105 protein-coding genes, 4 tRNA genes and 2 pseudogenes (1 of these 111 running past the window's edge) are annotated in these 112718 nt (G+C 61.1%); 64 read left to right on the top strand and 47 right to left on the bottom strand.

Translation table 11 applies throughout. The features are described 5' to 3' along the window. Positions 1-1000, bottom strand: partial view of a pyridoxal phosphate-dependent aminotransferase gene (locus J1G34_RS01720; RefSeq protein WP_065885153.1) — the 5' portion only. The gene continues 212 nt to the left of window position 1, outside the view; the window shows 1000 of its 1212 coding nt (coding positions 1-1000); its start codon is at positions 998-1000; its stop codon lies beyond the left edge, outside the window. A gap of 201 nt (positions 1001-1201) precedes the next feature. Here J1G34_RS01720 and msrB point away from each other — a divergent pair, with 201 nt between their 5' ends. Together msrB and J1G34_RS01710 are read left to right on the top strand one after the other, a co-directional pair. Next, positions 1202-1594, top strand: a complete 393-nt coding sequence (gene msrB, locus J1G34_RS01715) for a peptide-methionine (R)-S-oxide reductase MsrB (RefSeq protein ID WP_222993139.1) — start codon at positions 1202-1204, stop codon at positions 1592-1594. Positions 1595-1881: 287 nt separating this feature from the next. Next, positions 1882-2367: a glutathione peroxidase gene (locus tag J1G34_RS01710; protein WP_222993137.1), complete on the top strand. Its 486-nt coding sequence runs from the start codon at positions 1882-1884 to the stop codon at positions 2365-2367. 16 nt (positions 2368-2383) lie between these two features. Here the strand turns inward: J1G34_RS01710 and J1G34_RS01705 are convergent, their stop codons facing one another. After that, entirely contained in the window at positions 2384-4693 is a 2310-nt protein-coding gene (locus tag J1G34_RS01705) for a hybrid sensor histidine kinase/response regulator (RefSeq protein ID WP_222993135.1), read from the bottom strand. A 161-nt stretch (positions 4694-4854) separates the two neighbouring features. On the opposite strand from J1G34_RS01705, the gene J1G34_RS01700 reads away from it, so the two are divergent. Continuing rightward, positions 4855-5745, top strand: coding sequence for an ATP-binding protein (locus J1G34_RS01700; RefSeq protein WP_065936909.1), 891 nt, complete (start codon positions 4855-4857; stop codon positions 5743-5745). Then, on the top strand, positions 5742-6224 hold the full coding sequence (locus tag J1G34_RS01695) for a GAF domain-containing protein (RefSeq protein ID WP_065894712.1): 483 nt from the start codon (positions 5742-5744) through the stop codon (positions 6222-6224). Before J1G34_RS01700 ends, J1G34_RS01695 begins: the two co-directional genes overlap by 4 nt. A 150-nt stretch (positions 6225-6374) precedes the next feature. Here the strand turns inward: J1G34_RS01695 and J1G34_RS01690 are convergent, their stop codons facing one another. The 7 genes from J1G34_RS01690 to J1G34_RS01660 form a co-directional block, all read right to left on the bottom strand. After that, the gene (locus tag J1G34_RS01690) at positions 6375-10010 is read right to left on the bottom strand and encodes a transporter substrate-binding domain-containing protein (RefSeq protein WP_222993133.1); all 3636 of its coding nucleotides are present in this window, start codon (positions 10008-10010) and stop codon (positions 6375-6377) included. 8 nt (positions 10011-10018) lie between these two features. Further along, positions 10019-10645: a response regulator transcription factor gene (locus J1G34_RS01685; RefSeq protein WP_065885160.1), complete on the bottom strand. Its 627-nt coding sequence runs from the start codon at positions 10643-10645 to the stop codon at positions 10019-10021. A 264-nt stretch (positions 10646-10909) separates the two neighbouring features. Then, on the bottom strand, positions 10910-11296 hold the full coding sequence (locus J1G34_RS01680) for a response regulator (RefSeq protein WP_065894808.1): 387 nt from the start codon (positions 11294-11296) through the stop codon (positions 10910-10912). Positions 11297-11462: 166 nt separating this feature from the next. Then, a complete protein-coding gene (locus J1G34_RS01675) occupies positions 11463-12794 on the bottom strand; it encodes a deoxyguanosinetriphosphate triphosphohydrolase (protein ID WP_065885161.1) in 1332 nt (443 codons plus the stop codon). A 168-nt stretch (positions 12795-12962) separates the two neighbouring features. After that, positions 12963-13301, bottom strand: a complete 339-nt coding sequence (locus J1G34_RS01670) for a hypothetical protein (RefSeq protein ID WP_065885162.1) — start codon at positions 13299-13301, stop codon at positions 12963-12965. Then, positions 13298-13687, bottom strand: a complete 390-nt coding sequence (locus tag J1G34_RS01665; RefSeq protein WP_057722765.1) for a phage holin family protein — start codon at positions 13685-13687, stop codon at positions 13298-13300. Before J1G34_RS01665 ends, J1G34_RS01670 begins: the two co-directional genes overlap by 4 nt. A 4-nt stretch (positions 13688-13691) precedes the next feature. Continuing rightward, a complete protein-coding gene (locus J1G34_RS01660) occupies positions 13692-14006 on the bottom strand; it encodes an ElaB/YgaM/YqjD family protein (RefSeq protein ID WP_065885163.1) in 315 nt (104 codons plus the stop codon). Between the two features lie 314 nt (positions 14007-14320). Here J1G34_RS01660 and J1G34_RS01655 point away from each other — a divergent pair, with 314 nt between their 5' ends. From J1G34_RS01655 to J1G34_RS01645, 3 genes are all read left to right on the top strand, one after another. Then, complete coding sequence (locus J1G34_RS01655; protein WP_065885165.1) at positions 14321-14557, top strand: glutaredoxin family protein; 237 nt, start codon at positions 14321-14323, stop codon at positions 14555-14557. A gap of 74 nt (positions 14558-14631) precedes the next feature. Further along, the gene (locus J1G34_RS01650) at positions 14632-14967 is read left to right on the top strand and encodes a transcriptional regulator (RefSeq protein ID WP_065894749.1); all 336 of its coding nucleotides are present in this window, start codon (positions 14632-14634) and stop codon (positions 14965-14967) included. A gap of 74 nt (positions 14968-15041) precedes the next feature. After that, complete coding sequence (locus J1G34_RS01645; RefSeq protein ID WP_065894750.1) at positions 15042-15932, top strand: pseudouridine synthase; 891 nt, start codon at positions 15042-15044, stop codon at positions 15930-15932. Positions 15933-15987: 55 nt separating this feature from the next. Here the strand turns inward: J1G34_RS01645 and J1G34_RS01640 are convergent, their stop codons facing one another. After that, the gene (locus J1G34_RS01640; protein ID WP_005786486.1) at positions 15988-16209 is read right to left on the bottom strand and encodes a YgdI/YgdR family lipoprotein; all 222 of its coding nucleotides are present in this window, start codon (positions 16207-16209) and stop codon (positions 15988-15990) included. A 79-nt stretch (positions 16210-16288) separates the two neighbouring features. Further along, the gene (gene mobA / locus J1G34_RS01635) at positions 16289-16891 is read right to left on the bottom strand and encodes a molybdenum cofactor guanylyltransferase MobA (protein ID WP_222993131.1); all 603 of its coding nucleotides are present in this window, start codon (positions 16889-16891) and stop codon (positions 16289-16291) included. Between the two features lie 76 nt (positions 16892-16967). On the opposite strand from mobA, the gene moaB reads away from it, so the two are divergent. Then, positions 16968-17507: a molybdenum cofactor biosynthesis protein B gene (moaB, locus tag J1G34_RS01630; RefSeq protein ID WP_065885168.1), complete on the top strand. Its 540-nt coding sequence runs from the start codon at positions 16968-16970 to the stop codon at positions 17505-17507. Continuing rightward, positions 17491-18717: a molybdopterin molybdotransferase MoeA gene (locus J1G34_RS01625; protein ID WP_222993129.1), complete on the top strand. Its 1227-nt coding sequence runs from the start codon at positions 17491-17493 to the stop codon at positions 18715-18717. The genes moaB and J1G34_RS01625 overlap by 17 nt, the downstream gene beginning before the upstream one ends. Before the next feature lie 197 nt (positions 18718-18914). On the opposite strand, the gene J1G34_RS01620 is transcribed toward J1G34_RS01625, so the two are convergent. Together J1G34_RS01620 and fliK are read right to left on the bottom strand one after the other, a co-directional pair. Then, positions 18915-19244, bottom strand: a complete 330-nt coding sequence (locus tag J1G34_RS01620; RefSeq protein WP_222993127.1) for an EscU/YscU/HrcU family type III secretion system export apparatus switch protein — start codon at positions 19242-19244, stop codon at positions 18915-18917. Next, the gene (gene fliK, locus J1G34_RS01615) at positions 19241-20818 is read right to left on the bottom strand and encodes a flagellar hook-length control protein FliK (RefSeq protein WP_065894810.1); all 1578 of its coding nucleotides are present in this window, start codon (positions 20816-20818) and stop codon (positions 19241-19243) included. Before fliK ends, J1G34_RS01620 begins: the two co-directional genes overlap by 4 nt. 221 nt (positions 20819-21039) lie before the next feature. Between fliK and ccmA the strand changes: the two genes are divergently transcribed. The 10 genes from ccmA to J1G34_RS01565 all read left to right on the top strand — a co-directional run bounded on the left by ccmA (position 21040) and on the right by J1G34_RS01565 (position 28385). Continuing rightward, a complete protein-coding gene (ccmA, locus tag J1G34_RS01610) occupies positions 21040-21675 on the top strand; it encodes a cytochrome c biogenesis heme-transporting ATPase CcmA (RefSeq protein ID WP_065894753.1) in 636 nt (211 codons plus the stop codon). Continuing rightward, positions 21672-22340 carry a heme exporter protein CcmB gene (gene ccmB / locus J1G34_RS01605; RefSeq protein WP_065885198.1) on the top strand — a complete coding sequence of 223 codons (669 nt, stop codon included), beginning with the start codon at positions 21672-21674 and terminating at the stop codon, positions 22338-22340. Before ccmA ends, ccmB begins: the two co-directional genes overlap by 4 nt. 84 nt (positions 22341-22424) lie before the next feature. Continuing rightward, positions 22425-23180 carry a heme ABC transporter permease gene (locus tag J1G34_RS01600; RefSeq protein WP_065898047.1) on the top strand — a complete coding sequence of 252 codons (756 nt, stop codon included), beginning with the start codon at positions 22425-22427 and terminating at the stop codon, positions 23178-23180. Further along, complete coding sequence (gene ccmD, locus J1G34_RS01595; protein WP_065885174.1) at positions 23177-23353, top strand: heme exporter protein CcmD; 177 nt, start codon at positions 23177-23179, stop codon at positions 23351-23353. The genes J1G34_RS01600 and ccmD overlap by 4 nt, the downstream gene beginning before the upstream one ends. Beyond that, positions 23350-23805: a cytochrome c maturation protein CcmE gene (gene ccmE, locus J1G34_RS01590; protein WP_065894757.1), complete on the top strand. Its 456-nt coding sequence runs from the start codon at positions 23350-23352 to the stop codon at positions 23803-23805. The genes ccmD and ccmE overlap by 4 nt, the downstream gene beginning before the upstream one ends. 3 nt (positions 23806-23808) lie before the next feature. Next, positions 23809-25794 carry a heme lyase CcmF/NrfE family subunit gene (locus J1G34_RS01585; protein WP_065894758.1) on the top strand — a complete coding sequence of 662 codons (1986 nt, stop codon included), beginning with the start codon at positions 23809-23811 and terminating at the stop codon, positions 25792-25794. After that, complete coding sequence (locus J1G34_RS01580) at positions 25791-26327, top strand: DsbE family thiol:disulfide interchange protein (protein ID WP_222993125.1); 537 nt, start codon at positions 25791-25793, stop codon at positions 26325-26327. The genes J1G34_RS01585 and J1G34_RS01580 overlap by 4 nt, the downstream gene beginning before the upstream one ends. Further along, entirely contained in the window at positions 26324-26797 is a 474-nt protein-coding gene (locus J1G34_RS01575; protein WP_057722736.1) for a cytochrome c-type biogenesis protein, read from the top strand. The genes J1G34_RS01580 and J1G34_RS01575 overlap by 4 nt, the downstream gene beginning before the upstream one ends. Next, positions 26790-27974, top strand: a complete 1185-nt coding sequence (gene ccmI / locus J1G34_RS01570; protein WP_128875630.1) for a c-type cytochrome biogenesis protein CcmI — start codon at positions 26790-26792, stop codon at positions 27972-27974. Before J1G34_RS01575 ends, ccmI begins: the two co-directional genes overlap by 8 nt. Positions 27975-27989: 15 nt before the next feature. Next, positions 27990-28385 carry a hypothetical protein gene (locus J1G34_RS01565; RefSeq protein ID WP_065898045.1) on the top strand — a complete coding sequence of 132 codons (396 nt, stop codon included), beginning with the start codon at positions 27990-27992 and terminating at the stop codon, positions 28383-28385. A gap of 164 nt (positions 28386-28549) precedes the next feature. Here J1G34_RS01565 and J1G34_RS01560 read toward each other — a convergent pair whose 3' ends face one another. Continuing rightward, on the bottom strand, positions 28550-28825 hold the full coding sequence (locus J1G34_RS01560; protein ID WP_065898044.1) for a DUF6124 family protein: 276 nt from the start codon (positions 28823-28825) through the stop codon (positions 28550-28552). Positions 28826-29446: 621 nt separating this feature from the next. Here J1G34_RS01560 and phnN point away from each other — a divergent pair. The 3 genes from phnN to J1G34_RS01545 all read left to right on the top strand — a co-directional run bounded on the left by phnN (position 29447) and on the right by J1G34_RS01545 (position 30746). Then, positions 29447-30013: a phosphonate metabolism protein/1,5-bisphosphokinase (PRPP-forming) PhnN gene (gene phnN, locus J1G34_RS01555; RefSeq protein ID WP_222993123.1), complete on the top strand. Its 567-nt coding sequence runs from the start codon at positions 29447-29449 to the stop codon at positions 30011-30013. 128 nt (positions 30014-30141) lie between these two features. Next, a complete protein-coding gene (locus J1G34_RS01550; RefSeq protein WP_222993121.1) occupies positions 30142-30330 on the top strand; it encodes a type II toxin-antitoxin system HicA family toxin in 189 nt (62 codons plus the stop codon). An 11-nt stretch (positions 30331-30341) separates the two neighbouring features. Continuing rightward, positions 30342-30746 carry a type II toxin-antitoxin system HicB family antitoxin gene (locus tag J1G34_RS01545; RefSeq protein ID WP_065894766.1) on the top strand — a complete coding sequence of 135 codons (405 nt, stop codon included), beginning with the start codon at positions 30342-30344 and terminating at the stop codon, positions 30744-30746. On the opposite strand, the gene J1G34_RS01540 is transcribed toward J1G34_RS01545, so the two are convergent. The 9 genes from J1G34_RS01540 to gcl all read right to left on the bottom strand — a co-directional run bounded on the left by J1G34_RS01540 (position 30743) and on the right by gcl (position 41549). Continuing rightward, entirely contained in the window at positions 30743-31939 is a 1197-nt protein-coding gene (locus tag J1G34_RS01540) for an MFS transporter (RefSeq protein ID WP_222993119.1), read from the bottom strand. The genes J1G34_RS01545 and J1G34_RS01540 overlap by 4 nt on opposite strands. Positions 31940-32177: 238 nt before the next feature. Further along, positions 32178-33182: a sulfate ABC transporter substrate-binding protein gene (locus J1G34_RS01535; protein ID WP_222993116.1), complete on the bottom strand. Its 1005-nt coding sequence runs from the start codon at positions 33180-33182 to the stop codon at positions 32178-32180. A 96-nt stretch (positions 33183-33278) separates the two neighbouring features. Next, complete coding sequence (locus J1G34_RS01530) at positions 33279-34103, bottom strand: ion transporter (protein ID WP_065885187.1); 825 nt, start codon at positions 34101-34103, stop codon at positions 33279-33281. 31 nt (positions 34104-34134) lie between these two features. Further along, a complete protein-coding gene (locus tag J1G34_RS01525) occupies positions 34135-35010 on the bottom strand; it encodes an urea transporter (RefSeq protein ID WP_222993114.1) in 876 nt (291 codons plus the stop codon). A 105-nt stretch (positions 35011-35115) separates the two neighbouring features. Further along, positions 35116-36531, bottom strand: coding sequence for a pyruvate kinase (gene pyk, locus J1G34_RS01520; RefSeq protein ID WP_222993112.1), 1416 nt, complete (start codon positions 36529-36531; stop codon positions 35116-35118). Next, a complete protein-coding gene (locus J1G34_RS01515; RefSeq protein ID WP_222993111.1) occupies positions 36521-37801 on the bottom strand; it encodes a glycerate kinase type-2 family protein in 1281 nt (426 codons plus the stop codon). The genes pyk and J1G34_RS01515 overlap by 11 nt, the downstream gene beginning before the upstream one ends. A 115-nt stretch (positions 37802-37916) precedes the next feature. Further along, positions 37917-38807 carry a 2-hydroxy-3-oxopropionate reductase gene (locus J1G34_RS01510; RefSeq protein ID WP_065894777.1) on the bottom strand — a complete coding sequence of 297 codons (891 nt, stop codon included), beginning with the start codon at positions 38805-38807 and terminating at the stop codon, positions 37917-37919. Positions 38808-38980: 173 nt separating this feature from the next. After that, positions 38981-39763: a hydroxypyruvate isomerase gene (gene hyi / locus J1G34_RS01505; protein ID WP_222993110.1), complete on the bottom strand. Its 783-nt coding sequence runs from the start codon at positions 39761-39763 to the stop codon at positions 38981-38983. A 10-nt stretch (positions 39764-39773) separates the two neighbouring features. Next, positions 39774-41549 (bottom strand): glyoxylate carboligase, encoded by a 1776-nt coding sequence (gene gcl, locus J1G34_RS01500; RefSeq protein ID WP_222993109.1) that lies wholly within the window; start codon positions 41547-41549, stop codon positions 39774-39776. Positions 41550-41806: 257 nt separating this feature from the next. Between gcl and J1G34_RS01495 the strand changes: the two genes are divergently transcribed. Beyond that, positions 41807-42247 (top strand): GlcG/HbpS family heme-binding protein, encoded by a 441-nt coding sequence (locus J1G34_RS01495; RefSeq protein WP_065885193.1) that lies wholly within the window; start codon positions 41807-41809, stop codon positions 42245-42247. A gap of 135 nt (positions 42248-42382) precedes the next feature. Here the strand turns inward: J1G34_RS01495 and J1G34_RS01490 are convergent, their stop codons facing one another. Then, a complete protein-coding gene (locus J1G34_RS01490; RefSeq protein ID WP_122561063.1) occupies positions 42383-42988 on the bottom strand; it encodes a TetR/AcrR family transcriptional regulator in 606 nt (201 codons plus the stop codon). A 135-nt stretch (positions 42989-43123) separates the two neighbouring features. On the opposite strand from J1G34_RS01490, the gene J1G34_RS01485 reads away from it, so the two are divergent. Further along, on the top strand, positions 43124-44038 hold the full coding sequence (locus J1G34_RS01485) for a DUF808 domain-containing protein (protein WP_222993108.1): 915 nt from the start codon (positions 43124-43126) through the stop codon (positions 44036-44038). 205 nt (positions 44039-44243) lie between these two features. On the opposite strand, the gene J1G34_RS01480 is transcribed toward J1G34_RS01485, so the two are convergent. Together J1G34_RS01480 and J1G34_RS01475 are read right to left on the bottom strand one after the other, a co-directional pair. Next, on the bottom strand, positions 44244-45032 hold the full coding sequence (locus J1G34_RS01480) for an MlaA family lipoprotein (protein ID WP_065884221.1): 789 nt from the start codon (positions 45030-45032) through the stop codon (positions 44244-44246). Further along, positions 45025-46323, bottom strand: a complete 1299-nt coding sequence (locus tag J1G34_RS01475) for a serine/threonine protein kinase (RefSeq protein ID WP_057722697.1) — start codon at positions 46321-46323, stop codon at positions 45025-45027. Before J1G34_RS01475 ends, J1G34_RS01480 begins: the two co-directional genes overlap by 8 nt. 235 nt (positions 46324-46558) lie before the next feature. Between J1G34_RS01475 and J1G34_RS01470 the strand changes: the two genes are divergently transcribed. Continuing rightward, complete coding sequence (locus J1G34_RS01470) at positions 46559-46939, top strand: hypothetical protein (RefSeq protein ID WP_122561061.1); 381 nt, start codon at positions 46559-46561, stop codon at positions 46937-46939. Positions 46940-47015: 76 nt separating this feature from the next. On the opposite strand, the gene J1G34_RS01465 is transcribed toward J1G34_RS01470, so the two are convergent. After that, entirely contained in the window at positions 47016-48569 is a 1554-nt protein-coding gene (locus J1G34_RS01465) for a glycoside hydrolase family 17 protein (protein WP_222993107.1), read from the bottom strand. A gap of 332 nt (positions 48570-48901) precedes the next feature. On the opposite strand from J1G34_RS01465, the gene J1G34_RS01460 reads away from it, so the two are divergent. From J1G34_RS01460 to J1G34_RS01450, 3 genes are all read left to right on the top strand, one after another. Beyond that, positions 48902-49753 carry a glycine betaine ABC transporter substrate-binding protein gene (locus tag J1G34_RS01460; RefSeq protein WP_065894784.1) on the top strand — a complete coding sequence of 284 codons (852 nt, stop codon included), beginning with the start codon at positions 48902-48904 and terminating at the stop codon, positions 49751-49753. A gap of 193 nt (positions 49754-49946) precedes the next feature. Next, positions 49947-50258, top strand: a complete 312-nt coding sequence (locus J1G34_RS01455; RefSeq protein WP_057014105.1) for a DUF485 domain-containing protein — start codon at positions 49947-49949, stop codon at positions 50256-50258. Then, on the top strand, positions 50255-51913 hold the full coding sequence (locus J1G34_RS01450) for a cation acetate symporter (protein ID WP_065884227.1): 1659 nt from the start codon (positions 50255-50257) through the stop codon (positions 51911-51913). The genes J1G34_RS01455 and J1G34_RS01450 overlap by 4 nt, the downstream gene beginning before the upstream one ends. Positions 51914-52165: 252 nt before the next feature. Here the strand turns inward: J1G34_RS01450 and gltA are convergent. Then, positions 52166-53436, bottom strand: a pseudogene (gene gltA / locus J1G34_RS01445) (citrate synthase). A gap of 365 nt (positions 53437-53801) precedes the next feature. Between gltA and sdhC the strand changes: the two are divergent. The 11 genes from sdhC (at position 53802) to J1G34_RS01390 (ending at position 67991) form a co-directional block, all read left to right on the top strand. Continuing rightward, complete coding sequence (sdhC, locus tag J1G34_RS01440) at positions 53802-54176, top strand: succinate dehydrogenase, cytochrome b556 subunit (RefSeq protein WP_065884229.1); 375 nt, start codon at positions 53802-53804, stop codon at positions 54174-54176. After that, the gene (gene sdhD / locus J1G34_RS01435) at positions 54170-54538 is read left to right on the top strand and encodes a succinate dehydrogenase, hydrophobic membrane anchor protein (RefSeq protein ID WP_065884231.1); all 369 of its coding nucleotides are present in this window, start codon (positions 54170-54172) and stop codon (positions 54536-54538) included. Before sdhC ends, sdhD begins: the two co-directional genes overlap by 7 nt. Positions 54539-54541: 3 nt before the next feature. Next, a complete protein-coding gene (sdhA, locus tag J1G34_RS01430; protein WP_065884233.1) occupies positions 54542-56314 on the top strand; it encodes a succinate dehydrogenase flavoprotein subunit in 1773 nt (590 codons plus the stop codon). 11 nt (positions 56315-56325) lie between these two features. Further along, positions 56326-57030 carry a succinate dehydrogenase iron-sulfur subunit gene (locus tag J1G34_RS01425; RefSeq protein WP_003172807.1) on the top strand — a complete coding sequence of 235 codons (705 nt, stop codon included), beginning with the start codon at positions 56326-56328 and terminating at the stop codon, positions 57028-57030. Positions 57031-57291: 261 nt separating this feature from the next. Further along, complete coding sequence (locus tag J1G34_RS01420) at positions 57292-60123, top strand: 2-oxoglutarate dehydrogenase E1 component (RefSeq protein WP_065894785.1); 2832 nt, start codon at positions 57292-57294, stop codon at positions 60121-60123. Positions 60124-60167: 44 nt separating this feature from the next. Beyond that, complete coding sequence (odhB, locus tag J1G34_RS01415) at positions 60168-61394, top strand: 2-oxoglutarate dehydrogenase complex dihydrolipoyllysine-residue succinyltransferase (RefSeq protein WP_065894786.1); 1227 nt, start codon at positions 60168-60170, stop codon at positions 61392-61394. Positions 61395-61493: 99 nt separating this feature from the next. Next, on the top strand, positions 61494-62930 hold the full coding sequence (gene lpdA, locus J1G34_RS01410) for a dihydrolipoyl dehydrogenase (RefSeq protein WP_057722679.1): 1437 nt from the start codon (positions 61494-61496) through the stop codon (positions 62928-62930). Between the two features lie 204 nt (positions 62931-63134). Next, the gene (gene sucC, locus J1G34_RS01405) at positions 63135-64301 is read left to right on the top strand and encodes an ADP-forming succinate--CoA ligase subunit beta (RefSeq protein WP_003190011.1); all 1167 of its coding nucleotides are present in this window, start codon (positions 63135-63137) and stop codon (positions 64299-64301) included. Continuing rightward, positions 64301-65182, top strand: a complete 882-nt coding sequence (sucD, locus tag J1G34_RS01400; RefSeq protein WP_065884237.1) for a succinate--CoA ligase subunit alpha — start codon at positions 64301-64303, stop codon at positions 65180-65182. Before sucC ends, sucD begins: the two co-directional genes overlap by 1 nt. Before the next feature lie 437 nt (positions 65183-65619). Then, the gene (gene brnQ / locus J1G34_RS01395) at positions 65620-66933 is read left to right on the top strand and encodes a branched-chain amino acid transport system II carrier protein (RefSeq protein ID WP_065884277.1); all 1314 of its coding nucleotides are present in this window, start codon (positions 65620-65622) and stop codon (positions 66931-66933) included. A gap of 317 nt (positions 66934-67250) precedes the next feature. Then, a complete protein-coding gene (locus tag J1G34_RS01390) occupies positions 67251-67991 on the top strand; it encodes a DUF599 domain-containing protein (protein ID WP_065896348.1) in 741 nt (246 codons plus the stop codon). Between the two features lie 83 nt (positions 67992-68074). Here J1G34_RS01390 and J1G34_RS01385 read toward each other — a convergent pair whose 3' ends face one another. Continuing rightward, the gene (locus J1G34_RS01385; RefSeq protein WP_065896347.1) at positions 68075-68344 is read right to left on the bottom strand and encodes a hypothetical protein; all 270 of its coding nucleotides are present in this window, start codon (positions 68342-68344) and stop codon (positions 68075-68077) included. Positions 68345-68500: 156 nt separating this feature from the next. On the opposite strand from J1G34_RS01385, the gene J1G34_RS01380 reads away from it, so the two are divergent. The 4 genes from J1G34_RS01380 (at position 68501) to J1G34_RS01365 (ending at position 72213) form a co-directional block, all read left to right on the top strand. Further along, on the top strand, positions 68501-68977 hold the full coding sequence (locus J1G34_RS01380) for a PaaI family thioesterase (protein WP_222993106.1): 477 nt from the start codon (positions 68501-68503) through the stop codon (positions 68975-68977). Further along, the gene (locus J1G34_RS01375; RefSeq protein ID WP_222993105.1) at positions 68974-69438 is read left to right on the top strand and encodes a PaaI family thioesterase; all 465 of its coding nucleotides are present in this window, start codon (positions 68974-68976) and stop codon (positions 69436-69438) included. Before J1G34_RS01380 ends, J1G34_RS01375 begins: the two co-directional genes overlap by 4 nt. A gap of 75 nt (positions 69439-69513) precedes the next feature. Then, the gene (gene htpG / locus J1G34_RS01370) at positions 69514-71418 is read left to right on the top strand and encodes a molecular chaperone HtpG (protein WP_065894812.1); all 1905 of its coding nucleotides are present in this window, start codon (positions 69514-69516) and stop codon (positions 71416-71418) included. 66 nt (positions 71419-71484) lie between these two features. Then, on the top strand, positions 71485-72213 hold the full coding sequence (locus tag J1G34_RS01365; RefSeq protein WP_065936894.1) for a dienelactone hydrolase family protein: 729 nt from the start codon (positions 71485-71487) through the stop codon (positions 72211-72213). A gap of 190 nt (positions 72214-72403) precedes the next feature. Here J1G34_RS01365 and J1G34_RS01360 read toward each other — a convergent pair whose 3' ends face one another. Further along, positions 72404-72820 (bottom strand): OsmC family protein, encoded by a 417-nt coding sequence (locus J1G34_RS01360; RefSeq protein ID WP_222993104.1) that lies wholly within the window; start codon positions 72818-72820, stop codon positions 72404-72406. 169 nt (positions 72821-72989) lie between these two features. Here J1G34_RS01360 and J1G34_RS01355 point away from each other — a divergent pair, with 169 nt between their 5' ends. Beyond that, positions 72990-73982, top strand: a complete 993-nt coding sequence (locus J1G34_RS01355; RefSeq protein ID WP_262411673.1) for an amidohydrolase family protein — start codon at positions 72990-72992, stop codon at positions 73980-73982. A 602-nt stretch (positions 73983-74584) separates the two neighbouring features. On the opposite strand, the gene fabB is transcribed toward J1G34_RS01355, so the two are convergent. The 5 genes from fabB to J1G34_RS01330 all read right to left on the bottom strand — a co-directional run bounded on the left by fabB (position 74585) and on the right by J1G34_RS01330 (position 81543). Continuing rightward, positions 74585-75805 (bottom strand): beta-ketoacyl-ACP synthase I, encoded by a 1221-nt coding sequence (gene fabB, locus J1G34_RS01350; RefSeq protein ID WP_065884250.1) that lies wholly within the window; start codon positions 75803-75805, stop codon positions 74585-74587. Positions 75806-75816: 11 nt separating this feature from the next. Continuing rightward, positions 75817-76332, bottom strand: coding sequence for a 3-hydroxyacyl-[acyl-carrier-protein] dehydratase FabA (fabA, locus tag J1G34_RS01345; RefSeq protein ID WP_003210552.1), 516 nt, complete (start codon positions 76330-76332; stop codon positions 75817-75819). A 249-nt stretch (positions 76333-76581) separates the two neighbouring features. After that, the gene (locus J1G34_RS01340) at positions 76582-78483 is read right to left on the bottom strand and encodes an ATP-binding protein (RefSeq protein WP_065896344.1); all 1902 of its coding nucleotides are present in this window, start codon (positions 78481-78483) and stop codon (positions 76582-76584) included. Then, positions 78480-79409: an ABC transporter substrate-binding protein gene (locus J1G34_RS01335; RefSeq protein ID WP_065936892.1), complete on the bottom strand. Its 930-nt coding sequence runs from the start codon at positions 79407-79409 to the stop codon at positions 78480-78482. The genes J1G34_RS01340 and J1G34_RS01335 overlap by 4 nt, the downstream gene beginning before the upstream one ends. 1 nt (position 79410) lies before the next feature. After that, on the bottom strand, positions 79411-81543 hold the full coding sequence (locus J1G34_RS01330; protein WP_122464274.1) for a TonB-dependent receptor plug domain-containing protein: 2133 nt from the start codon (positions 81541-81543) through the stop codon (positions 79411-79413). Between the two features lie 195 nt (positions 81544-81738). Between J1G34_RS01330 and J1G34_RS01325 the strand changes: the two genes are divergently transcribed. The 8 genes from J1G34_RS01325 to J1G34_RS01290 all read left to right on the top strand — a co-directional run bounded on the left by J1G34_RS01325 (position 81739) and on the right by J1G34_RS01290 (position 87895). Then, positions 81739-82764: an NAD(P)H-dependent glycerol-3-phosphate dehydrogenase gene (locus J1G34_RS01325; protein ID WP_065884257.1), complete on the top strand. Its 1026-nt coding sequence runs from the start codon at positions 81739-81741 to the stop codon at positions 82762-82764. 10 nt (positions 82765-82774) lie between these two features. Further along, positions 82775-83122: a DUF4389 domain-containing protein gene (locus J1G34_RS01320; protein ID WP_065896341.1), complete on the top strand. Its 348-nt coding sequence runs from the start codon at positions 82775-82777 to the stop codon at positions 83120-83122. Continuing rightward, positions 83119-83568, top strand: coding sequence for a phosphohistidine phosphatase SixA (gene sixA / locus J1G34_RS01315; protein WP_128875624.1), 450 nt, complete (start codon positions 83119-83121; stop codon positions 83566-83568). Before J1G34_RS01320 ends, sixA begins: the two co-directional genes overlap by 4 nt. A gap of 79 nt (positions 83569-83647) precedes the next feature. After that, positions 83648-84091, top strand: coding sequence for a hotdog fold thioesterase (locus J1G34_RS01310; RefSeq protein ID WP_065894798.1), 444 nt, complete (start codon positions 83648-83650; stop codon positions 84089-84091). Between the two features lie 97 nt (positions 84092-84188). Continuing rightward, positions 84189-84992, top strand: a complete 804-nt coding sequence (locus J1G34_RS01305; protein ID WP_065896340.1) for an alpha/beta fold hydrolase — start codon at positions 84189-84191, stop codon at positions 84990-84992. Further along, a complete protein-coding gene (locus tag J1G34_RS01300) occupies positions 84989-85843 on the top strand; it encodes an alpha/beta hydrolase (protein WP_065894800.1) in 855 nt (284 codons plus the stop codon). The genes J1G34_RS01305 and J1G34_RS01300 overlap by 4 nt, the downstream gene beginning before the upstream one ends. A 102-nt stretch (positions 85844-85945) precedes the next feature. Continuing rightward, positions 85946-86764: a DUF4892 domain-containing protein gene (locus tag J1G34_RS01295; protein WP_065894801.1), complete on the top strand. Its 819-nt coding sequence runs from the start codon at positions 85946-85948 to the stop codon at positions 86762-86764. A gap of 69 nt (positions 86765-86833) precedes the next feature. Then, a complete protein-coding gene (locus J1G34_RS01290; RefSeq protein ID WP_222993100.1) occupies positions 86834-87895 on the top strand; it encodes an AI-2E family transporter in 1062 nt (353 codons plus the stop codon). Here J1G34_RS01290 and J1G34_RS01285 read toward each other — a convergent pair. Beyond that, positions 87892-88926 carry a sensor histidine kinase gene (locus J1G34_RS01285; protein WP_128875623.1) on the bottom strand — a complete coding sequence of 345 codons (1035 nt, stop codon included), beginning with the start codon at positions 88924-88926 and terminating at the stop codon, positions 87892-87894. The genes J1G34_RS01290 and J1G34_RS01285 overlap by 4 nt on opposite strands. Next, positions 88926-89690, bottom strand: coding sequence for a response regulator (locus J1G34_RS01280; RefSeq protein ID WP_065894814.1), 765 nt, complete (start codon positions 89688-89690; stop codon positions 88926-88928). The genes J1G34_RS01285 and J1G34_RS01280 overlap by 1 nt, the downstream gene beginning before the upstream one ends. Before the next feature lie 258 nt (positions 89691-89948). On the opposite strand from J1G34_RS01280, the gene pyrF reads away from it, so the two are divergent. Continuing rightward, the gene (pyrF, locus tag J1G34_RS01275) at positions 89949-90647 is read left to right on the top strand and encodes an orotidine-5'-phosphate decarboxylase (protein ID WP_065894803.1); all 699 of its coding nucleotides are present in this window, start codon (positions 89949-89951) and stop codon (positions 90645-90647) included. Between the two features lie 650 nt (positions 90648-91297). Here the strand turns inward: pyrF and J1G34_RS01270 are convergent. Continuing rightward, complete coding sequence (locus J1G34_RS01270; protein ID WP_065935399.1) at positions 91298-92305, bottom strand: NADP-dependent oxidoreductase; 1008 nt, start codon at positions 92303-92305, stop codon at positions 91298-91300. Between the two features lie 228 nt (positions 92306-92533). Here J1G34_RS01270 and J1G34_RS01265 point away from each other — a divergent pair, with 228 nt between their 5' ends. The 4 genes and pseudogenes from J1G34_RS01265 to J1G34_RS27545 all read left to right on the top strand — a co-directional run bounded on the left by J1G34_RS01265 (position 92534) and on the right by J1G34_RS27545 (position 96992). Further along, the gene (locus J1G34_RS01265) at positions 92534-93295 is read left to right on the top strand and encodes an SDR family oxidoreductase (RefSeq protein ID WP_065896335.1); all 762 of its coding nucleotides are present in this window, start codon (positions 92534-92536) and stop codon (positions 93293-93295) included. 202 nt (positions 93296-93497) lie between these two features. Next, a complete protein-coding gene (locus J1G34_RS01260; RefSeq protein WP_222993098.1) occupies positions 93498-94910 on the top strand; it encodes an aminotransferase-like domain-containing protein in 1413 nt (470 codons plus the stop codon). A gap of 24 nt (positions 94911-94934) precedes the next feature. Beyond that, a pseudogene (locus tag J1G34_RS27550) lies at positions 94935-96131 on the top strand (HAMP domain-containing protein); the annotation flags it as partial. After that, positions 96111-96992, top strand: coding sequence for a methyl-accepting chemotaxis protein (locus J1G34_RS27545; protein WP_459077107.1), 882 nt, complete (start codon positions 96111-96113; stop codon positions 96990-96992). The pseudogene J1G34_RS27550 and the gene J1G34_RS27545, both read left to right, overlap by 21 nt. Before the next feature lie 36 nt (positions 96993-97028). On the opposite strand, the gene J1G34_RS01250 is transcribed toward J1G34_RS27545, so the two are convergent. Both J1G34_RS01250 and J1G34_RS01245 read right to left on the bottom strand, forming a co-directional pair. After that, entirely contained in the window at positions 97029-97841 is an 813-nt protein-coding gene (locus J1G34_RS01250; protein WP_222993094.1) for an alpha/beta fold hydrolase, read from the bottom strand. Between the two features lie 117 nt (positions 97842-97958). After that, on the bottom strand, positions 97959-98729 hold the full coding sequence (locus J1G34_RS01245) for a hypothetical protein (RefSeq protein WP_222993092.1): 771 nt from the start codon (positions 98727-98729) through the stop codon (positions 97959-97961). 358 nt (positions 98730-99087) lie between these two features. On the opposite strand from J1G34_RS01245, the gene J1G34_RS01240 reads away from it, so the two are divergent. The 4 genes from J1G34_RS01240 (at position 99088) to J1G34_RS01225 (ending at position 99502) form a co-directional block, all read left to right on the top strand. Then, a tRNA-Glu gene (locus tag J1G34_RS01240) sits at positions 99088-99163 on the top strand. 3 nt (positions 99164-99166) lie between these two features. Then, positions 99167-99242, top strand: a tRNA-Gly gene (locus J1G34_RS01235). Between the two features lie 105 nt (positions 99243-99347). Next, positions 99348-99423, top strand: a tRNA-Glu gene (locus tag J1G34_RS01230). Between the two features lie 3 nt (positions 99424-99426). Further along, positions 99427-99502 (top strand) — tRNA-Gly (locus tag J1G34_RS01225). A 213-nt stretch (positions 99503-99715) separates the two neighbouring features. Here J1G34_RS01225 and pdxR read toward each other — a convergent pair. Then, on the bottom strand, positions 99716-101197 hold the full coding sequence (gene pdxR / locus J1G34_RS01220; protein WP_222993090.1) for a MocR-like pyridoxine biosynthesis transcription factor PdxR: 1482 nt from the start codon (positions 101195-101197) through the stop codon (positions 99716-99718). A gap of 81 nt (positions 101198-101278) precedes the next feature. On the opposite strand from pdxR, the gene J1G34_RS01215 reads away from it, so the two are divergent. Then, positions 101279-102934, top strand: a complete 1656-nt coding sequence (locus tag J1G34_RS01215; RefSeq protein ID WP_222993088.1) for a M24 family metallopeptidase — start codon at positions 101279-101281, stop codon at positions 102932-102934. A 33-nt stretch (positions 102935-102967) separates the two neighbouring features. Here J1G34_RS01215 and J1G34_RS01210 read toward each other — a convergent pair whose 3' ends face one another. From J1G34_RS01210 to J1G34_RS01185, 6 genes are all read right to left on the bottom strand, one after another. Then, complete coding sequence (locus tag J1G34_RS01210; protein WP_222993085.1) at positions 102968-104707, bottom strand: dipeptidase; 1740 nt, start codon at positions 104705-104707, stop codon at positions 102968-102970. Positions 104708-104802: 95 nt separating this feature from the next. Further along, a complete protein-coding gene (locus tag J1G34_RS01205; RefSeq protein ID WP_222993083.1) occupies positions 104803-106020 on the bottom strand; it encodes a phospholipase D-like domain-containing protein in 1218 nt (405 codons plus the stop codon). 55 nt (positions 106021-106075) lie between these two features. Further along, positions 106076-106723, bottom strand: a complete 648-nt coding sequence (locus tag J1G34_RS01200) for a MotA/TolQ/ExbB proton channel family protein (RefSeq protein WP_222993081.1) — start codon at positions 106721-106723, stop codon at positions 106076-106078. A gap of 24 nt (positions 106724-106747) precedes the next feature. Then, positions 106748-109033, bottom strand: a complete 2286-nt coding sequence (locus J1G34_RS01195) for a TonB-dependent receptor (protein WP_222993079.1) — start codon at positions 109031-109033, stop codon at positions 106748-106750. 24 nt (positions 109034-109057) lie between these two features. Continuing rightward, complete coding sequence (locus J1G34_RS01190) at positions 109058-109786, bottom strand: energy transducer TonB family protein (RefSeq protein WP_130139066.1); 729 nt, start codon at positions 109784-109786, stop codon at positions 109058-109060. A 2-nt stretch (positions 109787-109788) separates the two neighbouring features. Next, a complete protein-coding gene (locus J1G34_RS01185; RefSeq protein WP_065893676.1) occupies positions 109789-110196 on the bottom strand; it encodes an ExbD/TolR family protein in 408 nt (135 codons plus the stop codon). A gap of 190 nt (positions 110197-110386) precedes the next feature. Between J1G34_RS01185 and J1G34_RS01180 the strand changes: the two genes are divergently transcribed. Together J1G34_RS01180 and J1G34_RS01175 are read left to right on the top strand one after the other, a co-directional pair. Then, the gene (locus J1G34_RS01180; protein WP_130139067.1) at positions 110387-110941 is read left to right on the top strand and encodes a GNAT family N-acetyltransferase; all 555 of its coding nucleotides are present in this window, start codon (positions 110387-110389) and stop codon (positions 110939-110941) included. After that, a complete protein-coding gene (locus tag J1G34_RS01175; RefSeq protein WP_222993078.1) occupies positions 110938-112512 on the top strand; it encodes an alkaline phosphatase D family protein in 1575 nt (524 codons plus the stop codon). The genes J1G34_RS01180 and J1G34_RS01175 overlap by 4 nt, the downstream gene beginning before the upstream one ends. Positions 112513-112718: the final 206 nt, after the last annotated feature.

The following is a 112718-nucleotide window of genomic DNA, read 5'->3' as shown; positions in this document are numbered from 1 at the left end:
ACGCGTACAATGCCCCCATGGGCTTCACGCAGCTGACGCCCGGGATGGCGTTGAGCAGCTCCCAGGTACGGTTGCGCTGCTCCAGCAGGCGCCCCTGGGGCAGGACCAGGTCGTTGATGCTCTGGTAGCCGCCGAGGGCGGTCTGGATCGCGTGCTGGCTCGGCACGTTGGCGCACAGGCGCATATTGGCCAGCATGTCGATGCCTTCGATATAGCTCTGGGCGTTGTGCTTGGGCCCGGAGATGGCGATCCAGCCGGAGCGGAAGCCCGCGACGCGGTAGGACTTGGACAACCCGTTGAAGGTCAGGCACAGCAGGTCGGGTGCCAGGGAGGCGGTGCATACGTGGACCGCGTCATCGTAGAGGATCTTGTCGTAGATCTCGTCGGAGAACACCACCAGGTTATGTTGGCGCGCCAGTTCAAGCATGCCCAGCAGCACTTCCCTGGAATACACGGCACCGGTGGGGTTGTTCGGGTTGATGATCACCAGGGCCTTGGTGTTCGGGGTGATCTTGGCCTTGATATCGGCCAGGTCAGGGAACCAGTCGGCACCTTCGTCGCAGAGGTAATGCACCGGGTGCCCACCGGCCAGGGTCACGGCGGCGGTCCACAATGGGTAGTCCGGCGCCGGCACCAGCACTTCGTCGCCGTTGTTGAGCAGGGCCTGCAGCGACATCACGATCAGCTCGGACACGCCATTGCCCAGGTAGATGTCCTCAATCCCGACACCTTCCACCTGCTTCTGCTGGTAATACTGCATCACCGCCTTGCGCGCGCTGAACAGGCCTTTGGAGTCGCTGTAGCCCTGGGCCGTGGGCAGGTTGCGGATCACGTCCTGGAGGATTTCGTCGGGCGCTTCGAAACCAAAGGGCGCCGGGTTGCCGATGTTCAGCTTGAGGATGCGGTGGCCTTCCTCTTCCAGGCGTTTGGCGTGCTTGAGCACCGGGCCGCGAATGTCGTAGCAGACGTTGGCGAGCTTGTTCGATTTGCTGACCTGCATGGCGATGTGATCCTGAAAATGAACGATCCAGACGGCGTGGGCACTACCGTACTGTGAATCCTGCGCGGCCCGCACCTTAAATACGTTTGAATGCCGGTGGCGCGGGTGCCAGACTGGCGTTTTGAAGAGGCGCAATCATACGTGCCGCCTGATCCACGGAAAAGACACAGATCAGGGTTTTTCAGTTGCCGAGGTGTACCCATGGAAAAGCTGCAGAAAACCGTTGAAGAATGGAAAGCCATGCTCGATCCGGAGCAGTACAACGTGTGCCGTCTCAAAGGCACTGAGCGACCTTTCAGCGGCAAGTACAACGAAACCAAGACCGACGGCGTGTATCACTGCATTTGCTGCAATGAGCCGCTGTTCGATTCCAAGGCCAAGTTCGATTCAGGCTGCGGCTGGCCCAGCTTCTACGAGCCGATTGCCGACAGTGCCATGGTTGAGATCCGCGATGTCAGCCACGGCATGATCCGCACCGAAGTCACCTGCGCCAAATGCGATGCACACCTGGGGCACGTGTTCCCGGACGGCCCGCCGCCGACCGGCCTGCGTTACTGCATCAACTCGGTGTGCCTGGAGCTGGTGCCGCGCTGAGAGAACACGTGTTCGGCCACAATGTGGGAATGCCAGTCCGTTAAGCGTACATCGCCCTTTGTAGGAGCGAGCTTGCTCGCGAAAAATGTCGACGATAATGCGTGCTTTCTGAATGAGCGCGGGGACTGTGAGTTTTTCGCGAGCAAGCTCGCTCCTACAAAAAGCCTTTATTGACTGGCATTCACATTGGGGGCTGGTTGATGGCACGTCATCATTCCCGCTTATTAGTTTGTACACAATTCAATTGCGTACTATCTTTCTGCTTCCCCTTTGCCAGAGTCACTGCCATGAGCGAAAACCTGCTGAGCATCCCTTGCACCACCATCAAGGGTGAGCAAAAGACCTTGGCCGATTTTGCCGGCAGGGCCATCCTGGTGGTCAATACCGCCAGCAAATGTGGTTTCACCCCGCAGTACAAGGGCCTGGAACAACTCTGGCAGCAATACAAGGACCAGGGCCTGGTGGTGCTGGGCTTTCCGTGCAATCAGTTTGGCAAGCAGGAGCCGGGCAACGAAGGCGCGATTGCCGAGTTCTGCGAGCTGAACTTCGGCGTCAGTTTCCCTTTGTTCAAAAAGATCGACGTCAACGGCGGCGACGCCCACCCGCTGTTCGTGCAGTTGAAAAAGCAGGCGCCGGGGCTGCTGGGCTCAAAGAGTATCAAATGGAATTTCACCAAGTTCCTCATCGGACGTGATGGCAGGCAGGTCAAGCGTTTTGCACCGACCACCAAGCCTCAGGCTCTGAGCCAGGAGATTGAAGCGCTGCTCAAATGACCGATGCCGGCCCCAGTCAGAGGCTTGTCGTCTCAGGCACCCACAGGTCCAGCAGGGCTTTGAGTTCTTCACGGCGAAACGGCTTGGCCAGGTAGTCATTCATCCCCGCCGCACGGCAACGTTCACGCTCTTCGGCGAGGGCGTTGGCGGTCAAGGCAACGATCGGCAGGTCTGGCCAGCGGCCGCTCCGGCGAATCTGCCGGCTCGCTTCGTAGCCGTTCATCACGGGCATGTTGCAGTCCATCAACACCAGATCGAAACGTTGGTCCTCAAGACACTTGAGGGCTTCGCCACCATGGGCGGCCACAATGACCTCGCAGCCAAGCTTGCCGAGCATGCCCTTGGCCACCAGTTGATTGACCGGGTTGTCCTCCACCAGCAGGATGCGCGCGCGATGGCTGAGTGACGTGGCGTCGATTCGGACCGGGTCCGCCATCGGTTGCGTGTCGCTGTGCAAATTACGCTGCAGGATCTGATAGAGCGCGTTACGGCTCAGCGGGCGTGCCTGTTGCTGCAGCGGTGCCAGCGCCGCGACTTCTTCGCCGGGCATGAAATTGCCATAGGCCGTTACTACCAGGATCGGCGCGGTAATGCCCAGCCTCAGGCGGAACAGGCACTCCGGGCAATCGGTGATCAACAGGTCGGGATGCTGTCCGCTCAGGTCGTCTTCCATGGAATAACAACGCGGCGCCAACCCCCAGTGGGGCAGCAGCAGGGTGAGCAACTCTCCCAGGCCACTGCTTGGGTTGGTAATGACGATCACGTCGCCCGCCAGTGGTACTTGAGCCACCGCCGGCAAGTGGGTGGGCAGCGGCAGGTCGACGCAGAACTGGCTGCCGAAGCCGACCTCCGAACTGATACTCAAGCGGCCCTGCATGGCCTCGCACAGGTTATGGGTCAATGCGAGCCCCAGGCCCGTGCCGCCAAATTGGCGCGTGATACCGGCGCCGGCCTGGGTAAACGGCTGGAAAATCTTCACCTGCGCGTCCTGGGCAATGCCGATGCCGGTATCGCAGACCTCAATGCGTACGCCATCGCCGTGTTGGCTCAGGCGCACATCCACGCGGCCGAAGCGGGTGAACTTCAAGGCATTGGACAGCAGGTTACTGACGATTTGCCGTACCCGCGTCGGGTCGCCGATCACCTGTGCAGGAAACAGCGGGTCGATCAGGCAGGTCAGTTCCACGCTGGGTGCGGCGTTTTGCGACAGCAGGTTGGCGGTGTCTTCCACCAGTGAGCCCAGGTCGAACGCGATACGCTCAAGCTCCAGTTGACCGGCGTCGAACTTGGACAAGTCGAGGATATCGTTGAGCAACTCCACCAGGACCTTGCCGGAGTCATGGGCGATGGACAGTTGCTGGCGCTGCTCGGCATTGAGCGAGCTGTCCAGCGACAGGGCAATCATGCCCAGCAGGCCATTGAGCGGGGTGCGGATTTCATGGCTCATGTTGGCCAGGAACGCCGCCCGCGCCTGGGCCATTTCCAGGGCGGTCAATCTGGCAGCCTCCAGTTCATCATTGAACTGGCTCAAGCGTTGGTTGCTGGTCTTGAGCTCGAGGGTGCGCGCAGAAACGATGTCCTCGAGCTGACCCAGGTATTCGGTGAGACGATCCTCGGCATGGCGACGCTGCTGAATCTCGGTTTCCATGTTTTCGAACTGCTGGTTGGCAACGTTGACCAGCACACCGATTTCGTCATGCTCATGGCCCGGCGGGCAGTCCAGGCGCGCCTGTCGGCGCGTGCTCAACGCTCGGATAATGCGTACCAGCGGTTGGGTGAGCATGACGTAGAACAAGCCCAGCAGGATCCCGGTCAACAGCAGGCTGCGGATAAAACCGTTGAGCAACGTGACCTCGGCGCGGCGCAGGAAGCGGCTGCCGAACGCGTAGGTGTCTACATCCAGGCGCAACACCCCGAGGGATTCGTCGGGCATGTGGCTGAGGTACAGACGGTCCTCGAATGGACGGTTGGCGCCAAACAGAAAATCGCTGACGGGCCGATAATGGCTTTCCTTGCGCGGCCGGTCGACGTCGGCCAGCACCACGCCGTTGTTGTCGATCAACTGGGCGTGAACAATGACAGGGGAGTGCAGCAGGCCCAGGGTCAGTTCCTGGGCGAGTTCGGCATCGATGTTATAGGCGATGCGCGAGGCGGGGTTATGGCTGATTTCGATCAGCGAGCGTATTTCGCGGTTGATGGATGCGTCTTCGCTGGCATAATCAATGCCGATTTGGATAAGACTGAGCAAGGTTCCCAAGACGAAACCGACCAGCACAGTCAATCTGGCTTGTTTATAAGACAAGCGGTGGGCGAACTTGATATCCATCGAGTGTTGAACCACTTCACGTTTCCCTTCGCCCGGCAAGCATAGCTGAACATCCACCAATGCTGACTTGCCCGGCATGAATCGAATTTCGCAGCCTTGTGCGGTCTGCCGCTGGGTTGCCAATACGCCATCTTTTACAAGAACTTGCCAGAGGAATAGACGTGGATTCTCGATTGAGTGCCTTTCTTGAGCGGGCTGACGCAGTGCTCGCGCGCCTGGAACCCCTGTTACCCGCTGCGCGCCAAGCCATTGACTGGAATCACTGCCTGGCCGCGCGCTGGCAGCGCGAGGGCCGCACAGGCTTCCTGTTGCCGCTGCAAGTGAGCCTGGACATGCGTCTGTCGGACCTGATCGGCGTCGACAAGCAACGCGAAACGCTGGCGCGCAACACCCAGCAGTTTCTTGACGGCTTACCCGCCAACCATGCGCTGCTATGGGGTTCGCGTGGCACCGGCAAGTCCTCCATGGTCCGCGCCTTGCTCGCCCAGCATGCCAAGGCCGGCCTGCGCTTGATCGAAATTGAGCGTGACCACCTGGCCGACCTGCCGCGCGTGGTCGAGCAACTGCTCAAGCTGCCGCAGCGTTTCATTCTGTTCTGCGACGACCTCTCGTTCGAAGCAGGCGAAGGCGACTATCGCGTGCTCAAGAGTGTACTGGATGGTTCCCTGGAGCAGGCGCCGGAAAACGTATTGCTGTACGCCACCTCCAACCGCCGTCACCTGGTGCCGGAGAACCAGAGTGACAACGACAATTGGAAGCGCGTGGATGGCGAACTGCACCCGAGCGAGGCGGTGGAAGACAAGATCGCCCTGTCCGACCGTTTTGGCCTGTGGCTGTCGTTCTATCCATTCACCCAGGAACACTTCCTGGATGTGGTGGAACACTGGATCGGTGAGCTTGCAGGCAAGGCCGGCCTGCAGTGGCAGCGCGATGAACAACTCGACATTCTCGCCGTGCGCTGGGCTACCGGCCGCGGTAACCGTAATGGCCGCTGTGCCTATCAGTTCGCCCGTTACTGGGTGGGTCTCAAATTGCTGGAGCGTCAACCATGATCGATTTGCAACAGACCGGCACCGGTCTGGATGGCTATGCGCTGCTGTGCGCGCAACTGGAATCGCTGCTGGCCGATGAGCGGGATTTCATCGCCAACAGTGCGCAATTCTCCGCGTTCCTGTTCAATCAACTGGACGACCTGAACTGGGCGGGTTTCTACCTTAATCGCAATGATGAGCTGGTGCTTGGCCCATTCCAGGGCCAGATTGCCTGTGTGCGGATCCCTTTCGGTCGTGGTGTGTGCGGAGCCGCCGCCGCGACCCGGCAGACCCAGCGAGTGGAAGACGTGCATGCGTTTGCCGGGCACATTGCCTGTGACAGCGCCTCAAACAGCGAATTGGTGGTGCCGCTGGTCAAGAACGGCCAATTGATTGGCGTCCTTGACCTCGACAGCCCGTCGCTGGCTCGTTTTACCCCCGAGGACCAGTTGGGTATCGAACAGTTGGCAGCTATTTTCCTGCGCTTGACCGATTGCTGAGCGAGCGAGGCGGGGAACGCCAGTCAGTTAAGCGTATACCGCCCTTGTAGGAGGGAGCTTGCTCGCGAAAAATGTCAACGATAACGCGTGCTTCCTGAATGAACGCGGTGCCTGTGAGTTTTTCGCGAGCAAGCTCGCTCCTACACTGACTTATTGGCTGTCCAGTTCATGCAGTTGAACTTGCAGCGCCCGTTCCAGCTCGAGCATGAGCTTTTCCAGGGATTTGATCCCCGCCTCGACCACTCGCCGATCATCGTCGCGGGAACAGGCTTGTTCCAAGGCTTCGCATTGCCCGGCCAGGGCATTGGCTTGGACGATGCGTGCGGCCCCCTTGATCTTGTGGGCTTGTTCGATGATGTCCATGGGCGACGCCTTGCGCTCCAGTAGCGCGGTGAGTGCCTGACGATCATGAACGCTGCTGGTCAGCAGTTCTTCGAGCAACCGTCGACTCAATTGCGGATCGCCTCCCGTCAGCGCGTCCAGGCACGCCAGGTCCAGGCGCTGGCTCGTGGGCTGCGGTGTGATCTGCGCCAGTTGCCGCTCCAGTATCGTGAGACTGATGGGCTTGAACAGGCAGTCGTCCATGCCCGCTTCCAGGCAGCGTTGTCTTTCTTCCGGCTGGGCATTGGCGGTGAACCCCAGTACCACGCAGGGTGCCAACTGTTCGCGTTGCTCGTACTCACGAATGGAACGGCTTAACTCGTAGCCATTCATGATGGGCATGTTGCAGTCGGCGATCACCAGGTCGAACTGTTCCTGGCGCCAGGCCTGGAACCCGGCGGCACCGTGCTCGGCGGCGGTGAACTGATGGCCCAGGTAGCCCAGTTGCTGGCACATCAGCAGGCGGTTCGCCGGGTGGTCGTCTACCACCAGCACATTGAGTACCGGGGTAGAGGCCGGCTTGGCGGGTGCATGCTCGCCCACGGTCGTCACCGGGTGCAGGCGCGGCATTTTCAGGTTGACGTGCACCTGGGTGCCGACCATGGGCACGCTGCTCAAGCTTAACTGGCCGCCCATCATTGCGCAGAGGCTGCGGCAGATCACCAGGCCCAGGCCGGCGCCACTTCTGGCCAGGTGCCCGGAGTTGTCGGCTTGGGCGAATGGCTCGAACAGGCGCTGCTGGTCTTCCCGGTTGATGCCTATGCCGGTGTCCTCCACCACCAGCTTCAGTTCGACCTGTTCCGGTGTCTGGCTCGGTTGCACCTCAACCTTGATCTTCACCTGCCCATGTTCGGTGAACTTGATGGCGTTGCTCACGAGGTTGGACAGCACTTGCTTGAAGCGCAGCGGGTCGATCAAGACTTCGATGTCGCTCGGATCGGGCTTGAATTCCAATAGCAGGCTGAGGGTTTTCTGGCGGGCAAGCCCATCGAAGACACGCACCACCGACTCAATCACCTCCCGCAGATTGACGCGCTCCGGGGCCAGGCTCAGGCGCCCGGACTCAATACGCGCGATATCGAGAATATCGCCGATCAGCTCCAGTAGATCCTTGGCCGAGTTGTACGCCACTTCTATCGCCGGCCGGTCGAGATGGCCCTGGTCGGCGCGCTTGAGCGTCAGTTCCAGCATGCCGATCACCGCGTTCATCGGCGTGCGTATCTCGTGGCTCATGGTGGCAAGGAAGGTGCTTATGGCGCGGTTGGCCTCATCGGCGCGTTCCTTGGCGGCACGCAGCTCATCAAACAACTGGCGCCGTTCACTGATGTCGATCCAGCCGCCAATGATGCCCTGGACTTCGCCGATGGAGTCGCGGTAGGGCAGGATCCAGTGGTAGATCGTCAGCTTCCTCTCATGGATATGCAGGGTGCGGTCCAGGATCAAGGGCGTGCCCTCGGCCACCACCCGCAGGTAATCGGCATGGTACTGCGCTGCTTCGGGCGCCAGGGCCATGTTCATCTGGGTCACGCTTTTGCCGATCACCTCCTCTCGCTTGACGTCGAATGTCTGCAGGTAGCTGTCATTGCAGGTTTGCAGCAAGCCGTTACGATCGCGTACATAGATGGGGTGTGGCGTTTCGTTGACCAGCGCGCGCATGAACTCGAACTGGTCGTTGAGGGCGCGCTCGGCCATTTTTCGTTGCCTGATCTGGCGGCGCATGTAGGCATTCCAGGTCAGCGAAACCAAAAGCAACAACCCGGTTCCGATGACGATCCTGGCAATCAACTGGTTGTAATTGCGCCAATAGCTGTCGGACTCGACGGTGTAGCCGCGCCAGCGGCTGTTGATCACGCCCATTTCATCCGGGGCGATACTGAGCAGCGCTTTGTCGAGGATCGAGCTCAATTCGGTGGCATGGCGGGATGTGGCCAGGGCGAACGTCGCCGGGCTGGTGCCGATGGTGGTAGTGATCTGCAACTTGTCCCGGAAAACCTTCGAGGACAGGAAGTAGTTGGCGATCAGCAGCGTGTTCACAGCGCCGTCCACTTGCCCTTGTGCGAGCAACTCGGATGCCCTGAAGGTATCGCCGGTTTCCACCAGTTGAATCCGGGGATAGTCCTTGCGCAAGGTATCGGCCAGTGGGGTACCTTGGGTCACCGCCAGGCGCTTGCCCGTCATCTGCTCCAGGTTCAGGGGCGCTCCAGGCTCTTTGCGGGTCAGCAGCACATAGGAGTTTTCCAGGTAGGGGCGGCTGAAACTCAACTGCGCCTCCCGTTGGTTACTCGGCACGATGGCCCCGATGATGTCGATATTCTGTGCGGCGACCTGCTCGATCATATCGTCGACCTCACGCCCGCGCTGAACCGCGAAACGCAAGCCCGTCCGCAAGCGAATGAGTTCTAGGAGGTCGGCGGTGATACCGCGAAAGTTGCCCTCTGCGTCGAAGAAGGTGAGGGGGGCAAAGGTTTCATTGACGACAACCTTCACAACCGGATTGGCCTTCAACCAGCGTTCTTCGCGCGGAGTCAGTTGCAGTTTCTTGTCGGTCAGCAGGATATCGCTGCCGGCGCTCCAGCGCTTGGCGATGCTGTCGCGTTCGTTGATGGGCACAGCCGCCAGCACCGTGTCGACAATGCTCAAGAGAATCAGGTTGTCGTGGCGCAGGGCGAAGCTGAAACCGTAAGCCTCATGCTTGCCGAAATTGGCCATGCGAATGTTCTTGAGGTAGCCCTTGTTAATCATGAAATGGGTGGAAATGGTGTCGCCCAGAAACACATCTGCCTGGTCGAATGCCACGGCATTCAGCGCATTCTGATAAGAGGGATAGGGGCGGATATCTGCCTTGGGGTACAGCTTCTCCACCTCGTCGAGGGGCAGGTAATGGTAAACCAGGCTCAAGCGCAACCCTTCCAGGCCATTGCCGAGACTGCGGGTTTCTCCTTCGCGAGTGACCAGTACCGGCTGGTCCACGGCATAAGGGGCCGACAGTGTGAGATGGGGGTTTGCGGCCTCAAAGCCATTGGAGGAGCCCAGCAAGTCAATGTCGCCGGCTTCAAGGGCTTCAATGGCGGACAAACGGGAAGGGTAACGCAGGACCTTGACCGGTATGGCGAGCGCCTTGGCCAGTAGACCCGCATAATCTGCCGTGAGCCCCTCGTAGTCGCGGCCACTGGAGGTGAGGTCGAACGGCGGGTAGTCAGGCGCAGCAGTACCCAGTACCAGCTCGCGCTTGTACTGCAGCCACTGGCGCTGGGTTCTGTCCAGTCGAGTGTCCAGTTGAACGGTTCCCGCGCGACTCAATAAGGTGAAGTGCTGTGGGGGGATGGAGGAGTCCGCGAGCACGGCAGTGCTGAAGTACAAGCTGGCACTCAATATGATCAAATAGTCCTTGATACGGCTGGGCATCCGTTTTCTCACACTAGCGCGTTTCGTTTTGCCATCTCGATGAGCTCAACTAAAGATTGAGCTTTTAGTTTTTGCATTAAACGCTTTTTATAGGTGCTGACTGTTTTATTGCTCAGGAACATGCCTTTGGCTATTTCCTTATTAGTGCGACCTTGTGCAAAAAGTTGCAGGACCATGAGTTCCCGGTCGTTAACGGCTTTGAACAGTTCCAGCTCCTGAGTGTCCGCGCCTTCGGTTCCATTTGCATTTAATGCCTGGCTGGGGAAGTAGTTGTAACCGGAAAGTACGGCACGAATGGCGCTCAGCAGTTCGGTCAGGTCGCCTTCCTTGCAGACATAACCGTCAGCGCCGGAACGCATGCAGCGCGTGGCAAACAGGGTTGGGCACTGGGCCGTGAGCACCAGGGTTTTCATCGAAGTGTTCATGGCGTTGAATCGGCAGAGCACTTCGAGGCCGTCAAGTTTCGGGATGCTGATATCCAGGACTACCAGGTCGGGCAGGCATTCGCGGACCATTTGTATGGCATCGCATCCGTTATCCGTTTCTCCAACGACTTTGTAGCCTTCGTGTTCCAGTAACATTCTGATGGCAAGCCGTATAACGGGGTGGTCGTCGATAATAAAAACGGTGTTCATAATCAAATTCCATGCAGGTGCAAATAAAGCGGTCACATTAGCTCAGAAGAAGCGGCAGCAGCATGAAGCGAGGGGTGAACAAGTACAAAACAGGAAGTTTCCTACGTCAAAAAAGGTAGAATCCTACAAGTCGATCGGTAATTGTGAAACTTGATGTTTGGGCTTTCAGGGTGTCTGGCATGGCCAGCGGTCAAAAGCGTTTTGCGACGATGATTACGTTATTTTTCGCAGTTGATAAGGTTAAAGTTCTTACTTTGACAGGGGTTAAGTCAAGACCATTAAACTTGCAAGTTCATCTCTGTTTAACGGTTTTGACAAACAGCCCAGCAGTGGAAGGTTGCGCTGCGCAGCTTGTGTGGTCAGTTTGAGCAGTTCCGTCGCTGGGAGACTGCTCAATAGAATCGCACTGGTAATAAATTGACCGCGGCTGGCGATTTCCACCAGTTCCAGACCGGGCAGGTCAGGCAGGCATTGGTCGCATAACATCAAGTCGTAAGAGAACTTGCACTGAGTCATTGTGCGTATGGCCTGCTCCGCATTTTCCACGGGGGTGAGCTGGTCGAAACCAAAGCTTCTCAGCAGGCACTGGGTGGCCAGGAGTTGAAAGGGATGATCCTCCACCAGAAGAATACGAAGGGGGTGTCTGGGCATAAAGAGCACACAGTAAGTCAAGCATCGATGGGAGCGTGGGGGTTGCTCGTCTGGTTCACGGCGGCGTGCGTGATTATTCCTCGGGAATATGTACGAATTCGATCAGGCCGCTCTGTTCCCATCGTAGGGCAATTCCTTTAGGGCGCAGGGCGGCGTGGTCAGGACGTTATTGAGGACTGGAGCGCCCGGTCATTTCCCGCGCCATCTCGGTGGCATAGCTGTCGGTCATGCCGGCGATGAAGTCGATCATGCGCAGGAACGAGGCATGTAACGACCAGGCGGGGTCCGGCGCGCTGTTGCCCAGCAAGTCGAGGATGCGCCGGTTCTTGAACGACGGCGTGCGCCCGCCGTGTTGCTCCAGGGCCGCACCGCAAAATGCGTTCAGCAGAATCTCCAGGGTGGTGTAGGCGCCGATTTCATGCAGGGTCTTGCGCTTGTCCTGGAAGATTTTCTTGCGCGCCATGTCCTTGGCATCCAGTACGCAACGCTTTGCCGGACCGTGCATGTGTTCCACCAGATCGCCAGGCAGGGTGCCGGCAAGCAGCGCGTCCTGCTGTTCGACGAAGGCACGCGCCGCCGCGTTGGTCAGGTGCTCAATGGCCTTGCCGCGCAGGATTGCCAACTTGCGACGGCGGGAGTCCGACGCGCCTAATTGTCGATACGTCTGCGGCAGGTCATCACCCACCAGGTCGAGCAGCAGTGACTCGACTTCGGCGTACTCGAGCAACTCCATTTCCAGGCCATCTTCCAGGTCGATCAACGCATAGCAGATGTCGTCGGCGGCCTCCATCAAGTACACCAGCGGGTGGCGCGCCCAGCGTTGTTCCTCCAGTTGAGGCAGGCCGAGTTTTTGCGCGATCTGCTCCAGAATCGGCAACTCACTCTGGTAGCAGCCGAACTTGTGTTTCTTGTAGCCCAACGAGTCCGCGTGGCGGGCAGTCCAGGGGTACTTGAGGTAGGTGCCCAAGGTGGCATAGGTCAGCCGCGTGCCGCCGTCGAATTGATGATACTCAAGCTGGGTCAGTACGCGGAAACCCTGGGCATTGCCTTCGAAGTTGAGGAAGTCATTGCGCTCGGCACCGCTCATGTCATCCAGCCAGCCGCGCCCGGCGGCCTGCTGGAACCAGTGGCGAATCGCGTCTTCGCCGGAGTGCCCGAAGGGCGGATTGCCGATGTCATGGGCCAGGCAGGCCGATTGCACCACCATGCCCAGATCGCTCGGATCGCACCAGTCGGGGAGGGCACCGCGCAGCGTTTCGCCGACGCGCATACCAAGGGAGCGCCCCACACAACTGACTTCCAGCGAGTGGGTCAGGCGCGTGTGGATATGGTCGTTGCTCGTCACCGGATGCACTTGGGTCTTGCGGCCCAGGCGACGGAAAGCGCCAGAGAAAATAATGCGGTCATGGTCTTTGTGGAAAGGGCTGCGGCCCAGTTCTTCAGGGCTGTGCAGCGGCTTGCCAAGACGTTCGCGGGTCAACAGGGTGGGCCAATCCAAGGCGGGTACGCTCCGTACGGTAAATGACAGTTGCAGCTTCCCGTTTCCACGCAGGCGGGGCAAGCGCAAATGTTGAAGTCGATTGTTTCGATAGCGATGAACAACAAGTCCCGGCCGCCGTTGCGCAAATGGCCCGGCGGTCAGGACGTGGTGTTGAACGAGCGGGGCTTATCGTTTGCGCGAGGCGCCTTGCATGGCCAGCTTGATCAGCGGAATCAACCCGGCCCCCAGCCGTACCAGGCGCGTTACGCTGCTGATACTGCCGCCCTTGGCGCCTTTGCCGGTAAAGAACCCCATCAGGGTCACCGCCGCCACGCCCCACAGCGGCGCGTGCTTGATGCCCAGGCTGTCCTGCCAGTTGTGACGCATGTCGCGCACTCTGTGCAGGGGCGCCATGAGTTGCTGGGATTCATGACGGATTTCCTGACGGTGCATTTCCATGCGCAGGCGAATCAACGCCTTGCGCATTTCCCGACGGGACGTGTTTTGCGGTTCAGGCAGGCTCATGGCAACAGGCGCTCCCGGTCATTGGCCAGTTCTTCGAGGGTGGCATGGAAAGGCGTGGACTCATCGAACACCGCCGCTTTCAAGCGTACCCCGCAGAACGCTGCGGCCAGGGTGTAGAACACACACAGACAGATGATGCCGGTGAGGCGGTAGCCGGTGTCCCACACCAGGATCATGACCAGTGTCGATAACCCTACCAACAGCAGCAGGGCAAACACCAACGCCAGGCCGGCGAACAGCAGCAGGCTGACAGTGCGTGCCTTCTGCTCCTGCAACTCGATGCCAAAGAGTTCGACATGGCTGTGCAATAAGCCGAGCACGGCGGCGCCCAAGCGACGGGAGGTGGTACCTGCGCCCTTTGACGAGCTGGATTCGTCGATAGCCATGATATTAGCGCCTGGTAGCCAGCAGACCGATCAAAAAGCCTACGCCGGCAGCGATGCCGACGGACTGCCACGGGTTGGCCTGCACGTAGTCTTCCGTTGCAGTGATTGCCGCCTGGCCGCGCTCACGCAGGGAGTCTTCGGTCAACTGCAGGGTTTCGCGAGCCTTGAGCAGGCTTTCATGGATCCTGGTACGCAGCTCATCGGCCTGGTCACCGGCCAGGACGGCGGTGTCGTCGAGCAACCTTTCGGTATCGGCGACGAGGGTCTGAAAATCCGCCATCAGTATTTCTTGAGCAGTCTTTGCTGATTTACCGGCCATGGTTATCTCCGTGTGGCTGTTCTGTACGTGTGGTTTCGAGTCGCGGGGTTTGCCGAAGGTTCACTGCGATTGTGTGGTACCGCTTTTGCTTTGCCTTGGTGCGCACGCCCTGGGGCTGCGCTCAATCCGGGCGGTCGCAACGCAAGCCTTGAAAAACCTTACCCTAATTAACTCAAACTCGCGCAAATAGGTACCGCCCTTGGCGTCGCCGTCGCGCTGGTCGGCGACCTGCGGGTATATGGCGTGATCAAGCGCCTTTGCGGGCCGCGTTGGGCTTAGAATGGTGAGGTGTTTTCCATCCGAGTGCATTTGCCATGCTTGCTGAATGCCAGCTGTTCGGCACCCTGGGTTGCCATCTATGTGAAATTGCCGAAGCCGAAATCATGCCGCTCGTCGAGCACGGGTTGCTCGTGGAGCTGGTGGATATCACCGATCCCGACGACCTGACCGAGGTCTACGGCCTGCGGATTCCGGTGCTCAGGCGGGTGGACACGGGGGCTGAGTTGGACTGGCCGTTCGACACCGAGCAGGTGGTTGCCTTCCTGCGCTGACGTTTATGCGATGGCGAGTTTCCGAATATTACGTTACTGTATGTTTGTACAGCGATTGAATAGAGGGAACGCCCGTGGTGAATGTCGAACAACTGAAAAGCAGCGTCAATCGCATGTCCGCCGACATCGTGCGCGATGCGGTGAACGAGCTGCGCCTCGATGGCCTGGTCACGGAAGGCAAGACGCCCTTCAACAAGGTGCATTTCAACACCTGTTTCGCAGAAATCGAAGCGCTGTTCCAGCGTGCCGGTTATCACAAGCAGCTGGATGTGGTGGGCTATCAGGGCCTGCTCTACGCACTGTACGACCCGGGCCGTTGGGAGGCCGTGGACGTACTGCGCTGGCTCAAGGAGTTTACCGAGGCGGCGAGCGCTTCACCGGTTTTGCGCGTGCAACTGGCCAAGGTCTGAGATCTCTCCTAGGCTCAATCCCGCGCCATGCGGGATAATGCCCGCCTGTTTATTTCCAGGCTTTGAGCATCTGCATGTCCACTTCCGGTTTTTCCCCTTCACAGCACCAAGCCAGCACCTTGTACCTGCCGCCTGGTCCGTGGGCAACGGTGCTCGATTGCCTGTGCGAGCATTTCCCGGCGATTGCCCGTGAACAATGGCTGGACCGCATTGCCCGTGGCCGGGTGCTCGATGGCAATGGGCAGCCCATCAGCCTGGGTCTGGCTTACAAGGAAGGCCTGTGCATCCATTACTTTCGTGAAGTGCCCAACGAGAAAGTGATTCCCGTAGAGGAAACCATCCTGTACGCCGATGAGCATCTGGTGGTGGCCGACAAGCCGCATTTCCTGCCGGTGACCCCTGCGGGCGAGTATGTCGAGCAGACGCTGTTGCGCCGTTTGATCCGGCGCCTGGACAACCCCGCCCTGGTGCCCCTGCATCGCATTGACCGGCATACCGCAGGGCTGGTGCTGTTCTCGGCCAATCCCGCCACCCGCGCGGCTTATCAGCAACTGTTTCCCACGCGGCGTATCGATAAATTCTACGAAGCCATTGCCCCGGCCTTGCCTGACCTGACGTTCCCGCTGGTGCACAAGAGCCGGCTGGTGGACGGTGAGCCTTTCTTCCGCATGCAGGAAGGCCCCGGTGCCAGCAATACCGAAACGGCGGTGCAGGTGCGCGAAAAACACGGCGATCTATGGCGCTATGGCCTGTTCCCGGTCACCGGCAAGAAGCACCAGTTGCGTGTGCACATGACCGCGCTCGGCGCGAGTATCTGCAATGACCCGTTCTATCCCGAGGTGATCAAGGACGCCAAGGACGATTACGCCAACCCGCTCAAGTTGCTGGCCCAGGGCGTGCGTTTCATCGACCCGGTCAGCGGCCAGGAACGCAGCTTTCGCAGTGAACTCACCCTGGACTGGTAAGCGCCGCAAACGACAAGGCCCGCGCGAGGCGGGCCTTGTGGGCAAGCGTTAAGGCTTACAGGTCTTTAACGGTGCGAACCTGATCCTTGTTGATGCGGGTGCGCTTGCCGTCAAGCTGTTGGAATTCATAGAAGCCCGAATCTTCGTCAAATTTCGGGGTGTCGACGGCCTGGATTTCGCGACCGTCATTCAGGGTGATCACTGTCGGCGAGGCGCAACCGGCGAGGGTGGCGAGGCCCAGTGCAAGCATGAGAGCGGCGATGGTCCGTTGAGTCATGAGTTTGTCTCCGAGAGAATGCTTTTAAAATGCTGACCTTGTGACGTGTGCAACGCCGGCAAAGTTCCTGATGCAAGACTCATTCTGACACGCCAGGCCTTGTGTGCAACAGGTCCGGTGTATTGAGGTTGGCCAGGCGTAGGTCACCGGCCGCGTATTCCAGGCCCACGGCGCCCAGCTGCAGCAGGATTTTACGCGGGCTGCGTTCGCCAGCTTGCCAGGCCTGCTCCACCTGATCCTTCAAGGCGACAGGGATGATGCACAGCAAGGGTTCCCAGAACTCGCCATGGCGCACCATCACCGGAACCTGCCGGTTGAGTCGTGCTGTCGCACGCAGGTCGGCCAGCAATCGCCCATCGATTTGCGGCACATCACAGGGCAGGATCAGCAGATGCCCATGGCGTGCGGCGAAGAGTCCCGCGCGGATACCGGCAAGTGGTCCGGGAAAGTCCGCGCTGTCGTCGCTCACCAACTGATCGGCGTAGGCCGCATACCGCCCATGGTTGCGGTTGCACGAGATGATCAGGTCGTCCGTGAGCGGCCGTGCCAGGCGTTGCAGGTGCGCAATCAAGGGCTGGCCGTGCCACTCCAGCAGGCCTTTGTCCTGGCCACCCATGCGCTGGCCACGACCGCCGGCCAGCAACAGAATCGAGCAGGGTGGGGGTAAGGATTCAAGGGGCATGAGGGTTCCGCTGCGGCAGGTAAACAGAGGCTTGTGATATAACATCGGGCTGTTCCTTCGACAACCGGACCGTGCCATGAAAGCCAAGGCTGATGCGCCTTTCGTACCTCTGAATATCGCTGTATTGACCGTCAGCGACACCCGCACCCTGGACACCGACACCTCGGGCCAGGTCTTCGTCGACCGCCTGACCGCCGCCGGCCATACCCTGGCCGAGCGCGTGCTGCTCAAGGACGACCTTTACAAAATCCGCGCCCAGGTTGCCCACTGGATCGCCGAAGACGTGGTGCAGGTGGTGCTGATCACCGGCGGCACCGGCTTTACCGGCCGCGACAGCACACCCGAAGCGGTGAGCTGCCTGTTGGACAAGCAGGTCGATGGGTTTGGCGAGCTGTTCCGCCAGATCTCGGTGGCCGATATCGGCACCTCCACCGTGCAATCGCGCGCCCTGGCCGGCCTGGCCAATGGCACCCTGGTGTGCTGCCTGCCGGGCTCCACCAATGCCGTGCGCACCGGTTGGGACGGTATTCTGGCTGAACAATTGGACAACCGTCATCGGCCGTGCAATTTCGTGCCGCACCTGAAGCAGGCCCAGCCCTGTGAAACCCGTGGATAAGCCCGGCAAAACCGGCGCCTTGATGCCGGTGGAAGCGGCTTTGCAGCGTTTGCTGGACATGGCCGACGCCGCGCCGATCCGCGAGCACGAAACCGTGCGCCTGGCCGAGTGCGATGGCCGCGTATTGGCGCAGGACCTGGTCTCCACCCTCGACCTGCCACCCTGGCCCAACAGTGCCATGGATGGCTATGCCCTGCGCGTCTCAGACTGGGCCGGCGCGCCGTTGCCGGTCAGCCAGCGTATTTTCGCCGGCACTGCGCCTGAGCCGTTGTCGCCCGGCACCTGTGCACGCATCTTTACCGGGGCGCCGGTGCCTCAGGGTGCGGACTGCGTCGAAATGCAGGAAAACGCAACCGTTCACAGCGACGAGCGCGTGAGTTTCAGCGAGCCGTTGCAAGCGGGTCAGAACATCCGCCCGCAAGGCCAGGAAACCACGGTCGGCGAGTTGGTACTGGCCGCAGGTACGCGCCTGGGCCCGATTGAGCTGGGCCTGGCTGCTTCGCTTGGGCGTGATCGCCTCGAGGTGGCGCGACGTGCGCGGGTGGCTGTGCTGTCGACCGGCGATGAGCTGATCGAGCCTGGATTGCCCCTGGGGCCGGGCCAGATCTACAACAGCAACCGCCGCGTGCTGTGCAGTTGCCTGACGCGCATGGGCTGCGAAGTGATCGATGCTGGCATCCTGCCCGACGACCTGGAACAGACCCGCACGCGGTTGGCCGGATTGGGCAGCGTCGACTTGATTCTGTCCACGGGCGGAGTGTCGGTGGGCGAGGCGGATTTTTTGGGCATTGCCCTTCGTGAAGAGGGCGAGCTGGCGCTGTGGAAACTGGCGATCAAGCCGGGCAAGCCGCTGACCTTCGGGCATTTTCGTGGCGTACCGGTGATCGGCCTGCCCGGTAACCCCGCGTCGACCCTGGTGACGTTTGCGTTGTTGGCTCGGCCTTACCTGCTGCGCCGCCTGGGTGTGGAGGATGTGCAGCCATTGCGTTTCGACGTGCCGGCCGGGTTCGTCTGGGCCAGGCCCGGCAACCGTCGCGAGTACTTGCGCGGGCGCATCGAGCAGGGCAAAGCGATCATCTACCACAACCAGAGCTCCGGCGTGCTGCGCAGCGCGGCGTGGGCTGAAGGGTTTGTGGAAGTGGTGGAAGGGACCACGTTGGCCGTCGGCGACCGGGTCAATTTCATTCCCCTGAGCGAAGTTCTGAACTGACCTGGATCTGAATGTGGGAGGAGGCTTGCCTTAAGGCTTTTTGTAGGAGCGAGCTTGCTCGCGAAAAACTCACAGGCGCTGCGTTCATTCAGAAAGCACGCGTTATCGTTGAGGTTTTTCGCGAGCAAGAGCTAGGCGCCCCCCTCGCTCCTACAGACGGCGATGTACGCTTGACTGGCTGGTAGCTTGTGGATTACTCAGTAATCATCCCCACGCTCGGTGACATCGCGCTCCGCCGGCCCCGCATCGGGGTCGTACCCCACCGGGAACTTGCCCTTCAGCGTCCACGCGAACGCAATGATCTCCGCCACTGTGCGGTACAACTCCTCTGGAATACTGTCGCCCAGCTCCATGCGCGCCAGCAGCTTCACCAACTCGGCATTTTCATAGATGGGCACTTCGTTTTCCCGCGCCAGCTTGAGGATCGCTTCAGCCAGGGCCTCATCGCCCTTGGCGGTCAGGGTGGGCGCTTGTTGGCCATCGTACTTGAGGGCAATCGCCTGGCGGGGAGGGGCAGCGTTCTTCATGCGGTTTCATCCACCCAGCGTTGTTCCAGTCCGGTTTTTGGCCCGCGCGGCGGGCTGCCGAGGTGGCAATCCAGGTCGCCGACGTCAAGCCCGGATGCCACCAGGCGCTCGCGTAGGCTGCCCAGGTGATTTTCGATCAGGCTGGCGGTGAAGGCACGGGTGGCCCACAACTGGCTGGAGAGTTTGCCCTGGGTCAATTGCGCCTGCACCTGCAACGGCCCCAGCGGTTCCATATCGAACGCCAGTTCGACGCGCCAGAGCATGTGTTTGGCGTCTTTGCGGTCTTTGTGCTCGGGTTGCTCCTTGTCGGGCGCCGGCTCCTCGCGCTGGAACTTCACCTGCAATGGGACGATGTCCTGCAGGCTGCGCATCGGGATTTCCAGTTGCCAGGTGGTTTGCAGGCGGCCGTCAGCGGTGGTGCCGGTCTGTTCCAGGCTCGACAGCTGATGGCTCTGCAATCGGGCGATCGCCCCGGCGGCCAGGCGCAGCAGGTTTTCCAGGTCGCCTTCGCCTTCAAGCTTGGCCATCAGCCGCTCGGGCAGTGGAAAGCTGACCGGGGCCTGCCGCGCGCTGACCTGGCCCAGCGTATTCAGTGGGCTGCGCACAAAGTTGGGCAATACATGGGCCAGCGTGTTGGCCGCAAGAATGGCGTTCAGGTTGGTACTGGCGGGCAGGGCGGGCAGTAAGTCCGCGACAAGGCGCAGCAGTGCGCCCTTCATGTCCAGTGGCGGTATCTGGGGATTCTGCCCAGCGAGTAATCTGGCTTCCAGAAAGGCGCCGCTGTTCTGGATCACTTGAGCCAGGACTTTGGGGTTACTGACCTGTGCCAGGTCGGGCAATGCAGCGAGAAGACGGTCGGCGGCGGCGCGCAGGTCGGCGGACGTGCTGTCGCCACGGGGCAGGTTTTGCAGGGCGGTGAAGACCGCATCCAGGGAGCCCTGGCGACTTTGCTGGGTCGACAGTTGCTGGGTGACCGCCAATTGATCCTTGAGCCCGCTCAGCGGCACGAAATTGAGGGTCTGCGCGTTCTGCACCACTGCGCTGAGCAAACTGCCCACGCGCAGCGGTTGTGGGCTTTCCACCGTCAGTGTCGCGCCCGCCAAGGCGTTATTCAGCACCGTCACCAACGAACGATAAATCGCCGGTTGCGCCGTGCCCTGAGGCAGCATCTGGGTGGTCAGTACCTTGGCTTGCAACAGCGTACCTTCCGGGACCTTGGCGGTGTCGATGCGGGTGAGGGCAGCGATGTTGGCACTCAAGGCCTGTTGCAGGCTGAGGGTCAGGTTGCCCGCCGGCGTCTGGCTCACCGCCACATTGCTGCCCAAGGGCAAGGGCTGGGCGCTGCTGGCCTGCACCAGTGTCTGGCGGCCGCCGTCCAGGGTCAGCTTGAGCAGCAACTGAAAGGCTTCACCGCCTTGTTTAAGGGCAATGACTTCAGCATTCGCGGTTTTCCCAGGGTCGATCAGCCCGGTCTGCGGCTCCAGCAGTTTGAGCAGTGCCCCGGGCGCAGGCGCGGGGCTTTGCCCGGCTGACGGGGTGGGAGGAAGCGTAGGAAGGTTGATCTCGCCGGTCATGGTGCGCATCGTCTCTGGGGAAATTGCTCTCTCTAGCGTAGGGCATCGCATGTTAGCGTGGGGCATCGCATGTATAATGCCGCCCGTCTGCAAAGAGAGCGGTAAAAACCTCACAACTATTTGATCCAGCTCTCTAAAATCGGTCGCCAAAGCCGTTATTGTGCTCCTTTACTATAACGGCCGCTGCACCGCCGACTTGAACCGTAAAGGCCCGCGATCTCTTGACCAGCCCTCTTCTTGAAGCCCTAGCGCTCTCCTGCGAACGCGACCTGCGCCTGCTGTTCGAGCACCTCGACCTGCGCCTGGCGGGCGGTGACATGGTGCAGGTCAGCGGGCCCAACGGCAGCGGCAAGACCAGCCTGTTGCGCTTGCTGGCCGGGCTGATGCAGCCGACGGCCGGGGTTGTGCGCCTCAACGGCAAGCCTCTCGCCGAACAGCGCACAGAACTGGCGCGCAGTCTCGTGTGGATCGGTCATGCCGCCGGTATCAAGGACGTGCTCACGGCCGAAGAAAACCTCAGTTGGCTCAGCGCCCTGCATCACCGCGCCAGCCGTGACGCCATTTGGCAGGCCCTGGCTGCCGTGGGCCTGAAGGGCTTTGAAGATGTTCCCTGCCACACCCTGTCCGCCGGCCAGCAGCGCCGGGTGGCTCTGGCCCGTTTGTACCTGCCGGGCCCGCCGCTGTGGATCCTCGACGAACCCTTCACCGCGCTCGATAAACACGGTGTCGCCCAGCTCGAGGAGCACCTGGCGAGGCACTGTGAGCAGGGCGGTACGGTGCTGCTCACCACCCACCACAGCCTGACCCGCCTGCCCGCCGGTTACCGTGAGCTGGATCTGGGACGGTGGTCGGCATGAGCGTATTCGCCCTGTTGGTTGCCCGCGAAGCACGCCTGTTGTGTCGTCGTCCGGCCGAACTGGCCAACCCGCTGGTGTTCTTTGCCATCGTGATCGCCTTGTTCCCGTTGGCGGTCGGTCCCGAGACTAAACTGTTGCAAACCTTGTCCCCGGGACTGGTGTGGGTCGCGGCGCTTTTGTCCGTGCTGCTCTCGCTGGACGGGCTGTTTCGCAGTGATTTCGAGGACGGCTCCCTGGAACAGTGGGTCCTTTCGTCGCACCCGTTACCACTTCTGGTACTGGCCAAGGTGCTGGCACACTGGGCTTTTTCCGGCCTCGCGCTGGTCTTGCTTTCGCCGCTGCTGGCGCTGATGCTGGGCTTGCCCGTCGAATGCTTGCCGGTGCTGCTCCTGTCCTTGTTGCTCGGTACGCCGGTGCTCAGCCTGTTGGGGGCGGTGGGCGCAGCGTTGACCGTCGGTTTGAAGCGCGGCGGCCTGTTACTGGCCCTGCTGATTCTGCCTTTGTACATCCCGGTTCTGATCCTCGGCAGCGGTGCATTGCAGGCCGCGCTGATGGGGATGCCGGTAACCGGTTACCTCCTGTGGCTTGGCAGCCTGGCCGCCCTGGCGGTAACCCTGACACCCTTTGCCATAGCGGCCGGCCTGAAGATCAGCGTCGGCGAATAATGAGGTCTGGCCAGGCGTTACACGCTTGGCCAGTAAAGACCCTACGCTTCTTGCCATGACAAGAAGCAACCGTGAGAAACAGCAATGAACTGGACCTGGTTTCACAAGCTCGGCTCGCCCAAATGGTTCTATGGCATCAGCGGCAAACTGCTGCCGTGGTTGAGCGTCGCCGCGGTGCTGCTGATCGGCATCGGCCTGGTCTGGGGCCTGGCCTTTGCGCCACCGGACTATCAGCAGGGCAACAGCTTTCGCATCATTTATATCCATGTGCCCGCCGCCATGCTGGCGCAGTCCTGCTATGTGATGCTGGCGGTATGCGGCATCGTCGGCCTGGTGTGGAAGATGAAGCTCGCCGACGTCGCCCTGCAATGCGCCGCGCCCATCGGGGCGTGGATGACCGCCGTGGCGCTGGTGACCGGCGCGATCTGGGGCAAACCCACCTGGGGTTCGTGGTGGGTGTGGGATGCGCGGCTCACGTCGATGTTGATCCTGCTGTTCCTGTACTTCGGCCTGATCGCCCTGGGCAATGCGATCAGCAACCGCGACAGCGCCGCCAAGGCCTGCGCGGTGCTGGCGATTGTCGGCGTGATCAACATCCCGATCATCAAATACTCGGTCGAGTGGTGGAACACCCTGCACCAGGGCGCCACCTTCACCCTCACCGAAAAACCGGCAATGCCGGTAGAAATGTGGGCACCGCTGCTGCTGATGGTGCTGGGCTTCTACTGCTTCTTCGGTGCCGTGCTGCTGATGCGCATGCGCCTCGAAGTGCTCAAGCGTGAAGCCCGCGCCAGTTGGGTCAAGGCCCACGTGCAAGCCTGTCTGGGAGCGCGCGGATGAGTTTTGCTTCTTTCAGTGATTTTCTCGCCATGGGCCATCACGGCCTGTATGTCTGGACGGCCTATGGCATCTGCCTGGCGGTGCTGGCCCTCAACGTCGCCGCGCCGCTGCTGGCGCGCAAGCGTTACCTGCAACAAGAGGCGCGTCGTCTGCGCCGGGAGACCGAAAAGTGAATCCGCTGCGTAGAAAGCGTCTGTTGATCATTCTCGCCATCATGGCCGGCGTCGGCATTGCCGTGGGTCTGGCCTTGAGTGCCTTGCAGCAGAACATCAACCTGTTCTACACCCCGACCCAGATCGCCAATGGCGAAGCGCCGGTCGATACGCGCATCCGCGCCGGCGGCATGGTCGAAAAGGGCTCCTTGAAGCGTTCCGCAGACTCCCTGGATGTAAGCTTCGTGGTCACCGACTTCAGCAAATCCGTGACCATCACCTACCGTGGCATCCTCCCGGACCTGTTCCGCGAAGGCCAGGGCATCGTCGCCCTGGGCAAGCTCAACGCCAGTGGCGTGGTGGTGGCCGATGAAGTGCTGGCCAAGCACGATGAAAAATACATGCCGCCGGAGGTGACCAAAGCCCTCAAGGACAGCGGCCAATCCGCTCCAACCCCTGCCAAGGAGGGCTGAGTCATGAACGCCGCTTTGTTTATTCCCGAACTCGGCCAGTTGGCGATGATCCTCGCCCTGTGCTTTGCCATCGTCCAGGCCGTGGTGCCGTTGCTCGGTGCCTGGCGCGGTGACCGCCTGTGGATGAGCCTGGCGCAGCCGGCCGCCTGGGGGCAGTTTGCGTTCCTGCTGTTCGCCTTCGGTTGCCTGACCTACGCATTCATGACCGACGACTTTTCCGTCGCCTATGTCGCCAATAACTCCAACAGTGCACTGCCCTGGTACTACAAGTTCAGCGCCGTGTGGGGCGCCCACGAAGGTTCGCTGCTGCTGTGGGCGCTGATCCTCGGTGGCTGGACCTTCGCCGTGTCGGTGTTCTCCCGCCAGTTGCCGCAGGTCATGCTGGCGCGGGTGCTGGCGGTGATGGGCATGATCAGCATCGGTTTTTTGCTGTTCCTGATCATGACGTCCAACCCGTTCAGCCGCATCCTGCCGCAGATCCCCGTGGACGGGCATGACCTCAACCCACTGCTGCAAGACATCGGTCTGATCGTGCACCCGCCGATGCTCTACATGGGCTATGTCGGCTTTTCCGTGGCCTTTGCCTTCGCCATCGCCGCCTTGCTCGGCGGGCGTCTCGATGCGGCCTGGGCGCGCTGGTCGCGGCCATGGACCATCGTCGCCTGGGCCTTCCTCGGCATTGGTATCACCCTCGGTTCATGGTGGGCTTATTACGAGCTCGGCTGGGGCGGCTGGTGGTTCTGGGACCCGGTGGAAAACGCCTCCTTCATGCCCTGGCTGGTCGGCACCGCGCTGATTCATTCGCTGGCCGTCACCGAAAAACGCGGCGTGTTCAAGAGCTGGACCGTGTTGCTGGCCATCGCGGCATTTTCCCTCAGCCTGCTCGGCACGTTCCTGGTGCGTTCGGGCGTACTGACGTCGGTGCATGCGTTTGCTTCCGACCCTGCGCGCGGCGTATTCATCCTGATCTTCCTGCTGTTTGTCGTCGGCGGTTCGCTGACCCTGTTCGCCCTGCGCGCGCCAGTGGTCAAGAGCCAGGTCGGCTTTAACCTGTGGTCGCGGGAAACCTTGCTGCTGGGTAACAACCTGGTGCTGGTGGTGGCGGCGTCGATGATTCTGCTCGGCACCCTCTACCCCCTGGTGCTGGATGCCTTGAGCGGCGCCAAGCTGTCCGTCGGCCCGCCGTACTTCAACGCCTTGTTCATTCCGTTGATGGGCCTGTTGATGGTGGTGATGGCGGTCGGTGTGCTGGTGCGCTGGAAAGACACCCCGGTGAAATGGCTGGCCGGCATGCTGATGCCGGTGCTGCTGGGCAGTGTGGCCCTGGCTGTGATCGCCGGGGTTGCCTACGGCGACTTCAACTGGGCGGTGCTCGCCACCTTCCTGCTCGCCGCCTGGGTGTTGCTGGCCGGCGTGCGCGATATCGCCGACAAGACCCGCCACAAGGGCCTGATCAAAGGCCTGCCGACCCTGACCCGCAGCTACTGGGGCATGCAGATCGCCCATATCGGCATCGCCGTCTGCGCCCTGGGCGTGGTGTTGTCGAGCCAGAACAGCGCCGAGCGCGACCTGCGCCTGGCGCCCGGCGAGTCCATGGACCTGGGCGGTTACCAGTTCATCTTCGAAGGCGCCAGGCACTTTGAAGGACCGAATTTCACGTCAGACAAAGGCACCGTACGCGTGGTGCGCAACGGTAAGGAAATCGCCGTGCTACACCCGGAAAAACGCCTGTACACCGTGCAGAGTTCGATGATGACCGAGGCGGGCATCGATGCCGGTTTCACCCGTGACCTTTACGTGGCGTTGGGTGAGCCCCTGGGCGATGGCGCCTGGGCAGTGCGCGTGCATGTCAAACCGTTCGTGCGCTGGATCTGGTTCGGCGGCTTGCTGACCGGGTTGGGTGGTTTGCTCGCGGCGCTGGACCGGCGGTATCGGGTCAAGGTCAAGAGCCGGGTGCGTGAAGCCCTCGGCATGGGAGCGGCGGTATGAAGCGTGGATTGATGGTGTTGCCGCTGGCAGCGTTCCTGGTGGTGGCAGTGTTCCTCTATCGCGGCTTGTACCTGGACCCGGCCGAGTTGCCGTCGGCCATGATCGGCAAGCCGTTCCCGGAATTCTCGCTGCCCACGGTGCAGGGCGACAAGCAACTGACCCGCACCGACCTGCTGGGCAAGCCGGCGCTGGTCAACGTGTGGGGCACCTGGTGCATCTCCTGCCGCGTCGAACACCCGGTGTTGAACAAACTCGCTGAGAAAGGCGTGGTGATCTATGGCATCAACTACAAGGACGACAATGCAGCAGCCTTGAAGTGGCTGGCCGAATTTCACAACCCGTACCAGCTGGATATTCGCGATGAAGACGGCAACCTCGGCCTGAACCTCGGCGTCTATGGCGCTCCGGAAACCTTCTTTATCGACGCTAAAGGCGTGATCCGCGACAAGTACGTCGGCGTGATCGACGAGGTGGTGTGGCGCGAGCAACTGGCTGCCAAGTACCAGGCGCTGGTCGACGAGGCCAAACCATGAAGCGTCTGTTAGTCGCAGCTGTACTGGCGCTGGGCCTGGCCGGTGTGGCCCACGCCGCCATCGACACCTACGAATTTGCCAATGACGGTGATCGCGAGCGTTTCCGCGAGCTGACCAAGGAACTGCGCTGCCCCAAATGCCAGAACCAGGACATCGCCGACTCCAACGCGCCCATCGCCGCCGACCTGCGCAAGGAAATCTTCCGCATGCTGGGGGAGGGCAAGGACAACCAGCAGATCATCGACTTCATGGTCGACCGCTACGGTGATTTTGTGCGCTATAAACCGGCGCTTACCGGCAAGACCGCGCTGCTCTGGTTCGGCCCCGCCGGGCTGCTGCTGACCGGCGTGGTGGTGATGGCCGTCATTGTGCGTCGTCGCCGCGCCGCACCTGCCGATGGCAGCGACGCGCTGTCCCCCGAAGAGCGTAAACGCCTCGACCAACTGCTGGACACCAAGACCGATGATTGATTTCTGGCTCGCAGCCGGCCTGCTGCTGTTGATTGCCCTGAGTTTCCTGTTGATCCCTGTGCTGCGCGGCCGTCGTGCCCAGCGCGAGGAGGATCGCACCGCGCTGAACGTGGCGTTGTACCAAGAGCGCGTCGCCGAACTGCAAGTGCAGCGCGACGACGGCGTCCTGGATGCGGCGCAACTCGATACCGGCCGTGCCGAAGCTGCGCGTGAGTTGCTGGCCGATACCGAAGGCGTAGAAAAACCGCGCGAATCACGCCTGGGCAAGCCGCTGCCAGTGTTGGCGGCGTTTCTCGTGCCGGTGCTGGGCGTTGCGCTGTACCTGCATTACGGGGCGAGCGACAAGGTCGAGCTGACCCGCGAATTCTCCCAGCCGCCGGTGTCGATGGCCGACATGACGCAACGCCTGGAACGTGCCGCAGTGGCCCAACCGGATTCAGCTGAAGGCCTGTACTTCCTGGGCCGCGCCTACATGGCCCAGGATCGCTCCGCCGATGCCGCCAAGGTGTTTGAACGCAGCGTTGCATTGGCCGGTCGCCAGCCCGAGTTGCTCGGGCAGTGGGCCCAGGCGCAGTATTTTGCCGACAGCAAACAGTGGTCGCCCAAGGTTCAGGCGCTGACCGACGAAGCCCTGAAGCTTGATCCAAAGGAAGTCACCAGCCTCGGCCTGCTCGGTATTGCCGCCTTTGAAGGTCAGCGCTATCAGGAGGCTATCGACTACTGGAATCGTCTGTTGGCGCAACTGCCGCCCGACGACAATTCCCGTGTGGCGCTGCAAGGCGGTATCGATCGCGCTGCGCAAAAGCTCCGGGAGAGCGGCGGCACTGTTGCGCAAAAGGCGGTGCTGAAAGTGCGCGTGGACCTGTCCGCCGACGTGAAAGCCAAGGCCCTGCCGGGTGACAGCGTGTTTATCTTCGCCCGCGCCGTCAGCGGCCCGCCTGCGCCGCTCGCGGCCAAACGGGTCACCGTTGCCGAACTGCCTGTCACCGTGGAACTGAGCGATGCCGACGCGATGATGCCGCAGTTGAAACTGTCCAACTTCCCTGAAGTCCAACTGGTTGCGCGCATATCCCGGGCAGGTGTTCCAACCGCTGGCGAGTGGATCGGCCGCAGCCAACCCTTGGCCAGCAGCATGACTGCGCTGCAGCAGCTGACCATCGACAGTCCGGATAAGTAATTGGAGGAAAGGCCCATGAACGCATTTGCACGTATGACCCTGCTCAGCCTCGTCGTGGGGCTGAGCGCCTGTGCGGTTCACCGGCCACCTCCGGGCCCCACCGGCCCGACCATCCCGCCATCGGGCCCGTCGACCCAGCCCGACACCAAACCCTCCGGCCCGGTAACCCCGCCGCCAAAACCGCTGCCGAGCAAATCGCCGACCTTCGCCCCACCCCCAGGCGCCGCCAGCCACTGGGACGGCAAGATGCAGGTGTACGTCCTCGACGACCAGCCCGACACGTTCTACCGCCAGCGCACCTACTACCGCTGGAGCAACGGCTGGAGCCGCTCCATCAGCCCGAACGGGCCGTGGGAAGAGACCAGCGTGCAAGGCGTGCCGCCTGGATTGAGCAAGCAATACGCGCAATGACAAAAGGCGACCTTCGGGTCGCCTTTTTCTTGCCTCTGATTGATCGTTCCCACGCTCGGCGTGGGAATGCATCCCGTGACGCTCCGCGTCACCAGTGCGCAAAAAGCAGGACGCGGAGCGTCCAGAGCGGCATTCCCACGCGGAGCGTGGGAACGATCTTGTTATCAAGCTACAGGACACTCCCGGTTCAACGCCTCATTCACCAACAACTGTGCAATTTCCATCATCTGCACGACCGCCAGCACCTGCTTGCGGCCTGAGCCATCCAGATGCTCGGCGCAGTCGTACGCACAGACTGTCGCCGACTCCAGCATTTCGCTGGCATTGCTTAACGCCGCTTCGGTGCCGAGGCCGGGTCGGACGGTGAAGATGAGGTTGGGTGAGGTTTGTGAAAGGTCATCCGAGTGGAATGATGGGGGATTTGGCGTAACTTTTTTCATGCGGTCAGTCTCCATTCAGTTGGAGCTCACCACGTCCGCGACCAAGCAGAAGGGTGGCGAGCTGTACGCAGGTTGGTCGACCAGGGAATGGAAACCCGGCAGGGCCCTGAGCCCTCCCGCGCACAGCCCGCCATAACGCGAGCACAAGAATGCCGCTTGCGCGGCACTGTGCGCCATTCTAACCCAGGCGACCAAGCCTGATCGCTGATGAGCAGCGACTGCGAGAGGCTAACGGTGCGTTATAGCAACTGCAAGCCACGCAGATCGTAGGAAAGTTCCTGGCTGGCTCAAGCGTTGCGCCGTTTTGATCGTTCCCACGCTCCGCGTGGGAATGCATCCCGTGACGCTCCGCGTCACCAGTGCGCAAAAAGCAGGACGCGGAGCGTCCAGAGCGGCATTCCCACGCGGAGCGTGGGAATGATCCTGGCTGGCTCAGCCGTTGCGCCGTCTGAGTGCTGACGAGTAAGCAGCGCAGCCATCCACCGCTGTCACCGCTCACCCTTTCCCGGTAAGGTGACCACCGCCGGCCTGGTTGCCGGGCAATCGCTGGATATACTCTGCGGTACCAGGCAAACCGGGCCAGGGCCAACCCGTGCGAAAACAAGCAAAGAGAGTGGTGTGATGGCAGGCAGGTTGATCTATCTCATCGGACCCTCAGGTTCGGGCAAGGACAGCCTGCTGGATGCCGCACGCCCCCGGTTGGCCGAGCGTGGCTGCCGCATTGTGCGCCGCGTGATTACGCGCTCGGCGGAAGCGGTGGGCGAGGCGGCGCAAGGCGTGAGCCCGGCGCAGTTTGCAGCGATGCAGGCGCAGGGCGCGTTTGCCCTCAGTTGGCAGGCCAATGGGTTGTCCTACGGCATTCCCAAGGAGATTGACGAGTGGCTGGCGGCCGGGGAGGACGTGCTGGTCAACGGCTCGCGCGCGTACCTGGTGCAAACCCGTGAGCGTTATCCGACGCTGCTGGTACTGCTGCTGACCGTTGATCAAGCCGTACTGCGCCAGCGCCTGGTCGCGCGCGGGCGTGAGGCCCTGGCGGACATCGAGGAACGTCTGGCGCGCAACGCGCAGTTCACCGAGGCGCTGATCGCCGCCAATGGCGCGGGTTTGTTCGTGCTGGATAACTCCGGCCCGCTGGAACATACGGTCGCCCGTTTGCTGTGTTGCCTGGACCACGCGCACTCGGCTTGAGCCTGAAGCGGCGCCGAACCTCTCATCAATATCCGGTAAAACAACCGTCAGTCAGGCTTGGCCATTCTGTGCTTGAATAAATATAACTCCAGGGTTACTTTTATTCGGTCCGAGCCAAGGAGGCGACGGTGCAAAGCAGGCTATTGATCAAGGCGTTGCTGGAAGCGGGCTGGGTGTTGGATCGGGTTACCGGCAGCCATCACCTTTTCACCCACCGCTATAACCCGCACACGATACCGGTGCCGCATCCGAAGAAGGATCTGCCTATGGGCACCGTCAGAAGCATCAGGAAACGCGCCGGGCTGTTTCAGTTTTAAGGAGAGCATGCATGCAATACCCAATCTGTATCGAATGGGGCGATGACTTCACCGCCACCGGTATCCAGATCCCCGATATTCCGGGCGCCGTCACCGCCGGGGACAGTTTCGAAGAGGCCTACAACGCGGCCGTGGAAGTGGCGCACCTCATGCTGCAGGAGATTGCCGCAGAGGGCGGGGTGATTCCAATGCCAACCTCGGTTGCCACTCATCACGCCCATGAAGACTACGCCGGTATGGGCTGGGGCATGTTGGAGCTGGATATCTCGCCCTATCTGGGCAAGACCGAGAAGGTCAATGTGACCTTGCCCGGTTATGTGATCCAACGCATCGACCGTTACGTGCGTGAACACAACGTCAAAAGCCGCTCGTCATTTCTGGCGGATGCGGCTTTGGAGAAGTTGGTGCGTTCTTAAGCGTTGGCGACCGCTACCTGCCGAGACGCACTGAGGAACCGCAACAACGCCACCAGCGGGAATGCACTGCCCACCAGCATCACGCCCAGCCAACCGCCGTGTTCGTACACGCTGCTGGCAATCGCCGAGCCGAAGGCACCGCCAATGAAGATGCTGGTCATGTACAGCGCGTTCAGGCGGCTGCGACTATGGGCGTCGAGGGCGTAGACGGCACGCTGGCCGAGGACCATGTTCATCTGCACGCAGAAGTCCAGCACGACGCCCGTTACCGCCAGGCCGATCACGCTGTACAGCGGGTGCACGAAGGCCGGCAGGAAACTCAGCGCGCCCAGCAGCATCGCCAGCAACGAGGCGCGGCGGGTGTGACCGGCATCGGCCAGCCGCCCGGCGATAGGCGCGGCGATGGCACCGATGGCACCGACCAGGGCGAAGATCGCGATCTGGGTCTGGCTGAGGCCGTGGTTGCGCACCAGTTCCAGTGGCGCGGCGGTCCAGAACAGGCTGAACGCGGCAAACATGCAACCTTGATAAAACGCACGCTGGCGTAACACCGGCTGCTCACGCAGCAAGGTACCCAGCGAACCCAGCAACTGGCCGTAACTGGCGCTGTGCGTCGGTTGGCGCTTGGGAATGGTCAGCATCAACACCACACTGATAAACGCCATCAATGCCGCCGCCGCCATGAACATCGCCCGCCAGCCAAAGTGGTCCGCCACCACGCTGGACACCGGTCGCGCCAGCAGAATGCCCAGCAGCAGGCCGCCCATGATGCTGCCGACCACCCGGCCACGGGATTCGGCAGGCGCCAGGTGTGCGGCCAACGGGATCAGGATCTGCACCGACACCGAACTGAAGCCGATCAGCAGTGACACCAGCAAAAACAGGTTGGGCTGCTCGGTGAACGCGGCGCCCAACAGGCTGGCGATGGCCACCACCGTGGTGATGATCATCAGCCTGCGATTTTCCAGCAGGTCCCCCAGCGGCACCAGGAAGAACAGGCCCAGGGCGTAGCCGATCTGCGTGAGCGACACGATCAGGCTGGCCATTGCCGGCGTGAGGCCGATGTCCGGCGCGATCAGTTCGATAATCGGCTGCGCGTAGTAGATGTTGGCGACGATGGCGCCGCAGCAAAACGCAAACAGCATGACCATGCCTCGGGTCATGGTGCCGGCAGCGTGGGGGGTAGCATTCATGGGGTTCTCATGCAGGCGAAGGACGATGGGATGAGAGAGTAAAGACATCGGCCGGCGCTGAGTAGGCCGCTTGTGGTGATAACTGTCATGCCGCGAAATAATGATTCAACGCCAAACCAATGTGGGAGGGGGCTTGCCCCCGATAGCGGAGGGTCAGTCAATATATGCTGACTGACCCACCGCCATCGGGGGCAAGCCCCCTCCCACAGTTCTGACTGTGTTTATTCAGCCCGAACGTTTATTGGCCGGTGTAAATCTGGTCAAACACCCCGCCATCGTTGAAGTGGGTTTTCTGCACGGTGCGCCAGTCACCAAAGGTCTTCTCCACCGACAGGAAGTCGACTTTCGGGAAACGGTCGGTGTACTTGGCCAGCATGTTCGGGTCACGCGGGCGCAGGTAGTTGTTGGCGGCGATTTCCTGGCCTTGCGGCGACCACAGGTACTTCAGGTAGTCTTCGGCGGCGGCGCGGGTGCCTTTCTTCTCGACCACTTTGTCCACCACCGACACCGGCGGCTCGGCCTCGGCGGACACGCTTGGGTAGATCACTTCGAACTGATCACGACCGAATTCACGGGCGATCATTTCCGCTTCGTTCTCAAAGGTCACCAGCACGTCGCCGATCTGGTTGGTCATGAAGGTGGTCGTCGCGGCCCGGCCACCGGTGTCGAGTACCGGCGCTTGTTTGAACAGCTTGCCGACAAAGGCCTTGGCTTTTTCTTCGTCGCCGCCGTTCTTCAGCACATAGCCCCAGGCCGACAGGTAGGTGTAGCGGCCGTTACCCGAGGTCTTCGGGTTGGGTACGATCACTTGCACGCCGTCCTTGAGCAGATCCGGCCAATCTTTCAGGGCTTTCGGGTTGCCCTTGCGCACGATAAAGACAGTGGCCGAGGTGAACGGCGCACTGTTGTTCGGCAGGCGGGTGACCCAGTTGTCCGGTACGAGCTTGCCGTTGTCGGCCAGGGCGTTGATGTCGGTCGCCATGTTCATGGTAATCACGTCCGCCGGCAGGCCGTCGATCACCGAGCGCGCTTGTTTGCTGGAGCCGCCGAAGGACATCTGCAGGGTCAGCTTGTCATTCGGGTGCTCGGCGTCCCAATGCTTCTGGAAGGCGGCGTTGTAGTCTTTGTAGAAATCACGCATCACGTCGTAGGAGACGTTGAGCAGAGTGACCGGAGCCGCCTGGACGGCGCCGGCCAGGGCCAGGCCGGCGGCCAGGAGGGAGGCGCTGAGGATGTTTTTCACTGCTCATTCCTTGTTGTTCGAGAGAAGGGGGGAGGCACAATGCCAGCGACTATAGCCGGGGCTGCATAGTCGCTTAAAGATTAAAAAGAACTTTGCTTATTCCACTTTCTTAAACAGGTTGCTGCCACAGCGTGAACAAAACGCCGCATTCGGCTCGTGGCTGTTCTTCTTGCACACCGGACAATCGGTCTGCAGCTGTTCACCGCGCATGGCACTGGCCAGCTCGGCGGTGAATATCCCGGTCGGCACGGCAATAATCGAGTAGCCGGTAATCATCACCAGCGAGGAAATCACCTGGCCCAGCGGGGTCTTGGGCACGATATCGCCAAAGCCCACGGTGGTGAGCGTCACGATCGCCCAATAGATGCCCTTGGGAATGCTGGTAAACCCGTGCTCCGGGCCCTCGATCACGTACATCAGGGTGCCGAACACTGTCACCAGGGTGCACACGCTGACCAGGAACACCACGATCTTCTGTTTGCTGCCGCGCAGCGCCGCCATCAGGTAGTTGGCCTGCTTGAGGTAAGGACTGAGCTTGAGGACGCGGAAGATCCGCAGCATGCGGATGATGCGGATAATCAGCAGGTACTGCGCGTCGCTGTAGTACAACGCGAGGATGCCGGGCACGATGGCGAGCAGATCCACCAGCCCGTAAAAACTGAAGGCGTAGCGCAAGGGCTTGGGCGAGCAGTACAGGCGCAGGCCGTACTCGATGGCGAAGATCAGCGTGAAGCCCCACTCGATATAGGCCAGCACGTCAGCGTAGTTCTGGTGAATTTCGTCGATGCTGTCGAGCATCACGATCACCAGGCTGGCGAGGATGATCAACAACAGGATGCCGTCAAAGCGCCGCCCGGCGACGGTGTCGCTTTGGAAAACCATCACGTAGAGCCGCTGGCGCCAGTCGTTGTTGCTGTCCATAAATCCCGCTCGAATTGAATATCGGCAAAGCCTAGGGGGATTCGTACGGACTGTCCATGCGCGGCTTGCGCAGTATTCGCTGGCTGGCGCGCACCAGCCAGCAGGTCAGAATGAAGGGCGCCGTCAGCGCCGGCAGGTGCAGGGCGGCGAAGCCGGGGGTGAGCATGATTGCCAGGACGATGCCGATCAGCGGCAACCAGGGCTCGCGGCGCGCCTGGCTCAGTGCCAGGGCGGCGAGCGCCGGGTTATAGCTGTGCAGGCCGAGCAGGGCGCCGCTGGTTTCGCCCAGCAGCAAGGCGACCGGCACGCCGGCGATGGCGCCGCTGAGTGCCCATAAGGCGGCGCGCCGATCAGCCAGCAGCAGGCCGAGCGCAATCAAGGCTCCGGCCAGGGGCTGGTCCAACAGCATCACTTGCGCCAGGCCGGTGAATGGCGCAGCGATTACCGTCAGGGGCTCGGGCTCGCTCAGGGCCAAGGTCGCGGGCGCGATGTTGCCCAGCGACAACCAGCCCAGGCCGACAAAGGGTGTGGTGTAGGCGGGCAGATCCTGGGGGTGGGCGGCGTATTTCGACCACTGCCGCACCAGCATTGCGCTCAAGCCGCCACAGGCCAGGATCAGCGGCACCACCAGGGCCGACCAGGCGAGGTGCTGGCTGATCAACACGCCCAGCAATACGCCGTTGTAGCTGTACAGCCCGGCCTGGCGTTCAGCCTTGGGGTAGCCTCGGCGCTGCGCCGTGAGCAAGCCTGCGACGCCACCCAGCAATGCGCCGCCGAGCAACCCCGGCGCGCCGATCAGGATCGCCAACAGGCACAGCAGGCCGCACAGCGGATGGCGCTGGAGAAAGATCTGGCTGAAGCCGTTGAGCAGGGCTTCGGCCCAGTCGGGGCAGGTTGGATTGTGCATGGCAACTCCCTGTAGGAGCGAGCTTGCTCGCGAAAAACCTAAAGGCGCCGCGTGCATTCAGGATGCCTGCGTCAGCGTTGACGTTCTTCGCGAGCAAGCTCGCTCCTACAGTAGGGTTTCGATACGCAAGGAATTGGTCGACCCCAACTGCCCAAATGGCACCCCCGCAGTAATCACCAACGTATCCCCACGCTGCGCCATGCCCTGAGCCTGGGCGATCTCAAGCGCGGTGGAACACACCTCATCCACCTGCCGAAGCCGATCATTGACCACCGAGTGCACCCCCCACGCCACGCTCAAGCGCCGCGCCGTGGACAGGTTTGGCGTGAGCGTGAGGATCGGCGCCACCGGCCGCTCCCGTGCCGCGCGCAGGCTGGAGGCGCCCGACTCGCTGTAGTTCACCAGCACCGCCACCGGCAGGATGCTGCTGATGCGGCGGATCGCGCAGCTGATGGCGTCCGACACCGTGGCATCCGCCCCGGGCCGGCTGACATCCAGCTGGGCCTGGTAATCCGGGCCGTTTTCCACCTGGCGGATGATCTTGCTCATCATCTGCACGGCTTCCAGCGGGTATTCGCCCGAGGCCGTTTCGGCCGACAGCATCAGCGCATCCGCCCCTTCGGCCACCGCATTGGCCACGTCGGTGACTTCGGCGCGGGTCGGTGCCGGAGAGAAACGCATGGACTCGAGCATCTGGGTCGCCACCACCACCGGTTTACCCAGTTGGCGGCAGGTCTTGATGATGTCCTTCTGGATGTGCGGCACGCTTTCGGCCGGCACTTCCACGCCCAGGTCGCCGCGGGCCACCATGATCGCATCACTCAATTCGGCGATTTCGCGCAGTTGTTGCACCGCCGAGGGCTTCTCGATCTTGGCCATCAGGAAGGCCCGGTCGCCGATCAGTGCGCGAGCTTCGCGGATATCTTCCGGGCGCTGCACGAACGACAGCGCCACCCAGTCCACGCCCAGCTCCAGGCCGAAGCTCAGGTCGCGACGGTCCTTGGCGGTCAGCGGGCTGAGTTGCAACAGTGCCTGGGGCACATTCACACCTTTGCGGTCGGACAGCTCGCCACCATTGAGCACGGTGGTGTCGATGGCGTCGGCGTGCCGGGTGATGACGCGCAGGCGCAGCTTGCCGTCGTCCAGCAACAGGTCCATGCCGGGCTCCAGTGCCGCGATGATTTCCGGGTGGGGCAGGTTGACCCGGCGTTGATCGCCCGGTGTTTCATCCAGGTCCAGGCGCAGCGCCTGGCCGCGCACCAGTTGCACCTTGCCCTCGGCAAAGCGCCCGACGCGCAGCTTGGGCCCTTGCAGGTCCATGAGGATGCCCAGCGGGTAATTCAGTTGGCGCTCTACCTGGCGAATCCACTCATAGCGCTGCGCGTGATCGGCGTGGTCGCCGTGGCTGAAATTGAGGCGAAAGATGTTCACCCCGGCCTGCACCAGCTCGCGGATGTTATCGATCCCAGCGGTGGCCGGGCCCAGGGTGGCGAGGATTTTGACCTTCTTGTCAGGCGTCATGTTTGGCGGTCTCAAGGATCAGGATGGCGCGGAAGTCGTTGACGTTGGTGCGGGTCGGCTCGGTGACGATCAAATCGCCCAGGGCGGCGAAATAGCCGTAGCCGTTGTTGTTATCCAACTCGTCGCTGGCGCTCAGGCCCAGGGCTTCGGCACGGCGGTAGCTGCACGGGGTCATGAGCGCGCCGGCGTTGTCTTCCGAGCCGTCGATGCCATCGGTGTCGCCGGCCAGGGCGTAGACGCCGGGCAGGCCCTTGAGGCTGTCGGTGAGGCTGAGCAAAAATTCCGCGTTGCGCCCGCCACAGCCATTGCCGCGCACGGTGACGGTGGTTTCGCCGCCGGAGAGGATCACGCACGGCGCCGCCAACGGCTGGCCGTGCTGCACGATTTGCCGGGCGATGCCGGCGTGCACCTTGGCCACCTCGCGCGCCTCACCTTCGAGGTCGCCGAGGATCAGCGGGCTGAAACCGGCCTGGCGCACTTTAACCGCCACCGCTTCCAGGGATTGCTGCGGCCGGGCGATCAATTGGAAGTGGCTGCGCGCCAGCAGCGGGTCGCCGGGTTTGACGGTTTCCGAGGCGGGGTCTTGCAGCCAACTGCGCACCGAGGCCGGGATGTCGATGCCGTAGCGCTTGAGGATCGCCAGGGCCTGTTGCGAGGTGCTGGGGTCGCCGACGGTGGGGCCGGAAGCGATTACCGTGGCCAGGTCGCCCGGCACATCGGAAATGGCGTAGGTGTAGACCGTGGCGGGCCAGGCGGCCTTCGCCAACCGACCACCCTTGATCGCCGACAGATGCTTGCGCACGCAGTTCATCTCGCCAATGGTGGCGCCGGACTTGAGCAGGGCTTTGTTAAGGCTTTGCTTGTCGGCCAGGGTGATGCCGTCGGCGGGCAGGGCGAGCAAGGCGGAGCCGCCACCGGAGAGCAGGAAGATCACGCGATCGTGTTCGTTCAGGTCACTGATCAGGTCCAGCACGCGTTTGGCCACGGCCAGGCCGGCAGCGTCGGGCACGGGATGCGCGGCCTCGACCACTTCGATTTTCTTGCACGGTGCACCGTGGCCGTAGCGGGTGACGACCAGGCCGCTGACCTCGCCCTGCCAGCAGTGCTCCACGACCAGCGCCATGGCGGCGGCGGCCTTGCCGGCGCCGATCACGATCACACGGCCGCTGCGGTCGGCGGGCAGGTAAGGTTCAAGGACTTGCCGGGGGTGGGCGGCGTCGATGGCTGTGGCAAACAGCTCGCGAAGCAGGTGTTGCGGATCGACCGACATAAGCGGGCTCCGGGGAATCTTGTTATTAGGGATGCAACAGTCCAGCTATGAAATGAGGGGCAAATGTGGGAGGGGGCTTGCCCCCCTCCCACACGGATTTGCATTTCATTGCAGCTTATTTATCGCGAATCGAGAAATTCGCCATATGCTCCAGGCCCTTGATCAGCGCCGAGTGGTCCCAGTTGCCGCCACCAAGCGCGGCGCAGGTGCTGAACACTTGCTGGGTGCCGGCGGTGTTCGGCAGGTTGATCCCCAACTCCTTGGCCCCGGCCAGGGCCAGGTTCAAGTCCTTCTGGTGCAGGTTGATACGGAAACCCGGGTCGAAGGTGCCCTTGATCATGCGTTCGCCATGCACTTCGAGAATTTTCGACGACGCAAAGCCGCCCATCAGCGCTTCACGCACCTTGGCCGGGTCCGCGCCATTTTTCGAGGCGAACAGCAGCGCTTCGGCCACCGCCTGGATATTCAGCGCGACAATGATCTGGTTGGCGACCTTGGCGGTCTGGCCATCGCCGTTGCCGCCGACCAGGGTGATGTTCTTGCCCATGGCCTGGAACAGCGGCAGGGCGCGCTCGAAGGTCTGCGGCTCGCCACCGATCATGATGCTCAGCGTGCCGGCCTTGGCGCCGACTTCACCACCGGACACCGGGGCATCCAGGTACTGCGCGCCGGTCTCGTTGACCTTGGCCGCGAACGCCTTGGTGGCGGTGGGGGAGATCGAACTCATGTCGATCACCACTTTATGGGGCGACAGCCCGGCGGCCACGCCGTCAGCCCGGAACAGCACGTCTTCGACCTGAGGGGTATCCGGCACCATCACGATAATGAACTCGGCTTCCTGGGCCACTTGCTGCGGGTTGGCCAGCGCCACCGCGCCGGCAGCGATCAGCTCGGCGGGCGCGTTGCCGTGATGCTCGGAAAGAAACAATTGATGCCCTGCTTTCTGCAGGTTGGCGGCCATGGGTTGGCCCATGATGCCGGTGCCGATAAATCCGATTTTAGCCATTTATGAGGTCCTCTTTTTTATTCGGTAGGCAAACGTGTTTGAGGTCTGCCAGACACAGCGGTCCAATGTGGGAGGGGGCTTGCCCCCCGATTGCGGTGTGTCAGGTGTAGGTGATGTGACTGAACCACTGCTATCGGGGGCAAGCCCCCTCCCACATAAGCTGCCGGTGCCTGTTAGATGGCGTTATGGGTTTTGAGCCAACCCAAACCCGCTTCGGTAGTGGTCAACGGCTTGTATTCACAGCCAACCCAACCCGCATACCCGATGCGGTCCAGATGCTCGAACAGGAACCGGTAATTGATCTCTCCCGTCCCCGGCTCATTACGCCCTGGGTTGTCCGCCAGCTGGATATGGTTGATGACCCCCAGGTGCGTCGCCATGGTCCGGGCCAAATCGCCTTCCATGATTTGCATGTGATAGATGTCGTACTGCAGGAACAGATTGTCACTGCCCACCTGCTCGCGAATCGACAGGGCCTGGGCGGTGTTGTTCAGGTAGAACCCGGGGATGTCGCGGGTGTTGATCATCTCCATCACCAGCTTGATGCCCGCCGCCTGCAACGCGTTGGCGGCGTACTTGAGGTTGGCGACGAAAGTCTTTTCCACGGTTTCGTCATCCACGCCTTGCGGCGCAATACCCGCCAGGCAGTTGACCTGGGTATTGCCCAGCACCTGGGCGTAGGCGATGGCCAGCTTGACCCCGGCGCGGAATTCTTCCACCCGGTCGGGGTGGCAGGCCAGGCCGCGCTCGCCTTTGGTCCAGTCCCCGGCGGGCAGGTTGAACAGCACCTGGGTCAGACCGTTGGCGTCGAGCTGCGCCTTGATGTCGGCTGAACTGAACTCATACGGGAACAGGTATTCCACACCTTCGAAGCCCGCATCGGCGGCCGCTTTGAAGCGGGCAAGGAATTCCTGTTCGGTAAACAGCATGGACAGGTTGGCGGCAAAGCGCGGCATAGGGTTCTCCTTAATCGAGCAGGGAAATGGCGGTCGGTGCGTCGTTGCCGACCAGGGCCAGGTCTTCGAATTCGTTGACGGCGTTGATCTCGGTGCCCATGGAAATATTGGTCACCCGTTCCAGAATAATCTCAACGATCACCGGCACCTTGAATTCTTCGATCATTTCCTGGGCGCGGCGCAGCGCCGGTTGGATCTGGCTCGGCTCTAACACCCGCAACGCCTTGCAACCCAGTCCCTCGGCGACGGCCACATGGTCGACGCCATAGCCGTTGAGTTCCGGGGCGTTGAGGTTGTCGAAAGACAACTGCACGCAGTAGTCCATTTCAAAACCGCGTTGTGCCTGGCGGATCAGCCCCAGATACGAGTTGTTCACCACCACGTGGATATACGGCAGCTTGAACTGCGCGCCGACGGCCAGCTCTTCGATCATGAACTGGAAGTCGTAGTCGCCAGAGAGCGCCACCACCTTGCGGCTCGGGTCGGCCTTGACCACCCCGAGCGCCGCCGGAATGGTCCAGCCCAGTGGGCCCGCCTGGCCGCAGTTGATCCAGTGGCGTGGTTTGTAGACGTGGAGGAACTGCGCGCCGGCAATCTGTGACAGGCCGATGGTGCTGACGTAGCAGGTGTCTTTGCCGAACACCTGGTTCATCTCTTCATACACCCGTTGCGGCTTGACCGGTACGTTGTCGAAGTGAGTCTTGCGGTGCAGGGTGGCCTTGCGCTGCTGGCAGTCGTGCAGCCAGGCGCTGCGGTCCTTGAGCTTGCCGGCGGCTTTCCACTCGCGGGCCACTTCGATGAACATCGTCAGCGCGGAACCGGCGTCGGACACGATGCCCAGGTCCGGGGTGAACACGCGGCCGATCTGCGTCGGTTCGATGTCGACGTGGATGAACTTGCGGCCTTCGGTATACACCTCCACCGAACCGGTGTGGCGGTTGGCCCAGCGGTTACCGATACCCAGGACCACGTCGGACTTGAGCATCGTCGCGTTGCCGTAACGATGGGACGTCTGCAGGCCGACCATGCCCACCATCAGCGGGTGATCGTCAGGGATAGTGCCCCAGCCCATCAGGGTCGGAATTACCGGGATGCCCGTCAGCTCGGCGAATTCCACCAGCAACTCGCTGGCGTCGGCGTTGATCACGCCACCGCCGCTGACCAGCAAAGGGCGCTCTGCCTGGTCGAGCAGGGCCAGGGCCTTCTCCACCTGGATGCGGGTAGCCAAAGGCTTGGCCAGGGGCAGCGGTTGGTAGGCGTCGATGTCGAATTCGATCTCGGCCATTTGTACGTCGAACGGCAAGTCGATCAAGACCGGGCCGGGGCGGCCGGAGCGCATCTCATAAAAAGCTTTTTGAAACGCGTAGGGCACCTGGCCGGGCTCCAGGACGGTGGTCGCCCACTTGGTCACCGGCTTGACGATGCTGGTGATGTCCACGGCCTGGAAATCTTCCTTGTGCATCCGGGCGCGCGGCGCTTGCCCGGTGATGCACAGGATCGGGATCGAATCGGCCGAGGCGCTGTACAGGCCGGTAACCATGTCGGTGCCCGCCGGGCCCGAGGTGCCGATGCACACGCCGATGTTGCCGGCCTTGGTGCGGGTGTAGCCCTCGGCCATGTGTGAGGCGCCTTCAACGTGGCGAGCAAGGACGTGATCGATGCCACCCACCTTCTGCAAGGCCGAATACAGCGGGTTGATCGCGGCGCCCGGGATACCGAAGGCGGTGTCCACCCCTTCACGGCGCATCACCAGGACGGCGGCTTCGATTGCTCTCATTTTGCTCATGGTTTTGGTGCCTCTTGCGTTTTGTAATTGTATACAAGTGGTGTCTGTGCAAAGTGTATTCACGGCGAGCGGCGTAGGTCAATGCATTTCATAAACTGAGCTTTGCGTTCGTCTGAATCACTTTTTTCGACGTATGGAAGCTTTGTTTGGAAATATTGTATACAAAAACAAATATCATTGTGTTCTATTTGTTCGATCCGGCATCTGATCAAACAGACGCTCCAACGTATTCCCAATAACAAAAGAAGGACGGCACCATGAGCGCTTTAACCTTGAAGATTGCCACCCAACTGGCCAGCCAGGCCCTCGCTGCGGGCCGCACCATTGCCGCCGCGCCGCTGACCATCGCGGTGCTCGACAGTGGCGGGCACCTGGTCGCCCTGCAACGCGAAGACGGCGCGAGCCTGCTGCGCCCGCAGATCGCCATCGGCAAAGCCTGGGGCGCGATTGCCCTGGGCAAAGGCTCACGCCTGCTGGCGCTCGATGCGCAGCAGCGGCCGGCGTTTATCGCGGCGCTGAACAGCCTGGGGCAGGGCAGTGTGGTACCGGCGCCGGGTGGGGTGTTGATTCGCAATCAGGACGGCGTGGTGCTGGGGGCGATCGGGATCAGCGGGGATACGTCGGATATTGACGAGCAGTGCGCGATCACGGCGATCGAAGGGGTGGGGTTGATGGCGGATGCGGGGGTGTCAGCCTGATTCCTGGGTGATCCTAAAGACCGCATCGGGGGCAAGCCCCCTCCCACATTTGAATGTATTCACAAATGAAAATATGTGAACCCAATCAAGTGTGGGAGGGGGCTTGCCCCCGATTGGCACAGGCACTGCGGTCTATCAGTCCGGCTCACACCCCTTGAGCACCAACCGAATAATGGTCTGCGCCGCCGCCTCATAATCGGCCTCATCCAACTTGGCCTTGCCGGTCACCGCCGAAATCTGCCAGTCGAAATCCGCGTAGGTCTGGGTCGCGGCCCAGATACTGAACATCAGGTGATTAGGCTCGATTTCCGCGATGAGGCCGCGCTCCACCCAGCTCTGAATGCAGTCGATATTGTGCCTGGCCTGGGCATTGAGCTGTTCGACCTGCTCGGCGCTGAGGTGCGGCGCGCCGTGCATGATTTCACTGGCGAACACCTTGGAAGCAAACGGCAGGTCGCGGGAGATACGGATTTTCGAGCGGATATAGTTGCTTAACACTTCCTTGGGGTCGCCCTCGGGATTGAACGGCGTGGAAGCGGCCAGGATCGGCTCGATAATGCTCTCAAGCACCTCGCGGTAGAGGTTGTCCTTGGACTTGAAGTAATAGTAGACGTTGGGCTTGGGCAGCCCGGCCTTGGCGGCGATGTCGCTGGTTTTGGTCGCGGCGAAGCCCTTGTCGGCAAACTCCTCGCTCGCCGCCCGCAGGATTTTTTCTTTGTTGCGCTCGCGAATGCTGCTCATAAACCGGACGTTTCCTTGCCATGACAGGCGGTGGCGCATGGTAGCACCGGCCATCCGCGCGCCTCAACAATGTGCCCGCTCAGCAGTGCGCCGCGCTATGCTCGCCTCATCTCTCACTTAACGGATACCCGATTCATGGCAGGAAGCAGCTTGTTGGTTTTGCTCGACGATATCGCCGCGGTACTCGATGACGTTGCACTGATGACAAAAATGGCGGCGAAGAAGACTTCGGGTGTACTCGGCGATGACCTGGCGCTCAATGCCCAGCAAGTCTCCGGCGTGCGCGCCGAGCGGGAAATTCCCGTGGTGTGGGCGGTGGCCAAGGGCTCGTTCGTCAACAAGTTGATCCTGGTGCCGACCGCACTGTTGATCAGCGCCTTCGCCCCCTGGGCGGTGACGCCGCTGTTGATGCTGGGCGGCGCCTACCTGTGTTTCGAAGGGTTCGAAAAACTCGCGCACAAATTTCTGCACAGCAAAGCTGAAGACCAGGCCGGACACGCGCAGTTGACCGAAGCGGTGGCCGACCCGGCGACCGACCTGGTGGCCTTCGAAAAGGACAAGATCAAAGGGGCGATCCGTACCGACTTCATTCTGTCGGCCGAAATCATCGCCATCACCCTCGGTATCGTGGCCGATGCGGCGTTGACGCAGCAGGTGATCGTGCTGTCGGGCATCGCCATCGTCATGACCGCCGGCGTTTACGGGCTGGTGGCGGGTATCGTCAAGCTGGATGACTTGGGGTTGTGGCTGACACAGAAACCGGGCCAAGTGGCGCGCAGTATCGGCGGCGCCATCCTGAGTGCGGCGCCTTACATGATGAAGAGCCTGTCGGTGATCGGTACGGCGGCGATGTTCATGGTCGGCGGCGGCATCCTCACCCATGGCGTGCCGGTGATGCATCACTGGATCGAAACCGTGAGCCAGAACAGCGGGGCGCTGGCGTGGTTGATGCCGACGTTGTTGAATGCGGTGGCGGGGATTATTGCAGGGGCTGTGGTGTTGGCCGTGGTCAGCGTGGTCGGCAAGGTTTGGAAAACGTTCAGGGCATGAAGTAACAGGCATAAAAAAGGCCATTCGATTGAATGGCCTTTTTTATGGTCAGTAGATGATCGTTCCCTCGCTCCGCGTGGGAATGCATCCCGTGACGCTCCGCGTCACCATTGCGCAGATACTGGGTTTTGCGCTGAAAGCGGGACGCGGAGCGTCCTGGTTGGCATTCCCACGCGGAGCGTGGGAACGATCTAAGGGGCGCTGTTTACTCGGCAATCTGCAACTTGCGCGACTCGGTGTAGATGTAGCGCACCTTCTCATACTCGAACGGCGAGTTCATCTGCCCATAGCGGAAGCTGGTCTGGTAGCGCCTGTCCACGGCGCGCAGGGCCCAGATTTCCGGGTGGTTGGAGCTGACTTCGGAGACGTTGAGGAAGTTGATCTGCGACTCGGCGGTGTAGTCCACCAGCAGGCCGCCGGTGTCGCGTAGGTTCGACGGGCCGAAGATCGGCAATACCACATAAGCGCCGCCGGGCACGCCGTAGAAGCCCAAGGTCTGACCGAAGTCTTCGCTCTGGCGCGGCAGGCCCATGGCGGTGGCCGGGTCCCACAGGCCGGCGATGCCGATGGTGGTGTTGACGAGCAGGCGTCCGGTGGTCTCCAGGGAGCGATGGCCCTTGAGTTGCAGCAGGCTGTTCAACAGGTTGGGCACGTCGCCCAGGTTGTTGAAGAAGTTGCTTACGCCGGTGCGCAGGAAGCTTGGGGTGACGTAGCGGTAACCGTCCACCACCGGCAGGAACACCCACTGGTCGAAGCGATAGTTGAAGTGGTATACGCGGCGGTTCCACGACTCCAGCGGGTCATACACGTTGAGCGCGGTCAGCGACGAACGTTCGAATTCACGCTGGTCGAGGCCTGCGTTGAACTTGAGTTTGGTCAGCGGCTCCTTGAAGCCGTCGGCATCGACCTTGACCGGTTCGTGGGCCTTGCTGTTGTCGGCATTGGCCACGCCTGCGCACATTAGTGCGGCAAGCAGCAGAAGATATTTAGCCACGGAAGAACTCCAGCATGGCGTCGGCGTTGACGCGGTAATTGAGGTTGCCGCAGTGGCCGCCCAGCGGGTAGACGGTCAAGCGATCGCCGAAGGTTTTACGCAGGAAACCCAGGTCGCCCGGGCCAAGGATCACGTCGTCGGCGTTGTGCATCACGGCGATCTTCGGGCTGGCGTGCAGGTAGTCTTTGAGCGCATACAGGCTCACCTGGTCCACCAGTTGCAGCAGACTGCCGCCGTCGGAACGGGCGCGCCACATCGGGATCACCTGTTCGGTGAGGTAGCAGTCGAAGTCGCACTGCAGGGCACGCTTGAGGAACGGCGTGAGGCTGGTGCCTTCGGTGATCGGGTATTTGGGCGGGATGATCAGGCCGCGGCGGTTGATCAGGTCCGAAGTAAAGGCGATATCGGCAGCCGAGAAGCGGAACGAGGTGCCGATCAGCATGGCCATCTGTTCGTTGGTCAGGTGCTGTTTGGACTGCTGGAAGTCGTAGAGCAGGGCGTCATTGAGGTCAATGTAGCCCTTTTGCTGGAAGTAGCGGGTCAGCTTGCTCAACACCAGTTCATAGAAGGTGGTGGTGTTGTTGATGCCCTTGACCTCGGTCTGGACCAGCTTGTCGAGGTTGGTGATCGACGTGTAGAGGTTGACCGGAGGGTTGAGCAGCAGCACTTTCTTGAAGTTGAAGCTGCGACGGGTTTCGTCGAGCTTGCTGACAAACGCTGCATCCAGGGCGCCCAGGCTGTAGCCGGTGAGGTAGAAATCAGTCACCGGCAACGAAGCGTTCTGCGCGCGCACGGCCTGCATTACGCGGTACATGTCTTCGGCGTCTTCCTGGGTGATACCCGGGGTGGCGAAGCGCGATGCGGCGCTGATGAAGTCGAAGCTGGTCGGCGATGACAACTGCACCACGTGGTAGCCGGCCTGGTAATACAGCTTCTTGAGGTATTCGTTGATGCTGCTGTCAAAGCGCGCACCGGTACCGGCGATCAGAAAGATCAACGGCGCGGCGCGGTCCTGCTTGGCGATGCGGTAGGTGAGTTTCTTCACCGCCCAGAAGTTGTCCGGCAGGCTGAACTCGCGCTCGGGGCGCATGTTCAAGGTGTAATCGGATTGATTGATCTCGTCGTCGGTCGGCAACGTGGGCCGAAGATCGGGTGGAGTGGTGGCAATGGTCGCTTCGAACGGGTTCGTCAAAGGGTAGCCATAGCTGGCCTGGTCGATATCGACGGCCAGTGCTGACGCACTCAAAAAAAGGCTGCCCAGCAAGGCAGCACAGCGCAAGGAACGGAGCATGACTTAATCCCTAAGAGGAAAGGTGCTGAATGAAATTCGCAGGCTATGACCACCGCGTTGCCACCGAAGTGCCAGCCTTCGGCACGAAAAGTCGGAAAAAAACGTCGGAATCGGAGTAATAGCTGGCAGACGATACACTTTGCCACGCATTGATGAACAGATATCTGCGCAGACACCTTGCTAACGGCCGCCGGGGGATTAAGCTGAGCGCCGTTTTTGCCTATCGGAGTGCCCTATGTCCCGTCGTTCGCCATTGATCCTGCTGCTTATCGCCCTGCCATTATGGTTGGCGGCCAGTTATGCCGCGCGGTATGGCTTTATGGAGGATGGGCAGTGGGTCGGCATTTGTGCTGATGAAGCCAGCCGCTGGGAATGCCAGGTGCGTTCGAACCTGGGGTTGATGATTCATTTCAAGGTGCTGGGTTGGGCGGCGTTGATCACGTCGGTGCTGGGGTTTTGCGTGCCGGGCCGTGCGGGGTGGGGCCTGGCGGTGTTGGGGTTGGTGTTCGGGTTGCCGGCGTTGGCGTTGTACAACACTACGTTTGCGGTGTTTGCGGTGGTGATTGCGGGGTTGCGGTTGGTCCGTAGGAGCGAGCTTGCTCGCGAGAATCGTTAATGATAACGCGGGGAGTCTGAGGCCCCGCGTTGCACTGGCGTTCTTCGCGAGCAAGCTCGCTCCTACAGGGGGGGGGTTAAGCCTTGCGCACCCGCAAACAACGCCACAAAGCCACAACCATAAGCACACTCACCACCGCCCACCCCCAAGCCTGCTGATTCAACAAGCCTTCACGGTACAACTGCGGCGCAATGCCGGCACCGATGATAAAGGCCAGCAGCGCGATCTCCCGACGCGGCCCGGTCACCGGGCGCACCAGGTACACCAGGGCCGGCAGTACCAGCGCCGCGCTCGGGAAGCTGCGATAACGCGGATCGAACACCAACGCGAGCATCATCACAGCGCCGGCAAACCCGGCAATCGCCACCAGCCAGCCCGCCCGTTGCTCCAGCCAGTTGAACACCCGCTCACGCCAGCCATCACGGGCGCCGAGCGCCAGTGCGGCGTGGGCCAGTACCAGCAGGTTCAACACCAGCAGCAAGCCGGCCCACACCCACTCATCATTAAAACGAGCAGTCACGCGAGTCAGTTCAGCCCAGGTGCCGATGGAGCACGCCGCGATCGCGCCGAGCCATGGCAGTGCAAGGGCCGCGCGGGTTGTACGGACTCGTCCGCCCAGTACCAACGCCCCCAACAGAATCATCCCGCCGACGCCCAGCCATAGCGGCCAGTACGGCACATTGGTCACCGGCCCTGCGAGGATGCCCTTGTCCTGACGGTCTGCATCGAACAGCCCCCAATAACCGCCCACGGCCCCTTCACTGGCGCGTTTCCATGGCTGGTCAAAGGCTTCAATCAGGTTGTAGCGCCAGCCATTGGCTTCGGCCATGGCGACAAAGCCACGCATGAACCTGGCTTCATTGACCCGGCTCGGCACGGCGGTTTCGCGCTGGCGTCCTTCACTGGGCCAGCCGGTTTCGCCGATCAGAATGTCCTTGGGCGCAAACTTATGGCCGAAGGTCTGGCGTACATCGCCTACATGCTTGAGCGCCTGGTCGATGCCGGATGGCTCATCTTCCCAGTACGGCAGCAGGTGGATGGTCAGGAAGTCCACCGCCGGGGCGATTTCCGGGTGCTGCAGCCAGAATTCCCACACATCGGCGTAGGTGACCGGCTGCTTGATCTGGCGTTTGACGGTCTGGATCAGCGTCACCAGCTGTTTAGCGGTGACCTCTTTGCGCAACAGCGCTTCGTTGCCGACGATGACCGAGGTCACCACGTCCGGGTTGGCATTGGCGGCCGTGATCAACTCGTCGATTTCCTTTTGAGTCGCCACCGGGTCGCTGCTCACCCAGGCCCCGGCCATCACCTTCAGGCCATGCTTGCGCGCCATCTGCGGCAACGCTTCGAGGCCGGTCATGGAGTACGTGCGAATGCATTCAAAGCGTGTGGCCAGCAGGGCCAGGTCGGCGTCCATGCGCTCGGGACGCAGCTGGAAGGGCTGGTCGAACGGCGATTGGTCCTTGTCGAACGGCGTATAGGACGCACATTGCAGCTTGTGGCTGGCGCTCGCTACATCCGGCAGCACCACCGGCCGGCCGAGGCCATACCAGTAGCCGACAAGGGCGAGCACGCCCAGGATCAAAGCAAGAAAATAGGGCAGGGCGGGGAAGCGGGCAGTCGCGGGCATGGTCGGCTTATCTGGGAGAGCAAAGGCGCGCATCTTACCCGGATTTGGCGCGTGCCAGTGCGGCTGCATAATTTTGACATGCAAACTTCGGGCGTGATTCTGACGATAACTCCTACAAAACGTCCTGCTGGCGATGTGATGTCGTTTCCTGCTCAACCAAGGTCGCTGACAGAGCAGGGTAAAGGCCTCGGCAGGTTGATGATAAAACCGTCAGTACTCCACTGATGCCTCAGCGACCGGATCGATGCGCGTGAAGGGGGCGCGGTGCACCGTATAAAAACAGGTTGACGTCGCTCGGCATTCGTCGGGCGCAGCACTTTCGGGGAAGTAATATGAAGATGCGACGACTCTTGGGCGCAGCTGCCACTCTGGTAGTTGCGATGGGCTCCACACTGGCCAGTGCCGACAGCAAAACCCTGAGCATCGGCTATGTGGATGGCTGGTCCGACAGCGTGGCCACCACCCATGTGGCGGCTGAAGTGATCAAGCAAAAGCTCGGCTATGACGTGAAGCTGCAAGCGGTCGCCACCGGGATCATGTGGCAGGGTGTGGCCACCGGCAAGCTCGATGCCATGCTGTCCGCCTGGCTGCCGGTGACCCACGGCGAATACTGGACCAAGAACAAGGACAAGGTGGTCGACTACGGCCCCAACTTCAAGGATGCGAAAATTGGCTTGATCGTGCCGGAGTACGTCAAGGCCAAGTCCATCGAAGACCTCAAGACCGACACCACCTTCAAAAACAAAATCGTCGGCATCGACGCCGGTTCAGGCGTGATGCTCAAGACCGACGAGGCCATCAAGCAATACGGGCTCGACTACAAACTGCAAGCCAGCTCGGGCGCCGCAATGATCGCCGAACTGACCCGCGCCGAAGACAAGCAGGATTCCATCGCGGTCACCGGTTGGGTGCCGCACTGGATGTTCGCCAAGTGGAAACTGCGTTTCCTGGATGACCCGAAAGGCGTTTATGGTGCTGCTGAAACCGTCAACAGCATCGGCAGCAAGGGCCTGGAGGCGAAAGCGCCGGAAGTGGCGGCTTTCCTGAAGAAATTCCAGTGGGCCTCCAAGGATGAAATCGGTGAAGTCATGCTGGCGATCCAGGAAGGTGCCAAACCGGACGCAGCGGCCAAGGATTGGGTCGCCAAGCACCCTGAGCGCGTCGCCGAGTGGCTCGCTAAGTAAATTCCCCGATGTACCTTGTGGGAGGGGGCAAGCCCCCTCCCACATTGATTTTTGTCCCCCGCAAATCTTCCTGCGTTCTCACAATCCCTCGCTACACTCGATCTACTACTAAGGTCGTCTGGAACCCTTTCCACAGCCGCATACAGTGGATACGTTCCAATAATAAAAAAGCTGTGCTGCGAGGATAAAAACAATGAACGACAGCATTTACCTCTCGATTCAAAACAGCCCGCGTTTCAAGGAGCTGGTCAGGAAAAGGGAAAGGTTCGCCTGGATTCTCTCGGCGATCATGCTAGGGCTTTACTCCGGATTCATCCTGTTGATCGCCTACGGGCCCCAAGTGCTGGGGGCCAAGCTCAGCCCTGGTTCATCCATCACCTGGGGCATCCCCATCGGGGTCGGGCTGATTGTCTCGGCCTTCATCCTCACCGGCATCTATGTACGACGCGCCAACGGCGAATTCGACGACCTGAACAATGCGATTCTCAAGGAGGCTGCGCAATGATCCGTCGTCTATTGGCTGTATTCGGCGCTTCAGTCTTTGCGCCCGCCGTTTGGGCGGCCGATGCATTGACCGGTGAAGTGCACAAGCAACCGCTGAATATTGCAGCGATCCTGATGTTCGTGGCCTTTGTCGGCGCGACGTTGTGCATCACCTACTGGGCCTCCAAGCGCAACAACTCGGCGGCCGACTACTATGCGGCCGGCGGCAAGATCACCGGTTTCCAGAACGGCCTGGCGATTGCCGGCGACTATATGTCGGCCGCGTCCTTCCTGGGGATTTCCGCGCTGGTGTTCACCTCCGGCTATGACGGCCTGATCTACTCGATCGGCTTCCTGGTGGGCTGGCCGATCATTCTGTTCCTGATCGCCGAGCGCCTGCGTAATCTGGGCAAGTACACCTTTGCCGACGTGGCGTCCTATCGCCTGGGCCAAACCCAGATCCGCAGCCTGTCGGCCTGTGGCTCGCTGGTGGTGGTGGCTTTCTATTTGATTGCGCAGATGGTCGGCGCAGGCAAGTTGATCCAGCTGCTGTTCGGCCTCGATTACCATGTGGCGGTGATCCTGGTGGGCATCCTGATGTGCCTGTACGTGCTGTTCGGCGGCATGCTGGCGACCACCTGGGTACAGATCATCAAGGCAGTGCTGCTGCTGTCCGGCGCCTCGTTCATGGCGCTGATGGTGATGAAGCACGTCAACTTCGACTTCAACATGCTGTTCTCCGAGGCGATCAAGGTTCACCCTAAAGGTGAAGCGATCATGAGCCCCGGCGGCCTGGTGAAAGACCCGATCTCGGCGTTCTCCCTGGGGCTTGCCCTGATGTTCGGGACTGCGGGCCTGCCGCACATCCTGATGCGCTTCTTCACGGTGAGTGACGCCAAGGAAGCGCGTAAGAGCGTGCTGTATGCCACCGGCTTTATTGGCTACTTCTATATCCTGACGTTCATCATCGGTTTTGGCGCGATCCTGCTGGTCAGCACCAACCCGGCGTTCAAGGACGCGGCCGGTGCTCTGCTCGGCGGCAACAACATGGCGGCGGTGCACCTGGCCAACGCGGTGGGCGGCAGTATCTTCCTGGGCTTCATCTCGGCCGTGGCCTTCGCCACCATCCTTGCGGTGGTTGCCGGCTTGACGCTCGCAGGTGCCTCGGCGGTGTCCCACGACCTGTACGCCAGCGTGATCAAGAAAGGCAAGGCCAACGAGAAGGACGAGATTCGCGTGTCGAAGATCACCACCATCGCCCTGGCGGTGTTGGCTATCGGCCTGGGGATTCTGTTCGAAAGCCAGAACATTGCGTTCATGGTCGGCCTGGCGTTCTCGATTGCCGCCAGCTGTAATTTCCCGGTACTGCTGCTTTCCATGTACTGGAAAAACCTCACCACCCGTGGCGCCATGATTGGTGGCTGGCTGGGCCTGGTCAGTGCCGTGGGCCTGATGGTGCTGGGTCCGACCATCTGGGTCTCGATCCTGCACCATGAAAAAGCCATCTTCCCGTACGAGTACCCGGCGCTGTTCTCGATGATCATTGCGTTCGTCGGTATCTGGTTCTTCTCCATCACCGACAAGTCGGCGGCGGCGGAGAAAGAGCGTGCGCTGTACTTCCCGCAGTTTGTGCGTTCGCAGACGGGCCTGGGGGCGAGTGGGGCGGTTAACCACTAAGCTTTTCACTGCATAGAGAAATGCCCCGGTCGAAAGGCCGGGGTATTTTTTTGTCTGGGGATTTGTGGTGTCTGGTCTGGCCTCATCGGGGGCAAGCCCCCTCCCACACTGGATTGCGTTTACACATCTGAACGTGTGAATACAGTCAAATGTGGGAGGGGGCTTGCCCCCGATGAGGCCAGCTCAGACGACACAAATAAAAACGGCCTCCACTAAGGGAGGCCGTTCTCAGTACAGCTTGCAGCTAAATGCTTACTTGCGATCTTCCAGCTTGGTGATATCACGCGACTCGTAGCCGGTGTACAACTGGCGCGGGCGGCCAATCTTGTACGGGCTCGAGAGCATTTCCTTCCAGTGGGAGATCCAGCCCACTGTCCGCGCCAGGGCGAAGATCACGGTGAACATGCTGGTGGGAATGCCGATCGCCTTGAGGATGATCCCCGAGTAGAAGTCGACGTTCGGGTACAGCGAGCGTTCGATGAAGTACGGGTCGGTCAGGGCGATCTCTTCCAGGCGCATGGCCAGTTCGAGTTGCGGATCGTTCTTGATGCCCAGTTCCTTCAACACTTCGTCGCAGGTCTGCTTCATGACGGTAGCGCGCGGGTCGCGGTTCTTGTAGACCCGGTGACCGAAGCCCATCAACTTGAACGGGTCGTTCTTGTCCTTGGCCTTGGCGATGAATTTGTCGATGTTCGAGACATCGCCGATTTCATCGAGCATGGTCAATACGGCTTCGTTCGCACCGCCGCGGCGATACCGGCGGCGATACAGGCGAACGGGTTGGCACCCGAAGAGCCCGCCAGACGTACGGTAGAGGTGGAGGCGTTCTGTTCGTGGTCGGCGTGAAGGATGAAGATCCGATCCATGGCCTTGGCCAGCACCGGGCTGATCGGTTTGATCTCGCACGGCGTGTTGAACATCATGTGCAGGAAGTTTTCCGCGTACGTCAGGTCGTTGCGCGGGTACATCATGGGTTGGCCCATGGAGTACTTGTAAACCATTGCGGCCAGGGTCGGCATCTTGGCAACCAGGCGGATCGCGGAAATTTCGCGATGCTGCGGGTTATTGATGTCCAGGGAGTCGTGATAGAAGGCCGACAGGGCGCCGACCACGCCGCACATGACGGCCATCGGGTGGGCGTCGCGACGGAAGCCGTTGAAGAAGGTCTTCAGCTGCTCGTGAACCATGGTGTGGTTCTTCACGGTGCTGACGAACTGGGCTTTCTGCTCGGCTGTTGGCAATTCGCCATTTAGCAGCAGGTAGCAGGTTTCCAGATAGTCCGACTGTTCGGCGAGTTGCTCGATCGGGTAGCCGCGGTGAAGCAGAATGCCATTATCGCCATCGATATAGGTGATCTTCGACTCGCAAGAGGCGGTCGACATGAAGCCTGGGTCGAAAGTGAAACGGCCCGTGGCCGTCAGGCCCCGTACGTCGATAACATCGGGACCAACGGTGCCGGTTAAAATGGGCAGCTCGACGGGGGCTGCGCCCTCGATGATCAACTGCGCTTTTTTGTCAGCCATGTGGCCTCCTATTTATGCTTCAAATCATCAGACAGACCCCCCACGCAGGGCCCGCACCACTATAGTGAGATAAATTCAGATGTCAATTTGCCTAAAGTCTTGCTCCAGAAGGCTTTAACCGTACTTTTTCGTCGAAATTGCCTGCCATTTACGCCTTTTATCCCGTCAGCGCAATCAGCTATTAGGGTGAGGTGTGCGCGTTGTCATTAGTAACCTAACTGTCTATACTCGGCCACCGACCGCCAAGGGCTTTTGGGCTTGCTTTCATTGGGGGTCGCACTCCCTGGGTGGTGCTTACCTGACCAGTCGCACTCCCCAACAACTTTGCCCTGATTGTTAGGGGCTCTTCAGTGTGAAAAAAAGCCGTGAATAGCCAACGACCTGTAAACCTAGACCTAAGGACCATCAAACTCCCCATCACCGGCGTTACGTCGTTCCTGCACCGTGTTTCCGGCATCATCCTGTTCCTGGGCCTGGGCATCATGCTTTACGCATTGAGCAAATCCCTGGGTTCCGAGGAAGGTTTTGCCGAGGTGAAGGCAACCTTGACCAGCCCGCTGGCCAAGTTCGTAGCATGGGGCCTCCTGTCCGCTCTGCTGTATCACCTGGTAGCCGGCGTGCGCCACTTGATCATGGATGCGGGTATCGGTGAGACGCTCGAAGGCGGCCGCCTGGGCTCGAAAATCATCATCGCCATTTCCGTGGTGCTGATCGTTCTGGCAGGAGTTTGGATATGGTAACCAGCGTAACGAATCTGTCGCGTTCGGGCCTCTATGACTGGATGGCACAGCGTGTGTCTGCGGTCGTTCTCGCGGCTTATTTCATTTTCCTGATCGGATACCTCGTCGCAAACCCGGGCATCGGCTTTGAGCAGTGGCACGGCCTGTTCGCCCACAATGCGATGCGAATCTTCAGCCTGCTGGCCCTTGTCGCCCTGGGCGCTCACGCCTGGGTCGGCATGTGGACCATCGCGACCGACTACCTGACGCCAATGGCGCTGGGCAAGTCCGCGACCGCAGTCCGTTTCCTCTTCCAGGCAGTATGCGGCATCGCGATGTTCGCTTACTTCGTCTGGGGTGTGCAGATTCTTTGGGGTATCTGATTCATGGCTAACATTCCAACTATTTCATTCGACGCCATCATTATTGGTGGCGGCGGTGCCGGCATGCGCGCTGCGCTGCAGCTGGCCCAGGGTGGCCACAAGACCGCCGTGATCACCAAGGTGTTCCCGACGCGTTCGCACACTGTATCGGCCCAGGGTGGCATCACCTGCGCCATCGCTTCCGCCGATCCGAACGATGACTGGCGCTGGCACATGTACGATACCGTCAAGGGTTCCGACTACATCGGTGACCAGGACGCTATCGAATACATGTGTCAGGAAGGCCCGGCTGCGGTGTTCGAGCTGGACCACATGGGTCTGCCGTTCTCCCGTACCGAGCAAGGCCGTATCTACCAGCGTCCATTCGGCGGCCAGTCGAAGGATTACGGTAAAGGCGGGCAGGCTGCCCGTACCTGCGCCGCGTCCGACCGTACCGGTCACGCGCTGCTGCACACCCTTTATCAGGGCAACCTGAAAGCCGGTACCACGTTCCTGAACGAGTACTACGCTGTCGATCTGGTGAAGAACGGCAAGGGCGAGTTCGTCGGCGTCATCGCCATCTGCATCGAAACCGGTGAAACCACCTACATCCGCGCCAAGGCTACCGTGCTGGCGACCGGCGGTGCAGGCCGTATCTACGCGTCCACCACCAATGCCCTGATCAACACCGGTGACGGCGTCGGCATGGCCCTGCGTGCAGGCGTGCCGGTGCAGGACATCGAAATGTGGCAGTTCCACCCGACCGGCATCGCCGGCGCCGGTGTACTGGTGACCGAAGGTTGCCGTGGTGAAGGTGGCTACCTGATCAACAAGCACGGCGAGCGTTTCATGGAGCGTTATGCTCCGAACGCGAAAGACCTTGCCGGTCGCGACGTTGTGGCCCGTTCGATGGTTAAAGAGATCATCGCCGGCAACGGCTGTGGCCCGAACGGCGACCACGTGCTGCTCAAGCTCGATCACCTGGGCGAAGAAGTGCTGCACAGCCGTCTGCCAGGTATCTGCGAGCTGTCCAAGACCTTTGCTCACGTTGACCCGGTGGTTGCTCCGGTTCCGGTGGTTCCGACCTGCCACTATATGATGGGCGGCGTGCCGACCAACATTCATGGCCAGGCCATCACCCAGAATGCCGAAGGCGTGGACGAGATCATTCACGGCCTGTTCGCAGTAGGCGAAGTGGCTTGCGTATCGGTTCACGGTGCCAACCGCCTGGGCGGCAACTCGCTGCTCGACCTGGTGGTATTCGGCCGCGCTGCCGGCCTGCACCTGGAAAAAGCCCTGACCGACGGCATCGAATACGATGACGCCACCGACGCCAACATCGAAGCCGCCCTGGCGCGCCTGAACGCTCTGAACGAGCGCACTGACGGCGAAGACGTGGCAACCCTGCGTCGCGAGCTGCAAAGCTGCATGCAGAACTACTTCGGTGTGTTCCGTACCGGCGAATACATGCAGAAGGGCATCGCCCAGTTGGCCGACCTGCGCGCACGCATCGCCAACGTCAAGATCAACGACAAGAGCCAGGCGTTCAACACCGCTCGGATCGAAGCCCTTGAACTGCAGAACCTGCTGGAAGTGGCTGAAGCGACGGCGATCGCCGCCGAGGTTCGCAAGGAATCCCGTGGTGCTCACGCCCGTGAAGACTTTGAAGACCGCGACGACGAGAACTGGTTGTGCCACACCCTGTACTTCCCGGGTGACAAGCGCGTGACCAAGCGTGCCGTGAACTTCTCGCCGAAGACGGTGCCGACGTTTGAACCGAAGATTCGGACTTACTAAGGGTGGCTGCCATGTTGAAAGTCAGTGTTTATCGCTACAACCCTGATCAGGACGCCGCGCCGTTCATGCAGGAATTCCAGGTCGATACCGGCGGTAAAGACCTGATGGTGCTGGATGTATTGGCACTGATCAAAGAGCAGGACGAAGGTTTCTCCTATCGTCGCTCTTGCCGTGAAGGTGTGTGCGGTTCCGACGGCATGAACATCAACGGCAAAAACGGCCTGGCGTGCATCACGCCGCTGTCGGCCGTGGTCAAGGGCAACAAGCTGATCGTTCGTCCACTGCCAGGTTTGCCGGTTATCCGTGACCTGGTCGTCGATATGAGCATCTTCTACAAGCAATACGAGAAAGTTAAGCCGTTCCTGCAGAACGACACGCCGGCTCCGGCCATCGAGCGTCTGCAGTCCCCGGAAGAGCGCGAAAAACTCGACGGCCTGTACGAGTGCATCCTGTGCGCTTGCTGCTCGACGTCGTGCCCGTCCTTCTGGTGGAACCCGGACAAGTTCCTGGGCCCGGCTGCGCTGCTGCAAGCCTACCGCTTCCTGGCAGACAGCCGTGACACCAAGACGTCCGAGCGTCTGGCTTCGCTGGATGACCCGTTCAGCGTATTCCGCTGCCGCGGGATCATGAACTGCGTCAACGTATGTCCCAAAGGCCTGAACCCGACTAAGGCCATTGGTCACATCCGTAACATGCTGCTGCAGAGCGGCGTGTAACTGACGTTGCAGTAAAAGCAGGACCGTTGTGCCCGTAAATGCTGCGGCGCAGGCTTCAACCGGCGCCGTAGTTTTAACTTGAGCAGCGACTTACAAAGCCGCGGCTCTTATTTTGAAGAAATGAGACAAGCAGGGGCATTCGGGTTGGTACCCGAACTATCAGCGTGATCCTAGTGGCTTGTTCTGGTCGCTGCACTTGGCCTTTTGCAAGCAAACTCGGTGTTTTCGCCGGTGGTGTCCCCAAATCGAGGGTGACCAAGCATGCAAGAAAGCGTGATGCAGCGCATGTGGAACAGCGGCTATCTTTCAGGTGGTAACGCTGCCTATGTGGAAGAGCTTTATGAGCTCTACCTGCACGACCCTAACGCTGTGCCAGAAGAATGGCGCACCAAATTTCAGACGTTGTCTTCAGACGGCAACGCTGCCACCGATGTATCGCATGCTGCGATTCGCGATCATTTCGTGTTGCTGGCAAAGAACCAGCGCCGCGCCCAACCGGTTTCCGCCGGCAGCGTGAGCAGTGAGCACGAGAAGAAGCAAGTTGAAGTACTGCGACTGATCCAGGCTTACCGGATGCGCGGCCACCAGGCGGCCCAGCTTGACCCGCTGGGGCTCTGGCAGCGTCCTGCACCTGCTGACCTGTCGATCAATCATTACGGCTTGACCAATGCCGATCTTGATACGACCTTCCGTGCCGGCGACCTGTTCATCGGCAAAGAGGAAGCGAGCCTACGCGAAATTCACGAAGCGTTGCAGCAGACATATTGCCGCACCATCGGCGCTGAGTTCACGCACATCACCGATTCCGAGCAGCGCCATTGGTTCCAGCATCGCCTGGAAGGCGTGCGTGGCCGTCCGGTCCTGTCCGCCGATGTGCGCAGCCATCTGCTTGAGCGCGTGACCGCCGCTGAAGGTCTTGAAAAATACCTGGGTACCAAATACCCGGGCACCAAGCGTTTCGGCCTGGAAGGCGGCGAAAGCCTGATTCCGATGCTCGACGAACTGATCCAGCGTTCCGGTTCCTATGGCACCAAGGAAGTCGTGATCGGCATGGCTCACCGTGGTCGCCTGAACGTGTTGGTCAACACCTTCGGCAAGAACCCGCGCGAGTTGTTCGACGAGTTCGAAGGCAAGAAGAAGGTCGAGCTGGGTTCCGGTGACGTTAAATATCACCAGGGCTTCTCGTCCAACGTGATGACCACCGGCGGTGAAGTTCACCTGGCCATGGCATTCAACCCATCCCACCTGGAAATCGTTTCCCCGGTGGTCGAGGGGTCGGTGCGTGCGCGCCAGGATCGTCGTAACGACGCTACCGGCGAGAAGGTCCTGCCGATTTCCATCCACGGTGACGCGGCATTCGCCGGTCAAGGCGTGGTGCTGGAAACGTTCCAGATGTCGCAGACCCGCGGCTTCAAGACCGGCGGCACGGTTCATATCGTCATCAACAACCAGGTTGGCTTCACCATCAGCAATCCGCTGGATGCGCGCTCTACCGAGTACGCCACCGACGTTGCCAAGATGATCCAGGCGCCGATCCTGCACGTGAATGGCGATGATCCGGAAGCCGTACTGTTCGTGACCCAACTGGCTGTCGACTACCGCATGCAATTCAAGCGTGACGTGGTCATCGACCTGGTGTGCTACCGCCGTCGCGGTCACAACGAAGCGGACGAGCCAAGCGGCACCCAGCCGTTGATGTACCAGCAGATCACCAAGCAGCGCACCACCCGTGAGCTGTACGCCGAAAGCCTGACCAAGGCCGGCGTGCTGGATGATGCGCGCGTCCAGGCGAAGATCGACGAATACCGCAATGCGCTGGATAACGGCCTGCATGTGGTGAAAAGCCTGGTCAAGGAACCGAACAAAGAGCTGTTCGTTGACTGGCGTCCCTACCTGGGCCACACCTGGACTGCGCGCCATGACACCAGCTTCGACTTGAAGACGTTGCAGGAGTTGTCTGCCAAGTTGCTGGAAATCCCTGAAGGGTTTGTGGTTCAGCGCCAGGTTGCGAAGATCTACGAAGACCGTCAGAAGATGCAAGCCGGCGGCCTGCCGATCAACTGGGGTTACGCCGAAACCATGGCGTACGCGACCCTGGCGTTCGAAGGTCACCCGATCCGCATGACCGGCCAGGACATCGGCCGCGGTACGTTTTCGCACCGTCATGCCGTATTGCACAACCAGAAAGACGCGGGCACCTACATCCCGTTGCAGAACCTGTACGAAGGCCAGCCACGTTTCGACCTGTACGATTCGTTCCTGTCCGAAGAGGCCGTACTGGCGTTCGAATACGGCTATTCCACCACCACGCCTAACGCGCTGGTGATCTGGGAAGCCCAGTTCGGCGACTTCGCCAACGGTGCCCAGGTGGTTATCGACCAGTTCATCACCAGCGGCGAGCACAAGTGGGGCCGTCTGTGCGGTCTGACCATGCTGCTGCCACACGGTTATGAAGGTCAGGGCCCCGAGCACTCCTCGGCCCGTCTGGAGCGTTACCTGCAGCTGTGCGCCGAGCACAACATCCAGGTGTGCGTGCCGACGACCCCGGCGCAGATCTACCACTTGCTGCGTCGCCAGGTCATCCGCCCGCTGCGCAAGCCGCTGGTCGTGCTGACTCCGAAATCGCTGTTGCGTCACAAACTGGCCGTTTCGACCCTGGAAGATCTGGCCGAAGGTTCGTTCCAGACCGTTATTCCGGAAATCGATACGCTGGACGCCGCCAAGGTCACTCGCCTGATCCTGTGCAGCGGCAAGGTCTATTACGATCTGCTGGAAAAACGCCGTGCCGAAGGCCGCGAAGACATCGCCATCGTGCGTATCGAGCAGCTTTACCCGTTCCCGGAAGATGACCTCATGGAGATCATCGCGCCTTACACCAACCTCACGAATGTGGTGTGGTGTCAGGAAGAACCGATGAACCAGGGCGCGTGGTACAGCAGCCAGCATCACTTGCGTCGCAGCATCGGCAACCACAACAAGGCCCTGGGCCTGGAGTATGCCGGTCGTGATGCGTCTGCTGCACCTGCCTGTGGTTATGCGTCGATGCACGCCGAGCAGCAGGAAAAACTGCTGCAAGCTGCTTTCACTGTTTAACGCCTTCGCGCTGACTGAAACCGAATTTTAAGGACCTACAGATAATGGCTATCGAAATCAAAGCCCCGTCATTCCCGGAATCGGTTGCCGATGGCACCGTTGCCACCTGGCACAAGAAACCAGGCGAGGCCGTCAAGCGTGACGACCTGATCGTCGACATCGAGACTGACAAAGTCGTGCTGGAAGTGCTGGCCGAAGCCGACGGCGTGCTGGGCGCAATCGTGGCCGAAGAGGGCGCTACCGTCCTGTCGAACCAGGTATTGGGCTCGATCGAAGAGGGCAGCGCTGCTGCTCCTGCTCCTGCCGCCGCCGCTGCACCGGCTGCCGCTTCCGCACCTGCCGCCGCTCCGGCTGCGGGTGGTGAAGATCCAATCGCTGCACCGGCTGCTCGCCAGCTGGCTGAAGAAAACGGTATCAACCTGGCGTCCATCAAGGGTACCGGCAAAGACGGCCGTGTCACCAAGGAAGACGTGGTGGCTGCGGTTGAAGCGAAGAAAAACGCTCCGGCTGCCGCACCCGCCAAGGCCGCCGCTCCGGCTGCCGCCGCGCCTGTGTTCGCTGCCGGCGACCGCACCGAGAAGCGCGTACCGATGACCCGTGTGCGTGCCACCGTGGCCAAGCGCCTGGTTGAAGCACAATCGAACATGGCGATGCTGACCACGTTCAACGAAGTCGACATGACTGAAGTCATGGCGCTGCGTTCGAAGTACAAGGACCTCTTTGAGAAGTCCCACAACGGCGTGCGTTTGGGCTTCATGTCGTTCTTCGTGAAGGCGGCCACCGAAGCGCTGAAACGCTTCCCGGCAGTCAACGCTTCCATCGATGGCGCCGACATCGTCTACCATGGCTATGCAGACATCGGCGTTGCCGTGTCCAGCGACCGTGGCCTGGTGGTTCCGGTTCTGCGTAACGCCGAGCTGATGAGCCTGGCCGAAATCGAAGGCGGCATCGCCGGCTTCGGCAAGAAAGCCCGTGACGGCAAGCTGACCATCGACGAGATGACCGGCGGTACGTTCACCATCACCAACGGTGGTACCTTCGGTTCGATGATGTCGACGCCGATCGTCAACCCACCGCAAGCCGCGATCCTGGGCATGCACAACATCATCCAGCGTCCAATGGCCATCAACGGCCAGGTCGTGATCCGCCCAATGATGTACCTGGCGCTGTCTTACGATCACCGCCTGATCGATGGTAAAGAAGCCGTGACGTTCCTGGTGACCATCAAGAACCTGCTGGAAGACCCGGCTCGCCTGCTGCTGGATATCTGATTGAAGCAGCCCCAGGTTGCGAGCTACAAGCTGTAGGAAAAAGCAGCTTGGCTTGCAGCTTGGGGCTAGAAGCTTGTCGCAAATAGAGGATCTATTTTCATGACACAGAAATTTGACGTTGTAGTGATTGGTGCAGGCCCTGGCGGCTATGTTGCCGCCATCAAGGCTGCACAACTGGGCCTCTCGACTGCTTGCATCGAAAAATACACCGACAAGGAAGGCAAACTGGCGCTGGGCGGTACCTGCCTGAACGTTGGTTGCATTCCTTCCAAGGCGCTGCTGGACAGCTCCTGGAAATTCCACGAAGCCCAGGATGGTTTCGCGATCCACGGTATCAACCATGCCGGCGTGACCATGGACGTGCCCGCGATGGTCGGCCGTAAAGCCAACATCGTCAAAGGCCTGACTTCCGGCGTTGCCACCTTGTTCAAGGCCAATGGCGTGACTTCCCTGCAAGGCCACGGCAAGCTGCTGGCCGGCAAGAAAGTTGAAATCACCAAGCCGGACGGCTCGGTTGAAGTCATCGAAGCCGAAAACGTGATCCTGGCACCCGGTTCGCGTCCAATCGACATTCCACCGGCTCCAGTCGATCAGAACGTGATCGTCGATTCGACCGGCGCCCTGGAATTCCAGGCCGTGCCTAAGCGCCTGGGTGTGATCGGCGCCGGCGTCATCGGCCTGGAGCTGGGTTCGGTATGGTCCCGCCTGGGTTCGCAAGTGACCGTGCTCGAAGCCCTGGACACCTTCCTGCTGGCCGCCGACACCGCCGTGTCCAAGGAAGCCTACAAGACCCTGACCAAACAGGGTCTGGACATCAAGCTGGGCGCGCGCGTTACCGGTTCCAAGGTCAACGGCGAAGAAGTTGTCGTGACCTATACCGACAAGGAAGGCGAGCAGACCATCACCTTCGACAAGCTGATCGTAGCCGTCGGTCGTCGCCCCGTGACCACCGACCTGCTGGCTTCCGACAGCGGCGTGAGCATCGATGAGCGTGGTTTCATCCACGTTGACGATCATTGCGCAACCACCGTACCGGGCGTTTACGCGATCGGCGACGTGGTTCGTGGCATGATGCTGGCCCACAAGGCTTCCGAAGAAGGCATCATGGTGGTCGAGCGCATCAAGGGTCACAAGACCCAGATGAACTACGACCTGATTCCATCGGTTATCTACACCCACCCGGAAATCGCATGGGTCGGCAAGAACGAACAGCAGTTGAAAGCTGAAGGCGTTGAAGTTAACGTCGGCACCTTCCCGTTCGCCGCTTCTGGCCGTGCCATGGCAGCCAACGACACCGGTGGTTTTGTCAAAGTCATCGCTGATGCCAAGACTGACCGCGTATTGGGCGTCCACGTGATTGGTCCAAGCGCTGCAGAACTGGTTCAGCAAGGCGCTATCGGTATGGAATTCGGCACCAGTGCCGAGGACCTGGGCATGATGGTCTTCTCCCATCCAACCCTGTCCGAAGCGTTGCACGAAGCAGCGTTGGCAGTGAATGGCGGCGCCATCCACATTGCCAACCGCAAGAAGCGCTAAGCGAGATAATAAGAAACCACGGCGGAGTTGCCCGTCGTGAGGCTTGCGCGCAAGACTCACCGCGGAATATCCGCTGGACGCAGCCTTGTGCAGCTTTACGGGCCATAAGCCCCGCAGGTTGCGCAAGCAGCAGTCACAGGTGGTGCGGCACTCATAATGAGCGCAGCGCCGAATGCGCAGTACCTAACGAAGACGGTAAAAAGCATGAATCTTCACGAGTATCAGGGTAAGCAGCTGTTCGCTGAATACGGCCTGCCAGTTTCCAAGGGCTACGCAGTAGACACCCCGGAAGCAGCAGCAGAAGCTTGCGACAAAATCGGCGGCAGCGAGTGGGTTGTCAAAGCCCAGGTCCACGCCGGTGGTCGCGGTAAAGCGGGCGGCGTTAAGCTGGTTCGCAGCAAAGAAGACGCCAAGGCCTTCGCACAGCAGTGGCTGGGCAAGCGTCTGGTGACTTACCAGACTGATGCCAATGGCCAGCCAGTCACCAAGATCCTGGTTGAATCGTGCACTGATATCGCTAAAGAGCTGTACCTGGGCGCTGTCGTTGACCGTTCGAGCCGTCGCATCGTGTTCATGGCGTCCACCGAAGGTGGCGTGGACATCGAGAAAATCGCTCACGAAACCCCAGAAAAAATTCTGAAGGCCACTATCGATCCACTGGTTGGCGCTCAGCCATTCCAGGGTCGCGAGCTGGCTTTCCAGCTGGGTCTGGAAGGCAAGCAAGTTGCCCAGTTCGCCAAGATCTTCGTCGGTCTGGCCAAACTGTTCCAGGATCACGATCTGGCCCTGCTGGAAGTGAACCCGCTGGTGATCAAGGCTGACGGCGATCTGCACTGCCTCGACGCCAAGATCAACATCGACGCCAACGCCATGTACCGTCAGCCAAAGCTGAAGACTTTCCACGATCCGTCGCAAGACGATCCGCGCGAAGCGCACGCTGCCAAGTTCGAACTGAACTACGTAGCGCTGGAAGGTAACATCGGCTGCATGGTCAACGGTGCCGGTCTGGCCATGGGTACCATGGACATCGTCAACCTGCATGGCGGCAAGCCAGCCAACTTCCTCGACGTAGGCGGTGGCGCTACCAAGGAACGCGTAACCGAAGCGTTCAAGATCATCCTGTCCGACTCCAACGTCGCAGCAGTACTGGTCAACATCTTCGGCGGCATCGTTCGTTGCGACATGATTGCCGAAGGCATCATCGGTGCAGTGAAAGAAGTCGGCGTTAAAATCCCGGTTGTTGTTCGCCTTGAAGGTAACAACGCTGAACTGGGCGCTAAAGTACTGGCAGAAAGCGGTTTGAACATCATCGCGGCTACCAGCCTGACCGACGCTGCTCAACAAGTTGTCAAAGCTGCGGAGGGCAAGTAATGAGCGTCCTGATCAATAAAGACACCAAAGTTATCTGCCAGGGTATTACCGGTTCGCAAGGTAGTTTCCACACCCAGCAAGCCATCGAGTACGGCACCCAGATGGTTGGCGGCGTAACGCCGGGCAAAGGCGGCACCGAGCACCTGGGCCTGCCAGTGTTCAACACCGTGAAAGAAGCAGTAGAAGCCACTGGCGCCACCGCCAGCGTGATCTACGTTCCAGCTCCTTTCTGCAAGGACTCGATCCTGGAAGCGGCCTTCGGCGGCATCAAGCTGATCGTGTGCATCACCGAAGGCATTCCTACCCTGGACATGCTGGACGCCAAGGTTAAGTGCGACGAACTGGGTATTACCCTGATCGGCCCTAACTGCCCAGGCGTGATCACCCCAGGCGAATGCAAGATCGGCATCATGCCGGGTCACATTCACTTGCCAGGTAAAGTCGGTATCGTTTCCCGTTCCGGCACCCTGACCTACGAAGCTGTGAAGCAGACCACTGACGCCGGTTTCGGTCAGTCGACTTGCGTCGGCATCGGCGGTGACCCGATTCCGGGCTCCAACTTCATCGACATCCTGAAGTTGTTCCAGGAAGACCCGAAGACCGAGGCGATCGTGATGATCGGTGAGATCGGCGGTTCGGCTGAAGAAGAAGCTGCTGCCTACATCAAGGCACACGTGACCAAGCCGGTTGTTTCCTACATCGCTGGTGTGACTGCCCCTGCGGGCAAGCGCATGGGCCATGCTGGCGCAATCATCTCCGGCGGCAAAGGCACCGCAGACGAGAAATTCGCTGCGCTGCAAGACGCAGGTGTGAAAACCGTGCGTTCGCTGGCAGACATCGGCAAGGCCTTGGCCGAGCTGACCGGTTGGGCCGTCAAGTAAGCCTCGCGCTTAGCTGACGCTTCACCCCACAAAGGCCACCTTCGGGTGGCCTTTGTGCATTCTGGGCTCAGCAACGTATCTGAGGTTGGTAGAGATCCAAATGTGGGAGGGGGCTTGCCCCCGATTGCGGGGTGTCGGTCATGATGACGTGGCTGAACCACCGCTATCGGGGGCAAGCCCCCTCCCACATTTTTTTGTGTGTATGGCTAGATTAAGTATGAAAACGCGACATTTGAATGTCGCTTATCGGACAGTACGCCCCGCAACAGTGCGTTTGTCGGTCTAATTCTGTACTCTAGCCGCCTCTTTATGCGCCCGTATCCCAAAAGGAAGCTGCGCGCCAGACCGGTCGGCCCCCATAAGGGCCGGCGGTATTTCCCTCATCCACAGGGAATCCCCCTCTAAATTCCGATTCAGTAGTGTGGTATTTCCTCAAAATGAAAGTGTTGAAAAGCCAGGATATCCTGGCGTTGGGCTTTATGACCTTTGCCCTGTTCGTGGGCGCCGGCAACATCATCTTCCCGCCTATCGTTGGTTTGCAGTCCGGGCCTCACGTGTGGATGGCGGCCCTGGGGTTCCTGATTACGGCTGTCGGCCTGCCGGTCGTCACCGTGATCGCGTTGGCCAAGGTCGGCGGCGGTATGGATGCGTTGAGCAGCCCGATCGGCAAGATCGCCGGTGGCCTGCTGGCGGCTGCGGCGTACCTGGCGGTAGGGCCGCTGTTCGCCACGCCGCGCACGGCCACCGTCTCGTTCGAAGTGGGCCTGGCGCCGCTGACCGGGGAAAGCCCGCTGGCGCTGTTCCTCTACAGTTCGGTGTACTTCCTGGTGGTGTTCTTTGTCTCCCTGTATCCGGGTCGACTGTTGGATACCGTCGGCCGTTTTCTCGCGCCGCTGAAGATCATCGCGTTGGCCATCCTCGGCGTTGCCGCGTTTGCCTTGCCGGCCGGTGAGGTCGGTGTCGCCACGCCGGAATACGTCGCTGCGCCGTTCTCCCAGGGCTTTATCAATGGCTACCTGACCATGGATACCCTCGGCGCGCTGGTATTTGGCATCGTCATCGTCAACGCGATTCGCTCCCGTGGCGTTGAGTCGCCCAAGCTGATCACGCGTTACGCGATCATTGCCGGGCTGATTGCCGGCGTGGGCCTGGCGCTGGTGTATGTCAGCCTGTTCCGTCTGGGTTCGGGCAGCCATGAAGTCGCCGCCGGGGCGGCCAACGGTGCCGCTGTATTGCACGCCTATGTGCAACATACCTTCGGTTCCCTGGGTAGCGGCTTCCTCGCTGTGCTGATCTCCCTGGCGTGCCTGGTGACCGCTGTGGGCCTGACCTGTGCCTGTGCCGAGTACTTCAGCAAAGTCCTGCCGCTGTCCTACAAGACCCTGGTGGTGATCCTCGCGCTGTTCTCGTTGTTCGTGTCCAACCTGGGCCTGACCAAGCTGATCGCGTTCTCCATTCCGGTGCTCACTGCGATCTACCCGCCGTGCATCGTGTTGGTGGCTTTGAGCTTCTGTAAAGACTTCTGGCAGGAGCAGGGCCGTATCGTGGGTCCAGTGATGCTGGTGTCCTTTATCTTTGGCTGCATTGATGCACTCAAGGGCGCAGGCCTGGCTGACTGGATGCCGGCGCAGCTGGCTAATTTGCCACTTAGCGAGCAAGGCCTGGCGTGGCTGGTGCCGTCGGTGATGGTGCTGGTTGTGGCGGTGGTGGTTGATCGCATGTTGGGCAAGCGCAGCGAAGCCATCGCGTAATAGCGGTTCAACGCATTACCGAAATGCCCCGTATCAATCGATACGGGGCATTTTTTATGCTTGAGAGGCTACGACCTTCTAAAGTTGAAATACTTAAAAATGTGGGAGGGGGCTGGCCCTAATGCCAGTCAGGTAGGAGCGAGCTTGCTCGCGAAAAACTCACAGCCACCGCGTTCATTCAGAAAGCACGCTTTATCGTTGACGTTTTTCGCGAGCAAGCTCGCTCCTACAGACGGCGAGCAGCAAGCTATCGGGGGCAAGCCCCCTCCCACATTTTGAAAGCATTCAGTTATCCAACACCGTGTAAAAGGACCCACATGTCGTTTGTCCAAACCAATCAAGCCCATCTGCTCGCCGCCCTATGGTTCATTCTGTGCTGGGGCGGCTATACCCGTTACGCCACCTGGAAGGCCCGGGACACGGCCTGCCTGGCCAGCGTATTGCACCTGTATCGCGAAGACTGGATGCGCCGCATGCTGCTGCGCGATAACCGCATCGCCGATGCCAGTGTGATCGGTAACCTGGAGCGTAACGCCTCGTTCTTCGCCTCCAGCACGTTGATTATCCTCGCCGGCATCCTGACCGTGCTGGGTGCCTCGGAGCGAGCCGTGTCATTGTTGGCGGATATCCCCTTGGTACAGCAGGCCTCCCAGGGCATGTCGGAAATCAAGTTGCTGTGCCTGGCGCTGGTGTTTGTCTACGCGTTCTTCACCTTCAGCTGGTGCATGCGCCAATACAACTTCGCCGCCGTGCTGGTGGGCTCGGCACCGATGATTGGTGAGCGCCATGTGTCGGAGCAGGAGCGCAACGCCTTTGCCTTGCGCGCGGCGCGGGTGATTTCGATGGCGGCCAACCAGTTCAACTTCGGCTTGCGGGCGTATTATTTCGGCATGACCATGCTGGCCTGGTTCGTCAGCCCCTGGTTGTTCATGTTGATGAGCAGCGGGGTGGTGCTGGTGCTTTACCGCCGTGAGTTTCACTCCGACGTTTTGCAGGTGATGGTGTATACGCCGACGAATATGCACGCCCCGGACCCGGCAAAAGAGAGCGTGACTTAAAAGCCTGCATAAACAGCAGACAAAGAAAAGCCCGCTCTATAAGCGGGCTATCTTTTACAGCACTACAGCTTTACGCCATGCAATTACTGCTTGGCAGGGTCTGCAGTTGTAGTAGCAGGTGCGGCAGGTGCAGCTTCTTTAGCGGCGGCAGCATTCGATTCAGCCTGAGCTTTGGCAGCTTCAGCGTTTTCTTTTGCAGCGTCGTTCACTTTATCCTGTGCTTTCGCCATGTCTTGCTGAGCTTGCTCAGAATGTGCGGCGGCGTCTTGGGCTTTGTCTTCGGATTTCTTGTCGCAGGCAGCCAGGCCGAGGGCAGCGGCCAGCATCATGGAAATAGCTAATGTGTTGCGCATGGGTGTTTCTCCTTATTGAAGATATCTACTGGCCTTTCGAACTCAAGGGGCCAGCATTAGTTCCTTTTGTTCCACAGATATATAAAGCTTTTTCGCCAGGAACTTTCCAAATTATTACCTATCCTGCTCCCCCACACTAATAAGAATTTAAAAACCATGACCCAGACCCCCTTGTTAGACCGAGCCACCCGCTTTGTTTCGGCGCTTCGCCACTGCCATGTACTGGGGATAACCGTCCACGCAGCCACGGGGGAGGGCATGACGCTGGTGTTGCCCTATGGCGCGCACATAGTGGGTGATCCCCGCAGCGGCATCATCCACGGTGGTGCGCTGACGTCATTGATGGACACCGCCTGCGGCCTGGCCACGCTGTGCGTACTGCCCGAGTTCGAGGTCTGCCCGACCCTGGATTTGCGCATCGACTACATGCATCCCGCCGAGCCGCATAAGCCGGTGTATGGCTTTGCCCAATGCTACCGGGTAACCACCGATGTAATCTTCACCCGCGGCTTTGCCTATCAGGACGACCCGCAGCAGCCCATTGCCCATGTGGTGGGCACATTCATGCGCATGGGCAAGCATCTCAAGGGCAGCCAGGGAATGGGCGGCGCGATCAAGGGAGAGCAGGCATGAACCATCGATTCAAGACGCATCTGGAGCAAGCACTTGAGCGCGGCGATTACGCGGCACTGCTCGATCTGGTTCCCTACGCAAAGCTGATTGGCGTCGAATGCACACGCTCGGAGGACGAACTGTTGTTTCGCCTGCCGGCCAACAAAGACAATATTGGTAACCCTATATTACCGGCGCTGCACGGCGGGGTAATCGCCGGCTTCATGGAGCTGTCGGCGGCCTTGCACTTGCTGGTATTCACCGGCGCCCCTGGCCTGCCGAAAATCATCGATTTTTCCCTGGATTACCTGCGCGCCGGCCAGTTTCGCGACACCTACGCCACCTGCCAGGTGTGCCGCCAGGGCAGGCGTGTCGCCAATGTGGCGGTCACCGCCTGGCAAACGGCCCGCACTGAACCGATTGCCACCGCTCGCGCCCATTTCAAGATCGAGGAATTGCCGCTCTTGAAATCCCGGTCTTAGCCCCCAACTTTGATGACAACCCGCCGCCAACCCTTTCGGGCGCGGCCACTGCCATCCAATTGGAGTTTGATGACCATGAGTGTGGAAACTCAAAAGGAAACCCTGGGCTTCCAGACCGAGGTGAAGCAACTGCTGCACCTCATGATCCATTCGCTGTATTCCAACAAGGAAATTTTCCTTCGCGAATTGATCTCGAACGCCTCTGACGCTGTCGACAAATTACGTTTCGAAGCCCTGTCCAAGCCTGAGTTGCTGGAAGGTGGCGCCGAACTGAAAATCCGTGTGAGCTACGACAAAGACGCCAAGACCGTCACCCTCGAAGACAACGGTATCGGCATGAGCCGTGAGGACGCGATCACCCACCTGGGCACCATCGCCAAATCCGGCACCGCAGATTTCATGAAGAACCTGTCGGGCGACCAGAAAAAAGATTCGCACCTGATCGGCCAATTCGGCGTGGGTTTCTATTCGGCTTTCATCGTCGCCGACAAGGTTGAAGTGTTCAGCCGTCGTGCCGGCCTCGACGCCAGCGAAGGCGTGCACTGGGCGTCCAAAGGTGAGGGCGAGTTTGAAATCGCCACCCTCGACAAGCCTGACCGTGGCACCCGTATCGTGCTGCACCTCAAGGATGGCGAAGACGAATTCGCCGATGGCTGGCGCCTGCGCAACATCATCAAGAAGTACTCCGACCACATCGCCTTGCCGATCGAGCTGCCCAAAGAACAGGCGGCCGGCGAAGGTGAGGAGAAGCCGGCCGAGGAATGGGAAACCGTCAACCGCGCCAGTGCCCTGTGGACCCGTCCGCGTACCGAGATCAAGGACGAGGAATACCAGGAGTTCTACAAGCACATCGGTCACGACTACGAAAACCCGCTGAGCTGGAGCCACAACAAGGTCGAAGGCAAGCTGGAATACAGCTCGCTGCTCTACGTGCCGGCGCGTGTGCCGTTTGACCTGTACCAGCGCGAAGCGCCGAAGGGCCTGAAGCTTTACGTACAGCGTGTGTTCGTGATGGACCAGGCAGAATCGTTCCTGCCGCTGTACCTGCGCTTTATCAAGGGTGTGGTCGACTCCAACGACCTGTCGCTGAACGTGTCGCGGGAGATCCTGCAGAAAGACCCGATCATCGATTCCATGAAGTCGGCGCTGACCAAGCGCGTACTCGACATGCTGGAAAAACTGGCGAAGAACGAGCCTGAGAAATACCAGGGCTTCTGGAAAAACTTCGGCCAGGTCATGAAAGAAGGCCCGGCGGAAGATTTTGCCAACAAGGAAAAAATTGCCGGCCTGCTGCGTTTTGCTTCCACTCAAGGTGAAGACGGCGAACAGGCTGTGTCGCTGGCCGACTACCTGGCACGCGCCAAGGAAGGTCAGGACAAGATCTACTACCTCACCGGCGAAACCTACGCTCAGGTCAAGAACAGCCCGCACCTGGAAGTCTTCCGCAAGAAAGGCATCGAGGTCCTGCTGCTGACCGACCGTATCGATGAGTGGCTGATGAGCTACCTCACCGAGTTCGACGGCAAATCCTTTGTGGACGTGGCACGCGGCGACCTGGACCTGGGCAACCTGGACTCCGAGGAAGACAAGAAAGCCGCCGAGGAAGTCGCCAAGTCCAAGGAAGGCCTGGTTGAGCGGATCAAGGCATCCCTGGGTGAGGCGGTCAGCGAAGTGCGGGTTTCCCATCGCCTGACCGACTCTCCGGCGATCCTGGCCATTGGCGAACAGGACCTGGGCATGCAGATGCGTCAGATCCTTGAAGCCAGCGGCCAGAAGGTGCCGGACTCCAAGCCGATCTTCGAATTCAACCCGGCTCACCCACTGATCGAGAAACTCGACGGTGAGCAGAGCGAGGAGCGTTTTGGCGACCTGTCGCATATCCTCTTTGACCAGGCGGCCCTGGCCGCTGGCGACAGCCTCAAGGACCCGGCCGCTTATGTGCGCCGACTGAACAAGCTGTTGGTTGAACTGTCGGTTTAACACCGTTGTAGAAAAAACCCGCTTCGGCGGGTTTTTTCGTTCAATCCCTCCCAACTGGAGAAAATGATGAGCCAAGTCACAGTACGTTCCGTGGTCTATCAGATTGATGGCCAGTCTTATGAAAGTCGTCTGGCGTTCGATGCCAGCCACCAGGGCCCGCTGCCGGGGCTGCTGATGGCGCCGAACTGGATGGGCGTGAGCGCGGGCGCCGAAGAAATCGCCAAGAGCGTTGCCGGCAAAGGCTACGTGGTGCTGATTGCCGACTTGTATGGGCAAACGGTGCGGCCGACCAATGGCGATGAAGCTGGCGCGGCGATGATGCCGTTGAAAAATGATCGTGCGTTGTTGAACAAGCGTATGCACGCGGCCTTTGAACAACTGCAAGGCCAGACCGAGGCAGCGGTGGATACGTCGAAACTGGCGACCTTCGGTTTCTGCTTCGGTGGCTGCTGCTCCCTGGAATTGGCCCGTACCGGTGCGCCGGTGAAAGCGGCTATCTCGTTCCACGGTACCCTCGACACGCCGAACCCGGCGGATGCGAAGAACATCAAGGGTTCAGTGCTGGTGCTGCATGGCGCGTCCGACCCTCTGGTACCGAAAGAACAACTGCCGGCGTTTGAAGATGAAATGAACGCAGCAGGTGTGGATTGGCAGCTGCTCAGCTACGGTGGCGCCGTGCATTCCTTCACGGACCCCCATGCCAATGTGCCGGGCAAGATGATGTACGACGCCAGGACTGCTGCGCGGGCGTTCCAGTCGATGCACAACTTGCTGGATGAAGTGTTCAAGGGCTGATTCTTCAGCGCCTGTTCGGGCCTCATCGGGGCAAGCCCCCTCCCACATTTTGGATGTATTCACAATGTGGGAGGGGGCTTGCCCCCGATGGCTATTTCACAGGCAACTCAATTCTTTCTGACTCCCGCTGCACAGTGAGCCGATCCCCAGCCGCCCATCATTGCCGCGCCTGCTCGACCGGAAGTTCGCGTTATTGGCTGAAGGCGCCTTCCGAAAGTGTTGTCTCAATGCTGACTTCGGCCGTGGTCATCAGTTTGTGCACCGGGCACTTGTCGGCGACGCGGTGCAGCTCCTCACGCTGAGCGTCGGTGAGCACGCCCTTGAGGGTCAACTTGACGTTGAGCGTGTATTTACCTTTTTGCTCTTCGGCGGCGTCGTGGGTAACTTCTACCGTTACGCCGGTGAGCGGAATGTCTTTCTTCTGTGCGTAGAGCCTGACGGTCAAGGCTTTGCACGACGCCAGCGCGGCATCGAAATAGTCGTGAGGAGAGGGGGCGGAGTCGTCACCGCCCAGGCTCTTGGGCAGGTCGGTAAACAGCTCGTGGTTGTTAATAGCGACGCTGTGACGGAAATTTTCGGCGTTCAGCGTATTGACGGTAACAGGCATGGCGAACCTCACAAGGTTTGGATGACGGTCATGCAGTAATAGAGCATGCCGGCACCTGGGGGTTCCAGGTTTTTGTCCTTGCTGAACCCTGATGCGCGGGGCAGGGTCTACCCGGATCAGTTCCTATCGAGGTATTACCGTGCTCTGGACCCGTGTGAGTTTTGCCCTGATGCTCGCCGCCAGCAGTCTTGCCGTGCAGGCCCGCGACTATGCCTACAGCGACGCCCACCTGCATTACGTAGACTTTTTCCAGGAAACTGCGGGCATGGACAAGCTGCTCAAGGCCATGACGGAAAATCGCATCGAGCATGTGATGATTTCCGGCATTCCCGTGGCCAAGAAATGGCACGAGGACGAACCCAAGCGCCCGCGCTATTACGCGGGCGACGATGCCGATGCCTACTGGTACAGCGCCACCGATGTGATCGTCGCCGCTGCGGTCAATAAGCTCGCCCCGGAACAGCGCCAGCACTTTCATCCGTTCCTGGCCGGTTTCAATCCCAACGACAAAAACTCTGCCGCTCACATCCAGCGCATGCTCGACCTCAACCCAGGGCTGTGGCAGGGCATTGGCGAAGTGTTTACCCGCCACGACGATCTCACCGCGCTGACCTCGGGTGATACGCCGCGCGCCAACAACGAGGCCATGACGCGCATCTATCACTTGGCGGCGGAGAACGACCTGCCGGTGATGCTGCACTCCAACATCACCTCCAAGCGCGAGCGCAACCCGTTGTACCTGGCCGAAATCGAGCAGCCGTTGCGCAACCATCCGCACACACGCTTCATCTGGGCCCACGCCGGTACCAGCAAGGAGATTCACCGTCATCAGGTGCAAATGGATTTCCTGCTGCCTACCCTGAGCCGCCTGCTCGAGGCTTATCCCAACCTGTATATCGACCTGTCCTGGAGCGTGCTCACGCCCTACCTGCTGGATGACGCGGGCAAGCCCAGGCCGGAGTGGGTCAAACTGGTGGAGCGCTTCCCTGATCGCTTCATGCTGGGCTCTGACGTGGTAGGGCGTTTCAACAAGCTGGGTAAGGAAATGCGCGGTTTTGACCCTTTCCTCGACGCATTACCTGAAGACGTTGCCCACAAGGTCGCGCGGGATAACTTTCTGGCCATCCTGCCCAAGTCGACCCGCAATGAGGGCGCGCATTGAGGTCGGGTTTTGGTGTTGCGTAATTGAGGTGATCCTATCGCGCATAGGTATCTTCAAAACTGTGTAACACCCAACGCAAACCACGATGCGAAGCGAGCTGCTCTTGATCTTGATCTGCTTTTGATCTTAGGCGCCCCGTTAAACCACGCTGGCCGAACGCAGGCTTGAATCCGTGGGTAACCCTGCAGGACGCCGGGTTAGCCGCACTGGGCCAGGGATGGCCCATTGCGGCGGCCCACGGATTCAAGCCTGCGTTCGGGCACACCGAGCCTAGGCGAGGTGCCGAGTGGTGGGGCAAGAGCGTTTTGCTTACTTTTGCGCTTTTCAAAAGTGAGCCGCCGTAAGGGCGGAACCCTAAGTGGCCGTGACCGCAGAAACGGATATGTACTCGGTCTGATCCGGCATCCTGGTCGGTCCAGAGGCCGTCATCGGGGGCAAGCCCCCTCCCACATTCGACCGCATTCTCCAGGCCAGCTCGGCCAAATGTGAGAGGCGCGGTGCGCCGGCTCGACTTGCCCCGATGCACGTGACTCGGTCTCATTCAATCGCCCATAAAAAAGCCCCGAACCAGTCGGGGCTTTTCATCGCTCAAGCGCCAGGCCTTACTTGCCCTGCCAGCGTTTCAGCACCAGGGTGGCGTTGGTGCCACCAAAGCCGAAGCTGTTGCTCATCACGGTGTCGATTTTCACATCTTCAACGGTCTTGGTCAGGATCGGCATATCGGCGACGACCGGGTCGATCTCGTCGATGTTGGCCGAGCCGGCCATGAAGTTGCCTTCCATCATCAGCAGGCAGTAGATCGCTTCGTGAACGCCGGCGGCGCCCAGGGAGTGACCCGACAGGCTCTTGGTGGAGCTGATTTTCGGCGCGTTGTCACCGAATACCGCACGCACGCCTTCCATCTCCTTGGCATCGCCGACCGGAGTCGAAGTGCCGTGGGTGTTCAGGTAGTCGATCGGGGTATCCACGGTGGACATGGCCATCTGCATGCAACGGATGGCGCCTTCACCGCTTGGCGCAACCATGTCGTAGCCGTCGGACGTCGCGCCGTAGCCAACGATTTCCGCGTAGATTTTCGCGCCACGGGCCAGAGCGTGTTCCAGCTCCTCGACCACCACCATGCCGCCACCGCCGGCGATGACGAAACCGTCACGCTTGGCGTCGTAGGCACGGGAGGCCTTTTCCGGGGTTTCGTTGTACTGGGTGGACAGCGCGCCCATGGCGTCGAACAGGAACGACTGGCTCCAGTGTTCTTCTTCACCGCCGCCGGCGAATACGATGTCCTGCTTGCCCAATTGGATCTGCTCAACGGCAGTCCCGATGCAATGGGCGCTGGTGGCGCAGGCGGAGGAGATCGAGTAGTTCACACCCTTGATCGCGAACGGCGTGGCCAGGCACGCCGAAACGGTGCTGCCCATGGTCCGCGTTACACGGTACGGACCAACGCGTTTCACGCCTTTTTCGCGCAGGATGTCCAGCGCTTCCATCTGGTTCAGGGTGGATGCGCCGCCGGAGCCGGCGATCAGGCCGGTACGTACGTTCGACACCTGGTCTTCGCTCAGGCCGGAGTCGGCGATTGCGTCTTTCATGGCCAGGTAGGCGTAGGCGGCAGCGTGGCCGACGAAGCGATAGATCTTGCGATCGATCAGTTCTTCGAGGGGCAGGTCAATGGAGCCGGAAACCTGGCTACGCAGACCCATTTCGGCATATTCCGGGTTGAAACGGATGCCAGGGCGACTTGCACGCAGGTTAGCGGTGACGGTCTCTTTGTCATTGCCCAGGCAAGAAACGATGCCCAGACCAGTGATAACGACGCGGCGCATGCGGATAACCCTTAAAAGTTGTCAGTGGAAGTGAATACGCCGACCCGAAGGCCTTCGGCAGTATAGATCTCGCGACCGTCGACAGTCACCGAACCGTCGGCGATGGCCAGGTTCAGCTTGCCCTTGAGGACGCGCTTGATTTGAATGTTGTAGGTGACTTTCTTGGCGGTCGGCAGGACCTGGCCAAAGAACTTCACTTCGCCCGAACCCAGGGCGCGACCGCGGCCCGGCAGGCCTTGCCAGCCCAGGTAGAAGCCGACGAGTTGCCACATGGCATCAAGGCCCAGGCAGCCCGGCATCACCGGATCGCCTTCGAAGTGGCAGGCAAAGAACCACAGGTCAGGGGTGATATCCAGCTCGGCGACCAATTCACCTTTGCCGTACTTGCCACCTTCTTCGCTGATATGGGTGATGCGATCCACCATCAGCATGTTCGGGGCGGGCAGTTGCGCGTTACCTGGGCCGAACAGCTCACCGCGACTGCAGCGCAGCAGGTCTTCCCGGGTAAAGGCGTTTTGTTTGGTCATGCGAGCTCCTCAATAATCCCATGCGGCAGGGTAGGGCAAATCTTCCCGAACCGGATGAAGCGTTCATGCCTCATAGCGGCAGCCTACACATAGACTATTGCGTTGTAGTGAAAGTCACAGCGTCAAGGTACTCAATGTACACTTGTTCACTGAAATGTTAAACCGGACCTGTTTATCGGCCCGTTCGGGTGCCTAAGACTGCCGCACTTTCGTCCTCCACGCCAGTCGGAGTTGGCTTAGCCACGACTGCTAGTGCACCCAGCGCTGGAGGATTTGCTGCAAATCCGTGCGTTTGAACGGTTTGGCCAGGTAATCGTTCATTCCGGCTGCAAGACAGGCTTCGCGGTCGCCCTGCAAGGCGTTGGCGGTCAGGGCGATAATCGGTAAATCGGCGCAGCCCGGCAGTCGGCGAATTTGCCGGGTGGCCTCGTAGCCGTCGATCAATGGCAGGCGGCAGTCCATCAGGATCGCGGTAAAGATCAGGCTTTCGGCGCTGCGGATCGCCTCGGCGCCATCGGTGGCCAGGCTGACTTCAAAACCCAGGCTGCGCAGCATGGCTTCGACCACGGTGCGGTTAACCGGGTTGTCTTCCACCAGCAGTATGTGCCGCCCGTCGCCGGCACTGGTCTTGCCCACGGCGTCCGGGGCGATGGCGGGCAGGCTTTGCTGATCGATGGCCAACGGAATTTCCAGGGTGAACACCGAGCCCCGGCCCTCTTCGCTTTGGGCGCGCAGGGTGCCGCCCATGCGTTCGGCCAGGGTGCGGGCGATCGGCAGGCCGAGGCCGGTGCCTCCGTAACGTCTTGAAATGGAGCTGTCGGCCTGCTGGAACGCATCGAACATCAGTTCCAGACGCTCGGCGCAAATACCGATACCGCTGTCGCGCACGGTGCAGGTGAACCACACCAGTTCATGGTCCAGGGTTTGCCAGTGGGCCTCCACGTGCACGGTACCGTGCTCGGTGAACTTCAAGGCGTTGCCGATCAGGTTTACCAGGATCTGCCGGATACGGGTCGGGTCACCGCACACCCGCAGGGCCTCCATGCCCGAGGGAATCGACAGCTCCAGGGCCAGCTCACGCTGCTGCGCGCTGTGCTGGAACGCTTGGGCGCAACTGCTGATCAGGTCGGCCAGGTTGAAGGCAATATGTTCCAGCTCCAGCGCGGCTCGTTCGATGCGCGAGAAGTCGAGGATGTCGTTGATGACTTTGAGCAGGTGCTCGGTGGACTCGGAGGCCAGCGCCGCGTATTCGGCCTGCTCTTCGGTCATCTCGGTGGTTTCCAGCAGTTGCAGCATGCCCAGCACACCGTTCATCGGCGTGCGCAGCTCATGGCTCATCATCGCCAGGAATTCGGACTTGGCATTGTTCGCCCGCTCGGCTTCCTCGCGGGTCTGGATCAACTGCGCCATGGCCTGCTGCTGTTCGCGGCTGGCCTGATTGAGGCCCGCGGCCAGGTTATTGATGTGCCGTGCCAGGTCGCCCAGTTCGGAGTCGTCGACAATCGGCAGCGGCGTCTTGTAGTCGCCCTGCTGGATGGCCTTCACCGCATGCCCCATGGCGCTGATCGGTTGCGACAGGCTGGCGGCCAGGCGTCGCGCCAGCAGGAAGGTAAACAGCAGGGCGAACAGCGCCAGAATGCCGGCCTTGAACAGGATTTCCTGCTGGCGCTGACTGAACGCGTCATTGGACATACCGACAATCACCCGGCCCAGGTAGTCCGCTCGCGGCGCCTTGGGTTCGTTGAGGTTGTCCTGGAAGAAATCATTGCCCAGCTGGATATGCTGCAGGCGGATCGGCGCCTGGAACACTTTTACCGAGAGTGAACGGTCGTGCTTCTCCGACGGCTGCTCGACGTACACCAGAATGTTCTCGGCGCTGTCCTGGATCTCCAGGAAGCGCACGTGGGGCGTGGCCAGCGTCGCGCGCAGCAAGGCATCGAGCACATCGTTGTTGCCGGAAATAACGCCGTATTCGGTGGCAGGCGCCAGTTGGTTGGCGATCAACTGGCCGGTGTGGTCCAGCTCCTGGCGCAAGTCCTGGATACGCACGAAGGTAAAGAAGCTGATCAACAGTAAGGTCAGCAGCAGCGCAGGCCCCAGGGTGATGAGTTGGGTGCGGGTGTTGATGTCCCAGCGACGGCGCAAGGTCATGGGCGTTCATCTCCTTCGGCCAGGCGGGCGGCGACGGCAGCTTCGTCGACCTGTTCGATGCCCAGTGAGCGTGCGACTTGCGGGTTGCCTACCACTTTGAAGTGTTGCGGGTACAGCGTGCGCGGCCAGTTGGCCGGCGGGTGGTCGAGCAGGCGATCAAGTACGGCGAGCCAGTCGGACTGGTCGCTGTAGGTGCTGGCCAGGCTGCCTGCGCGGACAAACCCGGCATTGGGCCCTATCAGCGGCAATTGCTGGGCATAGCTGCTCAGTAACAGGTTCTTGGCGGTTTTCGGGTTGTACAGTTGCGGGTCGTCCAGGCCCAGCAGCACATCACTGTTCTTGAACAGGGTTTGCAGGGTGCGGCTGTCGTTGGTGTTGTCCCAGCGTTGGCGCACGATTTCCAGGCCCAGTGGCGCGGCGTACCGGTCAAGCTCAGGCAGCAGGAATTGGCTGTCGGCGCCGTAAAGCACGCCGATCCGCCGGGCCTGGGGCAAGATGCTGGCGATCAGGCGCAACTGGCGCGCCAGCGGCGGGTCGCTCCACAGCAGGCTGATTCTGGCCGGGCGCGCGTTGCCCAGGCGCTGGTGAGCTTGCAGGCGGCTGATGCGCAGCACCAGGGTCGGTGGCCCCTGGCTATCCTGCAAGCGCCAGTCGAGGCCGGGCAGGTCCAGCAGGATCAGGCGGGTAGTGGTGGGCAACTGGCTCGGCGCCGGCAAATCTGCAAGCAGGGTGAAGGTGACATGGTCTTCGGGGCGCTGCCGGGCGAGGGCCTGGGTAAACCCCTGGACACCGGCACTGTCCTCGGCGGCGGTCAGCAGGATGTCGGCGCTCCACACCGGGGGGGTGAACAGCACGCACACCAGCAGCAAGGCGCGCCGCCACAGCCGTGAAACAAGAGGGAGGGTCATCCGTGACTGATCGCCCATGTCAGAACTCTAGCTGCGCGCTGAAATAGAGCACATGGCGATGGTCGTAATTGTTGTCGGGCCAGGTGGTCGGCTGGTTGTCGAGGCGTTGTTGCAGCATGCCGGCCAGCTCCACATTGGTCTTGCCCAGGGCAATACGCTTGGCGACCCGCAGGTCGACCCGTTCGAAGCGATACTCGTTGAGTGCGTCGTCGCCGTAATAGAACAAGGCGCTCGACCAGCCGTGGCCCCATTCACGCAACCAGCCGGCCGAGCCGCTGTTGCGTGCGGTCTGCGTCTTGTCCAGCGGGTTGCTGGCGCTCGCATCGACGTAAGCATAGGTCAGGCGCAGGCGGTCGGCGTCGCTGACGCGCCAGTCGAACTGTGATTCGGCACCGGTAAAGCGCGAGCTGTTGGCGTTGCTGGCGATGTATTGATTGTTGCGCAACGGCGAACTGATCATGTCGGTGATTTCGTCGTAGAAGAGCTTCACATCGACATTCAATCCGAGGTCGGCAAAGAAGCCGTTGTAGCCCAGTTCGCGCGAGCGCATCAACTCTTTATCAAGATTGCCGGGGCCGCGTGTCACCACAAAATATTGCCCGGAATTCTGCCCGTAGACCGGCGAGCTGAGGTTGGTGACGCGATAGCTCCAGTTGACGTTGTTCTCGAACATGTCCGGCGAACGGATCGCCTCGGAGTACACCGCCCGCAGGCCGTGGCGCGGGTTGATCAGGTAGTTGACCGCCACGCGCGGCGTCAGCGAGTTGCCGCTCAAGTGGGTGTCTTCGTACATCGCGCCGCCTTGCAGCAGCCAGTGTTCGCTGGCCCGCCATTCCAGGTGGCCGAACAGGCGCCAGGTGGTGTCGTCCAGCGTCCCGTTGAAGTAGGTGTCGGAGTCGGCGCGGTCGTAGCGGTAATTCATCCCGCTGACCAGGCGCAGGCTGTCGGAGAGGCTGAGGGTGTCTTGCAGCTCCACGTCGTAGCGGCTTTCCGTGGCACTTTGGTCGATATCGCCGCACACGCTCTGGTTGGCGCCGTTGCGCCACTGGTCCAGTACCTGGTTGCCGAGCGCCTGTTCAGCAGCGTTGCCGGGCGGGGCGCTGCCCTGGCTGAAGGTATCCATGTGTCGCGCCAGCCGTTCGGCGTAGTTGGGGTTGAGTTGCCACAACCGAGTCAATTCGGGGCTGAACGAGACCTTGGCGTCACAGGCTTTCCAGATCTGCCGACGGTCCCATTGCTGGGCCGACCCCTGGATATACAGGCTGTGTTCGGGGTTGAAGTCGAAGTTCCAGCGCATCGAACCGGCGTAGTCCCTGGCGTTGACGTCGGAATTGGTACCGCCCTCGGTAATCCCGGCGAATACCGGAGTGTAGGTGTAGGGGCGCTGATTGGTCCCCTCCTTGGCATTCAGTTGCCAGTCGATGCTCTGTTGCGCATTCAACGTCTGGCTGACGGCCAGGCTGAAACGGCTGAGGCGGCGGCTGTCGCGGCGGTCGGCGCCGACGGCATCGCGGTCGAAACCATCGTCCTGCTGCCCTGACAGCGACAGGCGCAGATCGCCGGTTTCCCAGCCCACGCCCTGGCTGGCATAGACATCGTTGATCCCGCGTTCACCCCGGATGACCTTTACCCGCGTGCCCTGGCTGTTGGCCGGTGAGCGGGTGAGGATATTGACCACCGCCATCAGCGCATTGGCGCCGTAGCTGACGGTATTGGGGCCACGAAACACCTCGATACGCTCAATGTCTTCCATGGCGACCGGAATATCGCTCCAGTCCACCGTGGCCAGGCCTGCGCGATACACCGAGCGCCCGTCGATCAATACCTGCATGCGCCGTGCATCGCTGGCGCTGGTGCCGTGGTAGTTCACCGCGGCCTGATTGCCGGTGGTGTAGCCGACCATCATCCCGGGCACCAGGCGTAACAGCTCGGCAATGTCACGCGCGCCGCTGGCCTTGATCAATTCGCTGTCGATCACGGTCATGCTGCCGGGAACGGCGGCGGCCGATTGCTTGAGGCGGGTGGCGGTCAATACCTGCGGCAGCGGCTGGCTGTCGAGAAACAGGTCGTCTGCCGACGCACTGGCGCTGCACGCAAGCACCAGGGGCAGCATCAATGGCAGGGATGAGCGGAGAGGAGGGCCCGGATACACGGCACGGCCTTGATAATTGCGGATAGCCGCCCATGTTAACTGAGGTCAGGCATTTTGCCAGTCGTGAGACTTGCAATTACTTCACTCAAGTGTGGCATTTTCCGACAGGCGCACGAATTCACACGGGGGCTGGCCGCAAGCGGGTCGCCCCGTATAATGCCGCCATCGCCACTGGTATGGATTAACGGATTGCATATGACTGAACAGCGCCCTATTGCGGTCCTGGGAGGCGGAAGTTTTGGTACCGCCGTGGCTAACCTGCTGGCTGAAAATGGCCACGCGGTACGCCAGTGGATGCGCGATCCCGAGCAGGCCGAGGCCATTCGCGTGCACCGCGAAAACCCGCGTTACCTCAAAGGCATCAAGATTCATCCGGCGGTCGAGCCCGTGACCGATCTGCTGGCAACCCTTGCCGACTGCGACCTGTGCTTTGTCGCGCTGCCCTCCAGCGCCTTGCGCTCGGTGCTGGCGCCCCACGCCGAACGTCTGGCGGGCAAGCTGCTGGTCAGCCTGACCAAGGGCATCGAGGCGCAGACGTTCAAGCTGATGAGCGAAATCCTCGCAGAGATCGCACCCCAGGCGCGCATCGGCGTGCTGTCCGGGCCGAACCTGGCGCGGGAAGTGGCCGAGCATGCGCTGACCGCCACGGTGATCGCCAGTGAGGATGAGGCGCTGTGCGAGCGCGTCCAGGCGGTGCTGCATGGCCGTACCTTTCGTGTCTACGCCAGTGGCGATCGCTTTGGCGTCGAGCTGGGCGGTGCGTTGAAGAACGTCTATGCCATCATCGCCGGCATGGCGGTGGCCCTGGAGATGGGCGAAAACACCAAGAGCATGCTGATTACCCGCGCCCTGGCAGAAATGACCCGTTTCGCCGTGAATCAGGGCGCCAACCCGATGACGTTCCTGGGCCTGGCGGGCGTCGGCGATCTGATCGTCACCTGCTCGTCGCCCAAGAGCCGTAACTATCAAGTCGGTTTCGCGCTGGGCCAGGGGTTGAGCCTGGAAGAGGCGGTGACACGCCTGGGCGAAGTGGCCGAAGGGGTCAACACCCTCAAAGTGCTGAAAGCCAAGGCCCAGGAAGTCGGTGTGTATATGCCGCTGGTGGCCGGGCTGCACGCGATCCTGTTCGAAGGACGCACCTTGAGCCAGGTCATCGAGCTGCTGATGCGCGCCGAGCCGAAAACCGATGTCGACTTTATTTCCACCAGCGGTTTCAACTGAGGAACGCGGCATGAACGATTCAAAAGCAGCCCCCAAGTATGAGTCCATTGTGCTGCGCATCCTGTGGATGCTGGTGTTTGCCCTGGTGTGGCAGGTGGCGCAGTTCCTGCTCGGCGCGTTGGTGATTGTGCAACTGATCTACCGACTGATCTACGGCGCGCCGAACCTGGGCCTGATGAACTTCGGCGACAGCCTCAGCCAGTTCCTGGCGCAGATCGGTCGCTTCGGCAGCTTCCACACCGAGCAAAAACCCTGGCCGTTTGCCGATTGGCCAACCCCGCGTGCACCGGAAGGCGAAGCCGCTCACAGCGTGCCGCCGGCACCGCACCCGGTGCGTGACGAAGAGCCCAAGCTATGAAGCTGTGGATTCTGCGCCACGGTGAAGCCGAGGCACACGCTCGCACCGACCCCGAGCGCAACCTGACCGCGCACGGCAAGGCCGAAGTGTTGCGCAGCGCTGCGCATCTGATCGGCCAGCCGCTCGGCGCCATTATCGCCAGCCCCTATGTGCGTGCGCAGCAGACGGCGCAACTGGTGCGCGAGGCGCTGGGCTTTGAGCCGGACATTCGCACGGTGCCGTGGCTGACGCCGGAGGGCAATCCGTTGCAGGTGCTGGAAAAACTCGACAGCGATGACAACGTGCTGCTGGTCAGCCATCAGCCATTGGTGGGTGGCCTGATCAGCGTTGCGCAGCATGGTCATCAGCGCCAGCCAGAACCGATGCACACCGCCAGCCTGGCGGAATTGGAAGGGGATTTCCCGCTGGCCGGGCTGATGAGCCTGGTCAGCGTGAAAAACCCGTAGGTGATATCGACAGGTTGTGCGCGCGCGCGCTGTTTTGTGGCAGGATTAGGGTCGTAATAAAACCAATAAGGACACCCCTATGAGCCTGTGGCGCACGCAACCGAATATCGAACACCTCAATGCGAGTCAGAAAAACACCATCGGTGAATTGCTGGACATTCGCTTCGAAAGCTTCGACGACCAATCCCTCACCGCCAGCATGGTGGTCGACCACCGTACCCATCAGCCCTACGGCCTGCTGCATGGCGGCGCCTCCGTGGTGCTGGCCGAAAGCGTCGGCTCCATGGCGGCCTACCTGTGCGTCGATGCCAGCAAATTCTATTGCGTGGGCCTGGAGGTCAACGCCAATCACCTGCGCGGCGTGCGCAGCGGGCGAGTAACGGCGGTGGCCAAGGCCATCCACATTGGCCGCACGACCCAAGTGTGGGACATCCGCCTGACCAATGACGAGGGCAAGGCCAGTTGCGTTTCGCGCCTGACCGTGGCCGTGGTGCCGCTGGGCGAGCAGCCACCGGCGCGATAGGCATGGCGTGAGTGTCATCATTCCTGGCGGTTACGGTCATTGCCGTAGGGGCCGGGCATGGGGACAATCGAGGTCTGTTCCTGTAGAGCGAGCCGGTATGTCGCAGCCTGTATTTTTCGCCCACGCCAATGGCTTTCCGTCGGCCACCTACGGCAAATTGTTCGACGCCCTGGCCCCGGAGTATGCAGTGGCGCATCTGCCGCAGCACGGCCATGACCCCAGGTTTCCGGTGGACGACAACTGGCAGAACCTGGTGGATGAACTGATCCATCATCTGCAGCAGCAACCGGAGCCGGTATGGGGCGTCGGCCATTCCCTGGGCGGAGTGTTGCATTTGCATGCCGCGATGCGCTGCCCGCAGCTGTACCGTGGCGTGGTGATGCTGGACTCGCCGGTGCTGACCCGCGCGGATCGCTGGGTGATTCGCGCCGCCAAGCGCTTTGGCTTCATCGACCGCCTGACCCCGGCCGGACGCACCCTGGGCCGCCGCGAGGAATTCAGCGACCTGGACGCCGCGCGTGCCTACTTCGCCGGCAAGACCCTGTTTCGCAGTTTCGACCCCGAGTGCTTTGAGGCGTATCTGCAACATGGCCTGCAGCAAATGGGCGACCGCCTGCGCTTGCGTTTTGACCCGGCGACTGAAATCAGCATCTATCGAGGCGTGCCTCACACCAGCCCCGGCCAGGTGCGCCAGTTGAAAGTACCGCTGGCCGTGGTGCGCGGCCGTCAAAGCCGTGTGGTTATGCGCCATCATGCCAGCGGCGTAGGTCGCCTGCCCATGGGTGAAATGCTCACCATGCCCGGAGGCCATATGTTCCCCCTCGAGCGACCCCAGGACACCGCCATGTTGATCAAACAGCTGTTTTCCCGCTGGCAGGCCCGTGAGCGCAGCTGCGCATGAGTACGCCGGTGGAAGAAGTACGCCTGAGCCTGCCGCATATCGAGTTGGCCGCGCATCTATTTGGACCTGAAGACGGTTTGCCGGTCATTGCCCTGCATGGCTGGCTGGACAACGCCAACAGCTTTGCGCGCCTGGCGCCCAAGCTCCAGGGTTTACGCATTGTTGCGCTGGATATGGCCGGCCACGGGCACTCGGCCCATCGTCCGGCGGGGGCCGGTTATGCCTTGTGGGATTACGTGCACGATGTAGTGCAAGTGGCCGAGCAACTGGGCTGGCAACGTTTTGCATTACTTGGCCATTCCCTGGGCGCCATCGTCTCCCTGGTGCTCGCCGGGGCGTTACCGGAGCGCGTGACGCATCTTGGATTGATCGACGGCGTGATCCCGCCGACCGCCGGCGGCGAGAACGCAGCCGAACGGCTGGGCATGGCCTTGCAGGCGCAACTGAGCCTGCAAGGCAAGCGCAAACCGGTGTATGCCAGCCTGGACCGGGCGGTCGAGGCGCGCATGCATGGCGTGGTCGCGGTCAGCCGCGAAGCCGCAGAACTGCTGGCCCAGCGCGGTTTGATGCCGGTGCCGGGCGGCTATACCTGGCGCAGCGACAGTCGCCTGACCCTGGCATCACCGATGCGCCTGACCGACGAACAAGCCATGGCTTTCGTACGACGAGTGAGTTGCCCTACGCAGTTGGTGGTGGCGGCTGACGGTATGGTGGCGAAACATCCCGAATTGCTTTCACGGCTGCCCTTTACCGTTACGACGCTGCCGGGTGGTCATCATTTGCACCTGAATGACGAGCCCGGTGCGGTTCTTGTTGCAGACTGTTTCAATCGGTTCTTCTCCACGCCTTGACTTGACGCGGTCAACTGCCGAGGCTGGGCGGATTGAAAGGGAGTCAACCATGCACCATCTTCAAACCGCTGCGACCCTCCATGGCCACGGCTCAGTGATCCGATGAGCCTGGGTAAAGGATGTTTACGTGCCGTTGGGCTGTGCTGCTTCAGCCCGCTCGTGTTCGCCGCCGATGTGCCGGGAAGCCAGGACTTGCCGGCCATTGCCCGCCAGGTGGACGCGCAGATCGTCGACTATCGCCCCGCTGAAGACCGCGAACGCATCTACCCCATGGGCGCGATCCGCAAGATCAGCGGCCAATTGCGTTCCGAAGGCCAGGCCACCGCACGCGGTCAAACCACCGCGATCACCTACGAACTTCCTGCCGAACACAGCTCCAGTGCCGCCTTTACCGCCACCCGCGAAGCCTTGCAGGCCAAGGGCGCGCAGCTGCTGTTCTGGTGCCAGGCCCGCGATTGTGGCGAAAGCAGCCTGTGGGCCAACGAAGTGTTCGGCAATGCCAAGCTGGTAGGGGCCGACGGCCAGCAGGAATACCTGCTTTTACGTCTGGCGGCTCCGCAGGACAATACGCTGGTGGCGCTGTACGGCATCACCCGTGGCAATCGCCGCGCCTATCTGCATGTCGAGCAGATGGACGCCAGCACGCCGCTGGGGAGTCTTCTGCCCACCTCGGCAACGTTGTTGCGTGAGTTGAAAAGCACCGGTGAGCTGGACTTCCCCACCCTCGGTGCCGAGCCTGATGACACGTGGCTGACGTTGATCTCCAGGGGGTTGAACCTCGACACCACCTTGCGTGTCAGCCTGTCCGGTCCCAATGCCGAAGCCTGGCGCCAGGGGCTGATCGACAACGGTGTGCGCGCCGCACGCCTGGAAAACAGTCCGGGTGACGCCGAGGGCCTGCACGTGCGTCTGATACGCTAACGTCACTGGGCGAACGGACCCGCGCCGTTCGCCTAAGCTCTCTTCTACCGACTCTTTTCGAGATACCCCATGCTCAATAACGATCGCCTGCTGGTGCAAATCCTGCTGCTGGTGCTGTTTGGTGCCAGCTTCTGGGTCATGGCGCCGTTCTGGTCGGCGCTGTTCTGGGGCGCGGTGCTGGCATTCGCGAGCTGGCCGCTGATGGTACTGCTGACACGCGGGCTGGGCGGTCGCGAATCGCTGGCGGCCGGTATCCTGACGCTGGGCTGGATGTTGCTGGTAGCGCTGCCGCTGGTGTGGCTGGGGTTCAACCTGGCGGACCATGTGCGCGATGCCGTCGTGCTGATCAAGGATATCCAGGTCGACGGCCTGCCCGATGCGCCCGCCTGGCTGGGCTCGATCCCGGTTATCGGCGAGCGGCTGGTGGCGACATGGGACAGCATCGACCAACAGGGCGCGGCGCTGATGCTCAGCATCAAGCCGTACCTCGGCCAGGTCGGCAACTGGTTGCTGGCGCGCAGTGCGCAGATTGGCGGCGGTATCCTCGAACTGACCTTGAGCCTGGTTTTTGTGTTCTTTTTCTACCGCGACGGGCCGCGCCTGGCGATGTTCGTGCATCGGCTGCTTGAACGCCTGATCGGCGACCGTGCCAGTTATTACATCGAACTGGTGGCCGGTACGGTGCAACGGGTGGTCAACGGCGTGATCGGCACGGCTGCGGCCCAGGCGGTGCTGGCGCTGATCGGTTTCCTGATCGCCGGGGTGCCCGGTGCGTTGCTGCTGGGCGGCGTGACGTTCCTGCTCAGCCTGATTCCCATGGGCCCGCCGCTGGTGTGGATCCCGGCCACGGCCTGGCTGGCGTGGAAGGGCGACTACACCTACGCGGTGTTCCTAGGCGTATGGGGCACCTTCATCATCAGCGGTGTCGACAACGTGCTCAAGCCATACCTGATCAGCCGTGGCGGCAACCTGCCGCTGGTGATCGTGTTGCTGGGCGTGTTCGGCGGCTTGATCGCGTTCGGTTTCATCGGCCTGTTTATCGGCCCGACCTTGCTCGCGGTGGCCTACAGCCTGTTGACGGACTGGAGCGCGACCCAGGCCCAGGCGCGGCGCGAAGACAAGCCGCTTTAAGCCCTGGGCAGCCACATCACTGCGGTCAATCCGCCGCCTGGCGTGTCTTCCAGGCTCAGGTGGCCGCCGAGGCGCTCGACCGCTTCCCTGGCGATCGTCATGCCCAGGCCGACGCCGCCGGAATTACGGTTGCGCGAGCCCTCCAGGCGAAAGAACGGTTCGAACACCGCTTCGCGCTTGTCGGGGGCGATGCCGGGGCCATGGTCAATCACCCGGATCACCAGCGCCCCGCGGCTGTCCGCCAGTTCTACACGGGCTGAACCTGCATAGCGCAGGGCATTGTCGATCAGGTTGTTGAGGCACGAACGCAATGCCATGGGCTGCACCTGCAAGGGCGCGCAGGTGCCGCCCACGTGCACATCGCTGCCTTGGTCCTGGGCGTTTTCGCTCAGCGATTCCACCAGCGCCTGCACGTCGAGCCAGTGTCGGGTCTCGCTGGTGCGCTGTTCATGCAGGTAGCTCAAGGTGGCGTCGAGCATGCCGATCATGTCGTCCAGGTCCTGGCGCATCTGACCTTGCAGCCGGGTATCTTCGATCTGTTCCAGGCGCAGCTTGAGCCGCGACAGCGGCGTGCGCAGGTCATGGGAGACCGCCCCGAGCATGCGCGCGCGCTGGCTGACCTGTTCGCGGATGCGCCTTTGCATCAGGTTGAAGGTCGATGCGGCCTGGCGCGCTTCGCGGGGCCCGGATTCTTCGAGGGGCGGGCTGTCGAGGTCAAGACTCAAACGCTCGGCCGCCGCGCTCAGGCGCTGGATCGGCCGGCTCAGCAGCTTGGCGCCGTACCACGCGGCGATGATCAGCGAGATGAATTGAAACGTCAGCGGCACCACCGGGCCACCGAACCAGGGACGGTGAGGCTTGACCAGCGGCTTCATCGAGCCATCCGGCTGCTCGACGAAGGTGTCCTGCGGCGGTGGCGGTGGTGGGCCGTAATGATGGAACCAGAAAAACGCCAGCAGATGCGCGAGCACGATGGCCACCAGCAGCACGCCGAACAGCCGCCCGAACAACGTATTGAAGGTGGCGCGCATCAACCGATATCCCGCGCGTCGAACAGGTAGCCTTCGCCGCGTACGGTCTTGATCAGTTGCGGGGCCTTGGGGTCGTCTCCCAGTTTCTGGCGCAGGCGCGAGACCAGCAGGTCGATGCTGCGGTCAAAGGCTTCGATCGACCGGCCGCGCGCGGCATCCAGCAATTGCTCGCGGCTCAATACGCGGCGCGGGCGTTCGATGAACACCCACAGCAGGCGGAATTCGGCGTTGGACAGTGGCACCACCAGGCCGTTGTCGGCCACCAGTTGGCGCAACACGCTGTTGAGCCGCCAGTTGTCGAAGCGAATATTGGCGCGCTGCTCGGTACGATCATCGCGCACCCGGCGCAGGATGGTCTGGATACGGGCCACCAGTTCGCGCGGTTCGAACGGTTTGGACATATAGTCGTCGGCGCCCAGCTCCAGGCCGATGATCCGGTCGGTCGGTTCGCAGCGGGCGGTGAGCATCAGAATCGGAATGTCCGATTCAGCCCGCAGCCAGCGGCACAGGGTAAGGCCGTCTTCGCCGGGCAGCATCAGGTCGAGCACCACCACATCGAAGGTTTCGCCTTGCATGGCCTGGCGCATCGCTGCGCCGTCGGTCACACCCGTGGCGAGAATATTGAAGCGCGCCAGGTAATCGATCAGCAATTCACGAATCGGCACATCGTCATCGACGATCAGCGCGCGAGTGTTCCAGCGCTTGTCGTCGGCGATCACCGCGCCTGTGTGCGCATCGTTTACCGGGACGGAAGGAGTATGCATAGTGCGATCATCTGCCTGATTGTTACGGTCAGCATAGGCGCCCAGCCCCATGGCTGGAAGTGCTGGACGGTCGGTCATGCGGCGAGGCTAGCGGTGGGGCATGTTGGGGGCATGTCGTGAATGTATCGACTTTGAAACAATGGCCGCAAACCTGGGCCAATCCACGCAGAATCAGTATTTACCGATCATCGGATCCCGCAACGGCGCCGCTTGCGCTACAATCCGCGCCGATTTCGACTTGCCTGAGAGCCCATTCCAATGTCCGTCTGCCAGACTCCTATCATCGTCGCCCTGGACTACCCCACCCGTGACGCCGCACTGAAGCTGGCTGACCAGTTGGACCCCGCGCTTTGCCGGGTCAAGGTCGGCAAGGAGCTGTTCACCAGTTGCGCGGCGGAAATCGTCGGCACCCTGCGTGACAAGGGCTTCGAAGTGTTTCTCGACCTGAAATTCCATGATATCCCCAATACCACCGCCATGGCGGTCAAGGCTGCGGCCGAGATGGGCGTGTGGATGGTCAACGTGCACTGCTCCGGTGGCTTGCGCATGATGAGTGCCTGCCGTGAAGTGCTGGAGCAGCGCAGCGGGCCGAAACCGCTGTTGATCGGGGTGACTGTGCTGACCAGTATGGAGCGCGAAGACCTAGCCGGTATCGGCCTGGATATCGAGCCGCAGGAGCAGGTGCTGCGCCTGGCGGCCCTGGCGCAGAAAGCCGGTCTGGACGGCCTGGTGTGTTCGGCGCTGGAAGCCCAGGCGCTCAAGACGGCTCATCCGTCGTTGCAACTGGTCACGCCAGGCATTCGTCCGGCGGGCAGCGCCCAGGATGATCAGCGTCGTATTCTGACGCCGCGTCAGGCGCTGGATGCCGGTTCGGATTATCTGGTGATTGGCCGGCCGATCAGCCAGGCGGCCGATCCGGCTAAGGCGTTGGCGGCGGTCGTTGCTGAAATCGCCTGACCCCAGCCGGGCACTGAAATGTGGCAGGGGGATTGCCTCCTGTCTTGGTCCGGCAGCCTGTAGCTATCTTACTGGTGCTCCACGATTCAATGTGGGAGGGGCGGTGCGACGATTCGACTTGCCCCCGATGGCGGCCTCAGGATTGGCTAGTATTTTGGATCAGACCGAGTACATATCCGTTATTCAGGTCACGGCTGCTTAGGGTTCCGCCCTGACGGCGGCTCACTTTTGAAAAGCGCAAAAGTAAGCAAAACGCTCTTGCCCCACCACTCGGCACCTCGCCTAGGCTCGGTGTGCCCTCTCTCCGGCTTGAATCCGTGGGCCGCCGCAATGGGCCATCCCTGGCCCAGTGCGGCTAACCCGGCGTCCTGCCGGGTTACCCACGGATTCAAGCCTGCGTTCGGCCAGCGTGGTTTAACGGGGCGCCTAAGATCAAAAGCAGATCAAGAGCGGCTCGCTTCGCATCGTGGTTACGGGTGGGCGCGGCTGCGTTGTGTAGGAGCGAGCTTGCTCGCGAAAAACGTCAACGATAACGCGTGCTTCCTGAATAAACGCGGTGCCTGTGAGTTTTTCGCGAGCAAGCTCGCTCCTACAAAAAGCCTTGACTGGCATTGGGGCCAGCCACCTCCCACCGTTGTAAATGGCGTGTGTCAGCTGACCTTCAGCACCAATTTGCCAAAGTTCTCGCCGTTGAACAGTTTCATCAGCGTTTCCGGGAACGTTTCCAAACCTTCAACGATATCCTCTTTGCTCTTGAGCTTGCCCTGGGCCATCCAGCCGGCCATTTCCTGCCCGGCGGCGGCAAAGTTCGCCGCGTGATCCATCACCACAAAGCCTTCCATCCGTGCGCGGTTGACCAGTAATGACAAGTAGTTGGCGGGGCCTTTGACGGCTTCTTTGTTGTTGTACTGGCTGATGGCGCCGCAAATCACCACTCGCGCTTTCAGCGCCAGGCGACTGAGCACTGCGTCGAGAATCTCGCCGCCAACATTATCGAAATAGACATCCACGCCCTTGGGGCACTCGCGCTTGAGGGCGGCGGGTACGTCTTCGTGTTTGTAGTCGATGGCCGCATCAAAGCCCAGTTCGTCCACCAGGAACTTGCACTTGTCGGCGCCTCCGGCGATGCCCACCACGCGGCAGCCCTTGAGTTTGGCGATCTGTCCGGCAATGCTGCCGACCGCACCGGCGGCGCCGGAAATCACCACGGTCTCCCCTGGCTTGGGCGCGCCGGTGTCCAGCAGCGCGAAGTAGGCGGTCATGCCGGTCATGCCCAGCGCGGACAGGTAGCGGGGCAGCGGCGCGAGTTTCGGATCGACCTTGTAGAAGCCGCGTGGCTCGCCGAGGAAGTAATCCTGTACGCCCAAGGCGCCGTTGACGTAGTCGCCGACCGCAAAGTCCGGGTGGTTGGAGGCAATCACCTTGCCCACGCCCAAGGCGCGCATGACGTCGCCAAGGCCCACCGGCGCGATGTAGGACTTGCCCTCATTCATCCAGCCGCGCATGGCGGGGTCGAGGGACAGGTACTCGTTGTGCACCAGTATCTGCCCGTCCCGGGGTGTGCCCACCGGGACTTCCTGATAGGTGAAGGTGTCCCGCGTGGCCGCTCCGACCGGGCGTTTGGCAAGCAGGAACTGGCGGTTGGTCTGGGCAGTCATGGCGGCAACTCTTTAGAAATGAAGTACCAGTCATAGACAAGTAACGGCCCGCGAGCAAGGTTGTTCGAGCCACGCGAATGCTTGCCGATAGACAGGGTTGATACTCGGCCGTATGGCCTTATCACCAGGACTCATGCAGCACCCACCGGGCTTCTGATAGTGCTGACGCGCCGCTCCCATCGTTGGCTAGACTCGCTCCACGGTTATCAATCCCACAGGACATTCCCCATGAGCATGACATTTTCCGGCCAGGTCGCCCTGGTGACCGGCGCTGCCGCCGGTATTGGGCGCGCCAGCGCGCTGGCGTTTGCCGCCGAAGGCTTGAAAGTGGTGGTGGCCGACCTTGATGTGGCGGGCGGCGAGGGCACTGTGGCGCTGATTCAGCAAGCCGGTGGCCAGGCGTTGTTTGTGCGCTGCAACGTCACCCTGGAAGCGGATGTGCAGCAATTGATGGCGCAGACCGTTGCCGCCTATGGCCGCCTGGACTATGCCTTCAACAATGCCGGGATCGAGATCGAGAAGGGCAAGTTGGCCGACGGTACGCTGGATGAGTTCGATGCCATCATGGGGGTCAACGTCAAAGGCGTGTGGCTGTGCATGAAACATCAACTGCCGCTGTTGCTGGCCCAGGGCGGGGGCGCCATCGTCAACACGGCGTCGGTAGCGGGTTTGGGGGCGGCGCCGAAGATGAGCATCTATGCGGCGTCCAAGCATGCGGTGATCGGCCTGACGAAGTCGGCAGCCATTGAGTACGCGAAAAAGAAAATCCGCGTCAATGCCGTGTGCCCGGCGGTGATCGACACTGACATGTTCCGACGCGCCTACGAAGCCGACCCGCGCAAGGCCGACTTTGCGGCGGCGATGCACCCGGTCGGGCGCATTGGCAAGGTCGAGGAAATCGCCAGCGCCGTGTTGTATCTGTGCAGCGATGGTGCGGCCTTCACCACCGGCCAGGCCCTGGCGGTGGACGGCGGTGCCACGGCGATTTAGGACTTCACACTGCAACCTGTTCGAAAAGTGCTGGGGTGGCGTGGGGTGTTTCCATAGCTGGCAAAAAGCCGTGATTGAATGTGTATCATTAGGTAAAAAATCTAATAAAATCAATGATTTAATAACTATCTAGGACGAGCTTTCTTGAGCTTCTGTGCTTAACTGTTTGGGTTGAATAACAAACAGTTGAAGTGAGTGGCTCATGGATTTAGGGATTGATCGACAAGCCCCAGTACCGGTGGTGCAGCAAATCATCAGCGCAGTCGCGGGATGGATTCGCAACAATGGGGTGAGCCCCGGCACACGCTTACCGTCCGTCCGGCAATTGGCCCTCGACAACCTGCTGAGCCAGTCCAGCGTGATCGAAGCCTTCGAGCGGATGGCGGCCCAGGGGCTGCTGGCCTCGAAAAACGGTGCCGGGTTCGTGGTCGCGCAACCCGCGGTCGTTCAGGAAAACCCGTGGCACGAAGGCGCCGAACTGGGATGGGGCAGCTTTACCGATGGCCCTTTGGGCGAGCTTAAGCTCGGCTGCGGCTGGCTACCGGACGCCTGGCGCGAGAGCGATGACATCAACTACGCTATCCGCGAAGTCAGCCGTACCGACACCGCCGGGCTGTTCAACTACAGCACACCCCTGGGATTGCCGGCCCTGCGTGAACAATTGCTCAAGCGCCTGACCCGGATCCACGTGCCCAGCAGCCTGGAGTGCATCCTGACGACCCACGGCGCCAGCCACGCCCTGGACCTGCTGATACGGACGTTGCTCAAGGCGGGCGATACGGTGGTGGTCGAGACCCCTGGCTACGGCAACCTCTATCGGCAACTGGCGTTTCACGGGGTCACCTTGCTCGAAGTGCCGCGCACGCGCAGCGGCCCGGACATCGCAGCGCTTGAGGCACACCTGCAATGCCATCGCCCCAAGTGCCTGTTCATCAACAGCCTTTATCACAACCCTACCGGCACCAGCCTGTGCCACGCGGTGGCCGAACGTTTGCTGGCGCTGGCCCGCAGCCGCGATTTCCTGATCATCGAAGAAGACGTCTACGGCGACCTGCAACATGCCAGCTGCACGCGGTTGGCGGCGTTGCCCCATGAAGATCGTGTCATCTATGTCTCCAGTTTTTCCAAGACGCTGAGCAGTGCCCTGCGCGTGGGCTACCTGAGCGCCGGTGCGGCGATCATCGCGCAACTGGCTCATCTCAAGACCCTGACGGGCATTGGCACTTCGCGGTTTGCCGAGGCCATGGTGGCGACCTTGCTGGCCAACGGTACCTACCGCAAGTGGGTGCAGCGCCTGCGCAAGCGTCTGAATACGCAAATGGCCGCCACCCTGCAGGTGCTGGAGGATGAAGAATGGCAAGTGTTTGCGGTACCTGCCGGCGGCATGTTCCTGTGGGCGCGACCTGGCGCGCAAAGCCCTTCGCGCGTGCAGGCGTGTGCCCGCAGGCTGGGTGTGTTGTTGGCACCGGGAACGTTGTTCAACCCGAAGGGTGAATGCAGCGAGTGGCTGCGCATCAACGTGGCCTATGCGGCGGATCAGCGAGCATTGGCGCTGTTCCGTGCCCTGGGGCCCGCCAGATCGACCTCGACCATTCTGAAAACGACGGGCGTGTAGCTTTTTGCCATTATTGTGGCGCCAATGACTTGTGCTCAGTGCCCCGTGGTTGCCAATCTCGCTGCTGGTCAGGCGGGTTTATGGCATCTGCCATTGCGAGAGGACTCAAGTGCAATGATTTCGGGCACGCAACGACGTTTTGCCAACCTCGGTATGGCGAAAAAACTGGGCTTGGGGTTCACCCTGGTGCTGCTGCTGACGGCACTGGTCGCGGCCATCGGCGTAGGGTCCCTGCAAACCGTGGGTCAGCGCTTCGAGGGCCTCAAGCGGATGTCTTCGCTCAACAGCGACCTGCTCAAGGTGCGCCTGATCGAACAGGATTACGCCTTGCACGCCGACCCCAAGGCGGTGGATGCCCTGCATGAACGTGTCGACGCGCTGACTGCGCTGGCGGTCAGCCTCAAGGGCCAGTCCGCCGCCAACGTGCCGGTCATGACCGAGGTGGAGCAAGCCCTGGTCGCCTACCGCAAGGCGTTCGACGAGTTTGTCGAACTGACCCAGACCAAGGACTTGGCCCTGGAAATGGCCAGTTGGTCGGTGTCCAGCGTGGCCAATAATCTCGATGTGTTGCAGGCCGGCCTGGCGGACGACGGCGCCTATGCCCTGAAGGAAAGCCAGGGCAAGGACGGCGCCGAATTTATCGAGCAGGCGGGGCAGGTGAGCCAGGTGTCGCGGTTGATGTTGCAGGCGATGAACGAAGCGCGGCTGCGCCTGGATCAGAGCCGCAAGGCCGACGCGGACGAGGCCGAGCAGGGCAGGATCGAACAGGCTGACCAGGCGCTGGCCCAGGCCGAGCAACTGAAAACCTCGGTCAAGGACTCCGGTTACCAGACCGTGCTGAATGAAGTGTCCGGGCATATCGCCTCGTTCAGCGAAAAGCTTGGCGAATACACCGGCCTGCTGGCGCAGGAAAAAGTGGTTTACAAACAATTGCATGATCGCGCCGATCAGGTGGTCAGCCGGGTCAACCAGGCCTATGACGCCGAAGACCAGTCGATGCAGGCGCAACTGGCCAGCAGCGCGCTGCTCATCATCGGGTCATCCGCCCTGGCGTTGCTGGTGGGGCTGATGGCGGCATGGGGGATTACCCGCATGATCGTGGCGCCGCTGCGCAGGGTAATCGCCGTGGCCCAGCAGATTGCCTCCGGTGACCTGACTGGGCGCATGGAGGTCAATCGCCGCGATGAAATCGGCCAGCTGATGCAGGCGATGCAGCAGATGGGCAACGGCTTGAGCCATATGGTCAGCGGGTTGCAGGCGGGGATCGAGCAACTGGCCAACTCGGCGCATTCGTTGTCCAGCGTGACCGAGCAGACCAACATCGAGGTCAGCAGCCAGAAGGAGGAAACCGAGCAGGTGGCCACGGCGATGAACCAGATGACCGCCACGGTGCATGACGTGGCGCGTAACGCCGAAGAGGCCGCGCAAGCTGCGCAGACGGCGGATGACAAGGTCGACAGTGGCCAGCAGGTGGTGCGCTCGAGCTTGCAGCGCATCGAACTGCTGGCCACCTCCAGCAACAGTGCCAGTGCCAGCATCGAGAGCCTCAGCGCGGAGATCCAGAACATCGGTGCGGTGTTGAGTGTGATCAAGAGCGTCGCCGAGCAAACCAACCTGCTCGCCCTGAACGCTGCGATTGAAGCGGCCCGCGCAGGCGAGCAAGGGCGCGGCTTTGCGGTGGTCGCCGACGAGGTGCGGGCCCTGGCCAAGCGTACCCAGCAATCGACCGAGGAAATCGAACGCCTGGTCAGCACCTTGCGCAGCGCGGCGCAGTCGTCGGTGCAGCAGATTCAGCACAGTGGCGAGTTGGTTAAACTGGCCGTCAGTGATGCGTTGGAAACCGAAAGCGCCCTGGGCAGCATTGCCGCAGCGGTGTCATTGATCCAGCAGATGAACCAGCAGATTGCCGCCGCGGCCGAGGAGCAGAGCTCGGTGGCCGAAGAGATCAACCGCAGCGTCACCAGCATCCGCGCGAGTGCCGATCAATCGGCGTTGAGCATGCAAGGCAACGCCGCGTCGAGCATCCAGCTGGCGCAACTGGGCGCGGAACTCAAGGGCATGGTGGGGCACTTCCGCCTCTGATCGCAGCCGGAGCGCCGCGACCAGTGGCGAACGGGATCAGGCGTTGTTGGCAAGGAACGTCAGTAGCGCTTCATTGACGAACTCCGGATTCTCCCGGCTGGAGATATGCCCGGCGTCGGGAATCAAGGTCAGGGCACAGCCGATCAGATTGGCCATTTCCTCGGCTTCTGCGGGTGGGCGGGGCTTGTCCTGTTCGCCGCACATGACCAGGGTGGTGTCGCAGTCCAGGCGAGGCAGCTGATCGAGGATGTCTTCGCGACTGAAGATCAAGCGACCCAGGGGCACCACGCTGTCCAGCAGGCGTTCCCGGGAAAAATCCTGCAGTGACTGACGAAAGTCCTGATACAGCGCTGATTCGCGGTCGATTTGCGGCCGGAAGAAGATCGGCGCGATCACGTCCAGCAACGGTTCAGGAATGGCGCCGGCGTCTTCAATCATCTTGAACAGCGAGAAGTAATACTCGCGCGTGGCGTGCGGCTCGGCGCCGAGGTCGGTGTCCATCAGCACCAGGCTGTTGAGGCGCTCAGGTGCCAGCAAGGCGAGACGGGCGCCCCACATGCCGCCGACCGACAGACCGACCAGGTTGACCTGCGCGATATTCAGCTGGTCCAGCAGCGCCAGGTGCTGATGTGCCAGGTCGTCAAGGGAGCGGGTGTCTGCGGGCAGCGTGCCCGACTCGCCATGACCCCACAGTTCAGGGACGATTACACGGTATTGCTGCGACAGTGCGTCGATCTGCGATGGCCACATGTTGCGGTCCCACAGGTAGCTCGAACCCAACAGGACGACCGGGCCTGTGCCCTGGTCGATATAGTGCAGCGGTTGTCCATCAATCACGGCGACAGGCATAGCAGGCCTCTAACTTCACGGAGTGAGGGGCACTTTTTTACCCTAGTCGGGGGCGGGGGGATAGGTGCATTTTGATGGCACGTGGCGACCGGATGTCGCCACATAGCCAGAAGGCTATCAATCGTAGATGGCTTTCTTTTTCCACTCGGCATCGGCGTCGACGACTTTCAGGCCTTCGGTCAGTTCGTTGACTTCGTCTTCGACTGGCTGGCTGTTGGTCAACACCGTGGAGTTGGCGCGGGCCAATTGCGACTCCAGGGTTTTCAGCTGTGCGCTGTACAGCCCCGGTTCCGGTTGTTTGCGCAGGTACTGCACGCCGCGCTCGAACGCCAGGCGCGCCTGGCCCGGTTGCCCTTGCTGCAGGGCATGCTGACCGAGGTTGTTGAAGAACTCGATGTGCAGCAGCACCAGGATATGGCGGACTTCCTTGATCCAGTGCTTCGCTTCGTTGGCCGGCAGGAAACCGTCCTGGGCCGCGCGGGTGACTTGGCCGTGCAACGCTTCGAGCAAAAAGCGCACATCCTTGGCCTTGGCTTCGGTCTGGATCGGCGCGGGCGGATTGGCCACCGGAATCGATTCGCCCTGAGCGATCAGTGCGTTGAGCTCAGCGATCCGTGCCTTGAGCGGGCCGCTGGATTTGTTGAGGTTCAGCAGGCGCTGGTTGACGTTGAGTTCCAGGCGGGTCAGCAACAGCTTGAGCGCCGGGGTCATCAATTGGCCAGGAAAGGTCTCGGTGATTTCACCACAGCGACGCAGCCGATCATTGAGCTCGATTTCGGTACGCTGCTTTTCCAGCTTATTGTTTTCCACCACATGGTTCATGTAGCCAATGGCGATCAGTATTGCGATCCCGGCTATAACCAGCAGGGTGATCATGAGTGGTGTCACCGGTGTGACCTCTTTATGGGGTTTGCTGTGGAGTGTAGTGACTGAGCTATCCGGCGGATAGGACTGTTCGACCAGTTGCCCAGGTTGTTTCTTCTATATAGGTAAGTGTTCCTGGCGTGACTGCACATTGCCATCATTTGCCTGGTCCAACTATAGCGCCTTGTCGAGCGCCAGAATATAGGCGCCAGGGCTTGGGCGGCCAGAATGCCCGGGCGGGCCGGTAAACCGGGGCGAAGTCATTGATTTAAATAAATTTATCCTTGGGGGTTGACGACCTATGAATCCATCCATAGAATGCGCGCCACTTACAGCGTAAAGCACACAGCGAAACGCGGTAGGGAGTGAATGTTGTACGTGTGTCCCCTTCGTCTAGTGGCCTAGGACACCGCCCTTTCACGGCGGTAACAGGGGTTCGAGTCCCCTAGGGGACGCCATATGCGGGAATAGCTCAGTTGGTAGAGCACGACCTTGCCAAGGTCGGGGTCGCGAGTTCGAGTCTCGTTTCCCGCTCCAATTTACAAGCAGTGTGGCCTTCGGGCGGCATTGAGTGAAACCAGGACCCCATCTTCGGATGAGGCCTCTGGGCACTGGAATACACACCATGTGTTTCAGTAGCGTGTCCCCTTCGTCTAGTGGCCTAGGACACCGCCCTTTCACGGCGGTAACAGGGGTTCGAGTCCCCTAGGGGACGCCATTTGCGGGAATAGCTCAGTTGGTAGAGCACGACCTTGCCAAGGTCGGGGTCGCGAGTTCGAGTCTCGTTTCCCGCTCCAATTCAAAGAAAAAGCCACTCAAACGAGTGGCTTTTTTTTGTCTGCGATTTATATAACAGCGCTGATCGTATTGATCGTTCCCACGCTCTGCGTGGGCATGCATCCCGTGACGCTCCGCGTCACCTTGCGCACCTGCCGTATTTTGCGCTGAAAGCAGGACGCGGAGCGTCCAGGGCGGCATTCCCACGCAGAGCGTGGGAACGTTCAATGGTGTTAAAGAGCATTCACCGCTTGAGCCAGCCGCAACGTAGCCTGACGGATTTCTGCCTGATTGAGCGACGCAAAGCCCAAGCGCAGCGCATTCTCCGGCTGGCCCGTCGGCGAGAACTGCCGGCCGCTGCGCACCACCAGTCCGTGGCCCAGGGCTGTTTTTACCATTCGATCCACGTCGATCTCATCCTCGAAACGCACCCACAACGCCAGGCCGCCCTCGGGCTCGCGCACCTGGATACGATCGCCCAGCGACTCGTGCAGACAGGTTTGCAACGTCTCCCGGCGCCCTCGATATTCTTTCGACACGCGGCGCAGGTGCTTTTTCAGTTCACCCTCATTGATCAGGTCGGCCAGCATTTTCTGAGCGACGGCGTCGGCGTCCCCCAGCATCAGCGCCGCATTGCGGTGCAGGGCTTCAACCACCTCGGCGGGCGCCACGATATAGCTGCAGCGAAACGTCGAGCCCAAGGCTTTGGATAGCGAGCCGATATAGATCACGTGGCGCTGGGAACGGTCACTGGCAAGCGGCAGGTAGGGGCGACCGTTAAAGTGGAATTCGTGGTCGTAGTCTTCCTCGATGATGCAGAAGTCGTTCAATGCAGCGAGCGTCAACAGCTGTTGGCGCCGCGCGGCGTGCAGGCTGACGGTGGTAGGGAACTGATGATGCGGCGTGACGTAGATCATGCGCACCTTGTGCTGCCGGCATAAACGGTCGATCTGGTCGGTACGGCAACCTTCTTCGTCCATGTCCACCGTGACCAGGTGCGCGCCCAACTGACGAAAAATCTCCCACGCCGGCGGGTAACTCAAGCGCTCCACCAGTACCACGTCGCCCGGTTTGATCAGCAAACTGGCACTCAGGTACAGCGACATCTGCGTGCCCTGGGTCAGGCAGATATTGTCGGCGTTGACGGCCAGCCCGCGATTGCTGCGCAGCATCTCGGCAAGGGCGCAGCGCAAGTGATAGCCGGTGCCTTCGCTGCCGTAGCGTACGGTGTTGGAGGCAAAGCTGTTGCGCAGGGCGTTGCGGTAGTAACGATGCAGCACCGCTTGCGGCAGCAGGCGGTGGTCGCTGGTGCCGTTGTCGAAAAACAGCGCGTCATGCCGATGCTGCAGCGCGGTGACCTGCGCGTTGTGGGCGAAATACGGCACCACCGGCTGCGCCAGAATGGGCGGCGCGAAGGACTGCAGGGCATGACCGGGCAGTTGCTTGGGCGTCAGTTGGGCATTGACGAAGGTGCCGCGACGCGGCTCGCTGATCAGCCAGCCTTTGGTCAAGGCTTCTTCGTAGGCCAGGATGACCGTCTTGCGGTTGACGTCGAGCAACTGCGCCATTTCCCGCGTCCCTGGCAGCAAGGTGCCGGGCGGCAGGCGCCCCTCGACAATCGCGGTCACCAGGCCCTCGGCTATCTTGCGGTAGGAGGCATGGGGCGAGTCGGCGTCGAGCTTGAGTAAGGGGCGCCATTTACGCATCTGGACCATCTGAAGTATCCAAAACTGGAGGTTCTAATGGGCCTAGTCTAGCGTAACAATCAGGCTTCACTCATTCTCGGGTCCTCAGCTATGCGGCATGTCATCGAACTGTCCCCCTCGGGCAAAAGCTTTGAGGCCGGCGACGAGCTGTTGCTTGACGCCATGCTTGCCAGCGGCCTGGCCGTGCCGTTCTCCTGCCGCCGTGGTGCGTGCGGTTCGTGCAAGGTGGTGGTCACCCAAGGCGAGTACCAGGCCAAGCGCCTGGCCCCGGACGCGCCCGCGCCTTGTTACCCCCTGGCCGCCAATGAAATGCTGTTGTGCCAGAGCCGTGCCTGCACCGACATGCGCCTGGAAATTCCCGGTTGGTCATTGGATACGCCGGCGCTGGTGTTTGACGCACACGTACTCAGCAAGCAGGCAATCGGCCCTGCTGTTATCGAGTTGGTGTTGTTGCCCGACGCACCTGTGGCAGTGCGGCCAGGGCAGTACCTCAAGCTCTGCCTGGAACACGGCGATACGCGCAGTTTCTCGATTGCCAACCTGCCTGCCGAGGACGGTGGGCGCTTGGTTTTGCAGATTCGTCGGGTAAGCGGCGGGTACTTTTCCGAAGGCATCCTGGATGGCCTGGCCGTGGGCGACCGCCTGCAACTGGAAGGTCCGTTCGGTGCCTGTACCTGGCAGGACGATGCCGCCGAGGCCGTGGTGCTGTTCGCCACGGGCACCGGTTACGCCGGCATCAAGCCGATCCTGCTGACCGCCCTCAAACGTGATCTCGAGGTGACGTTGTATTGGGGCGGCGCGCACTCGGCGGACTTCTACGACAGCGCCTTCCTGGATCAAGCAGTGCTCGAACATCCACGGTTTCGCTGGCATCCCGTGCGCTCATCGGAGGGCAGGGTGCAGGAGGTTGCATTGAGTCATGGTCATCGCTGGGAGGTGGCCCAGGTCTATGCCTGCGGGAACGGCGCCATGCTCAGCCAGGTGCGAACCCAGTGCCTGGAGGCGGGTCTGCCGAGCCATCGGTTTGTCGCGGAGGCGTTTGTCGCCAGTGGTCGGTCAAGCGCGGAAACGGCACCGCCGGCGTTCGACCCGATCTGGGAAAAAGTCGGCCCGCGTTATTCCCTGGACGGCATGCTGGCGGCGCGTGAGAAATCCATACGCGCCCTGGCAGCTATCGTCAGCCGCTTGAAAGTCGGCATGACCACCGGCCAGGCGCTGGAAATGGCCGCCGGGCAATTGCAGGCCATGGGCGCGTCGCACACTTGGCACCCCACCTACATCCGGTTTGGCGCCGACACGGTGCGCCCGCCCCGTGAGGGTATCGATCGCCAGCGCAGGCTGCGCGCCAGCGATATCGTGGTGGTCGACCTTGGCCCGGTGTGGGACGGCTACGAAGGCGACTATGGCGACACGTTTGTCTTCGGCGACTCGCCCCTGCACCTGGCCTGCACCACCGCACTGCACCAGGTGTTCGATGAAACCCGCCAGGCCTGGCTGCGCGGTCTGACCGGGCGCGAACTCTACGACTTCGCCGAACAGAGCGCCGTGGCCAAGGGCTGGCGGCTGGCACGCAATCTGGCAGGGCATCGCCTGGCGGATTTTCCCCATGCGTTGTTCGAGAGCAAACAGTTGGCGGAACTGGACATCCCGCCGAGTGAAATGGCCTGGGTGCTGGAGATCCAGCTGTGCCATCCCACTGAACCGGTCGGTGGGTTCTTTGAGGATATGTTGATGTTGCAGGCGTGAAGAGCCCGCCGTTGCGGCGGGCTCGAGAATGGATCAGAGCTTGGGCAACTGGCCGACGCGTCCCATCATTTCGGTCACAATCTGCAGGTCCAGCAGGAACTGCTCGACAGTCTTGAACTCACCGTCGGTGTGGCCGGTGTACTTCTCTTCCGGGCGGGCCAGGCCGAATTGCACGCCGTTGGGCAGGTCGTGCACGGACGTGGCGCCGGCGGATGTGCCGAACTTGTGCTGCATGCCCAGGTTTTCCGTGGCCACCGCCAGCAGGGCTTTTACCCACTCGCCTTCGGGGTTGCGGTACATCGGCTTGTCCAGCGAATAGGTGAAGTTGACGTTGACTTTGGCTTGCGTGTTCCAGGCGTTCAGTTTCTGCTCGATCTGTGCCTTGAGTGCCTCCGGGGCTTTACCCTTTGGCGCACGCAGGTTGACTGCCAGCTGGAAGGCTTTGTCATCCAGGCCGACAAAGGTCGGTGAGGTGGTCAGCGGCCCCATGAAGTCATCGGCATAGTCCACGCCCAATTTGCCACCCAGGTAATCCAGGCCCCAGTTGTCCGCCGCGTACTGCGCAGCATCCGTGATGTGGTTGTGCTTGAGGGCGATCTTGCCATCGACGCTGTGGATCAATTCCAGCATACGTGCCACCGGGTTGACCCCGGATTCGGGTTCCGAAGAATGGGCCGACACGCCGGTGACGGTCAGTTTGACGTTCTTGCCGTCAACCTGGGCGCTCACCTGGAAATTGCCGCCATTGCGCCTGGCATAGTCATTACCGGCCTGCTGCAGGCTGGCCGCCAGTTCAGCCGGGTTATCGCTGACCAGCGTGGCGACCGAGACCGATGGAATCTGGTTGGTGGCCTTGCCGCCGGTCATTGCGATAATTTCCGCGCCGGTGCCTTCACCCTTGCGCACCGGGAAAGTGGCCATGACGGTGCCCGAGCCTTTTTCGGCGATCACCACCGGGTAACCGCCATCGAGCGCCAGGTTGTAGTTCGGCACAGGATTGCGTTCGAAATAGTAGGGAATGGCGTCACCGGAGGTTTCTTCGGTGGTGTCCACCAGCAGCTTGAACGTGCGCGCCAGCGGCAGCTTTTCTTCCTTGATCACCTTCATGGCGTACATCGCCACGACGATGGCGTTCTTGTCATCCTCGGTGCCGCGACCATACATGCGGTCGCCAATCAGCGTGACCTTGAACGGGTCCAGCCTGGTGCCATCCTTCAGCACCCAGTTTTCCGGCGTCACCGGGACCACATCGGCGTGGGCATGCACGCCCACCACTTCGTCACCGCTGCCTTCCAGGGAAATTTCATACACGCGGTTATCGACGTTACGGAAGTTCAGGTTGAAGGACTTGGCCAGGGCTTGGATCCTGTCGGCGATCTTGAGGAATTCCGGGTTTTTGTACTGCGGCAGGCCGTCTACGTTGAACGTCGGAATTTCCACCAGTTCGCGCAAGGTTTCCAGGGCCGCCTTGCCGTACTTGACCCGTGTGTAAATGCCAAGCAGGCGATTGATCTCGTTCTGCTGCTCGGTGCTCAGGGTTTTGTCATTGAGAAAGGCGCTGATGGCCGGGGCGATATCACCGGACTTGCCCAGGTCGCCCTTGGCCAGGGTGCCGAGGAAACTGCGGAAGTCGCTGACGGATGTGTCTGCGAAACTATTCAGAATCGCGGTATTTTGTTCGGCAGTGATGTTGGCGAGCGCAGGCGTGGTAACCGCCGCAAGGCCGGCGGCGAACAGCGTGGCAGTCACGAGTTTTTTCAGTGGAAAGTGCATGGTTGGAGGCATTCCCTTGCAGGCAGTGAGTAGGGTGTTTCTGACGGATAAGTCAGAAACATTTCCACACACTAGCATTACTCAGGTGCTCGAGGTCAATGCTGGCCAGGGTGAGGGGCGGGGTACTCATCAGTCACGTTCAAGGCTCTGGCGTAGGGGCCGTCCCACAATTGCTCATGCAATTGCCCTACGCGTCTGGCCATCGCCTCACTGCGCATCACCACCTCCAGATTGCGTGAATTATCCAGGTAACCGCCTAACCAGTTGCTGGTGCCGACCCACGCCACTTGCCCGTCGATCTCCATCGTCTTGCTGTGGATCACCCGTGCATAGGGAATGAAGCCTTGCCTGGCCTCGGGCAGCGTGACGATCTTGATTTGTACGTTGGGCAGCACCGCCAGGCTCTTGAGGTAGGGCAGTTCCAGCGGGTCGGTGTTCCAGTTGGACACCATCAACTTGATCGACACCCCACGCGCAGCAGCGGCGCGCACGGCGTTGTCGATCACTGCATAGTAAGGGCGGGTCCGATCCGGTCCGTAGGACAGCGGCGCATAGTCAAGCAACTGCACGCGCACCTCCTTCTTCGCTTCGCCCAGCAGGCGCGGCAGTTCCTGCTGTGAATCGCCCACGCCGGGCGGGTTGTAGCGTTGCGGGCTGGCCACCAGATAGTTGCCGGTGCGCGCAGGCGCCTGTCCGGCGGTGGGCAGTGGCACCGGTTGCTTGTCGCTGAGGGCCTGTTGGGCTCGCCAGTCCTGGTCGAAGATCGCCTGGACCTGGCCGACCACGCTCGCGTCGCTGATACGCAGACCGGTTTCGTGGATATGTTCCAGGGAGCGCCAGTCGAAATTCTGGCTGCCGATAAACGCCTGACTGGCGTCCACCACCATGTATTTGGCGTGGATGATCCCGCCGCTCAATTGTCCGAAGGGCAGCACGCGCAAGGTCAGGTTGGGAATGGCGCGCAAGCGTTCCAGGGTGGCCGTATCCGATAACTTGATGCCTTTTTCTTCGAGCAGGAAACGAATTTTCACCCCGCGTTTACCGGCGGCTTCCAGGTGTTCGATGACCTTGTCCATCACCGAGCCGGGATGGTCGGCTGCGTAGAACTGGCCGATATCGATGCGGTTTTTTGCGCCGTCGAACAGCTCGATCCACACCGGGCCCGGCTGGCGCAGATCGGCAGTGCCCAATGCGGTGTCCACCGGCACGGTGTGCACCAGTTCAAACCCTGCAATTGAAAAGTCCGCCAGGGCCAGCGGACTGAGGAGCAAACCGGCGAGGCCTGCGACACGCAACTTCATCGAAAGGGACATAAGCGTCTCATTGCGCAAAAAGAACAGGCGGGCCATGACGCGCCCGCCGTAAAGGTCAGGTCGTGCGGCTGTGCAGTGGCGTGGGCACGCGGTGCGGCACTTCTTCGTGGGCGCGGGCCCCGTTGGAGGCGCGGATCAGCAGGATCTTCAACTGGTCATTGATGCGCTCCAGGCTGTCCTGGAAAAAGTTATGGAACACTACGCAGAACAGCGCGATGGCGATCCCCAGCCCGGTGGCGAACAAGGCTGTGCCGATACCACCGGAAATCTGCCCAGGGTCCGATACGCCTGCGGTGGCGAGGGCCTTGAAGGTGTCGATGATGCCCAGGATGGTCCCCAGCAGGCCGAGCAGCGGGGCCGCCGTGGTGATGGTCTCGATGATCCACAGGCTGCGGGCCAGCGGCGCGCGGGTCTTGAGGTACTGGGTGTCGATTTCGTCGTCGAGGTCCTTGCGCGATCCGTGGGACGCCTTCTGGGCCAATACCGGCAGGATCATGTTCAGCGGCAGGCTGTCGCGACGGGTCAGCGGTTCGGGCAGGTCGCGTTCGCTGTGCACGGTGGCGCCCAGGGCGTCGATCAAGGCGCGAGCCTGGCGGCGCACATAAGCGAAGTAGATGCCGCGCTCGATGGCGATGAAAATCGCGATGGCCATCGCGGCATACATCACATAGAAGGTGATGTCGTGAAGCAGGTTCATATCCATGCTTGCGTTCCTCTTGGGTCAGTCTTAGAAATTCGCTTCCAGCGAAACCGTGACGGTGCGGTCCAGGCCGACGATGTACGCCGGGTCGCCATCGCGAAAACCGCTGTAGCTGGCGGCGTTGGTCTTGGTGGTGTACACGCCGTCCAGGTATTTCTTGTCGAACAGGTTGTCGACGTTCAGGCGCAGGGTGGCGTCCTTCACGACCTTTTTGTCGACCGGCAGGTAGATACCCGCGCCGAGGTTGAACACGGTGCGCGCGGAAATGGCTTCGTCGTTGGTCAGGTCGCCGTAGAGCTTGCTGGTGTATTTGCCGCCGAAGGTGCCGTAGAAGCGCCCGTCGTCGTAACCGATGTTGGCCGCCAGCATGTTCTTCGGCACGTTGGCGAACTGTTTGCCGCTGGTGGGCAACAGGATGGCCCGGCCTGCGTTGTAGACGGTCATGTCGTCCTGCTGCTCGGCCTTGGTGTAGGTGTAGGAGGTGTAGTAGTTGAAATGGTGGGGCAGCAGGCCGCTCCATTCCAGTTCCAGGCCTTTGTTGGTGACGGCGCCGACGTTGATATCGGCGGAGTCGCCATTGATGTCTTTGGACGAAACCTGGCGATTCTTGAAGTCCATGTAGAACAGGGTTGCGGCCAGGGTCATGTCGTCGCCGCTGTAGCGCCAGCCCAGTTCGTGGTTCCAGCTGGTTTCCGGCTCGAGGTCGATGGAGCCGGCGCCTTTGTCATAGAGCGCGTAGTTCTGCGGTACGCGCATGTTGCGCGACAGGCTGTAGAACAACTGGTCGCGCTCGTCCAACTGGTATTTCAGGCCGGCGTTGGGCAGCAGTTTGTTGTAGGTCTGGTTACGTTTTTCCGGTTGTTCGTTGAGACTGCCGTGGTTGGTGCCGTCACGCTCGACGTTCATGTAGGCCAGGCCGGCGATGAAGGTCCAGTCCGGGTTGATGTACCAGGTGTCCTGGGCCCAGACTTTTTGCGCCGGGGTCACGGTGAAGCGGTCGCGCCCCTGGACCTGGTTGCCGTTGGCGTCGACGACGGCGCTGTTGGAATCCGGCCAGGTGTCGACCGGCTTGCCATTGCTCTTGAGCGGGATGAACGGCTGGGTCTGGCTCTGGCGTGCGCGCTCGTACCAGTAACCCAATTGCAGGCTGTGGTCGCCCAGGTCCCAGGTCAGTTTGGTGGTGATGCCCGGACGCCAGGTCTGGGTGCGCGAAGGGCGGTAGTACATGCCGCTGTTCGGCGTGCCGTCGGCGTTGTACTGGGCGGCGGTTGGCAGATTGCCAAGGTCGAATACGCCGCCCTGGTTCGAACCACGGTTGAGCGCATAACTCGATGAGCCGACGCCGCTGCCATTGCCCCAGAAGTAATACGGGATCACCGACAGGGCCAGGTTGTCGGCCAGTTTGAACTGGGTGTTGAGCACGGCGGTGAAGGTCTGGAACGGGTTCTGCGCCAGGGCATAGTAGCTGTTGTACTTGCCGTTGCCGCCCACCGTTGGTGTGGCCGGGTAGGGGTCGTATTTGCGGCCGTTTTGCTGGAACTGCGCCTTGGTCAACTGGCTGTAGCTGTTGTTGTCCTGCTCGTGGTACTTGAGGATCAGGTTGGCGGTGTTGCCGTTGCCGGCGTCGAAGAAGCTGTTCCATTCCACCTTGTCCGCGCGCACGGCGCCCGAACCACGCCACATATCACCCTCGGTATGGGACGCCGACAGCCAGTTGCTCAGGCCGTTGATTTCGCCGGTGTTGAGGCGGGCGAAGGTCTTGCGCGTGGCGTTGCTGCCGACGATCTGTTTGACGAAGGCGCCGGTCTCTTTGGTCGGGCGAATCGTCACGATGCCGATATTGCCGCCACTGGAACCGATGTGCGGGCCGTCGGACTCCGAGGCGCCCTGGGTGACGAAGATCTGGTCGAGGTTTTCCGGGTCGCCCAGCAGGTTGGAATACAGCGCATAGTTGCCCGAATCGTTGATCGGCATGCCGTCCACCGACATGCCCACCTGGTCGGAGTTCATGCCGCGCATGGTGAAGCGAAAGCCCGACAGGCCGGTGTTGTCCTCGCTGGAAATGTTCAGGCCCGGCGTGTACTTGAGCTTGTCGATGGCGTTGCCCGTCGCCGTCTGTTTGTCCAGCGCCTCCTTGGTCACGGTGGAGCGGCCCTTGATGCTTTCCTCGGGCACCATGTAACCGCCCCCGGCGCTGGCTTTGCCTTGGACCCCAATGGTGCCGACGTCACTGTCGCCGGGGTCGGCCATGACCATTGTCTGGGTCATGCTGGTCGCGGCAACGAGTGCCAGGTGAATGCGGGTGAACTTCATCACTGTCGTCCTGGTGGCGCGTGCTTATTGCACGCTGTAGTTGAAGGTGGCGGTGAAGCGCTGCTCATTGCGGCCCCCGAACGCCTGCTCGGGGAACGGCTTGACTTGCTTGATGCGACGCAAACTGTTGGTGGCGGCCCGGTTGAGCAACATGCTCGGGGCCTGGGTTTGCAGGCCGGAATCCAGCACGCGGCCCTGGCGGTCGACCAGCAGCCACACCACCACTTCGCCACTCGGGCGTTCGAGGGAGGCCTGGCGCCCGGTGGGGTACTGCTTGTAGGTGTCCAACTCGTTGCGCAAGCCCTTGAGGTAACCGCCTTCCAGCGCCTGGCTGTCGACCTTTGGCGGCGCGGGCGGGGCGGGTGTCGGGGCCGCCTGCGCAACCGGCGCGGGCGCAGGCTTGGCGGCCACCGGTGGCGGTGTCGGCGTGGGCTTGGCAACCACGGGCGCAGGCTTGGGCACAGGTTTGGGCTTGGGCTTGGGTTCGGGTTTTGGCACCGGTTTCGGCGGTGGCGGCGGTGGGGCGGGCTCGGCTTCCTCGTCTTCGATCACCGGCGGTGGCGGCGCCTGTTCCACCACAGGCTGCGGGACCACCTCCGGCTCCGGCTCGACCAACGCCAGCTCGACCGCCGACTCGTCGTACACCGGCTCGACCTTCAAGGTCTGGGACTGGATACCCAGTGCAATCAGCACCAGCGCGACCAAGGCCGGGACACTGCCCAGCCACTGACGTACTCGAAACAGCAGGTACATGATCAGGACTTACGCGTGGCAATGGACACGGAGGTGAAGCCACCCAGGCGCAGGGTGTCCATCACTTCCACCAGGCGCGAAACCTCTACGCCTTTGTCGCTGTTGACGATGATCGTCGACTGGGTATCGGGCTTTTGCGCCGCCTTCAGCGCCGGCACCAGCGCGTCCACCGAGAGGTCCTTGCCGTCCAGTTGCAACTGGCCTTCCAGGCCCAGGGTGAGGATGAATTTGTTCTGCGGTTTGAGCTGCTGTGAACTGCTGGCGCTGGGCAACTGAGTCTTCATGCCCAGGGCCGGAATCACGTTCAAGCTCACCAGTACGAAAAACACCAGGAGGAACATCATCACGTCGATCATCGGGATCAGTTCGATGTGCGCCTTGCGCTTCTTGGGTTCATCCCAGGTTCTCATTCCGTTACCCCGTTATTGAATTAGGGGCAGCACGCTAGCAAGCAAAAATGACCGAATGGTTAACTTTAATTGACGATTTTAAAGCTCTAGGACGGGGCTTTCAGAAAACTTACCCGTCAGTTTTTGGGCGTAACGAAACTGACATCCAGGACGTACATGCTCGAGAAATTTATCGCGAGAGCCGGCGCACATGCCCACCACACTGCCTCGATTATCGACCCAGCGACTGTTGTTGCGAACACTGGAAATGCATCAGGCACAGGTGCTTTTCACCCTCGCCAACGGGCCGGAAATTGCCGACAACACCGCGAACATTCCGTCGCCCTACACCTTGGAAACCGCCCGTGACTTCATTGCCGGGATCGCCGACAAGTACCGCACCGGCGAGCTGCTGAACCTGGGGATGCATGTGCACGACACCGATGAATTGATCGGCATGGTCAGCCTGCGTATGAATGCTCGGCATCGCTATGGGCACTTGGGTGGTTGGGTGGCGGCGCATTGCCGTAACCGGGGTTACGCGGCGGAAGCGGCGAGGGCGGTGATGGACTTCGGGTTCAACGAGTTAGGCTTGCAACGCGTGGGTAGCCAGTGTTTTGCTCGTAACAAGGAATCGGCGCGGGTCATGGAAAAGATCGGCCTGCGCTATGAAGGCTGCATGCGCCAGGCGTTTCTAAAGAACGGCGTGTTTGAGGACCTGCTCGGGTTTGCCAGCGTGCGTGACGACTGGGAGCGCTGCCTGTGAGCGGCGATATAGACCACACCCGACGCCGGGTACTCGGCGGCCTGGCGGTCGCTACGGCGTTTTCCATCCTCAGCCCGTTTGCGCGCAGTGCCGGGGTGGATTATCCGTTCACCCTCGGCGTGGCGTCCGGTGACCCATTGCCGGATGGCTTTGTGATATGGACGCGCCTGGCGCCGTTGTTCAATGCCGAGGACGGACGCGGTGGATTGCAGCGTGCGGTGCCGGTGCGCTGGCGGGTGGCCAGCGATGCGGCGATGACGCGGATTGTGCAACAGGGCGAGGTGATGGCGACCGGGCATTTTGCCCACTCGGTACATGTCGAGGTGGCGGGGTTGGCGACGGGCCGGCCGTACTGGTATCAGTTCGAGGGCCTTGGCGCGCAGAGTCCGATTGGTCAGGCACGCACCACGCCTGCGCGGCATGAGATGGCGTCCGCCCGGCTCGGGTTCGTCTCCTGTTCGCATTGGGAGCGCGGGTATTTCAGTGCCTACCGTCATCTCGCTGCCGAGCGCCCCGACCTGGTGTTTTTTCTCGGTGACTATATTTACGACAGCTCCTACGCGGCGGACTCCGGCAAAGTGTTTCGCGCCCACGGCAGCGGTAATGCGGTGAGCTTGAGCGACTACCGCAACCGCTACGCGCTGTACAAGACCGATCCCGATTTGCAGGCCCTGCACGCCGCCGCGCCGAGCGTGGCTACCTGGGACGACCATGAAGTGCAGAACGACTATGCCAACCGCTGGTCCCAGGACCCGAAAATTCCCGTGGCGCGGTTTCTCCAGCAACGGGCGGCGGCTTACCAGGCGTTCTACGAACATATGCCGTTGCGTGCGAGCAGCCGGCCGCAGGGCCCGGACATGCGCATTTACCGGCGCCTGGACTATGGGCGGCTCGCGCGCTTCCATGTGCTCGACGGCCGCCAGTACCGTTCCGAGCAGCCTTGCATCGCGGCCGATGGCAGCCACCAAGGACATATTGTCACCACCCCCTGCAGCGACTTGCGTGACCCCGCCCGCACCTTGCTCGGCTGGCAGCAGGAGGCCTGGCTGGACCAGGGCTTTGCCCAGTCCCGGGCGCAGTGGAATGTGATCGCCCAGGACTTGTTGGTGGCGCCGCTGATGCAGCGTGACCTGACCCATCACAAAGTCGGCCGCTGGACCGATGGCTGGGATGGCTATATGGCCAACCGCAAGCGAATGCTGGCGTCCATCCAGCGCAACCGCGTAAATAACCCGGTGTTCTGGGGCGGGGATATCCACTCTTTCTGGACCACGGACCTGCACGCCGATGCCAATGACCCGGACTCACTGGTTGTGGCGACTGAATTCGTCGGCTCGTCGGTGACCTCCGATGGCCCGCCCTATGAGGCCTTCACGAAAATCCTGCCGCTCAATCCCCATGTGAAGTTTTTTGACAGTCGCCAGCGTGGCTATGTGTCGGTGGAATTGGACGCGCGAAAGATGCTCACGCACTTTCGCGTGATCAGCGACCCACGCGACCCGGCAGCCACGGTCTCGACGTTGCAGTCGTTTGTGGTGGAGCCGGGCAGGGCGGGGGCGATGGCTGTGTAGCCTGGGCTCAAATGTGGGAGGGGGCTTGCCCCCGATGGCGTTGGTTCAGTCAAAAATGCGCCTACTGACACTCCCTCATCGGGGCATAGGTATCTACACAACTCAGCAGCGCCCAACCGTAACCACGATGCGAAGCGAGCCGCTCTTGATCTTGATCTGCTTTTGATCCTAGGCGCCCCGTTAAACCACGCTGGCCGAACGCAGGC

The organism is Pseudomonas sp. Wu6, assembly GCF_019891515.1.
Taxonomy (GTDB): domain Bacteria; phylum Pseudomonadota; class Gammaproteobacteria; order Pseudomonadales; family Pseudomonadaceae; genus Aquipseudomonas; species Aquipseudomonas orientalis_A.
This window is presented reverse-complemented; position numbering and strand designations above follow the sequence as displayed.

Bases quoted from the DNA above. Each gene is read 5' to 3' on its own strand.
- msrB (WP_222993139.1), top strand. From the start codon at position 1,202: ATGGAAAAGCTGCAGAAAACCGTTGAAGAATGGAAAGCCATGCTCGAT.
- J1G34_RS01710 (WP_222993137.1), top strand. From the start codon at position 1,882: ATGAGCGAAAACCTGCTGAGCATCCCTTGCACCACCATCAAGGGTGAG.
- J1G34_RS01705 (WP_222993135.1), bottom strand. From the start codon at position 4,693: ATGGATATCAAGTTCGCCCACCGCTTGTCTTATAAACAAGCCAGATTG.
- J1G34_RS01695 (WP_065894712.1), top strand. From the start codon at position 5,742: ATGATCGATTTGCAACAGACCGGCACCGGTCTGGATGGCTATGCGCTG.
- J1G34_RS01690 (WP_222993133.1), bottom strand. From the start codon at position 10,010: ATGCCCAGCCGTATCAAGGACTATTTGATCATATTGAGTGCCAGCTTG.
- J1G34_RS01685 (WP_065885160.1), bottom strand. From the start codon at position 10,645: ATGAACACCGTTTTTATTATCGACGACCACCCCGTTATACGGCTTGCC.
- J1G34_RS01680 (WP_065894808.1), bottom strand. From the start codon at position 11,296: ATGCCCAGACACCCCCTTCGTATTCTTCTGGTGGAGGATCATCCCTTT.
- J1G34_RS01670 (WP_065885162.1), bottom strand. From the start codon at position 13,301: ATGAGCCTGCCTGAACCGCAAAACACGTCCCGTCGGGAAATGCGCAAG.
- J1G34_RS01665 (WP_057722765.1), bottom strand. From the start codon at position 13,687: ATGGCTATCGACGAATCCAGCTCGTCAAAGGGCGCAGGTACCACCTCC.
- J1G34_RS01660 (WP_065885163.1), bottom strand. From the start codon at position 14,006: ATGGCCGGTAAATCAGCAAAGACTGCTCAAGAAATACTGATGGCGGAT.
- J1G34_RS01655 (WP_065885165.1), top strand. From the start codon at position 14,321: ATGCTTGCTGAATGCCAGCTGTTCGGCACCCTGGGTTGCCATCTATGT.
- J1G34_RS01645 (WP_065894750.1), top strand. From the start codon at position 15,042: ATGTCCACTTCCGGTTTTTCCCCTTCACAGCACCAAGCCAGCACCTTG.
- J1G34_RS01640 (WP_005786486.1), bottom strand. From the start codon at position 16,209: ATGACTCAACGGACCATCGCCGCTCTCATGCTTGCACTGGGCCTCGCC.
- mobA (WP_222993131.1), bottom strand. From the start codon at position 16,891: ATGCCCCTTGAATCCTTACCCCCACCCTGCTCGATTCTGTTGCTGGCC.
- moaB (WP_065885168.1), top strand. From the start codon at position 16,968: ATGAAAGCCAAGGCTGATGCGCCTTTCGTACCTCTGAATATCGCTGTA.
- J1G34_RS01620 (WP_222993127.1), bottom strand. From the start codon at position 19,244: ATGAAGAACGCTGCCCCTCCCCGCCAGGCGATTGCCCTCAAGTACGAT.
- fliK (WP_065894810.1), bottom strand. From the start codon at position 20,818: ATGACCGGCGAGATCAACCTTCCTACGCTTCCTCCCACCCCGTCAGCC.
- ccmB (WP_065885198.1), top strand. From the start codon at position 21,672: ATGAGCGTATTCGCCCTGTTGGTTGCCCGCGAAGCACGCCTGTTGTGT.
- J1G34_RS01600 (WP_065898047.1), top strand. From the start codon at position 22,425: ATGAACTGGACCTGGTTTCACAAGCTCGGCTCGCCCAAATGGTTCTAT.
- ccmD (WP_065885174.1), top strand. From the start codon at position 23,177: ATGAGTTTTGCTTCTTTCAGTGATTTTCTCGCCATGGGCCATCACGGC.
- J1G34_RS01585 (WP_065894758.1), top strand. From the start codon at position 23,809: ATGAACGCCGCTTTGTTTATTCCCGAACTCGGCCAGTTGGCGATGATC.
- J1G34_RS01580 (WP_222993125.1), top strand. From the start codon at position 25,791: ATGAAGCGTGGATTGATGGTGTTGCCGCTGGCAGCGTTCCTGGTGGTG.
- J1G34_RS01575 (WP_057722736.1), top strand. From the start codon at position 26,324: ATGAAGCGTCTGTTAGTCGCAGCTGTACTGGCGCTGGGCCTGGCCGGT.
- ccmI (WP_128875630.1), top strand. From the start codon at position 26,790: ATGATTGATTTCTGGCTCGCAGCCGGCCTGCTGCTGTTGATTGCCCTG.
- J1G34_RS01565 (WP_065898045.1), top strand. From the start codon at position 27,990: ATGAACGCATTTGCACGTATGACCCTGCTCAGCCTCGTCGTGGGGCTG.
- J1G34_RS01560 (WP_065898044.1), bottom strand. From the start codon at position 28,825: ATGAAAAAAGTTACGCCAAATCCCCCATCATTCCACTCGGATGACCTT.
- phnN (WP_222993123.1), top strand. From the start codon at position 29,447: ATGGCAGGCAGGTTGATCTATCTCATCGGACCCTCAGGTTCGGGCAAG.
- J1G34_RS01545 (WP_065894766.1), top strand. From the start codon at position 30,342: ATGCAATACCCAATCTGTATCGAATGGGGCGATGACTTCACCGCCACC.
- J1G34_RS01540 (WP_222993119.1), bottom strand. From the start codon at position 31,939: ATGAATGCTACCCCCCACGCTGCCGGCACCATGACCCGAGGCATGGTC.
- J1G34_RS01530 (WP_065885187.1), bottom strand. From the start codon at position 34,103: ATGGACAGCAACAACGACTGGCGCCAGCGGCTCTACGTGATGGTTTTC.
- J1G34_RS01525 (WP_222993114.1), bottom strand. From the start codon at position 35,010: ATGCACAATCCAACCTGCCCCGACTGGGCCGAAGCCCTGCTCAACGGC.
- pyk (WP_222993112.1), bottom strand. From the start codon at position 36,531: ATGACGCCTGACAAGAAGGTCAAAATCCTCGCCACCCTGGGCCCGGCC.
- J1G34_RS01515 (WP_222993111.1), bottom strand. From the start codon at position 37,801: ATGTCGGTCGATCCGCAACACCTGCTTCGCGAGCTGTTTGCCACAGCC.
- J1G34_RS01510 (WP_065894777.1), bottom strand. From the start codon at position 38,807: ATGGCTAAAATCGGATTTATCGGCACCGGCATCATGGGCCAACCCATG.
- hyi (WP_222993110.1), bottom strand. From the start codon at position 39,763: ATGCCGCGCTTTGCCGCCAACCTGTCCATGCTGTTTACCGAACAGGAA.
- gcl (WP_222993109.1), bottom strand. From the start codon at position 41,549: ATGAGCAAAATGAGAGCAATCGAAGCCGCCGTCCTGGTGATGCGCCGT.
- J1G34_RS01495 (WP_065885193.1), top strand. From the start codon at position 41,807: ATGAGCGCTTTAACCTTGAAGATTGCCACCCAACTGGCCAGCCAGGCC.
- J1G34_RS01490 (WP_122561063.1), bottom strand. From the start codon at position 42,988: ATGAGCAGCATTCGCGAGCGCAACAAAGAAAAAATCCTGCGGGCGGCG.
- J1G34_RS01485 (WP_222993108.1), top strand. From the start codon at position 43,124: ATGGCAGGAAGCAGCTTGTTGGTTTTGCTCGACGATATCGCCGCGGTA.
- J1G34_RS01475 (WP_057722697.1), bottom strand. From the start codon at position 46,323: ATGCTCCGTTCCTTGCGCTGTGCTGCCTTGCTGGGCAGCCTTTTTTTG.
- J1G34_RS01470 (WP_122561061.1), top strand. From the start codon at position 46,559: ATGTCCCGTCGTTCGCCATTGATCCTGCTGCTTATCGCCCTGCCATTA.
- J1G34_RS01465 (WP_222993107.1), bottom strand. From the start codon at position 48,569: ATGCCCGCGACTGCCCGCTTCCCCGCCCTGCCCTATTTTCTTGCTTTG.
- J1G34_RS01460 (WP_065894784.1), top strand. From the start codon at position 48,902: ATGAAGATGCGACGACTCTTGGGCGCAGCTGCCACTCTGGTAGTTGCG.
- J1G34_RS01455 (WP_057014105.1), top strand. From the start codon at position 49,947: ATGAACGACAGCATTTACCTCTCGATTCAAAACAGCCCGCGTTTCAAG.
- J1G34_RS01450 (WP_065884227.1), top strand. From the start codon at position 50,255: ATGATCCGTCGTCTATTGGCTGTATTCGGCGCTTCAGTCTTTGCGCCC.
- sdhD (WP_065884231.1), top strand. From the start codon at position 54,170: ATGGTAACCAGCGTAACGAATCTGTCGCGTTCGGGCCTCTATGACTGG.
- sdhA (WP_065884233.1), top strand. From the start codon at position 54,542: ATGGCTAACATTCCAACTATTTCATTCGACGCCATCATTATTGGTGGC.
- J1G34_RS01425 (WP_003172807.1), top strand. From the start codon at position 56,326: ATGTTGAAAGTCAGTGTTTATCGCTACAACCCTGATCAGGACGCCGCG.
- J1G34_RS01420 (WP_065894785.1), top strand. From the start codon at position 57,292: ATGCAAGAAAGCGTGATGCAGCGCATGTGGAACAGCGGCTATCTTTCA.
- odhB (WP_065894786.1), top strand. From the start codon at position 60,168: ATGGCTATCGAAATCAAAGCCCCGTCATTCCCGGAATCGGTTGCCGAT.
- lpdA (WP_057722679.1), top strand. From the start codon at position 61,494: ATGACACAGAAATTTGACGTTGTAGTGATTGGTGCAGGCCCTGGCGGC.
- sucC (WP_003190011.1), top strand. From the start codon at position 63,135: ATGAATCTTCACGAGTATCAGGGTAAGCAGCTGTTCGCTGAATACGGC.
- sucD (WP_065884237.1), top strand. From the start codon at position 64,301: ATGAGCGTCCTGATCAATAAAGACACCAAAGTTATCTGCCAGGGTATT.
- brnQ (WP_065884277.1), top strand. From the start codon at position 65,620: ATGAAAGTGTTGAAAAGCCAGGATATCCTGGCGTTGGGCTTTATGACC.
- J1G34_RS01390 (WP_065896348.1), top strand. From the start codon at position 67,251: ATGTCGTTTGTCCAAACCAATCAAGCCCATCTGCTCGCCGCCCTATGG.
- J1G34_RS01385 (WP_065896347.1), bottom strand. From the start codon at position 68,344: ATGCGCAACACATTAGCTATTTCCATGATGCTGGCCGCTGCCCTCGGC.
- J1G34_RS01380 (WP_222993106.1), top strand. From the start codon at position 68,501: ATGACCCAGACCCCCTTGTTAGACCGAGCCACCCGCTTTGTTTCGGCG.
- J1G34_RS01375 (WP_222993105.1), top strand. From the start codon at position 68,974: ATGAACCATCGATTCAAGACGCATCTGGAGCAAGCACTTGAGCGCGGC.
- htpG (WP_065894812.1), top strand. From the start codon at position 69,514: ATGAGTGTGGAAACTCAAAAGGAAACCCTGGGCTTCCAGACCGAGGTG.
- J1G34_RS01365 (WP_065936894.1), top strand. From the start codon at position 71,485: ATGAGCCAAGTCACAGTACGTTCCGTGGTCTATCAGATTGATGGCCAG.
- J1G34_RS01360 (WP_222993104.1), bottom strand. From the start codon at position 72,820: ATGCCTGTTACCGTCAATACGCTGAACGCCGAAAATTTCCGTCACAGC.
- J1G34_RS01355 (WP_262411673.1), top strand. From the start codon at position 72,990: ATGCTCGCCGCCAGCAGTCTTGCCGTGCAGGCCCGCGACTATGCCTAC.
- fabB (WP_065884250.1), bottom strand. From the start codon at position 75,805: ATGCGCCGCGTCGTTATCACTGGTCTGGGCATCGTTTCTTGCCTGGGC.
- fabA (WP_003210552.1), bottom strand. From the start codon at position 76,332: ATGACCAAACAAAACGCCTTTACCCGGGAAGACCTGCTGCGCTGCAGT.
- J1G34_RS01340 (WP_065896344.1), bottom strand. From the start codon at position 78,483: ATGACCTTGCGCCGTCGCTGGGACATCAACACCCGCACCCAACTCATC.
- J1G34_RS01335 (WP_065936892.1), bottom strand. From the start codon at position 79,409: ATGGGCGATCAGTCACGGATGACCCTCCCTCTTGTTTCACGGCTGTGG.
- J1G34_RS01325 (WP_065884257.1), top strand. From the start codon at position 81,739: ATGACTGAACAGCGCCCTATTGCGGTCCTGGGAGGCGGAAGTTTTGGT.
- J1G34_RS01320 (WP_065896341.1), top strand. From the start codon at position 82,775: ATGAACGATTCAAAAGCAGCCCCCAAGTATGAGTCCATTGTGCTGCGC.
- sixA (WP_128875624.1), top strand. From the start codon at position 83,119: ATGAAGCTGTGGATTCTGCGCCACGGTGAAGCCGAGGCACACGCTCGC.
- J1G34_RS01310 (WP_065894798.1), top strand. From the start codon at position 83,648: ATGAGCCTGTGGCGCACGCAACCGAATATCGAACACCTCAATGCGAGT.
- J1G34_RS01305 (WP_065896340.1), top strand. From the start codon at position 84,189: ATGTCGCAGCCTGTATTTTTCGCCCACGCCAATGGCTTTCCGTCGGCC.
- J1G34_RS01300 (WP_065894800.1), top strand. From the start codon at position 84,989: ATGAGTACGCCGGTGGAAGAAGTACGCCTGAGCCTGCCGCATATCGAG.
- J1G34_RS01295 (WP_065894801.1), top strand. From the start codon at position 85,946: ATGAGCCTGGGTAAAGGATGTTTACGTGCCGTTGGGCTGTGCTGCTTC.
- J1G34_RS01290 (WP_222993100.1), top strand. From the start codon at position 86,834: ATGCTCAATAACGATCGCCTGCTGGTGCAAATCCTGCTGCTGGTGCTG.
- J1G34_RS01285 (WP_128875623.1), bottom strand. From the start codon at position 88,926: ATGCGCGCCACCTTCAATACGTTGTTCGGGCGGCTGTTCGGCGTGCTG.
- J1G34_RS01280 (WP_065894814.1), bottom strand. From the start codon at position 89,690: ATGCATACTCCTTCCGTCCCGGTAAACGATGCGCACACAGGCGCGGTG.
- pyrF (WP_065894803.1), top strand. From the start codon at position 89,949: ATGTCCGTCTGCCAGACTCCTATCATCGTCGCCCTGGACTACCCCACC.
- J1G34_RS01270 (WP_065935399.1), bottom strand. From the start codon at position 92,305: ATGACTGCCCAGACCAACCGCCAGTTCCTGCTTGCCAAACGCCCGGTC.
- J1G34_RS01265 (WP_065896335.1), top strand. From the start codon at position 92,534: ATGAGCATGACATTTTCCGGCCAGGTCGCCCTGGTGACCGGCGCTGCC.
- J1G34_RS01260 (WP_222993098.1), top strand. From the start codon at position 93,498: ATGGATTTAGGGATTGATCGACAAGCCCCAGTACCGGTGGTGCAGCAA.
- J1G34_RS27545 (WP_459077107.1), top strand. From the start codon at position 96,111: ATGCAGGCGATGCAGCAGATGGGCAACGGCTTGAGCCATATGGTCAGC.
- J1G34_RS01250 (WP_222993094.1), bottom strand. From the start codon at position 97,841: ATGCCTGTCGCCGTGATTGATGGACAACCGCTGCACTATATCGACCAG.
- pdxR (WP_222993090.1), bottom strand. From the start codon at position 101,197: ATGGTCCAGATGCGTAAATGGCGCCCCTTACTCAAGCTCGACGCCGAC.
- J1G34_RS01215 (WP_222993088.1), top strand. From the start codon at position 101,279: ATGCGGCATGTCATCGAACTGTCCCCCTCGGGCAAAAGCTTTGAGGCC.
- J1G34_RS01210 (WP_222993085.1), bottom strand. From the start codon at position 104,707: ATGCACTTTCCACTGAAAAAACTCGTGACTGCCACGCTGTTCGCCGCC.
- J1G34_RS01205 (WP_222993083.1), bottom strand. From the start codon at position 106,020: ATGTCCCTTTCGATGAAGTTGCGTGTCGCAGGCCTCGCCGGTTTGCTC.
- J1G34_RS01200 (WP_222993081.1), bottom strand. From the start codon at position 106,723: ATGGATATGAACCTGCTTCACGACATCACCTTCTATGTGATGTATGCC.
- J1G34_RS01195 (WP_222993079.1), bottom strand. From the start codon at position 109,033: ATGAAGTTCACCCGCATTCACCTGGCACTCGTTGCCGCGACCAGCATG.
- J1G34_RS01190 (WP_130139066.1), bottom strand. From the start codon at position 109,786: ATGTACCTGCTGTTTCGAGTACGTCAGTGGCTGGGCAGTGTCCCGGCC.
- J1G34_RS01185 (WP_065893676.1), bottom strand. From the start codon at position 110,196: ATGAGAACCTGGGATGAACCCAAGAAGCGCAAGGCGCACATCGAACTG.
- J1G34_RS01180 (WP_130139067.1), top strand. From the start codon at position 110,387: ATGCCCACCACACTGCCTCGATTATCGACCCAGCGACTGTTGTTGCGA.